The sequence below is a fragment of the Burkholderia sp. BCC0405 genome (assembly GCF_902833075.1).
Classification (GTDB): domain Bacteria; phylum Pseudomonadota; class Gammaproteobacteria; order Burkholderiales; family Burkholderiaceae; genus Burkholderia.
In genome coordinates, this window is the sequence record NZ_CADFEO010000005.1 from 1 (window position 1) to 112926 (window position 112926).

107 protein-coding genes and 6 pseudogenes (1 of these 113 only partly in view) are annotated in these 112926 nt (G+C 68.0%); 68 read left to right on the forward strand and 45 right to left on the reverse strand.

Annotation, left to right across the window (positions count from 1 at the left end; all coding sequences use genetic code 11):
* Nucleotides 1-139 precede the first annotated feature (139 nt).
* Nucleotides 140-460 (forward strand): annotated as a pseudogene (locus HWX36_RS09360) (lipocalin family protein); the annotation flags it as partial.
* 289 nt (nt 461-749) lie between these two features.
* On the opposite strand, the gene HWX36_RS09365 reads toward HWX36_RS09360, so the two are convergent.
* From HWX36_RS09365 to HWX36_RS09385, 5 genes are all read right to left on the reverse strand, one after another.
* Complete coding sequence (locus HWX36_RS09365) at nt 750-1409, reverse strand: carbonic anhydrase (protein WP_175951838.1); 660 nt, start codon at nt 1407-1409, stop codon at nt 750-752.
* A gap of 223 nt (nt 1410-1632) precedes the next feature.
* Entirely contained in the window at nt 1633-2049 is a 417-nt protein-coding gene (locus HWX36_RS09370; RefSeq protein ID WP_175951839.1) for a hypothetical protein, read from the reverse strand.
* Between the two features lie 6 nt (nt 2050-2055).
* On the reverse strand, nt 2056-2310 hold the full coding sequence (locus tag HWX36_RS09375; protein WP_175951840.1) for a hypothetical protein: 255 nt from the start codon (nt 2308-2310) through the stop codon (nt 2056-2058).
* A 110-nt stretch (nt 2311-2420) separates the two neighbouring features.
* Nucleotides 2421-4043: a chaperonin GroEL gene (gene groL, locus HWX36_RS09380; protein WP_175951841.1), complete on the reverse strand. Its 1623-nt coding sequence runs from the start codon at nt 4041-4043 to the stop codon at nt 2421-2423.
* Between the two features lie 77 nt (nt 4044-4120).
* Nucleotides 4121-4438: a co-chaperone GroES gene (locus HWX36_RS09385; protein ID WP_175951842.1), complete on the reverse strand. Its 318-nt coding sequence runs from the start codon at nt 4436-4438 to the stop codon at nt 4121-4123.
* A gap of 511 nt (nt 4439-4949) precedes the next feature.
* Between HWX36_RS09385 and HWX36_RS09390 the strand changes: the two genes are divergently transcribed.
* The 4 genes and pseudogenes from HWX36_RS09390 to HWX36_RS37075 all read left to right on the forward strand — a co-directional run.
* Nucleotides 4950-5390 carry an Hsp20/alpha crystallin family protein gene (locus HWX36_RS09390; protein WP_175952157.1) on the forward strand — a complete coding sequence of 147 codons (441 nt, stop codon included), beginning with the start codon at nt 4950-4952 and terminating at the stop codon, nt 5388-5390.
* A 35-nt stretch (nt 5391-5425) separates the two neighbouring features.
* On the forward strand, nt 5426-5839 hold the full coding sequence (locus tag HWX36_RS09395) for an Hsp20/alpha crystallin family protein (protein WP_175951843.1): 414 nt from the start codon (nt 5426-5428) through the stop codon (nt 5837-5839).
* A 158-nt stretch (nt 5840-5997) separates the two neighbouring features.
* Nucleotides 5998-6258, forward strand: coding sequence for a hypothetical protein (locus HWX36_RS09400; RefSeq protein WP_175951844.1), 261 nt, complete (start codon nt 5998-6000; stop codon nt 6256-6258).
* A gap of 326 nt (nt 6259-6584) precedes the next feature.
* Nucleotides 6585-6736: pseudogene (locus HWX36_RS37075) on the forward strand (IS5/IS1182 family transposase); the annotation flags it as partial.
* A gap of 20 nt (nt 6737-6756) precedes the next feature.
* On the opposite strand, the gene HWX36_RS09405 reads toward HWX36_RS37075, so the two are convergent.
* Nucleotides 6757-7359, reverse strand: coding sequence for a LysE family transporter (locus HWX36_RS09405; protein WP_175951845.1), 603 nt, complete (start codon nt 7357-7359; stop codon nt 6757-6759).
* A 786-nt stretch (nt 7360-8145) separates the two neighbouring features.
* Here HWX36_RS09405 and HWX36_RS09410 point away from each other — a divergent pair.
* The 4 genes from HWX36_RS09410 to HWX36_RS09425 are packed head-to-tail and all read left to right on the forward strand — an operon-like array spanning nt 8146 to nt 13751.
* A complete protein-coding gene (locus HWX36_RS09410; protein WP_175951846.1) occupies nt 8146-9762 on the forward strand; it encodes a tryptophan halogenase family protein in 1617 nt (538 codons plus the stop codon).
* Nucleotides 9762-10847, forward strand: coding sequence for a monodechloroaminopyrrolnitrin synthase PrnB family protein (locus HWX36_RS09415; protein ID WP_175951847.1), 1086 nt, complete (start codon nt 9762-9764; stop codon nt 10845-10847). Before HWX36_RS09410 ends, HWX36_RS09415 begins: the two co-directional genes overlap by 1 nt.
* Before the next feature lie 58 nt (nt 10848-10905).
* Nucleotides 10906-12606, forward strand: a complete 1701-nt coding sequence (locus tag HWX36_RS09420) for a tryptophan 7-halogenase (protein ID WP_175952158.1) — start codon at nt 10906-10908, stop codon at nt 12604-12606.
* A 23-nt stretch (nt 12607-12629) separates the two neighbouring features.
* A complete protein-coding gene (locus HWX36_RS09425; RefSeq protein WP_175951848.1) occupies nt 12630-13751 on the forward strand; it encodes a Rieske 2Fe-2S domain-containing protein in 1122 nt (373 codons plus the stop codon).
* A gap of 44 nt (nt 13752-13795) precedes the next feature.
* On the opposite strand, the gene HWX36_RS09430 is transcribed toward HWX36_RS09425, so the two are convergent.
* Together HWX36_RS09430 and HWX36_RS09435 are read right to left on the reverse strand one after the other, a co-directional pair.
* Nucleotides 13796-14884 (reverse strand): aldose epimerase family protein, encoded by a 1089-nt coding sequence (locus HWX36_RS09430; protein WP_175951849.1) that lies wholly within the window; start codon nt 14882-14884, stop codon nt 13796-13798.
* Between the two features lie 27 nt (nt 14885-14911).
* Nucleotides 14912-16105: a DNA-binding transcriptional regulator gene (locus tag HWX36_RS09435; protein ID WP_175951850.1), complete on the reverse strand. Its 1194-nt coding sequence runs from the start codon at nt 16103-16105 to the stop codon at nt 14912-14914.
* Nucleotides 16106-16373: 268 nt separating this feature from the next.
* Here HWX36_RS09435 and xylA point away from each other — a divergent pair, with 268 nt between their 5' ends.
* From xylA to HWX36_RS09465, 6 genes are all read left to right on the forward strand, one after another.
* On the forward strand, nt 16374-17696 hold the full coding sequence (xylA, locus tag HWX36_RS09440) for a xylose isomerase (RefSeq protein ID WP_175951851.1): 1323 nt from the start codon (nt 16374-16376) through the stop codon (nt 17694-17696).
* Between the two features lie 4 nt (nt 17697-17700).
* Nucleotides 17701-19179, forward strand: a complete 1479-nt coding sequence (gene xylB / locus HWX36_RS09445) for a xylulokinase (protein WP_175951852.1) — start codon at nt 17701-17703, stop codon at nt 19177-19179.
* Nucleotides 19180-19302: 123 nt separating this feature from the next.
* Complete coding sequence (gene xylF, locus HWX36_RS09450) at nt 19303-20331, forward strand: D-xylose ABC transporter substrate-binding protein (RefSeq protein ID WP_175951853.1); 1029 nt, start codon at nt 19303-19305, stop codon at nt 20329-20331.
* Between the two features lie 60 nt (nt 20332-20391).
* The gene (gene xylG, locus HWX36_RS09455; protein WP_175951854.1) at nt 20392-21951 is read left to right on the forward strand and encodes a D-xylose ABC transporter ATP-binding protein; all 1560 of its coding nucleotides are present in this window, start codon (nt 20392-20394) and stop codon (nt 21949-21951) included.
* Entirely contained in the window at nt 21948-23159 is a 1212-nt protein-coding gene (locus HWX36_RS09460) for a sugar ABC transporter permease (RefSeq protein WP_175951855.1), read from the forward strand. The genes xylG and HWX36_RS09460 overlap by 4 nt, the downstream gene beginning before the upstream one ends.
* A gap of 51 nt (nt 23160-23210) precedes the next feature.
* Nucleotides 23211-23513 (forward strand): hypothetical protein, encoded by a 303-nt coding sequence (locus HWX36_RS09465; protein ID WP_347879208.1) that lies wholly within the window; start codon nt 23211-23213, stop codon nt 23511-23513.
* 203 nt (nt 23514-23716) lie between these two features.
* Here the strand turns inward: HWX36_RS09465 and HWX36_RS09470 are convergent, their stop codons facing one another.
* Nucleotides 23717-25675: a phosphatase PAP2 family protein gene (locus tag HWX36_RS09470; RefSeq protein ID WP_175951857.1), complete on the reverse strand. Its 1959-nt coding sequence runs from the start codon at nt 25673-25675 to the stop codon at nt 23717-23719.
* 330 nt (nt 25676-26005) lie between these two features.
* The gene (locus tag HWX36_RS09475) at nt 26006-27526 is read right to left on the reverse strand and encodes a GGDEF domain-containing protein (protein ID WP_175951858.1); all 1521 of its coding nucleotides are present in this window, start codon (nt 27524-27526) and stop codon (nt 26006-26008) included.
* Between the two features lie 122 nt (nt 27527-27648).
* Here HWX36_RS09475 and HWX36_RS09480 point away from each other — a divergent pair, with 122 nt between their 5' ends.
* From HWX36_RS09480 to HWX36_RS09500, 5 genes are all read left to right on the forward strand, one after another.
* A complete protein-coding gene (locus HWX36_RS09480) occupies nt 27649-27849 on the forward strand; it encodes a hypothetical protein (protein ID WP_244136347.1) in 201 nt (66 codons plus the stop codon).
* A 61-nt stretch (nt 27850-27910) separates the two neighbouring features.
* Nucleotides 27911-28342, forward strand: coding sequence for an STM2901 family protein (locus HWX36_RS09485; protein WP_175951859.1), 432 nt, complete (start codon nt 27911-27913; stop codon nt 28340-28342).
* A 3-nt stretch (nt 28343-28345) separates the two neighbouring features.
* Complete coding sequence (locus tag HWX36_RS09490; RefSeq protein WP_175951860.1) at nt 28346-28711, forward strand: DUF1493 family protein; 366 nt, start codon at nt 28346-28348, stop codon at nt 28709-28711.
* A gap of 233 nt (nt 28712-28944) precedes the next feature.
* The gene (locus HWX36_RS09495; protein ID WP_175951861.1) at nt 28945-30240 is read left to right on the forward strand and encodes an MFS transporter; all 1296 of its coding nucleotides are present in this window, start codon (nt 28945-28947) and stop codon (nt 30238-30240) included.
* A gap of 65 nt (nt 30241-30305) precedes the next feature.
* On the forward strand, nt 30306-31088 hold the full coding sequence (locus tag HWX36_RS09500; protein WP_175951862.1) for a substrate-binding domain-containing protein: 783 nt from the start codon (nt 30306-30308) through the stop codon (nt 31086-31088).
* Nucleotides 31089-31112: 24 nt separating this feature from the next.
* On the opposite strand, the gene dctA is transcribed toward HWX36_RS09500, so the two are convergent.
* The 7 genes from dctA to HWX36_RS09535 form a co-directional block, all read right to left on the reverse strand.
* Nucleotides 31113-32441 carry a C4-dicarboxylate transporter DctA gene (gene dctA / locus HWX36_RS09505; protein WP_175951863.1) on the reverse strand — a complete coding sequence of 443 codons (1329 nt, stop codon included), beginning with the start codon at nt 32439-32441 and terminating at the stop codon, nt 31113-31115.
* A gap of 34 nt (nt 32442-32475) precedes the next feature.
* Nucleotides 32476-33399, reverse strand: coding sequence for a LysR family transcriptional regulator (locus HWX36_RS09510; protein WP_175951864.1), 924 nt, complete (start codon nt 33397-33399; stop codon nt 32476-32478).
* Nucleotides 33400-33485: 86 nt separating this feature from the next.
* Nucleotides 33486-34958, reverse strand: a complete 1473-nt coding sequence (locus tag HWX36_RS09515; protein ID WP_175951865.1) for an NAD-dependent succinate-semialdehyde dehydrogenase — start codon at nt 34956-34958, stop codon at nt 33486-33488.
* Nucleotides 34959-35068: 110 nt separating this feature from the next.
* Entirely contained in the window at nt 35069-35560 is a 492-nt protein-coding gene (locus tag HWX36_RS09520) for a winged helix-turn-helix transcriptional regulator (RefSeq protein WP_077217568.1), read from the reverse strand.
* 85 nt (nt 35561-35645) lie between these two features.
* Nucleotides 35646-37046 (reverse strand): aspartate aminotransferase family protein, encoded by a 1401-nt coding sequence (locus HWX36_RS09525; RefSeq protein ID WP_175951866.1) that lies wholly within the window; start codon nt 37044-37046, stop codon nt 35646-35648.
* A 161-nt stretch (nt 37047-37207) separates the two neighbouring features.
* Complete coding sequence (locus tag HWX36_RS09530; RefSeq protein ID WP_175951867.1) at nt 37208-38134, reverse strand: glyoxylate/hydroxypyruvate reductase A; 927 nt, start codon at nt 38132-38134, stop codon at nt 37208-37210.
* Nucleotides 38135-38146: 12 nt separating this feature from the next.
* Nucleotides 38147-39007 carry a GNAT family N-acetyltransferase gene (locus tag HWX36_RS09535; RefSeq protein ID WP_175951868.1) on the reverse strand — a complete coding sequence of 287 codons (861 nt, stop codon included), beginning with the start codon at nt 39005-39007 and terminating at the stop codon, nt 38147-38149.
* A gap of 421 nt (nt 39008-39428) precedes the next feature.
* Here HWX36_RS09535 and HWX36_RS09540 point away from each other — a divergent pair, with 421 nt between their 5' ends.
* The 11 genes from HWX36_RS09540 to HWX36_RS09590 all read left to right on the forward strand — a co-directional run bounded on the left by HWX36_RS09540 (nt 39429) and on the right by HWX36_RS09590 (nt 53071).
* The gene (locus HWX36_RS09540) at nt 39429-40097 is read left to right on the forward strand and encodes a haloacid dehalogenase type II (RefSeq protein ID WP_175951869.1); all 669 of its coding nucleotides are present in this window, start codon (nt 39429-39431) and stop codon (nt 40095-40097) included.
* A 499-nt stretch (nt 40098-40596) separates the two neighbouring features.
* Complete coding sequence (locus HWX36_RS09545) at nt 40597-42171, forward strand: ABC transporter substrate-binding protein (RefSeq protein ID WP_175951870.1); 1575 nt, start codon at nt 40597-40599, stop codon at nt 42169-42171.
* 79 nt (nt 42172-42250) lie between these two features.
* Nucleotides 42251-43204, forward strand: a complete 954-nt coding sequence (locus tag HWX36_RS09550) for an ABC transporter permease (protein WP_175951871.1) — start codon at nt 42251-42253, stop codon at nt 43202-43204.
* Between the two features lie 32 nt (nt 43205-43236).
* Nucleotides 43237-44196 (forward strand): ABC transporter permease, encoded by a 960-nt coding sequence (locus HWX36_RS09555; protein WP_175951872.1) that lies wholly within the window; start codon nt 43237-43239, stop codon nt 44194-44196.
* Complete coding sequence (locus HWX36_RS09560) at nt 44196-46067, forward strand: ABC transporter ATP-binding protein (protein ID WP_175951873.1); 1872 nt, start codon at nt 44196-44198, stop codon at nt 46065-46067. Before HWX36_RS09555 ends, HWX36_RS09560 begins: the two co-directional genes overlap by 1 nt.
* 199 nt (nt 46068-46266) lie before the next feature.
* A complete protein-coding gene (locus HWX36_RS09565) occupies nt 46267-47544 on the forward strand; it encodes an FAD-dependent oxidoreductase (protein ID WP_175951874.1) in 1278 nt (425 codons plus the stop codon).
* Between the two features lie 25 nt (nt 47545-47569).
* The gene (locus HWX36_RS09570; protein WP_175951875.1) at nt 47570-47983 is read left to right on the forward strand and encodes an AraC family transcriptional regulator; all 414 of its coding nucleotides are present in this window, start codon (nt 47570-47572) and stop codon (nt 47981-47983) included.
* Nucleotides 47984-48098: 115 nt separating this feature from the next.
* A complete protein-coding gene (locus tag HWX36_RS09575; protein WP_175951876.1) occupies nt 48099-48833 on the forward strand; it encodes a cupin domain-containing protein in 735 nt (244 codons plus the stop codon).
* A gap of 2 nt (nt 48834-48835) precedes the next feature.
* The gene (locus HWX36_RS09580) at nt 48836-50161 is read left to right on the forward strand and encodes an FAD-binding oxidoreductase (RefSeq protein ID WP_175951877.1); all 1326 of its coding nucleotides are present in this window, start codon (nt 48836-48838) and stop codon (nt 50159-50161) included.
* Between the two features lie 183 nt (nt 50162-50344).
* The gene (locus tag HWX36_RS09585) at nt 50345-51814 is read left to right on the forward strand and encodes an aldehyde dehydrogenase family protein (RefSeq protein WP_175951878.1); all 1470 of its coding nucleotides are present in this window, start codon (nt 50345-50347) and stop codon (nt 51812-51814) included.
* A gap of 69 nt (nt 51815-51883) precedes the next feature.
* Nucleotides 51884-53071 carry a M20 aminoacylase family protein gene (locus HWX36_RS09590; RefSeq protein ID WP_175952159.1) on the forward strand — a complete coding sequence of 396 codons (1188 nt, stop codon included), beginning with the start codon at nt 51884-51886 and terminating at the stop codon, nt 53069-53071.
* 71 nt (nt 53072-53142) lie between these two features.
* Here the strand turns inward: HWX36_RS09590 and HWX36_RS09595 are convergent.
* Nucleotides 53143-53529 (reverse strand): annotated as a pseudogene (locus tag HWX36_RS09595) (cupin domain-containing protein); the annotation flags it as partial.
* 29 nt (nt 53530-53558) lie between these two features.
* Here HWX36_RS09595 and HWX36_RS09600 point away from each other — a divergent pair.
* Both HWX36_RS09600 and HWX36_RS09605 read left to right on the forward strand, forming a co-directional pair.
* Nucleotides 53559-53735, forward strand: a pseudogene (locus HWX36_RS09600) (IS5/IS1182 family transposase); the annotation flags it as partial.
* 362 nt (nt 53736-54097) lie between these two features.
* A complete protein-coding gene (locus tag HWX36_RS09605) occupies nt 54098-54772 on the forward strand; it encodes a lytic polysaccharide monooxygenase auxiliary activity family 9 protein (protein WP_175952161.1) in 675 nt (224 codons plus the stop codon).
* 96 nt (nt 54773-54868) lie between these two features.
* Here HWX36_RS09605 and HWX36_RS09610 read toward each other — a convergent pair whose 3' ends face one another.
* Nucleotides 54869-56272 carry a GGDEF domain-containing protein gene (locus tag HWX36_RS09610; protein WP_175951879.1) on the reverse strand — a complete coding sequence of 468 codons (1404 nt, stop codon included), beginning with the start codon at nt 56270-56272 and terminating at the stop codon, nt 54869-54871.
* Between the two features lie 754 nt (nt 56273-57026).
* Nucleotides 57027-57344, reverse strand: a complete 318-nt coding sequence (locus HWX36_RS09615) for a hypothetical protein (protein ID WP_175951880.1) — start codon at nt 57342-57344, stop codon at nt 57027-57029.
* 9 nt (nt 57345-57353) lie between these two features.
* On the opposite strand from HWX36_RS09615, the gene HWX36_RS09620 reads away from it, so the two are divergent.
* Together HWX36_RS09620 and HWX36_RS09625 are read left to right on the forward strand one after the other, a co-directional pair.
* Nucleotides 57354-58451 carry a glycosyl hydrolase gene (locus tag HWX36_RS09620; RefSeq protein WP_244136348.1) on the forward strand — a complete coding sequence of 366 codons (1098 nt, stop codon included), beginning with the start codon at nt 57354-57356 and terminating at the stop codon, nt 58449-58451.
* Between the two features lie 60 nt (nt 58452-58511).
* Nucleotides 58512-58670 carry a hypothetical protein gene (locus tag HWX36_RS09625; protein ID WP_175951881.1) on the forward strand — a complete coding sequence of 53 codons (159 nt, stop codon included), beginning with the start codon at nt 58512-58514 and terminating at the stop codon, nt 58668-58670.
* A 122-nt stretch (nt 58671-58792) separates the two neighbouring features.
* On the opposite strand, the gene HWX36_RS09630 is transcribed toward HWX36_RS09625, so the two are convergent.
* The 3 genes and pseudogenes from HWX36_RS09630 to HWX36_RS37740 form a co-directional block, all read right to left on the reverse strand.
* A complete protein-coding gene (locus HWX36_RS09630; protein WP_175951882.1) occupies nt 58793-59794 on the reverse strand; it encodes a fatty acid desaturase in 1002 nt (333 codons plus the stop codon).
* Between the two features lie 60 nt (nt 59795-59854).
* Complete coding sequence (locus tag HWX36_RS09635) at nt 59855-60541, reverse strand: hypothetical protein (protein WP_244136349.1); 687 nt, start codon at nt 60539-60541, stop codon at nt 59855-59857.
* A pseudogene (locus HWX36_RS37740) lies at nt 60542-60904 on the reverse strand (GNAT family N-acetyltransferase); the annotation flags it as partial.
* On the opposite strand from HWX36_RS37740, the gene HWX36_RS09640 reads away from it, so the two are divergent.
* Nucleotides 60804-61013 carry a hypothetical protein gene (locus tag HWX36_RS09640; RefSeq protein WP_175951837.1) on the forward strand — a complete coding sequence of 70 codons (210 nt, stop codon included), beginning with the start codon at nt 60804-60806 and terminating at the stop codon, nt 61011-61013. The pseudogene HWX36_RS37740 and the gene HWX36_RS09640 sit on opposite strands and share 101 nt — an antisense overlap.
* 558 nt (nt 61014-61571) lie before the next feature.
* On the forward strand, nt 61572-62453 hold the full coding sequence (locus tag HWX36_RS09645) for an endo alpha-1,4 polygalactosaminidase (protein WP_175951884.1): 882 nt from the start codon (nt 61572-61574) through the stop codon (nt 62451-62453).
* Between the two features lie 73 nt (nt 62454-62526).
* Here HWX36_RS09645 and HWX36_RS09650 read toward each other — a convergent pair whose 3' ends face one another.
* A complete protein-coding gene (locus HWX36_RS09650) occupies nt 62527-62904 on the reverse strand; it encodes a hypothetical protein (RefSeq protein WP_175951885.1) in 378 nt (125 codons plus the stop codon).
* Nucleotides 62905-63062: 158 nt separating this feature from the next.
* Between HWX36_RS09650 and HWX36_RS09655 the strand changes: the two genes are divergently transcribed.
* The 5 genes from HWX36_RS09655 (at nt 63063) to HWX36_RS09675 (ending at nt 66058) form a co-directional block, all read left to right on the forward strand.
* Nucleotides 63063-63512, forward strand: a complete 450-nt coding sequence (locus HWX36_RS09655) for a CBS domain-containing protein (protein WP_175951886.1) — start codon at nt 63063-63065, stop codon at nt 63510-63512.
* 593 nt (nt 63513-64105) lie between these two features.
* Nucleotides 64106-64483 (forward strand): hypothetical protein, encoded by a 378-nt coding sequence (locus HWX36_RS09660; protein WP_347879207.1) that lies wholly within the window; start codon nt 64106-64108, stop codon nt 64481-64483.
* 143 nt (nt 64484-64626) lie between these two features.
* Nucleotides 64627-65100 (forward strand): universal stress protein, encoded by a 474-nt coding sequence (locus HWX36_RS09665; protein WP_175951888.1) that lies wholly within the window; start codon nt 64627-64629, stop codon nt 65098-65100.
* A gap of 67 nt (nt 65101-65167) precedes the next feature.
* Nucleotides 65168-65443: a DUF1488 domain-containing protein gene (locus HWX36_RS09670; protein WP_175951889.1), complete on the forward strand. Its 276-nt coding sequence runs from the start codon at nt 65168-65170 to the stop codon at nt 65441-65443.
* A gap of 180 nt (nt 65444-65623) precedes the next feature.
* The gene (locus HWX36_RS09675; RefSeq protein ID WP_175951890.1) at nt 65624-66058 is read left to right on the forward strand and encodes an Hsp20/alpha crystallin family protein; all 435 of its coding nucleotides are present in this window, start codon (nt 65624-65626) and stop codon (nt 66056-66058) included.
* A 104-nt stretch (nt 66059-66162) separates the two neighbouring features.
* Here the strand turns inward: HWX36_RS09675 and HWX36_RS09680 are convergent, their stop codons facing one another.
* Nucleotides 66163-66828, reverse strand: coding sequence for a nitroreductase family protein (locus HWX36_RS09680; RefSeq protein WP_175951891.1), 666 nt, complete (start codon nt 66826-66828; stop codon nt 66163-66165).
* 231 nt (nt 66829-67059) lie between these two features.
* On the opposite strand from HWX36_RS09680, the gene HWX36_RS09685 reads away from it, so the two are divergent.
* Together HWX36_RS09685 and HWX36_RS09690 are read left to right on the forward strand one after the other, a co-directional pair.
* Nucleotides 67060-67710 (forward strand): BON domain-containing protein, encoded by a 651-nt coding sequence (locus tag HWX36_RS09685; protein ID WP_175951892.1) that lies wholly within the window; start codon nt 67060-67062, stop codon nt 67708-67710.
* A 55-nt stretch (nt 67711-67765) separates the two neighbouring features.
* Nucleotides 67766-68005, forward strand: a complete 240-nt coding sequence (locus tag HWX36_RS09690) for a hypothetical protein (protein WP_175951893.1) — start codon at nt 67766-67768, stop codon at nt 68003-68005.
* 199 nt (nt 68006-68204) lie between these two features.
* On the opposite strand, the gene HWX36_RS09695 is transcribed toward HWX36_RS09690, so the two are convergent.
* The 4 genes from HWX36_RS09695 to HWX36_RS09710 all read right to left on the reverse strand — a co-directional run bounded on the left by HWX36_RS09695 (nt 68205) and on the right by HWX36_RS09710 (nt 71009).
* Complete coding sequence (locus HWX36_RS09695; protein ID WP_175951894.1) at nt 68205-68429, reverse strand: hypothetical protein; 225 nt, start codon at nt 68427-68429, stop codon at nt 68205-68207.
* A gap of 139 nt (nt 68430-68568) precedes the next feature.
* On the reverse strand, nt 68569-69597 hold the full coding sequence (locus tag HWX36_RS09700) for an LOG family protein (RefSeq protein ID WP_175951895.1): 1029 nt from the start codon (nt 69595-69597) through the stop codon (nt 68569-68571).
* Between the two features lie 22 nt (nt 69598-69619).
* Nucleotides 69620-69955 (reverse strand): c-type cytochrome, encoded by a 336-nt coding sequence (locus tag HWX36_RS09705; RefSeq protein WP_175951896.1) that lies wholly within the window; start codon nt 69953-69955, stop codon nt 69620-69622.
* Nucleotides 69956-70007: 52 nt separating this feature from the next.
* Nucleotides 70008-71009 carry a nitroreductase family protein gene (locus HWX36_RS09710; RefSeq protein ID WP_175951897.1) on the reverse strand — a complete coding sequence of 334 codons (1002 nt, stop codon included), beginning with the start codon at nt 71007-71009 and terminating at the stop codon, nt 70008-70010.
* Between the two features lie 173 nt (nt 71010-71182).
* Here HWX36_RS09710 and HWX36_RS09715 point away from each other — a divergent pair, with 173 nt between their 5' ends.
* Nucleotides 71183-72172 carry a zinc-dependent alcohol dehydrogenase family protein gene (locus tag HWX36_RS09715; RefSeq protein ID WP_175951898.1) on the forward strand — a complete coding sequence of 330 codons (990 nt, stop codon included), beginning with the start codon at nt 71183-71185 and terminating at the stop codon, nt 72170-72172.
* A 25-nt stretch (nt 72173-72197) separates the two neighbouring features.
* Here HWX36_RS09715 and fnr read toward each other — a convergent pair whose 3' ends face one another.
* The 3 genes from fnr to HWX36_RS09730 all read right to left on the reverse strand — a co-directional run bounded on the left by fnr (nt 72198) and on the right by HWX36_RS09730 (nt 75952).
* Complete coding sequence (gene fnr / locus HWX36_RS09720) at nt 72198-72971, reverse strand: fumarate/nitrate reduction transcriptional regulator Fnr (protein WP_175951899.1); 774 nt, start codon at nt 72969-72971, stop codon at nt 72198-72200.
* 342 nt (nt 72972-73313) lie between these two features.
* Nucleotides 73314-73961 (reverse strand): response regulator transcription factor, encoded by a 648-nt coding sequence (locus HWX36_RS09725; protein WP_175951900.1) that lies wholly within the window; start codon nt 73959-73961, stop codon nt 73314-73316.
* Nucleotides 73958-75952, reverse strand: coding sequence for a PAS domain-containing sensor histidine kinase (locus HWX36_RS09730; RefSeq protein ID WP_175951901.1), 1995 nt, complete (start codon nt 75950-75952; stop codon nt 73958-73960). The genes HWX36_RS09725 and HWX36_RS09730 overlap by 4 nt, the downstream gene beginning before the upstream one ends.
* A gap of 248 nt (nt 75953-76200) precedes the next feature.
* Between HWX36_RS09730 and HWX36_RS09735 the strand changes: the two genes are divergently transcribed.
* The gene (locus HWX36_RS09735) at nt 76201-76671 is read left to right on the forward strand and encodes a universal stress protein (RefSeq protein ID WP_175951902.1); all 471 of its coding nucleotides are present in this window, start codon (nt 76201-76203) and stop codon (nt 76669-76671) included.
* A 48-nt stretch (nt 76672-76719) separates the two neighbouring features.
* Here the strand turns inward: HWX36_RS09735 and HWX36_RS09740 are convergent, their stop codons facing one another.
* The 4 genes from HWX36_RS09740 to HWX36_RS09755 form a co-directional block, all read right to left on the reverse strand.
* Entirely contained in the window at nt 76720-77553 is an 834-nt protein-coding gene (locus HWX36_RS09740; RefSeq protein WP_175951903.1) for a universal stress protein, read from the reverse strand.
* Entirely contained in the window at nt 77550-78053 is a 504-nt protein-coding gene (locus HWX36_RS09745) for a universal stress protein (RefSeq protein WP_175951904.1), read from the reverse strand. Before HWX36_RS09745 ends, HWX36_RS09740 begins: the two co-directional genes overlap by 4 nt.
* Nucleotides 78054-78122: 69 nt before the next feature.
* Nucleotides 78123-79322: an acetate/propionate family kinase gene (locus HWX36_RS09750; RefSeq protein WP_175951905.1), complete on the reverse strand. Its 1200-nt coding sequence runs from the start codon at nt 79320-79322 to the stop codon at nt 78123-78125.
* Between the two features lie 8 nt (nt 79323-79330).
* A complete protein-coding gene (locus tag HWX36_RS09755) occupies nt 79331-80170 on the reverse strand; it encodes a universal stress protein (protein ID WP_175951906.1) in 840 nt (279 codons plus the stop codon).
* A 189-nt stretch (nt 80171-80359) separates the two neighbouring features.
* Between HWX36_RS09755 and HWX36_RS09760 the strand changes: the two genes are divergently transcribed.
* From HWX36_RS09760 to HWX36_RS09780, 5 genes are read left to right on the forward strand one after another with little or no spacing between them, the layout of a single operon-like run.
* Entirely contained in the window at nt 80360-80896 is a 537-nt protein-coding gene (locus HWX36_RS09760; protein ID WP_175951907.1) for a hypothetical protein, read from the forward strand.
* Nucleotides 80886-81632, forward strand: coding sequence for a beta-ketoacyl-ACP reductase (locus tag HWX36_RS09765; RefSeq protein WP_175951908.1), 747 nt, complete (start codon nt 80886-80888; stop codon nt 81630-81632). The genes HWX36_RS09760 and HWX36_RS09765 overlap by 11 nt, the downstream gene beginning before the upstream one ends.
* Entirely contained in the window at nt 81629-83443 is a 1815-nt protein-coding gene (locus HWX36_RS09770) for an alpha/beta fold hydrolase (protein ID WP_175951909.1), read from the forward strand. The genes HWX36_RS09765 and HWX36_RS09770 overlap by 4 nt, the downstream gene beginning before the upstream one ends.
* Entirely contained in the window at nt 83440-84426 is a 987-nt protein-coding gene (locus HWX36_RS09775; protein WP_175951910.1) for a bifunctional enoyl-CoA hydratase/phosphate acetyltransferase, read from the forward strand. The genes HWX36_RS09770 and HWX36_RS09775 overlap by 4 nt, the downstream gene beginning before the upstream one ends.
* Nucleotides 84427-84473: 47 nt before the next feature.
* Nucleotides 84474-85514 carry a zinc-dependent alcohol dehydrogenase family protein gene (locus HWX36_RS09780; RefSeq protein ID WP_175951911.1) on the forward strand — a complete coding sequence of 347 codons (1041 nt, stop codon included), beginning with the start codon at nt 84474-84476 and terminating at the stop codon, nt 85512-85514.
* Between the two features lie 68 nt (nt 85515-85582).
* Here HWX36_RS09780 and HWX36_RS09785 read toward each other — a convergent pair whose 3' ends face one another.
* The gene (locus tag HWX36_RS09785; RefSeq protein WP_175951912.1) at nt 85583-86986 is read right to left on the reverse strand and encodes an MBL fold metallo-hydrolase; all 1404 of its coding nucleotides are present in this window, start codon (nt 86984-86986) and stop codon (nt 85583-85585) included.
* A gap of 322 nt (nt 86987-87308) precedes the next feature.
* Here HWX36_RS09785 and HWX36_RS09790 point away from each other — a divergent pair, with 322 nt between their 5' ends.
* Nucleotides 87309-87764 (forward strand): hypothetical protein, encoded by a 456-nt coding sequence (locus HWX36_RS09790; RefSeq protein ID WP_175951913.1) that lies wholly within the window; start codon nt 87309-87311, stop codon nt 87762-87764.
* A gap of 31 nt (nt 87765-87795) precedes the next feature.
* Here the strand turns inward: HWX36_RS09790 and HWX36_RS09795 are convergent, their stop codons facing one another.
* The 5 genes from HWX36_RS09795 to HWX36_RS09815 are packed head-to-tail and all read right to left on the reverse strand — an operon-like array spanning nt 87796 to nt 92384.
* Nucleotides 87796-89232 (reverse strand): efflux transporter outer membrane subunit, encoded by a 1437-nt coding sequence (locus HWX36_RS09795; RefSeq protein WP_244136378.1) that lies wholly within the window; start codon nt 89230-89232, stop codon nt 87796-87798.
* A 16-nt stretch (nt 89233-89248) separates the two neighbouring features.
* Nucleotides 89249-90334 (reverse strand): biotin/lipoyl-binding protein, encoded by a 1086-nt coding sequence (locus HWX36_RS09800; protein WP_175951915.1) that lies wholly within the window; start codon nt 90332-90334, stop codon nt 89249-89251.
* A complete protein-coding gene (locus HWX36_RS09805; protein WP_175952163.1) occupies nt 90331-91035 on the reverse strand; it encodes an ABC transporter ATP-binding protein in 705 nt (234 codons plus the stop codon). Before HWX36_RS09805 ends, HWX36_RS09800 begins: the two co-directional genes overlap by 4 nt.
* Entirely contained in the window at nt 91032-92168 is a 1137-nt protein-coding gene (locus tag HWX36_RS09810) for an ABC transporter permease (RefSeq protein WP_175951916.1), read from the reverse strand. The genes HWX36_RS09805 and HWX36_RS09810 overlap by 4 nt, the downstream gene beginning before the upstream one ends.
* A gap of 27 nt (nt 92169-92195) precedes the next feature.
* A complete protein-coding gene (locus tag HWX36_RS09815; RefSeq protein ID WP_175951917.1) occupies nt 92196-92384 on the reverse strand; it encodes a DUF2964 family protein in 189 nt (62 codons plus the stop codon).
* A 279-nt stretch (nt 92385-92663) separates the two neighbouring features.
* On the opposite strand from HWX36_RS09815, the gene HWX36_RS09820 reads away from it, so the two are divergent.
* Together HWX36_RS09820 and ftsH are read left to right on the forward strand one after the other, a co-directional pair.
* The gene (locus HWX36_RS09820) at nt 92664-93311 is read left to right on the forward strand and encodes a BON domain-containing protein (RefSeq protein ID WP_175951918.1); all 648 of its coding nucleotides are present in this window, start codon (nt 92664-92666) and stop codon (nt 93309-93311) included.
* Nucleotides 93312-93354: 43 nt separating this feature from the next.
* Complete coding sequence (gene ftsH, locus HWX36_RS09825) at nt 93355-95274, forward strand: ATP-dependent zinc metalloprotease FtsH (RefSeq protein ID WP_175951919.1); 1920 nt, start codon at nt 93355-93357, stop codon at nt 95272-95274.
* 23 nt (nt 95275-95297) lie between these two features.
* Here ftsH and HWX36_RS09830 read toward each other — a convergent pair whose 3' ends face one another.
* Complete coding sequence (locus HWX36_RS09830) at nt 95298-97091, reverse strand: adenosylcobalamin-dependent ribonucleoside-diphosphate reductase (RefSeq protein ID WP_175951920.1); 1794 nt, start codon at nt 97089-97091, stop codon at nt 95298-95300.
* Nucleotides 97092-97320: 229 nt separating this feature from the next.
* On the opposite strand from HWX36_RS09830, the gene HWX36_RS09835 reads away from it, so the two are divergent.
* The 12 genes and pseudogenes from HWX36_RS09835 (at nt 97321) to HWX36_RS09890 (ending at nt 108581) form a co-directional block, all read left to right on the forward strand.
* On the forward strand, nt 97321-98283 hold the full coding sequence (locus tag HWX36_RS09835; protein WP_175951921.1) for a 1-phosphofructokinase family hexose kinase: 963 nt from the start codon (nt 97321-97323) through the stop codon (nt 98281-98283).
* Nucleotides 98280-98441, forward strand: a complete 162-nt coding sequence (locus HWX36_RS09840; RefSeq protein WP_175951922.1) for a hypothetical protein — start codon at nt 98280-98282, stop codon at nt 98439-98441. The genes HWX36_RS09835 and HWX36_RS09840 overlap by 4 nt, the downstream gene beginning before the upstream one ends.
* A 223-nt stretch (nt 98442-98664) precedes the next feature.
* Entirely contained in the window at nt 98665-99798 is a 1134-nt protein-coding gene (locus HWX36_RS09845) for a TIGR03364 family FAD-dependent oxidoreductase (protein ID WP_244136350.1), read from the forward strand.
* Nucleotides 99799-100241: 443 nt separating this feature from the next.
* Entirely contained in the window at nt 100242-101102 is an 861-nt protein-coding gene (locus HWX36_RS09850; protein ID WP_175952164.1) for a transporter substrate-binding domain-containing protein, read from the forward strand.
* A gap of 92 nt (nt 101103-101194) precedes the next feature.
* Nucleotides 101195-101917, forward strand: coding sequence for an ABC transporter permease subunit (locus HWX36_RS09855; RefSeq protein WP_175951924.1), 723 nt, complete (start codon nt 101195-101197; stop codon nt 101915-101917).
* A gap of 12 nt (nt 101918-101929) precedes the next feature.
* A complete protein-coding gene (locus HWX36_RS09860) occupies nt 101930-102676 on the forward strand; it encodes an ABC transporter permease subunit (RefSeq protein WP_175951925.1) in 747 nt (248 codons plus the stop codon).
* A gap of 27 nt (nt 102677-102703) precedes the next feature.
* A complete protein-coding gene (locus HWX36_RS09865; RefSeq protein ID WP_069258218.1) occupies nt 102704-103495 on the forward strand; it encodes an ATP-binding cassette domain-containing protein in 792 nt (263 codons plus the stop codon).
* 7 nt (nt 103496-103502) lie between these two features.
* On the forward strand, nt 103503-104996 hold the full coding sequence (hutH, locus tag HWX36_RS09870) for a histidine ammonia-lyase (RefSeq protein ID WP_175951926.1): 1494 nt from the start codon (nt 103503-103505) through the stop codon (nt 104994-104996).
* Nucleotides 104997-105052: 56 nt separating this feature from the next.
* The gene (hutC, locus tag HWX36_RS09875) at nt 105053-105808 is read left to right on the forward strand and encodes a histidine utilization repressor (protein WP_175951927.1); all 756 of its coding nucleotides are present in this window, start codon (nt 105053-105055) and stop codon (nt 105806-105808) included.
* Between the two features lie 24 nt (nt 105809-105832).
* Nucleotides 105833-105937 (forward strand): annotated as a pseudogene (locus tag HWX36_RS09880) (low affinity iron permease family protein); the annotation flags it as partial.
* Nucleotides 105938-106356: 419 nt separating this feature from the next.
* Nucleotides 106357-107076 (forward strand): response regulator transcription factor, encoded by a 720-nt coding sequence (locus HWX36_RS09885; RefSeq protein ID WP_175952165.1) that lies wholly within the window; start codon nt 106357-106359, stop codon nt 107074-107076.
* On the forward strand, nt 107076-108581 hold the full coding sequence (locus HWX36_RS09890; RefSeq protein WP_175952166.1) for a HAMP domain-containing sensor histidine kinase: 1506 nt from the start codon (nt 107076-107078) through the stop codon (nt 108579-108581). Before HWX36_RS09885 ends, HWX36_RS09890 begins: the two co-directional genes overlap by 1 nt.
* A 19-nt stretch (nt 108582-108600) precedes the next feature.
* On the opposite strand, the gene HWX36_RS09895 is transcribed toward HWX36_RS09890, so the two are convergent.
* Together HWX36_RS09895 and HWX36_RS09900 are read right to left on the reverse strand one after the other, a co-directional pair.
* Nucleotides 108601-109707: an AraC family transcriptional regulator gene (locus tag HWX36_RS09895; protein ID WP_175951928.1), complete on the reverse strand. Its 1107-nt coding sequence runs from the start codon at nt 109705-109707 to the stop codon at nt 108601-108603.
* Nucleotides 109708-109865: 158 nt separating this feature from the next.
* The gene (locus tag HWX36_RS09900; RefSeq protein WP_244136351.1) at nt 109866-110783 is read right to left on the reverse strand and encodes an SGNH/GDSL hydrolase family protein; all 918 of its coding nucleotides are present in this window, start codon (nt 110781-110783) and stop codon (nt 109866-109868) included.
* 152 nt (nt 110784-110935) lie between these two features.
* Between HWX36_RS09900 and HWX36_RS09905 the strand changes: the two genes are divergently transcribed.
* The gene (locus tag HWX36_RS09905) at nt 110936-112570 is read left to right on the forward strand and encodes an AMP-binding protein (RefSeq protein WP_175951929.1); all 1635 of its coding nucleotides are present in this window, start codon (nt 110936-110938) and stop codon (nt 112568-112570) included.
* A 98-nt stretch (nt 112571-112668) separates the two neighbouring features.
* Nucleotides 112669-112926, forward strand: partial view of an AraC family transcriptional regulator gene (locus HWX36_RS09910; RefSeq protein WP_175952168.1) — the 5' portion only. 804 nt of this gene lie beyond the right edge of the window; the window shows 258 of its 1062 coding nt (coding positions 1-258); the start codon lies at nt 112669-112671; its stop codon lies beyond the right edge, outside the window.

Consider the following 112926-nt stretch of genomic DNA (forward strand, 5'->3'; position numbering starts at 1 on the left):
CGGGGCGTCTGAACAGGTGTCCGAGACGTTCATGCAATGCGTACAGTTCACGTTCCCACGATTTCGCAATCGCCCGCATCGGCTTATACTCATGTAGTAGTACTGAAGAACTATAGCAAAAAAATCTACGGCTGTAGTAATAGTCGGCGTGCGCAATACCTGCCGCGAAGGCGGGCCGGCCGGCCGCGCGCGAACCGCCGACGGGCGCGCAAGGATCGTGGCCGACAGCGGCAACGCAAAGCTGAAAGTGTCGTTCTTCGGGCCGTTCTTCTTCGGCGATTACTGGGTGCTCGATCGCGCCGACGACTACGCGTGGTCGATCGTCGGTGAACCGTCGGGTCGGTTCCTGTGGATCCTGACGCGCGCCGCGAAGCCCTCCGCCGAACAGGTCGCGGCGCTTGTCGAACGGGTTGGGGCGCTCGGTTACGACACGACGATGTTGCGGCGCACTGCGCATTAGGGCGACCGCACGCAGCACGCGTGCACGGCGCCATCGGGCCCGGCGCAACGCCGAACCCCGCGTATGCGTGGAGCCGTGGCCGATGGCGACGGCGAAAGGCGGGATAACGCCGATGGAGCCGGCGTGATGGTGTCGATGCCCGTCAACGTGGTGCGGCGTCCGCATTGACGCCGTGAGACTCGCGCGTGGGGTGGGGCGATACGAACCGGCGCGCGTTCCCGCTCTCGCTCCGTTTGGCGGATCGTCGTGCACGCCCGATGCCGGGCATCGGGCGCGAACAGTCGGCGGGCTAGATCTGGGCGCGGTCGCGCGAGTTCACGGCGACCACCGTGGGCGACTCGGCCAGCGGGACGAAACGTTGGGTGGTGCCGTCCAGCGCGTCGATGCCGCCCGTTTCGATGTCGTAGACCCAGCCGTGCAGATTCAGGCGTCCTTGCTCCAGCGCAAGCGCGACTGAAGGGTGGGTGCGCAGGTTCGCCAGCTGTGCGATCACGTTTTCGCGCACGAGCCCGTCGAGTTTCGCGCGCGGCGTGTCGTATTCGTGCGCGGCGTTGATGACTCGCGCGGAATCGGCATGACGCAGCCAGTTCGCGACGGCCGGCAGATGATCGAGGCAGGTGCAGCGCGAAATCGCGCCCATCGCGCCGCAATCGGAGTGGCCGCAGATCACGATATCCCGAACGCCGAGAACGGCGACCGCGTATTCCACGGTGGCGGACACGCCGCCGGGTTCCGGGCCGTACGACGGCACGATATTGCCTGCATTGCGGATCACGAACAGTTCGCCCGGCTCGCGTTGAGTGAGCAGTTCAGGGACGACACGGCTGTCGGAGCACGTGACGAACAGCGCCTTGGGGTTTTGTGACGTGGCGAGTTGCTTGAAAAGCGCCTCGCGTTGCGGGTAGATGTCGCGTTGAAAACGCAAAAAGCCATCGATGATGTCTCGCATGCTCGCTCCAGAACTTCAGACGTATGATCAGCGCAGCAGTAGCAGGTACGCCTACGCGGCGAGCATCATAATGCAGATATCACGCGCGTGCAGGCATGGCGAGCAGCATCGCCCGATACCTGCCCCGGGAAGCCGGGACGAATATCCATTCGAACAAACATAAGTATCTCTAATAATTTAGGGGTTGCTGTCCGGGTAGCCGGTCAGGGAATCCGGGAACGATTCAGGTGCGGCCGGTGGCGTCGGCCTTCCGGCCCGGCATGATCTCGCAGAAGAATTCCTGGTGACGCGCACCGAGCCGACGGGCCGCCTCGTAGCGATGAAAGTGACTGGCGAGCCAGAACCTGCAGCCGTCGAAGAACACTTTCATTGCCGGCCGTGCCGCACGCATCGAATTCGAGCGGATGGATGTGATGGCTTCTTCCAGCGCATCGATGTCGAACAGCATCGCATCGTCGACCGAAAGCTGTAAAAACTTGAGGTAATCGATTCCGAGCACGCCGACCGGTAGCCGGGTCGGAGCGGGAACCGGCGAATGTATATTGCCGGGCATGGTGACAGGGGATTCCGCAGCGCGGTGAGCCGTTTCGAGGTCGCGTCGACGCAGGCGCCGCCGCCGGGCGAGGAACGCCACGGCCACGCGGCCTCAATCGTTTGCCATGAGATAACTGATGATCAGCGCCGGATCCGCGATGTCCAGGATCAGCCGACGGAAGATGCGCTTTCGCATATGTTCTTCGTCGAGCATCCAGGGTTCGCCCTTTTTGCCAAGATACTGTGCGAGCGCATCCTGGTTGGCGGCGCCGCCGGGAAGCTCGAGGCGGGCGGCCAGCAACCCGGCCAGGACATCGTCGATCTCGATGTCGAGCGGTTTCGAATCAATGTGAAGGACGAGTTTCATGTCGATTCCGGGCAAAAAGCGGCGCCGCAGCCCGCATCGCGCGTGCGGCGCCGAACGCGTTGCGCCGGCCGCGACTGTTTCAGCCGGCGCAGACACGAACCGCCGGCAGGTCAGTACTCGAGCGCCGGTGCCGCGTGCGGCGCCGCCTTCTCGTCCTTGGGCGCGTCGGCAACCGATGCGTCGGTCGTGAGGATCAGGCCGGCGATCGACGCGGCATTTTGCAATGCAGTGCGCGTCACCTTGGTGGGATCGACGACACCGGCTTCGACGAGGTCGACGAACTCGCCGGTGGCCGCGTTGTAGCCGAAGTTGCCCGTGCCTTCCAGTACCTTCGCGATGACGACCGACGGCTCGTCCCCGGCATTCGACGCGATGACGCGCAGCGGCGCTTCGAGCGCGCGCAGCACGATATGGATCCCCGCGTCCTGGTCGCTGTTGGCGCCTTTCAGGCCCGTGACCGTCGAACGCGCGCGCAGCAGCGCCACGCCGCCGCCCGGCACGATCCCTTCCTCGACCGCCGCGCGCGTGGCGTGCAGCGCGTCGTCCACGCGGTCTTTCTTCTCCTTCATCTCGACTTCGGTCGCCGCTCCGACCTTGATGACGGCCACGCCGCCCGCGAGCTTCGCGACGCGTTCCTGGAGCTTCTCGCGATCGTAGTCGCTGGTGGCTTCGTCGATCTGCGTGCGGATGGACTTCACGCGCGCATCGATGCGCTGCTCGTCGCCCGCGCCGTCGATGATGATCGTGTCGTCCTTGCGCACCTCGACGCGCTTTGCCTGCCCCAGATCCTCGAGGGTTGCCTTTTGCAGCTGCTTGCCGGTCTCTTCCGAGATGACGGTTGCGCCGGTCAGGATGGCGATATCCTCCAGCATCGCCTTGCGACGGTCGCCGAACCCGGGCGCCTTGACGGCCGCGACTTTCAGGATGCCTCGCATCGCGTTCACCACGAGCGTGGCCAGGGCTTCGCCTTCGATGTCTTCCGCCACGATCAACAGGGGCTTGCCTGCCTTCGAGGTCGCCTCGAGCACGGGCAGCAGATCCCGGACGTTCGAGATCTTCTTGTCGTGCAGCAGGATCAGCGCGTCGTCCAGGTAGGCCGCCTGCTTGTCGGGATCGTTGATGAAGTAGGGGCTGACGTAGCCGCGGTCGAACTGCATCCCCTCGACGACATCCAGTTCGTTGTCGAGGGACTTGCCGTCCTCGACCGTGATGACCCCTTCCTTGCCGACCTTCTCCATTGCGTCGGCGATTATCTTGCCGATCGCTTCGTCGGCGTTCGCCGAGATCGAGCCGACCTGCGCGATTTCCTTGCTCGTGGAAATCGGCTTCGACAGGTCGCGAAGCGCGTCGAGCACGGCGGCCACCGCCTTGTCGATGCCGCGCTTCAGGTCCATCGGGTTCACGCCGGCGGCGACGTGCTTCATGCCTTCCTGCACGATCGCCTGCGCGAGCACGGTGGCCGTGGTGGTGCCGTCGCCGGCCACATCGGCGGTCTTCGATGCGACCTGCTTGACGATCTGCGCCCCCATGTTTTCGAAGCGCTCCTTCAGCTCGATTTCCTTCGCGACCGACACGCCGTCCTTCGTGATGACGGGCGCGCCGAAGCCGCGCTCGATCAGCACGTTGCGGCCCTTCGGCCCGAGCGTGACCTTCACGGCGTCGGCGAGCACGTTCACGCCCTTGACGATGCGGCCGCGGGCACTGTCGTGGAATTTGACGTCTTTTGCACTCATGTTTGGACTCCGGATCATAGTCGTTGACTCAACGCGTCGCGAACCACCGCTCGGGTGTTCGCGACCGGTTTGGGTTTTCAGGCGGCCTTGCGGGCGGTGCCGGCGTCGGCCTCGAGGACGCCCATGACGTCCTCCTCGCGCATGACGAGGAGTTCCTCGCCATCGACCTTGACGGTCTGCCCCGCGTATTTGCCGAAGAGCACCTGATCGCCGACTTTCAACTGGAGCGCACGCAGCGTTCCATCCTGGAGCAGCCGGCCGCTGCCGACCGCGATGACTTCGCCTTGTTCGGGCTTTTCCGCGGCCGAGTCGGGAATCACGATGCCCGACGCCGTCGTCCGCTGCGTCTCGATTCGCTTGACGATAACCCGGTCGTAGAGGGGGCGAATCTGCATTCTCATCTCCTGAGCGATTGAACGTTCACGAAAAAGGGAATCCGGCTGCCGGCCGCCGCGACTCGTGCGTCGCCGCCGGGCAGCCGCGCCACTGTCTGGCGGGAACCGAAATAGAGGCGCCCGCCGCACGCTTCAAGAGGGCGCCAAAATGCCTGTTTGTAACAATTTGTTTCAGCCTGGCGTCGGGGGGCGGCGGCCCTTTCCGAGGCGATGAGGCGTGCGGCGTATTGCCTGCGCAGCGGCCGTGATCGTGCCGGGACGGGCGGCATGCGCACCCGCTCCGCCGGTTCCCGAAGCCTGTCGGCGAGGCCCGTGAAGCGTCGCGGGACGGGCTGTCGAACCGCCTCTTGAAATTTCCGCTTCTTGCGCTATGTTACGGATCGCCAAGGCAGTCGCGCTAAGCGCTGCGTGTTTCGATTTGTTTGTTTGCGGGGTTTCCCACGGGCAGGCGAACTGGAGCGCGTGGTTCCGTTCGCCTCTCGTGAAGGGCCCCCGATTCAAGGAGCCAGTCATGAGCGATTTTCTCTTCGGCACCGATCTGCTGGGCGAATTCGACCGCCTGCAACGGCAGATGGCCAGCCTCTTCGCGGGGTATCCCGCCAGTCTGCGCGCCACGCGCAGTGAAACCTTCCCTGCGGTGAACATCGGCAGCACCGACGACAGCATCGAGATCGTCGCATTCGCGCCGGGGCTCGATCCGGCCGCGATCGACGTCTCGATCGACAAGGGGCTGCTGACGATCAGCGGCGAGCGCAAGCCGCCCGAGTCGAACGAGGACGCCGAAACGCGCGTCTATGCGCGGGAGCGCTTCATGGGCGCGTTCCGGCGGGTCATCGAGTTGCCGCAGCACGCCGATCCGGACAAGGTCAACGCGCGCTATGTGAACGGTTGCCTGACCATCAGCGTCGGGCGCTCCGAGGCTTCGAAGCCGCGCGCCATTGCTGTCCAGTGAGGATTGATCCAGATACCTAACGAACGGAGGACATCATGAACGACAGCAACGAACTGACGACGCGCGGGGCCGGCACCGATGTTGCCGGCCCCGCCGGCGAGGCGCCGGCGAAGCCGCTCACCCGTGTCGCGCCCGCCGTCGACGTCTTCGAGGACAACCGCGGCATCACGCTGTACGCGGACCTGCCGGGCGTGCCCCGCGAAAAGCTCGACGTGCAGGTGCGGGACGGCAACCTGACCGTCGAGGCCGAAGCCGTCATCCCGACGCCGGCCGGACTGCGGCTGCAGCACGGCGAAGTGCGTCATCCGCGCTTCTGGCGGGCGTTCACCATCAGCCCTGACTTCGACGTCTCGCGCATCGATGCGCAACTGCGCGACGGGGTGCTCAAGCTGACCATTCCGCGCCGCGAGGAGGCGAAACCGCGACGCATCCAGGTGAGCGTCGGATAGGCCGACGTATCGGCACGGCACGGACCGGCGCAGCACGGTGCGCGGTGCTGCGCCGGCGGTCGGCCGTGCGATGCCGCGGGCGGGGTCAGGCTTGCACGCCGCGGTTGGCTTTCGCGCCCCGCCGCGACTCGCGATTCCATCGTTGACAGGAAATGGACATGCTCAGCCCACACGAATTTGCGACCCTGATGCTGGTCCGCGAGGCGCCGGACCAGATCGACCTGCACCGAACTGAGCTCGACGCGCTGCTCGAGCGCCAGCTGGTCATGCTGGAGCATGGCGCCGCGGGCAGGCGCCATGCTTACCTGACGCACAAGGGGCGCCGGTTTCTCGACGCGCTTCACCCGGGCAGCACGCCGGGGCCCGTGCATGCGGGCATCCTCGGGCCGCCGGTTTCCGGCATGCATCCCGACGCATGACGATGCCGCCCTGACGCGCGCCGAGCCGCGAAGCGGTCGGGCCACGACGCGCGTCCCGTCATCAACGGTTGTCGGCATGCAGGCCGGCCCGTAGGTGTCCAGCGGCGCCTGCGGCGTTGCGCGAGCGTCCCGGCTGTAACGGGCGAGTAAGCCGCATCGGGACGACATGCTCTGCATGTCGTCCCGATGTGCGGCGTTCACCTCATGGCAGGTGCACTGTACGGTCGGAATCGACGCGTATTCCCGCGGCGTCGCCATCACGCCCACGGCGTCGGACGCCGCCGTCCATCGAATGGACGCTTTCCGGCAGGTTCGCTTGAATGACGAGGCTGTCGAGCAGGAAATCCGATCCGTTTCATATCGTCAAGCACGTGTTCCACCGTCGCAAGGTGCGCTACAAGGGCTCGTCAAGAACACGGTGCGATTATTCAGCGGGTTCGCTTCGGCGAACCGGGTGATCGCGAAGAACCTGCGAAGGAAAGGCGCGCCACGGCCGCCTCATCGATTGAGCACCGAACTGGCCAGCGTTGCTGCGAACGTCAGCAACACCAGCGAGGAGCACCGTAACACGATGGAAGCCAATCGACCCTCCGCACGATTCATCAGCAGCAGCCGCCCCGACCGAGACCATATCAGCCCGATCGGAATCAGGGTGATCAGAAATACGCCTGTCGACCACAAGAAAATCTCGAGCGATTGGAATGCGGATTCCGGGAAAATTGCGCTTGAAAATAGCAACGCCTTGGGATTCATCAGGGTTGCAAAGAAAAGCCCCCGGAACCCCAGGGGGGCTGAGTCGGCAGCATCGAAGTCGGCGCCTTTAAGCCACATGTTCACTGCGAGGTAGAGGATGAACATGGAGCTGATCAGCTTGACGCAACTGACAATCCATGGGTATTGCGCCGCCAAAGACCAGAGAAAGAATCCCCATGCCGCAATGGCTATCACATAGCCTGACGCCTCCGCCGCGACCAGCCGGCACGCACCGCGCAGATTCAGCTTGAGCCCGGCAGAAAGCAGCAGCGTGTTGGTCGGCCCGGGTACCAGCAGCACAATGGCGACGTAGAACGACATTTTTAGCATGGGACTCAATGTCAACATGGACTCACCTCGTCTTTCCAGCGATTTGCTTCGTGAAGCGACTGGTTGCGCCATGGCTGCGAGTGGCGAAGAGTGAATCTGTATGCGCTGCCGGAATCTCGACGCACGACCGACAGTGCGGCGCCGAGGGCACAGGGGAACCGCGCCTTCTTTGACGTCGCGATTCCGTTGGCCCCTGCCGGCAACGAAGTGGGTCCCGGCAGGATCGCGCCGGCAAGGCGATGGTGCCGGTACCCATAATTGTCAGGCCATCATAGGTGGCAGGGAGCTGCGCCGGCAACTTTTCTTTCTCGCGTTTGAGATCACGAAATGCCGAGAGTGCTTGCTTTATCCACTCATCGTGGTATGCGAGCCTGGGATTTGATTTCTCCGGAACCCGATTTGGATCGACGAGCATGCAGTAGTAATTGCCATTGGTCGTGAAATTTTAAAGTTACAGGTCGAAATTACCGCAATCGGCTGATTTGTATTTCTTCATCGTGCAATATTGTGCTGCCGAGTTCGGTAATGCGGCGGCGCCAGCTTGAACGCCTGGCAAGAGCATGAAATAGGGATCGTTTAATAATCGCGCACTAACCATCGAATTAAGCCAAATTTCGAGGTTATTTATTTTATGTGTGTATGGTGTTTCGTGTTGTGATGGCGTAATGTAATTTGGTGCAAAAAATAAAAATCCTGTCAAATATATCAGTGTGATTTAAATAATTGCCGGATTACTCTGAATGCGGATCAGTTGGCCACCTCGCAGAAGTCCATTCGGGTTTTCAATCCTATGGGAAGCGTGTCATGAGCAATCCGATCAAGAATATCGTCATCGTGGGCGGCGGCACCGCGGGCTGGATGTCCGCCTCGTACCTCGTCCGGGCGCTCCAGCAGCAAGTGAACATCACGCTCATCGAGTCCGAGGCGATCCCCCGGATCGGCGTGGGCGAGGCGACCATCCCGAATTTGCAGAAGGTGTTCTTCGACTTCCTCGGGATACCGGAGCGGGAGTGGATGCCCCAGGTGAACGGCGCGTTCAAGGCCGCCATCAAGTTCGTGAACTGGAGGCAGTCCCCCGACCGCTCGCGCGACGATTCCTTCTACCATTTGTTCGGCAGCGTGCCGAACTGCGACGGCGTGCCGCTTACCCACTACTGGCTGCGCAAGCGCGAACAGGGTTTCCGGCAGCCGATGGAGTACGCCTGCTACCCGCAGCCCGAGGCGCTCGACCGCAAGCTGGCGCCGTGCCTGCCCGACGGCACCCGCCAGATGCCCCACGCGTGGCACTTCGACGCGCACCTGGTGGCCGATTTCCTGAAGCGCTGGGCCGTCGAGCGCGGGGTGAAACGCGTGGTCGACGAGGTCGTGGAGGTTCACCTGGACGAGCGCGGCTACCTCTCCAGCCTGTCCACCAAGGAAGGTCGGACGCTGGAGGCGGACCTGTTCATCGACTGCTCCGGCATGCGGGGGCTCTTGATCAACCAGGCCCTGAAGGAGCCCTTCATCGACATGTCCGACTACCTGCTGTGCGACAGCGCGGTCGCCAGCGCCGTGCCCAACGACGACGCGCGCGTGGGGATCGAGCCGTACACCTCCGCGATCGCCATGAACTCGGGGTGGACCTGGAAGATTCCGATGCTGGGCCGGTTCGGCAGCGGCTACGTCTTCTCGAGCAAGTTCACCTCGCGCGACCAGGCTACCGCCGACTTCCTCAACCTCTGGGGCCTCTCGGACAAGCAGCCGCTCAACCAGATCAAGTTCCGCGTCGGGCGCAACGGGCGCGCGTGGGTCAACAACTGCGTCGCGATCGGGCTGTCGTCGTGCTTCCTGGAGCCGCTGGAATCGACGGGGATCTACTTCATCTACGCGGCGCTTTACCAGCTCGTGAAGCACTTCCCCGACACCGCGTTCGATCCGCGGCTGAGAGACGCGTTCAACGCCGAGATCGTCTACATGTTCGACGACTGCCGGGATTTCGTCCAGGCGCACTATTTCACCACGTCGCGTGAAGACACACCGTTCTGGCGTGCGAACCGGCACGAACTGCGGCTCTCGGACGCCATCCAGGAGAAGGTCGAGCGTTACAAGGCGGGGCTGCCGCTGACCACCACGTCATTCGACGACGCCACGTACTACGAAACGTTCGACTACGAATTCAAGAACTTCTGGTTGAACGGAAACTACTACTGCATCTTTGCCGGCCTGGGGCTGCTGCCCGACCGTTCGCTGCCGCTCTTGCGGCACCGGCCGGAGTCGATCGACAAGGCCGAGGCGATGTTCGCCCGCATCCGGCGCGAGGCCGAGCGTCTGCGCACGAGCCTGCCGACGAACCACGACTACCTGCGCTCGCTGCGTGAGGGCGGCGCGGGGCGCGCTCGCAGCCAGCCCGGGCCGGCGGTCGCGGCGCCGGAGATCCTGTAGTGGAGCGCGCCCCGGGCCGGGTATGCGCATTCGCGGCCACGCACGCCGCGGTGGCGGCCTGCGATCCGCTGCACGCACGCTCGCTCGTTCTGCAGCTGCCGGGCCTGAATCGCAAGAAGGACGTGCCCGGCATCGTCGGCCTGTTGCGGGCGTTCCTTCCGGCGGGCGGCGTGCCATCCGGCTGGGGCTTCGTCGAAGCGGCCGCCGCGATGCGGGACATCGGGTTCTTCCTGGGGTCGCTCAAGCGGCACGGACACGAGCCCGTGGACGCCGTGCCCGGGCTCGAGCCGGTGCTGCTCGACCTGGCGCGCGTGACCGACCTGCCGCCGCGCGAGACGCTCCTGCACGTGACGGTCTGGAACCCCGCGGCGGCCGACGCGCAACGGAGCTACACCGGGCTGTGCGACGAAGCGCACCTGCTCGAGAGCGTACGCATCTCGATGGCGTCCCTCGAGGCGGCCATCGCGTTGACCGTCGAGCTGACCGAGGTGCCCCTGCGGTCGCCCGCGTTCGAGCATGGGTGCGTCGAGCTGGCGGCCTGTCTCCAGAAAATGGTCGAATCGATCGTCTACGCCTACCGCTTCATCTCGCCGCAAGTCTTCTACGACGAGCTCCGCCCCTACTACGACCCGATTCGAGTCGGGGGCCTGAGCTACCTCGGCCCCGGCGCCGTGGAAATGCCCCTCTTCGTGCTGGAGCACGTCCTGTGGGGCTCGCAATCGGACCACCCGGGTTATCGGGAATTCAAGGAGACGTACCTGCCCTATGTGCTTCCCGCGTTCAGGGCGATCTACGCCCGGTTCGCCGGGGGGCCGGCGCTCGTCGAGCGCGCGCTCGACGAGGCGCAAGCGGCCCGCGTGCGGGGCGAGCCCGTCGGGGCCGGGCTGGCGGCGCTCGAGCGAGTTTTCGAGGTCCTGCTGCACTTCCGGGCGCCGCACCTCAAGCTGGCGGAGCGGACGTACGAAGCCGGGCGAAGCGGCCCGACGATCGGCAGCGGGGGATACGCGCCCAGCATGCTCGGCGATCTCCTCACGCTCACGCGGGCCGCGCGGTCCCGCCTGCGCGCCGCGCTCGACTCGCCCTGACACCCGATGCCCGATGCGCGCGGCCATGTGTTCCATCCCACAAGGAGAGCTTGCCCCCATGACTCAGATGCGCACCGCGAACGAGCGCGATAGCAACCACTTCGACGTGATCATCCTCGGTTCGGGTATGTCCGGCACCCAGATGGGGGCCATCCTGGCCAAACAGAAGTTTCGTGTCCTGATCGTCGAGGAGTCGTCGCACCCACGGTTCACGATCGGCGAATCGTCGATCCCCGAGACGTCCTTGATGAACCGCATCATCGCCGATCGCTACGGCATTCCGGAGCTGGACCACATCACGTCGTTCTATGCGACGCAGCGTTACGTCGCGTCGAGCACGGGCATCAAGCGCAACTTCGGCTTCGTGTTCCACAAGCCCGGCCAGGAGCACGATCCGAAGGAGTTCACGCAGTGCGTCATTCCCGAGCTGCCGTGGGGTCCGGAGAGCCATTATTACCGGCAAGACGTCGACGCCTACCTGTTGCAAGCCGCCATCAAATACGGCTGCACGGTCCGCCAGAAGACGAACGTGACCGAATACCACGCCGACAAGGACGGCGTCGCGGTGGCCACTGCCCGGGGCGAACGGTTCACCGGCCGGTACATGATCGACTGCGGCGGACCCCGCGCGCCGCTCGCGACCCAATTCAAGCTCCGCGAAGAGCCGTGCCGCTTCAAGACGCACTCGCGCAGCCTCTACACGCACATGCTCGGAGTCAAGCCGTTCGACGACATCTTCAAGGTCAAGGGGCAGCGCTGGCGCTGGCACGAGGGGACCTTGCACCACATGTTCGAGGGCGGCTGGCTGTGGGTGATTCCGTTCAACAATCACGCGAGGTCGACCAACAACCTGGTGAGTGTCGGCCTGCAGCTCGACCCGCGGGTCTACCCGAAAACGGACATCCCTGCGCAGCAGGAATTCGACGAGTTCCTCGCGCGGTTCCCGAGCATCGCGGCGCAGTTCCGGGACGCCGTGCCGGTGCGCGACTGGGTCAAGACCGACCGCCTGCAATTCTCGTCGAGCGCCTGCGTCGGCGACCGCTACTGCCTGATGCTGCACGCGAACGGGTTCATCGACCCGCTCTTCTCCCGGGGGCTCGAGAACACCGCGGTGACCATCCACGCGCTCGCGGCGCGCCTCATCAAGGCGCTGCGCGACGACGACTTCTCCCCTGAGCGCTTCGAGTACATCGAGCGCCTGCAGCAGAAGCTCCTGGACCACAACGACGACTTCGTCAGCTGCTGCTACACGGCGTTCTCGGACTTCCGGCTGTGGGACGCGTTCCACCGGCTGTGGGCGGTCGGCACGATCCTCGGGCAGTTCCGGCTCGTGCAGGCCCACGCGAGGTTCCGCGCGTCGCGCAACGAGCGTGACCTCGATCACCTCGACAACGACGCCCCGTACCTCGGGTTCCTGTGCGCGGACATGGAGGGGTATTACCAGTTGTTCAACGACGCCAAGGCCGAGGTCGAGGCCGTGAGCGCCGGGCGCAAGGCGGCCGGGGAGGCCGCGGCGCGGATTCACGCCCTCATCAACGAACGGGAATTCGCCAGACCGATGTTCGGCTTCGGGTACTGCATCACCGGGGCCAAACCGCAGCTCAACAACTCGAAGTACAGCCTGCTGCCGGCGCTGAAGCTGCTGCACTGGACGCAGACCAGCGCGCCGGCGGAGGTGAAGAAGTACTTCGACTACAACCCGATGTTCGCGCTGCTCAGGGCGTACGTCACGACCCGAATCGGCCTGGCGCTGAAGTAGCCGGCCGACACTGCCAAGAAGACATGGACGACGTTCAATTTCAATTGCATCAGGCGGGTGCCGGCGCGTATCCGTCGGGGGCCTACGACGCGACCACGCGCGTCGCCGCGAGCTGGTACGTCGCGATGCGCTCGGACGACCTCGAGGACAAGCCGACGGCGCTGACGCTCTTCGGCCGGCCGTGCGTGGCGTGGCGCGGCGCGACGGGGCGGGCCGTGGTGATGGACCGCCACTGTTCGCACCTTGGCGCGAACCTGGCCGACGGGCGGATCAAGGACGGGTGCATCCAGTGCCCGTTTCACCACTGGCGATACGACGAGCAGGGCCGGTGCGTTCACATTCCCGGCCACAGCGCGGCGGTGCACCGGCTGGAGCCCGTGCCGCGCGGGGCGCGCCAGCCGACGTTGGTCACCACCGAGCGCTACGGCTACGTGTGGGTCTGGTACGGCTCCCCGCAGCCGCAGCACCCGCTGCCCGAAATCGCCGCGGCCGACGTCGACAACGGCGACTTCATGCACCTGCATTTCGCATTCGAAACGACGACGGCGGTCTTGCGGATCGTCGAGAACTTCTACGACGCGCAGCACGCGAACCCCGTCCATGCGCTCCCGATCTCGGCCTTCGAGCTCAAGCTCTTCGACGACTGGCGCCCGTGGCCGGAGGTCGAGCCGCTGGCCCGGGCGGGCGCGTGGTTCGGCGCCGGGATCGACTTCACCGTGAACCGGTACTTCGGGCCGCTCGGCATGCTGTCGCGCGCGCTCGGCCTGAACATGTCGCAGATGAACCTGCACTTCGACGGCTACCCCGGCGGGTGCGTCATGACCGTCGCGCTGGATGGAGACGCCAAATACAAGCTGCTCCAGTGTGTGACGCCGGTGAGCGACGGCAAGAACGTCATGCACATGCTCATCTCGATCAAGAAGGTGGGCGGCGCCCTGCGCCGCGCGACCGACTTCGTGCTGTTCGGGCTCCAGACCAGGCAGGCCGCGGGGTACGACGTCAAAATCTGGAACGGGATGAAGCCGGACGGCGGCGGCGCGTACAGCAGGTACGACAAGCTCGTGCTCAAGTACCGCGCGTTCTACCGGGGCTGGGTCGACCGCGTCGACGCATGTGAGCGGCAGGGCGCGAGTCGGCAGCGCTAGTCGGGCCGGCGCGGCCGCGGTGCCGGCGACGCTGGCCGCGCATGCTATGCACGAACGGCTACCCGATACCGGGTGGTCTGTCGATAGACGGCGCCCGGATAAAGGATCACGTCGTCGCGCAGGCCGGCCATGTTGACTTGATCCGGAAAGCCGCCCGCCTCCACGCACAGCGCCGCGTGTCGCGCGCAAAGCGTGCCGCCGCTCACGCGCATGCCGTCGAGATAGTTTCCGGTGTAGAGCTGCAGGCCTCGCTGGTCGGTCGACACGATCAGTTCGCGGCCGCTTTCCGGATCGTAGATGCGCGCGACGGGCCGGACCTCGTGCGCGCCGCCGCTCAGGACGAAGCAGTGGTCGAAGCCGCGCGCACGGGCCAGTTGCGCACTCGGCCAGTCGAGGCGCGCACCGATCGGCGCGCTTTGACGGAAATCGAACGCGGTGCCCGTCACGTCGGCCGTGCCGGTCGGGATCAGCGCGTCGTCCACCTCGAGGAACGCGTCGGCATCGATGTGCAGCAAATGGCCGCGCACATCGCTGCCCGGGCGCCCGCTCAGGTTGAAGTAGCTGTGATTCGTCAGGTTCAGCGGCGTCGGTGCATCGGTCCGTCCCACATAGTCGATCGTCAGCGTGCCGTCGTCGTCGAGCGTGTAGCGGACCTGCACGCTCACGTTGCCGGGGAATCCCGCATCGCCTTCCGGCGAATCGAGCCGCAAGGTCAGCCCGCCGCAGTCGTCGATCACGTCCCAGCGCGCGCGATGAAAGCCGTTCGCACCGCCGTGCAGCAGGTTGCCGTTCTCGTTACGGTCGAGCAGGTAGTCGACGCCGTCGAGCTCGAAGCGCGCACCGGCGATCCGGTTCGCCCATCGGCCGATCGTCGCGCCGAGGTACGCGCCGGATTCGAGGTACTCGGCCGGCGTGTCGTGTGCGAGCACGATGTCGGCAAGGCGCCCCGTGCGGTCGGGGGCGAGCCACGACACGACGGTCGCGCCGAGATCGCTGACGCCGACACGCATCCCGTGCGCGTTGCGCAGCGTGTAGCGTCGCACGGGTTCGCCGTCGGGCAACGCGCCCCACGGCTCGGACTGCACGCGGGCCACGCCGGGCGTCAGGTGGGAAGAAGCGGTATCGATATGCATGGGTGGAGGTCAGATTGGCGGCGGGCGTCAGCATGGGGCGCCCGCGCGTTCCTGGAATTCGCGCGGCGTGCAGCCCAGCTCGCGCCTGAACACTGCGTACATGTACTGCAGCGACGTGAACCCGCAACGGATCGCGACTTCCGCGCTCGACGCCTGCCGGCCGGCGAGCAGCGCCTGCGCGGCCTCGAGCTTGTGACGCAGGATCTCCTGGTGCACGGTGCGTTGCAGTTCGCGCCGAAAATGCTCTTCGAGCAGCGAGCGCGATACGCCGACATAGTCGGCGACCTGTTCGGTCTTGATCCCCTGGCACGCGTACTGGCGAATGAAATGCCGTGCACGCATCACGTGCGGGCTCGCCAGCGGCTGGTGGCGGGTCGACTCGAGCACGTTGATGCCGACCGGCGGCACGAGAATGCGCTGCCCCGGAAAGCGCGCGCCGCGCAGCATCCGGTGCAGCAGGTGCGCGGCGGTACGGCCCATTTCCTCGGTGCCCTGGATCACCGACGACAACGGAATGCGCGTCAGCGTGCGTGTGAGCGGATCGTTGTCGATGCCGATGATCGCGACCTGTTCCGGCACCGCGATGCCTGCGATCAGGCAGGCCTGCAGCAGGTGCCGCGCGCGCGCATCGGTGACCGCGATCACGCCGACGGGTTTCGGCAGCGCATGCAGCCAGCCGATCAGCTGCTCGATGGCGTGATTCCAGCCCGAGGCGCTCGTCGACAGCCCGCGGTAGATCGGGGCGTCCAGCCCGTCGGCGCGCGCGAGGCGGTCGAACGCGAGCTCGCGCTGTTGCGCCCAGCGGTTCTCCTGCGCGACCGGCAGGCTGTACATCGCGAAATGCGCGAGCCCCGCGCCGATCAGGTGCGTGTAGGCGAGCGATACGAGCTTCGGGTTGTCGGTCGCGATATAGGGGACATCGTCCGGATACTGCGCGAGATCCTCGTACGACGAGCCGACCGCGACGATCGGCAGCGGCGAGCCGGCGAGCGCGTCGGCGACGGCGGGATCGTCGAAGTCCGCGATGATGCCGTCGCCGTCGAAGCGCTCGATGCCGGTGAGCCGGCAGCGGAAGTCGTCTTCGAGAAACAGGTCCCACACGACGCGCGTCGTGTGCAGGTACTGGCCGATGCCGCTGATGATCTCGCGGTCGTAGACCTTGTTCGCGTTGAACAGCAGCGCGATGCGATGCGGTGTCTGGGCGGAAGGGACGCGTGTCATCTCGATCTCGGGGCGCGCGCGTCGGGGCGACGCCGCGCCGTTGTCTCCGGGGCGCGCCCGGGGCGGCGGCGCGCGATGGTCTGGTGTTCGGCGATTGTAGGACGGAACGTGCGCCGCACGCAGCGGCTGGCAAGAAACATTAAGCGTGCTGCGCAATTTCGCAATTGCCGGCCGGCAGGCGCACAGGCACGATCCAGCCAACCGAATTCGGCCGCGTGCGTCGCCGCGACGCGCGTTGCGCTGCAACAAGACCATGCACGGAGACGCCATGTCGCATTTCGAACACATCCCCGCGATTCGCTACGAAGGCCCGCAGTCGGACAATCCGCTGGCCTATCGCCATTACGACCCCGAGAAGCGCGTGCTGGGCAAGACGCTCGCCGAGCATCTGCGGATCGCGGTCTGCTACTGGCACACGTTCGTATGGCCGGGGAACGACATGTTCGGGCAAGGCACGTTCCGGCGGCCGTGGCAGCAGCCGGGCGATGCGCTCGAGCGGGCGCGGCAGAAGGCGGATGCGGCGTTCGAGTTCTTCACGAAGCTCGGCACGCCGTTCTATACGTTCCATGACACCGACGTCGCACCGGAAGGCGACAGCCTGCGGGAATATGCGGCCAATTTCGCGCGGATGGCCGACTATCTCGGCGAGCGTCAGGAGGCAAGCGGCGTGCGGCTGCTGTGGGGCACCGCGAACCTGTTCTCGCACCCGCGCTTCGCGGCCGGCGCCGCGACGAACCCGAACCCCGACGTGTTCGCGTGGGCCGCGACCCAGGTGTGCCACGCGCTCGACGCGACTCACCGGCTCGGCGGCGAAAACTACGTGCTGTGGGGCGGGCGGGAAGGATACGAGACGCTGCTCAATACCGACCTGAAGCGCGAACGCGAGCAGTTTGCCCGCTTCCTGTCGATGGTCGTCGAGCACAAGCACCGGATCGGCTTCAAGGGCGCGTTGCTGATCGAGCCGAAGCCGCAGGAGCCGACCAAGCACCAATACGACCACGATGTCGCGACGGTGCACGGCTTCCTCGTGCAGTACGGATTGCAGAACGAGATTCGCGTGAACATCGAGGCGAACCACGCCACGCTTGCCGGGCACTCGTTCCATCACGAGATCGCGAACGCGTTCGCGCTCGGCGTGTTCGGCAGCGTCGACGCGAACCGGGGCGATCCGCAGAACGGCTGGGACACCGACCAGTTCCCGAACAGCGTCGAGGAGCTGACGCTCGCGTTCTACGAAATCCTGCGCCACGGCGGTTTCACGACCGGCGGGATGAACTTCGATGCGAAGGTGCGGCGCCAGAGCGTCGATCCGGAAGACCTGTTCCACGGCCATGTCGGCGCGATCGACGTGCTTGCGCTCGCGCTCGAACGCGCGGCCGTGCTGGTCGAGAACGACCGGCTCGAGGCGCTGCGCCGGCAGCGCTACGCGCAATGGGACGACGCGTTCGGCCGCAAGATCCTGTCAGGCGGCTATACGCTCGAGTCGCTCGCGGCCGATGCGCTGGCGCGCGGCGTGGCCCCGCGGCACGCGAGCGGCGCGCAGGAACGGCTCGAGAACATCGTGAACCAGGCGATCTACGGGCTGCGCTGACGCCATGTACATCGGACTCGATCTCGGCACGTCGGGCGTGAAGGCGGTGCTGCTCGACCGCGACGGCGCGGTGCGCGCGAGCGCGAGCCGCCCGCTCGCGGTGAGCCGGCCGCGACCGCGCTGGTCCGAGCAGGCGCCGCTCGACTGGTGGGACGCCGCCTGCGGCGTGCTCGCCGCGCTCGTCGCGGATGCGCGCGCCGCGGGCATCGATTCGCGCGACATCGCCGCGCTGGGACTGACCGGCCAGATGCACGGCGCGACGCTGCTCGATGCGCATGGCGCCGTGCTGCGCCCCGCGATCCTGTGGAACGACGGCCGCGCGGACGCCGAGTGCGCGGAACTCGAACGGCTCGCGCCCGCGCTGCGCGCGGTGGCCGGCAACGTCGCGATGCCGGGCTTCACCGCGCCGAAGCTGCTGTGGGTACGTCGTCACGAACCCGACGTATTCGCACGCATCGCCCGGGTGCTGCTGCCGAAGGACTATCTGCGCTACCGGCTCACCGGCGCATTCGCGACCGATCCGTCGGATGCCGCCGGCACGCTGTGGCTCGACGTCGCGAAGCGCGACTACGACGACACGCTGCTTGCCGCATGCGGGCTGTCGCGCGCACAGATGCCGGCCGTGTTCGAAGGCAATCGCGTCACCGGCACCCTGCTGCCGGCCGTCGCGCGCGCGCTCGGGCTGCGCGAGATCCCGGTGGTGGCCGGCGGCGGCGACAACGCGGCCGGCGCGGTGGGCGTCGGCATCGTGCGGCCTGGCGATGCGCTGCTGTCGCTCGGCACGTCGGGTGTCTATTTCGCGGTGTCCGACGGGTTTCGCGCGAATCCCGAATCGGCCGTGCACAGCTTCTGTCATGCGCTGCCGGAGACCTGGCACCTGATGTCCGTGATGCTGAACGCGGCAGGCTGCGTCGACTTCACCGCGCAACTGGCCGGTTACGACGGCGTGGCGGCGCTGCTCGACGATGCGCAGGCGAATGCACGTGCGACCCGGCCGTGGTTCCTGCCTTACCTGAGCGGCGAGCGTACGCCGCACAACGACGTGAATGCGAAGGGCGTGTTCTACGGGCTCGTGCCCGACACGCAGCGTGCGGATCTCGCGAACGCGACGCTCGAAGGCGTCGGATTCGCGCTGCTCGACGGAATCGACGCGTTGCATGCGGCGGGGCTCTCGCCCGACAGCATCACGGTGATCGGCGGCGGCTCGCGCAGCGCGTACTGGACGCAGATGCTCGCCGATCTGAGCGGCCGCGCGCTGACCTTGCGCGCCGGCGGCGAGGTGGGGCCTGCGCTGGGCGCCGCGCGCCTTGCGCATCTCGCGCTCGAACCGGATGCGCCGCTCGGCGACGTGTGTCCGCAGCCGCCGGTCGTCGCGGTGCGCGAACCGGACAGGGCGCGCCACGCGTGGTATCGCGACGTGCGGCGGCCGACGTTTCGCGCGTTGTATCGCGCGCTCGAACCGGTGTTTGCCACGGGCGCTTGACGTGCGGATCGCCGACGCGATTCCCGTCGCGCGATGCCGTGTTGTGCAGTGACGCGATGCGGGCGGCGCAGTTCGGCTGCCGCCCGGCGTTCGTGAGGTTGTCCGATAACAAGGAGTGGAGACATGAGATCCGTGACGCGTCGTACCGTATTGAGTTCGCTTGCCGGCGCCGCTGCGCTGGCGATCCTCGCGCTGGGCACGCCGCTCGCGCACGCGAGCAAGGACAAGCCGGAAATCGGCTTCTGCATCGACGACCTGCGCGTCGAGCGCTGGTCGCGCGATCGCGACTATTTCGTCGCGGCCGCGACGAAGCTCGGCGCGAAGGTGTCGGTGCAGTCGGCCGACGCGAGCGAGGAGCGGCAGATTTCCCAGATCGAGAACCTGATTTCGCGCGGCGTCGACGTGATCGTGATCGTGCCGTTCAATTCGAAGACGCTCGGCAACGTCGTCGCCGAAGCGAGGAAGGCCGGCATCAAGGTCGTGTCGTACGACCGGCTGATCCTCGACGCGGACGTCGACGCGTACATCTCGTTCGACAACGAGAAGGTCGGCGAGCTGCAGGCGCAGGGCGTGTTCGACGCGAAGCCGAAGGGCAACTACTTCCTGCTCGGCGGCGCGCCGACCGACAACAACGCGAAGATGCTGCGCGAGGGCCAGCTGAAGGTGCTGAAGCCCGCGATCGATCGCGGCGACATCAAGGTCGTCGGCCAGCAATGGGTGCCCGAATGGAGCGCGTCGACCGCGCTGCGGATCGTCGAGGATGCGCTGACCGCGAACAACAACCGGATCGATGCGATCGTCGCGTCGAATGACGGCACGGCCGGCGGCGCGATCCAGGCGCTCGCCGCGCAGCATCTGGCCGGCAAGGTGCCGGTGTCCGGGCAGGACGCGGATCTCGCGGCGGTCAAGCGCGTGATCGCGGGCACGCAGACGATGACCGTCTACAAGCCGCTCAAGCTGATCGCGAGCGAAGCGGCCAGGCTCGCGGTCGATCTCGCGAAGGGCGCGAAGCCCGCGTTCAATGCGCAATACGACAACGGCAGGAAGAAGGTCGATACGGTGCTGCTGCAGCCGACGCTGCTGACCAGGCGCAACGTCGACGTCGTCGTGAAGGACGGCTTCTATACCCAGGCGCAACTGGCGAGCCAGTAACGGCGCGACGCGCGGGCCATCCACCGGTGCGCCCGCGCGCATCCTGCGAGGCATGAACGAATGACGGAACCCTTGCTGACGATGCGCGGCATCGTCAAGGCGTTCGACGGCGTGAAAGCGCTCGACGGCATCGACCTCACCGTGCGGCCCGGCGAATGCGTCGGACTGTGCGGCGAGAACGGCGCGGGCAAATCGACGCTGATGAAGGTGCTGTCGGGCGTCTATCCGCACGGCACGTGGGACGGCGAAATCCGCTGGGAGGGCGCGCCGCTCGCGGCGTCCGGCGTGCGCGACACGGAGCGGGCGGGCATCGCGATCATCCACCAGGAGCTGATGCTCGTCCCCGAACTGTCGGTTGCCGAGAACATCTTCCTCGGCAACGAGATCACGCTGCCGGGCGGGCGCATGCACTTCGCGGCGATGGTCCGGCAGGCCGAGTCGCTGCTGCGCGAATTGCGGATCGACACGATCAACGTCGCGCAGCCGGTGATGAACTACGGCGGCGGCCACCAGCAGCTGATCGAGATCGCGAAGGCGCTGAACAAGCAGGCGAAGCTGCTGATCCTCGACGAACCGTCGTCGTCGCTGAGCGCCGCCGAGACGCGGATCCTGCTCGACATCGTGCGTGACCTGAAGCGGCGCGGCGTCGCGTGCGTGTACATCTCGCACAAGCTCGACGAGGTCGCGGCCGTGTGCGACACGGTCACCGTGATCCGCGACGGCCGTCACGTCGCGACCGAGCCGATGCACGCGCTGACGACCGACCGCATCATCGCGATGATGGTCGGCCGCGAGATCCGCGACCTGTATCCGCGTGAGCCGCACGAGATCGGCGATGTCGTGCTGGAAGCGCGGAACGTGATCTGTCACGACGTGACGAACACGCGCCGCAAGCGTGTCGACGACGTGTCGTTCAGCGTGCGGCGCGGCGAGATCCTCGGCGTCGCCGGGCTCGTCGGCGCGGGCCGAACCGAGCTGATGCAGGCGATCTTCGGCGCGTATCCGGGCGCGTGCACGGCGACCGTGCGGATGAACGGCCGGGTGCTGTCGATCCGTTCGCCGGCCGACGCGATCCGCGCCGGGATCGCGATGGTGCCCGAGGACCGCAAGCGCCACGGCATCGTGCCGCAACTCGGCGTGGGCCACAACATCACGCTGGCGGTGTTGCAGCGCTTCGCGGCGCGCGGGCGCATCGACGCGGCCGCCGAACTCGATGCGATCCGCACCGAGATGCAACGGCTGTCGGTACGTGCCGCGCATCCGTTCCTGCCGATCGCGAGCCTGTCCGGCGGCAACCAGCAGAAGGCGGTGCTCGCCAGGATGCTGCTGGCCGAGCCGCAGGTGCTGATCCTCGACGAACCGACGCGCGGCGTCGACGTGGGCGCGAAGGCGGAGATCTACCGGCTGATCTTCGCGCTGGCAAAGCGCGGCGTCGCGCTGATCGTCGTGTCGTCTGAGCTGCCCGAGGTGCTCGGGCTGGCCGATCGCGTGCTGGTGATCGGCGAGGGCGAGCTGCGCGGCGATTTCATCAACCAGGGCCTCACGCAGGAACAGATTCTCGGCGCCGCGCTGAAACCCGCGCGGCGGCCGACCGACCCCACCGCAGCGAGTGCGACATGAATTCCGACCTTTCCTCCTCGACTCCCGCGACGCCGGATGCACAAGCGCGTCGACCCGCCGGCCGCGCAGCGGGGCTTCCGTTGCGCCAGGTCTTCGTGCGCTACAAGGTGCTCGCGCTGCTGTTCGCGGTGGTCGCGATCTGGGTGTTCTTCTCGGTGCTGACGGACGGCGCGTTCGTCACGCCGCGCAACGTATCGAACCTGTTGCGGCAGATGTCGATCACCGGGATGCTCGCGTGCGGGATGGTGTTCGTCATCATCGCGGGCGAGATCGACCTGTCGGTCGGCTCGCTGCTCGGGCTGCTCGGCGGCGTCGCCGCGATCCTCGACGTCAACCGCCACTGGCCGGTCGCGGCGACGGTGCCGGTCGTGCTCGCGCTCGGCGTGCTGATCGGGCTGTTCAACGGCTGGTGGTCGACCTATCGGCGCGTGCCGTCGTTCATCGTCGGCCTGGGCGGGATGCTCGCATTTCGCGGAATCCTGCTCGGCGTGACGGGCGGCTCGACGATCGCGCCGGTGTCGGACGGCTTCGTGTTCATCGGGCAGGGCTATCTGCCGCGCATGGCGGGCGACGGCCTCGCGATGCTGCTGTTCGTGCTCGCGACGCTGCTGGTGGTGCGGCAGCGCGGCACGCGGCGGCGCTACCGGCTCGCGGTCGCGCCGCTATGGCAGGACGGCGTGAAGATCGCGGGCGCGGGCGCGGTGCTGTTTGCGTTTGTCGCGACGCTCGACCGCTACGGCGGCATTCCGGTGCCGGTGCTGTTGCTGCTCGCGTTGCTCGGCGTGTTCTCGTGGATCGCGACGCAAACCGTATTCGGCCGGCGCGTTTACGCGGTCGGCTCGAACCTCGAGGCGACGCGCTTGTCCGGCGTCGATACCGATCGCGTGAAGCTCGCGATATTCGCGCTGATGGGCTTGATGTGCGCGTTTGCCGGCCTCGTGAACACGGCGCGGCTGGCGGCGGGTTCGCCGTCCGCCGGCACGATGGGCGAGCTCGATGCGATCGCGGCGTGCTTCATCGGCGGCACGTCGATGCGCGGCGGATCGGGCACGGTCTACGGCGCGTTGATCGGCGCGCTCGTGATGGCGAGCCTCGACAACGGCATGTCGATGCTCGACGTCGATGCGTACTGGCAGATGATCGTCAAGGGCGCGGTGCTGGTGCTGGCCGTGTGGATCGACGTGGTATCGCGATCGAACCGGCGCTGATGAGCCTGCCGGGCGCGAGGCGACGAGAGGACGACCATGGAAAGAAACACGATGTGCTTGCCGGACGTTGCCACGTCAGCGCAGGCAACGCACGGGGAACCGCATGCCGGCCCCGTGCTGCGCCTCGGCGATCCGCGCGACCGGCGGGTCATCGCGGATGCGCTGCGGGCGCTGCTGCGCGAGCGTTCCGAAGCGCTCGCATTCGCGATGCGTATCGCAGACGAGTGCGGCCGTTGCCGGCCCGATGCGGCCGATTTCGCGCTGAGCGACATCATTCGGCTCGCGCGCGCCGTCGAGCGGATCGAGCGGGAAGGGGTGTCCACGCACGATGCCGTACCTGCCAGGGCGCGCTGAAAGACGATGCTTGCGACGCGCGAGCCGAGCGGTGCACGGCGCCGACCGTGCATTCAACTGCGCGAATCGGCTCGCATGACCGATCGGGCGGCGAATCCCGCGCATCCCGGGCCAACGGCACGGTTTCTTGCGCCGCCGCGCGAGCGGCCGGGCCCGGTCCTGAAGTCGCTGCCGAAGCCGCCCAGATCGACGACCGATGCCGCCTACGCCGCCGACAGCGTGATCGACACGCCCGTCGCGGTATAAACGGGCGTTGCCTTGAACCCGTCGACCGTCACTGTCGAGAACTTCGCGGCAGCCGCCGCGCCGTCGATCAGCGCGATGGTGTCGCCGGCCTTCGGCGCGTAGCCATTCACGAACTTCACGTGCAGCGTGCCGCCCGCGACGGTGAGCGGGCCGCCCACGCGCAGGCGTCCGCCGCCGTTGCCGTCGATGTCGAGTTCGAGCGTCGCGCCGTCGAGTTGCGTGTAGCGGGTCGCGATCGTCACCGGCGCGCCGGCCGCGATCCTCACGCTGCCGCCCGGGCCGACGTACACGTCGCCCGTTCCGAACGCCGTCGTCGACGCGGCCGCAAGCATGCCGCCGCCGACCTGCGTGCCGCCCGTGTAGCGGTTGTTGCCCGCCAGCGTCAGCGTCCCGCTGCCTTGCAGCGTCAGCTTGCCGGCGCCCGCGACGTCGTTGCGCCACAGGTCGGCCGCGTTGAGCCCGCCCTGCGACGCATCCATCGACACGATCACGTTGCCGTTGAACGCGCCGTAGCCGTCGGCTGCCGCGAACAGGTTCAGGCGCCCCCAGCCCTCCGCATCGTCCATGACCGGATAGCCGGACGGCAACTCGGTGGTCTTCAGCACGACGCGCCGCTGGTCGGCGTTCAGGTACGGGAAGCGCGTCTGCAGCAGGATCTCGGCGCCCTTCGGTACGACCGGCGGCGCGTCCGTCGATTCGATCGCGCCGAAACCGAACGTCAGGCGGCGCAGGAATGCGGCCTTGTTCGTCGCGTAGTCGGCGAACCGGTCGGTTGCCGCCGTGCCGGTGTGCGCGAATGCGGAGAACGTCGCGGCGGTCGTCCCCGTCAGTTGCTGCAGCGTCTGGTGGGCTTGCGTGCAGGCGGCCTGCGCGTCGCCGGCGTACGCGGTCAGGTTCGCCGCGCTGACGGCCAGCGCGAGCATGCGGCCGCCGATCACGTCGAGCGGCGAGTGCATGCCGGCGAGGATCCGGTTCTCGCCGAGTTCGAGGCCGCGGCTGACCATTTCCTGGAAGCGTTCCGGCACGAGCCACGCCATCGTCGTCGCATCGCGCATCGCTTCCGCCTCGTGGCCGCTGATGAAGCCGCCGTCGGTCGCGGGCGTCGTGCTTTCCGCCGGAACGAGCGTCGGCGCGACCGCCACGCTCGTGCTCCAGCGGTACGGGCGCGCATATTTGTAGAAGCGCTTGGCGGGTTCGGTCGACGCGTTGTTGCCCATTTCGTTGAGCAGGTCGACGACTTTTCCGAAGCTCGCGTTCGCGCTGCCGCCCACGCCGACGTTGTTGCCCGAGTCGTTGTAGAGCACCGACGTCGCGTCCGCCGGAATGCTGGTGATGCTGGTCGTCTGCCGGGCCGCGGTGCGCCACGCCGCCGTGAGCGGGCCCATGCCGTCGGTCACGCTGAACCCCTTGCCGCGCCGGTCGTCGTAGTACGCGGCATCGGCCTGCTGCGGCGTGCGGGCGGTCGTCGCGTCGATCACGTACTGCACGTTGGCCGACAGCACGGTGTCGTTCAGGATCGTGCCGCACGGTACGCCGTTGCCGGGCAGCCCGGAACAGGTGGACGGCGAGATGGCCGGAAACGCGCCGTTCGCCGGCGCGCTCACGCCCGCGTCGACCAGCATCGTCGACGGCTGCCAGAGATCGAGAAAGCGGCTCACCACGCGCACCGCGGCGTTGGTCGACAGCGTCGCATAGCGCGCGTCGCCGCGCTGGTTGGTCGCGATGTTGTCGACGAACGCGGGCACGCTCGGCACGGGAGCGCTGTCGACGAAGCCGGGGTCGGCGGGCGGCGCCGGAACGGCTGCGGCCGTCGTGCCGGTCGACGCGACCTCGTCGCCGCCGCCGCAGGCGGCCAGGACGATCGCACTCGACAACGCTGCGACGTGCAGCGGGAAACGGCTTCGCGATGCAAACATGCAAGACTCCATCCCGATGATCGAAGATGGCGAATTGTGGTGATGGATCGTTACGTGGCCGTTAAGGATTTGTTTCGCGCCGGCTTCGGCGCGCGCGAATTCCCACTATCTGGTTAATTTCCGGTGCTGAACATGATGGACGCCTGGATCGATGCGGCAGTCGCGAATATGTCGCGGCGGACGACTCCGCGCCAGCGTCCCTGTTCATCGGACGAATTTGAAGCGGCGGACGCGTGGAGGCGAGCAGGAACGCGCACGTCATGAACCGGGCAGCCACGGGTGGCTTCGTGCGAACCGGCAGCCGTCGATCGTGATCACGACCCGCGGCCGTCACGCCGAGTGCGCGCGCGGCTCCGGCTCCGCGCAACTCACGCGGTTCCTGCCTTCGCGCTTCGCGCGATACAGTGCCATGTCGGCCTGGCGCGACAGCGCATGCACGGACGCGGGGCGCGCGCGATGGCCGGTCGCGCAGCCGATGCTGACGGTGAAGGCTGGAACAGGTTGCGCAAACCCGTCGAGCCGGTTGCGTTCGACTTCGCGGCGAATTGCCTCCGCCACCCGCGCGGCGCCGTTTTCGTCCGTATCCGGCAATACCGCGACGAACTCCTCGCCACCGTACCGGGCGGCGAGATCGCCGCGCCGACGCGTGTGCGTGCGGATGCAGTCGGCGAGAAAGCGCAGCGCCGTATCGCCTTCCGCATGCCCATACCGGTCGTTGTACTGCTTGAAGTGGTCGGCGTCGATGAACAGGATCGACAGGCTGCCGTTGCTGCCCCGCTGCAGCCGTTCCCATTCGTCGGCCAGCGCGATATCGAGCGCGCGGCGGTTGCACAGGCCGGTCAGCGGATCGGTCCGCGTGAGATCCGTGAGCAGCGTCTGTTTGCGCAGGTTGCCCTGCAGCGCAAACGCAAGCAGCCATACCACCGCGCAAAACAGCGCGCTGATCACGGTCGCCAGTACGCCGGCCGTCCACGACAGGCGCGTAATGCCCGCCAGCACGTCGCGCTCCGCCGGCGCGACGACGGCGATCAGCGGCGTGCCCGGCACCCGCTGGTAGGTATACAGCCGCACGGTGCCGTCGATGCTCGAGCGCGCGGGATAGAAGCCCGATTCGCTGTTCACCATCCGCTCGAATGATTTCGAGCGACGCAGGTTGTTCATCTGGTTGTCGCTCAACGACGGATTTCTCGACAGGATCGTGCCGTCCGCGCGCAGGATCGCGCTGACCCCGTGCGGCCCGACATCGAGGCTGGACAGGAGCTGATCGAAATAGGCGATGTCGACGGCGACCACCGCGATCCCGTTGAACGTGTGATCGGGCCGGTCGATGCGCCGCGACAGCGCGATGGATTCCTTGCCGGCGCGCGAGCGCGCGCGATAGACCTCGGACACGTAGAGGCCGACGTTGTCCGCATCGCGATGGACCTTGAAGTAGTCGCGATCGCTGAAATCCCAACGGTGGATCGTGCCGCAGCATCCGTCGATCAACTGGCCGCGCTGGTCGGTCACGCCCATGCCGGTGACATATTGGGCCGCGGTGCGCTCGAACAGCAGATCGTGTCGCAGCCGGGCATCCATGCGCCGCACCGCGGGATTGCCGAGATCGGAGGCCAGTGCGAGCAGCGCGTTGTTCGACGTTTCGACGGTGCGTGCGATCTGGCTCACCAGAACGGCTGCCACGTTGCGCGAAGTTTCATGCGCATGCTCGATGGCTTCGTTTCGCCCGGCCCACAGTGTCGCCATGCTGATCCCGAGTGCGGCAAGCGACATCAGCGTGCCCGCCGCCCCGACGACAAGCGGGTGACGTCCGGCCCAGTCGGCAATTTTCTCGATCGAGGTGAATGCGGGCATGCTCGCGCTCGTAAGGGAAGCCGGCTGCAATGACGCCGGCCCGGTTCAAATCCCCGTTAACGGCACGGTTAACAGAAAATCAAGGCCGGCATGGCGGCCGGCCGCGCGCCGGCGATCGACGAATGGGGGCCGGCAAAGGCCGGCAAACCCGGGCGCTCGCGGGCACGATCGCGAACGGCGAGGGCGACCCGCTGCCGGCGCTGAAGCGGGTCGGCAGGCTGGGCGGCGTCGAGGTATTGACGCTCGGCCTGCCGGACAAGCCCGCGCGCTCGAACGTGCCGCTCGCGCCCGGCCGGGCCGTTCCAGGCGATGCGGTAAAGTAGCGCCTTCGCAGGGGGCACCCGCTGGGAGAGCAGCGCCCTTGCTGGATCAGGAGAAAAATGAATGGGTGACAACAGGTACACCTACGGCACCTGGCCGGATTTGCGGCCCGTCGACGTCTTTGCCCCGGTAGCGTTCGACGAGACACGCAAGCAATTCGGCCTGGATGATCTCGCCGCTGCGCCGGCGATGCTTCCCGGTCAGGCTGACGTCCCGTTCCCTGGCAAGTTCGCCGGCGCTACGCCGGGCACGTCCGTCGCCTCCCTTGCAGGTCGGAAGTTGTTCCCTCGAACGTTGCCGTTTCGCCTGCCGATGATCGCGGGTGTCGGGTTGTCCGGTATCCGGATCGCCTTCGCTCGCCGCCTCGGCGCATGGGCCGGTCGGGCGATCCCCGTCGCGGGCGAGGTATGCCCGGCTCGCGACGCTTGCCCGATCACGCGCGACACCGTGTCGACCGACGACCGAATCGCGCAGCCCGAGGCCCGGGTGCGCTGAGCCATGAAAGACGATACCTGGGAACGCCTGGAAGCCTTCACACGCGAGGAATTCGGCCGGCCGGCGTTCGGCGGCAAGCTGAACCTGCAACCGGAATCCCGGCTTGAGCAGGATCTCGGCATCACGGGCCTCGACGGGGTGGAGTTCATCGACCGGTGGGCAGCGACATTCGGCGTCGACGCCCGAGGATTCCCGTACCGGCGCTATTTTGGCCCCGAAGGCCAGGCACTGCTGTCGTCACTCATCGGGCTGCTCGTGAAGCGCCTTCGGCACCCGGAGCGACGGCCGCTGACCTTGGGGATGCTGGCCGAGGCAACGCGACGCGGGAAGTGGGACACGGACGCGATCGAGGCGGCTGCGGGGCAGTGATCGTCAGTGATCGTAGATGGCAGGGCCGGTCGATGTACTGACCGGCCCTTTTTCATGGGCTGTCGTCCGGAACCCTGTCCCGCCACGTGCGCCGCCCGCGCGCCGATTGATAACCACTCAACATCAATCCTTCCAAAAATTGCACTTATCGTTTGCCTGACGCCAGGGGAACATGGCGGAAAACGACAATCGTCCGCCCCCCGCGTATTTCTGGATTTTCAGGAGACACCCCGATGCACCCCTCGTCCAGCCTTCCGACCGAACGTTCGAAGGCCGCTGCGGTCTTCCGCGTCACAGCCGGGAATTTTCTCGAGCAGTTCGACTTCTTCCTGTTCGGCTTCTACGCCACGCAGATCGCCAACGTCTTCTTTCCCGCGCAAAGCGAGTTCGCATCGCTGATGATGACCTTCGCCGTGTTCGGCGCCGGCTTCCTGATGCGGCCGCTGGGTGCCATCGTGCTGGGCGCGTACATCGACGACGTCGGCCGCCGAAAGGGCCTGATCGTCACGCTGTCCATCATGGCGAGCGGCACCATCCTGATCGCGTTCGTGCCGGGCTACGCGACGATCGGCCTGCTGGCGCCCGCGCTCGTGCTGCTCGGCCGGCTGCTGCAGGGCTTCTCCGCCGGCGCGGAACTGGGCGGGGTATCGGTATATCTCGCCGAGCTGGCGACGCCCGGCCGCAAGGGCTTCTTCACGAGCTGGCAGTCCGCCAGCCAGCAGGTCGCGATCGTCGTCGCGGCGGGCCTGGGCTTTGCACTGAATCAATGGCTGAGCGCGTCGGCCATCGCCGCATGGGGATGGCGCGCGCCGTTCTTCGTCGGCTGCATGATCGTGCCGTTCATCTTCATGCTGCGCCGCAACCTGGAGGAAACCCAGGCGTTCAAGGCGCGCACGCATCGTCCGGGCATGAAGGAAGTGTTCGGTACGCTGGTTCGGAATTGGGGCGTCGTGGTGGCCGGCATGATGCTGGTCGCGATGACCACCACGAGCTTCTATCTGATCACGGTCTACGCGCCGACCTTCGGCAAGACGGTGCTGCATCTGAGCACCGCCGACAGCCTGCTCGTGACGCTGTGCGTCGGCGTGTCGAACTTCGTGTGGCTGCCGATCGGCGGTGCGCTGTCCGACCGGATCGGCCGCCGGCCGCTTCTGGTCGGCATGACGGTGCTCACCATCGTGACCGCCTACCCGGCGCTGTCGTTGCTCGCGCACGCGCCGTCGTTCGTCAACATGCTGCTCGTGCTCCTCTGGCTCTCGTTCATGTACGGGATCTACAACGGCGCGATGGTCGTCGCGCTCACGGAAGTGATGCCGGTGCAGGTGCGCGTCGCGGGCTTCTCGCTCGCCTACAGCCTCGCGACGGCCGTGTTCGGCGGCTTCACGCCGGCCATCTCGACCGCGCTCATTCACATGACGGGCGACAAGGCCGCGCCGGGATACTGGATGAGCTTCGCCGCGGTGTGCGCGCTGCTTGCGACGTTCGCGCTCTATCGCCCCCGCGCCGCGACGCTGACGCCGGCGCATTGATGGCCGGCCCATCCGGCAGGCTCGGAAAACCCCACGAACCCACGCGAATCCCTACGACCATGACCATGAAAAACCTGTTCCTGAAATGTTGCGCGACCGCGCTCGTCGCCGCTAGCGCGGCGGCGGCCAACGTGCAGGCCGCCGAACTGCACGTGATGAGCTCGGGCGGCTTCACCGCCGCCTACACGCTGCTCGGCCCCCGGTTCGAGTCGACGACGGGCAATACGCTCGATACCGCGCTCGGTCCGTCGATGGGCAAGTCGCCCGAAGCGATTCCGAACCGGCTCGCGCGCGGCGAGCCCGCCGACGCGGTGATCATGGTCGGCTACGCACTCGATGACCTGATCAAGCAGGGCAAGGTCATCCCCGGATCCCGGGTCGAGCTGGCCGATTCGCGCATCGGCATGGTCGTGCGCGACGGTGCGGCAAAGCCCGACATCAGCTCCCCCGAAGGCCTGAAGCAGGCGCTGCTGCACGCCAGGTCGATCGCCTATTCGGACAGCGCGAGCGGCGTGTATATCGAACGCGAGCTGTTCAGGAAGCTCGGCATCGAGGATCAGGTGAAGTCGAAGGCGAAGATGATTCCGCGGATCCCGGTGGCGTCGGTCGTGGCGAACGGCGACTACGAAATCGGCTTCCAGCAGGTGAGCGAGTTGCTGCCGGTCAAGGGCGCGACCTTCGTCGGCAAGATTCCCGAATCGTTGCAGTCGGTCACGCGCTTCGCCGCCGGCATCCCCGTCGGCGCGCAGCACCCGAAGGAAGCGAAGGCGCTGCTCGACTATCTTGCGTCGCCCGAGGTGCAGGCGGACGTGAAGTCGACCGGGCTCGATTCCGTTTCCGCTCACTGAATCCGGCCGACGGGAAGGCGTGCGTCAGGCGGCCTTCCCGTTACCGTCGGCATCGGCCGCGACGCGGCCTTGATCGGCCCCGTTCGGGAAGGCTGAACCGGCCACGGCGAGCCGCTGCGCAAGCAGCGTGCGATCGCACGCGCGTTCCCACATCGACACGAAGATGACCGCGCAGGCATTGCTGATCACGCTCGTCAGCGCGCGCGCCTCGGACATGAAGCGATCGATGCCGACCAGCAGGGCGACCCCGGCAACGGGCAGGTCGGGCATGACGGCGAGCGTGGCGACCAGCGCCACCAGTCCGCTGCCGGAAACACCGGCCGCGCCCTTGGACGTGAGCAGCATGACGGCGAGCATCATCGCGATCTGCGACGCGGAAAGCGGCACGTCGCACGCCTGCGCGATAAACAACGCGGCGAGCGTCAGGTAGATCGCGGTGCCGTCCAGGTTGAACGAATAGCCCGCCGGCAGCACGAGCCCGACGACGCCCCGGTCGCAACCGAGCGACGTCAGCTTGACGATCAGGCGCGGCAGAACGGGCTCCGACGAGGACGTCGCGAGGACGATGAGCAGCTCTTCGCGCAGGTAGCGCAACAGCCGCCACAGCGCGAAGCCGTGCAGGCGCGCGAGCGGTGCGAGCACCAGCGCGACGAACAGCGCGCATGCCGCGTAGAAGGACAGCATCAGCTTCGCCAGCGAGCCGACCGAGCCGATACCGAAGCGGCCCACCGTGAACGCCATCGCACCGAATGCGCCGAGCGGCGCGAGCCGCATGATCATCGCGAGCACGCGAAAGACGACCTGGGCGACCCCGTCGATCAGCGCAAGAACGGGCCGGCCGGCCGTCCGGTGCGCGTTCAGCGAGAAACCGAACAGCAGCGACAGCAGCAGTACCGGCAACACCTCGCCCTTCTCGAACGCGCCGAGCATCGTATCGGGAATCACGCTCAACCCGAACGCCACGAGCCCGCGTGGCTGCGCGTCCTTCGCGTACTGCGCGAGGATGCTCGAATCGAGATGGTGCACGTCGATGTGCAGGCCGGCGCCCGGCCGCAGCACGAACGCGGTGACGAGCCCGATCGCGAGCGCGACGGCGGTCAGCGAATAGAAGAGCGCCATGGCCCGAACGATCGTGCGGCCGATTGCCTTCCCGTCCGCAAGTGACGTGATGCCCGAGACGATCGTGCAGAAGACGATCGGCGCGATGGTCATCCGCACCAGGCCGACGAACGCATCGCTGAGGGGCTTGAGCATGGCGCCCGCGTCCGGCCATGCGTGACCGACGCTCACGCCGAGCAGCATCGCAAGCAGCACCTGCACATAGAGCGATTTGAGCAGCCTGGCCAACCTCACGGGACGATCTTCCTTCGGGTCTTTCCTGTCGTTGTCATGCCGATGCACCGCGGCTCGCGAACCCGCCGCGCTTCGCGTCGACGATCATCCGATGAAACGCTTCGGCGGCCGGCGTGAGCGGACGTCCGCGCCGCTTGACGATGCCCACGCGCCGTTTGACGACCGGCTCGACGAGCGGCACGCTCGTGAGAACGGGGTGGTCGTGCCCGGGCATCGCCATCGAGGGCACCGCGGCGACGCCGAGCCCCGCCTCGATCAATCCGAGCAGGGTCGTCACGTGGCGTGCTTCGCACACGCTCGGCCCGCGCGGCGCCACGGCGGCCAGCGCCTGGTCGAGCAGCAGACGGTTACCGGACGTCTTGTCCACCGCCACGTAATCGTGCTCGTACAGTTCGTTCCAGGTCACGCGCTTCTTGCGCGCGAGCGGATGGTCGCGGCGGCACGCGGCGACGAAGCGCTCCTGGAGCAACACCTTGAACTCGATCTCGGCTTCCTGGCTGCCGATGAAGCTCACGCCGAAATCGGCCTCGCCGCTGATGACGGCACCCAGCACCTCGTTCGCGCCCGCGTCCAGCAGCTTGACCCGGATGCGCGGAAAGCGCTGATGATAGCGCGCGATGATCGCGGGCAGAAAGTAGTAGGCCACCGAGGGCACGCACGCGATGGTCACATGGCCCAGGCGGCTCGACGACACGTCGCGAATGCCGAGCAGCGCGGCGTCGAGATCGTCGAGCAGTTGTTCGGCACTCTGGGCGAACACGCGGCCGACCGTGGTGAGCGTGACGCGACGCGTGGTGCGCTCGAAGAGACGCACGCCGAGCGCCTCCTCGAGCTTGTCGATCCGGCGACTCAGCGCCGGCTGGGAAATGCTCACCGTCTCCGCGGCCTTGCGGAAACTACCCGTTTCCACGACCGCGCGAAACGCCTGCAAGTCGTTCAAATCGAAGTTGATTCCCACGGGCAAGCCTCCGCATCTCAGATGCGCAGTATTGTCCACGATTCCCGCGATCCTGCCTGGCCGGCGTTGCACGCATCCGTGCACTGTCAGTCGAGCCCGCCCTGGCACAGGTACTTGATCGACAGGTAGTCGTCGAGGCCGTAGCGCGAACCTTCGCGGCCATAGCCCGATTCCTTCACGCCGCCGAACGGCGCGGCCTCGCTCGCGAGCGCGCCTTCGTTGATCCCGACGATGCCCGTTTCGAGCCGTGCCGACACGCGCGCGATGCGTCGCACGTCCTGCGTGTAGAAATACGCGGCGAGCCCGAACGGCGTGTCGTTCGCGGCGGCGACGGCTTCGTCCTCGGTATCGAAGCGAAACAGCGCGGCGATCGGGCCGAAGGTTTCCTCGCAGTTCAGTTGCATCGCGGCGGTGGCGTCGGCGAGCACCGTCGGTGCGTAGAAGTTCGGGCCGAGTTCGGGCAGACGCTTGCCGCCGGTGAGGACGCGCGCGCCGCGCTCGATGGCGTCGCCGACGTGGCGCGCGATCTTGTCGACCGCGCGCGCGTTGATCATCGGGCCGATCTGCGCGGCCGGGTCGGTCGCCGGCGCGACCTTCAACGCGGCGACGCGCGCCGCGAGCTTCGCGGCGAACGCGTCGTAGACGCCGGCCTGCACGTACACGCGATTCGGCGACACGCACGTCTGGCCGCCGTTGCGGAACTTGGCCGCCATCAGCCCGTCGATCGCCGCATCGAGCTCGGCGTCGTCGAACACGATGAACGGCGCGTTGCCGCCGAGCTCCAGCGACAGCTTCTTCAGCGTCGCGGCCGATTCGCGCGCGAGCAGCTTGCCGACGGGCGTCGATCCGGTGAACGTGATCTTGCGCACGCGGCCGTCGGCGAGCCAGTCGGCCACGGCATCGATGCCGCGCTCGCGCGACGCGGAAATCATGTTCAGCACGCCGGCCGGCACGCCCGCTTCCTGCGCGAGGAACGCGAGCGCGAGCGCGGTCAGCGGCGTGTCCTCCGCCGGCTTCGCGACCACCGTGCAGCCGGCCGCGAGTGCGGGCGCGATCTTGCGCGCGATCATCGCGAGCGGGAAATTCCACGGCGTGATCGCGGCGACGATGCCGATCGGCTCCTTGACCGCGGCGAGGCGCTTGCCGCGCTGCTGCTGCGGAATCAGGTCGCCGTACGTGCGCGTCGCTTCCTCGGCGAACCACAGCACGTACGACGCGCCGTAGGCGACTTCGCCGCGCGCTTCGGCGAGCGGCTTGCCCTGTTCGCGAGACATCAGCTTCGCGAGATCCTCGGTATGCGCGACGATCGCCGCGTGCCATGCGCGCAGGATCGCCGCCCGTTCGCGAGCGGGCGTCGTGCGCCAGGCGGGCAGCGCGCGCGCGGCCGCGTCGGTCGCCGCGCGGGCGTCGGCCGCGCCGCTGTCGGGTGCTTCAGCGGCGGTGTCGAGCGTTGCCGGATCGGTGACGGCGAAGCGGCGGCCGTCGAGCGCATCGCGCCAGGCGCCGTCGATCAGGTTGGCGGTGCGCAGGAGTTCGGAGCGGGACAGCGTGAGTGGCATGACAAGTCCTTGGATGAAGCGGTTCGGCGGCGGTGCGCGGCGGCGCGGGCGCGCGACGACTCCACGCGGACGGCATGGCTGCCGCGTTCGTGGATGCCGCGCGCGGTCCGTCAATGCCGTTCGCCGAACAGCGATTCGAGCGGGTAGTGCCGTTTGACGAACGGCGACTTGATGATCACGTAACTGAAATACTTCTCGATGCCGATGTTCTGCTCGAGCAGGCCCTCGATGATCGTCTGGTAATGGCTGACGCTGCGCGTGATGAACTTCAGCAGATAGTCGTAGCCGCCGCTTGCGAGATGGCACTCGACGATCTCGTCGACATTGCGGATCGCCGCGACGAAACGGTCGAAGTCCTCGCGCCGGTGGTCGGCCAGCGTGACCTCGGTAAATACGACCTGCACGTCGCCGAGTTTCTCGAGCTGGATGTGCGCGCCGTAACCGCCGATGTAGCCGGCCTTCTCGAGCCGCTTGACGCGGATCAGGCAGGGACTGGGCGACAGCCCGACCGCGTCGGCCAGTTCGACGTTGGTCATGCGGCCGCGCTTTTGCAACTGGGAGAGGATGCGCAGGTCGATGCGATCCAGCTTGCTGTCCGTCATGGTCCGTGAGAGGGCAAAAATGGAATGTCCGGTTACTTTAGAGTCGAACCGGGGCCGTCACAAGCCCCGCTTACCCTTGTCGCGCTCACGCCGGCTGCGCGTGCGCGGCGTCGAGCGCGCGCTGCACGCCGGGTTCGGCCAGCACGTCGTCGAGCGTCTTGCGCACGCGCTCGAACAGCAGGTCGAACTCGCCCGCGGTGAAGCTCAGCGCCGGTGCGAAACCGAGCACGCCGTCGCCGAACGCACGGAACACCACGCCGTTTGCATACGCGGCGGCGGCAATCCTGTCCGGCACGTTCAGTACCGGGTCGAAGCGCGTCTTGCGCGCCTTGTCGGTCACCAGCTCGAGCGCGCCGAGCAGGCCGACCGAGCGCGCGTCGCCGACGAGCGGATGCGCACGCAGCGCGTCGAGGCCGGCGGCAAAGCGGGGCGCCATCGCCTGGCCGTTCGCGAGCAGCCCGCCTTCGTGATAGAGCTTCAGCACTTCGAGGCCGATCGCCGCGCTGACCGGATGCGCGGAATACGTGTAGCCGTGGCCGACCACGGCCGATTCGGCGCGGCTGCCCGCGATCCCCTCGTAGATTTCGTCGGACATCAGCACCGCGCCCATCGGCGCATAGCCGGCGGTCAAGCCTTTCGCGACGGTCATCAGGTCGGGTTTGACGCGCTCGGTTTCGCACGCGAACAGCGGGCCGGTCCGGCCGAAGCCGGTGATCACCTCGTCGGCGACGAACAGGATGCCGAGGCGCCGGCACGCGTCGCGCATCGCCTTCAGCCAGCCGGCCGGCGGCACGATCACGCCGCCGGAGCCCTGCACGGGCTCGCAGAAGAATGCCGCAACGTTGTCCGCGCCCAGTTCGGCCACCTTCGCTTCGAGCGCGGCGACCGACGCGGCGATCAGCGCCTGCGGATCGTCGCCGAGCGGATGGCGGTACGGGTAGGGCGACGGGATATGGTGCTGGTCGGCGCGCGGCAGGTCGAAATGGCGATGGAACGCGGGCAGCGCGGTGAGGCCGGCGCCGATCGTCGACGAACCGTGATAGCCGCGTTCGAGCGCGATCATCTGCTTTTTCGACGGCCGGCCGGTCGAGTTGAAATAGTGCGTGATGAAGCGCACCGCGGAGTCGATCGCATCCGAACCGCCGAGCGTGAAGTACACACGGTTCAGCGACGGCGGCGCAAGCGCCGCGAGCCGTTCGGCGAGCTCGATCGCCGGCTGCGACCCGAAATGGAAATAGCCGGTCGCGTAGGGCAGCTTCGCCATCTGCTCGGCGGCGGCCTTCACGATGCTGGCGCGGCCGTAGCCGACGTTCACGCACCACAGGCCCGAGAACGCGTCGAGCAGCGTATGGCCGTCGGCGTCGCGCAGGAACACGCCCTCGGCGGATTCGAGCACGGTGACGCCGCGCGCCTCGTGCGCGCGATAGTTGACGACGGGGTGGATCAGGTGTTGACGATCGGCTTCGATCAGCGTGGCGTGGTTCATGGGAAGGCGGGACTCTCGTCGGGTGTCAGCGGTGAGTTCATGCTACCGGGCGAGCCATTCGACTGTGCCTTCAATTCGCTGCCCGAAACGTATGGATACGGCGTTTGCACGGGGTGCTTCGGCATTTTCTGCTGCGCACCCCGCCGCACCGGAGGCGCGCGTCAGTAGCGGCGCGCGCGATCGACGACGCCGATCATCGGCTGTCCCGCGCGATGCCGCGCGAGGTTCGCGAGCACGGCGTCCACCGCGGTATCGGGCCGCGTTGCGCTCGCGATGTGCGGCGTGATCCGGATTCGCGGATGCGTCCAGAACGGATGGCCGGCGGGCAACGGTTCGGGGTCCGTCACGTCGAGGATCGCGCTGTCGAGCCGGCCGCTGTCGAGCGCGGCGAGCAGGGCGGCCGCATCGAGCTGCGGCCCGCGCCCGGCCTGCACGAGCGACGCGCCGGCCGGCAGCGCATCGAACACGCGCGCGCCCAGCAGGCCGCGGGTGCTGTCGGTGAGCGGGAGCAGGCAGATCAGGACGTCGGTGCGGGCCAGGAACGCGTCGAGCGCCGCGTCGCCCGCGTAGCAGTCGATGCCGTCGAGCGTGCGCGGCGTGCGGCTCCAGCCGGCACACGGGAACCCGAAGCGCCGCAGCGTATCGAGCACGGCCTGGCCGAGCGTGCCGAGCCCGAGCACGCCGACGCGCCGCGACGCGGCCGCGCGCACCGGTTTCTCGCGCCACACCTGCGCGCGTTGTTGCGCCGCATAGTCGAACAGGTCGCGGTGAATCGTCAGCACGGCCTGCGTCACATACTCGACCATGCCTTCGACGATGCCGGGCTCGATCATCCGCACGACCGGGATGTGAGCAGGTACGCGCGACAGGTCGAACTGGTCGATGCCGGCGCCGACCGAGAACACGACCTCGAGGTTCGGCAGCAACGCGGCCGGTTCGTCCGGCGGTTGCCATGCGGCGAGGTAGCGGACGTCGTGCGGATCGCCGATGTCCGGCCAGATTCGGAACGCGAGGTCGGGCGCCTGTTGCGCGAAGCGCTGCGCCCATTGCGCGCCGCGCACCGGGTCGGCCTTGTAGAGGAAGCTCATCGGGCGTGCCGTTCAGCCGAGCGCCTGGCTGACGATCGCGAACGCGCGCAGCGCGGGGTCGCGTTCGGGCGTCGCCCCGCGCGCCATCGCGACGACGGTATCGACGCGCGGCAGCCCGAGCCCTTGCAGCCAGTCGGACAGCCCGCTGTCGCCCGGCACGTCGAGCCGCACGAACATGCCTTCATGCAGCGCGAGCCAGTGGCTGATCAGCGCCTGTGCGCGCAGCGTGTCCGGTGCGACCACCGGGCCGATCACGTGGCCGCGGCCGAAACGGCGAAACAGCGCGAAGCCGAGCAGTTCGCCGTCGCGGTCGAGTGCGATGCCGTTCGCGACGCCGAGCAGCGCCTCGATCACCGCGTCGCGTCGATAGCCCGCGGCCCGCGACGCGAGCGCGGCAAGCCGCGGGCCGTCGTTTGCGCCGAGGGGCCGCAGGCGCTCGCCGGGCGGCAGCGATATCAGCGGCGGCTGGAATGCGGCGCCCTGGTGCTGATCGATCGTATCGATCGCTTCGAATCCGAACTTCGCATACAGCGGTTCGCCCGCCGGCGTCGCATGCAGAAAAATGGTTCGCGAGCCGAGGCTGTCGAGCACGCGGGAAAACAGTTCGCGCCCGATGCCGCGGCCCTGGCGCTCGGGCGACACGATGACCATGCCGAGCGACGCGTGCGCTTCGCCGAAGCGCCAGCCCAGTGCGGTACCGACGATGCCGGTTTCGTCCTCGGCGACGAAGCCGCCGCCGAGCTGGAACACGAAGCGCCAGTCGTCGAGCCGGTGCGGCCACTTGACTGCCTCCGACAGCCGATGCGCGGCGGGCAGGTCGGCTTCGGCGAACGGGCGATAGGTAAGCGTGCTGGAAGGATTGAGGTCGGACACGCCGGACTCCGGATGAGTGGGAACGATGCGCCCACTGTGCCAGCGACACGGCGGTGCGGATAGGACGATTCGCCTGTTTTCCGGTGCTGGCGGCCGGTCGGTCGAGTTCGACGCAAACCGGCCTGATCGGCGCGCGGGAACGCGCGGTTCGTGCCGGCCCGACCCGTCATTCCGGCAGCTTCTGCTGTTCGAACGCAATACGATTGAAGCAAGGCGCCGAAGCGGCCAGGCATCACGCACCCGCCCGTGCGCCCCAATGAAGGCCACCGCAGATCGTGCCGTGCGAGGCGCGCAACACGCGGCGATTCTGCGCTTTGAGCGGCTTCGAACGACGCGCGGCGGATTTTTTGCCCTGATTCAATTTCATACAACCCAGCCCGTCCCCGGCCCTGCCGGGGCTTCACACCGACAGGACGTCACCATGATCCAATTTGAACCGAAGTTCATCACGTTCGACTGCTACGGCACGCTCACCCGCTTCCGGATGGCGGAAATGGCGCGCGAGGTTTACGCGGACCGGCTGTCGCCGGTCGCGCTCGAGGCGTTCGTGCGCGCGTTCGCCGCCTACCGCCTCGACGAGGTGCTCGGTGCATGGAAGCCGTACCGGGATGTCGTCGTCAACGCGATCCGCCGCACCTGCAACAGGCTCGGCGTGACGTTCGACGAGGCCGAGGCCGAAAGCTTCTATCTGGCGGTGCCGACCTGGGGCCCGCATCCGGACGTGCCCGCGGGCCTGTCGCGACTGGCCAAAAAATACAAGCTGGTGATCCTGTCGAACGCATCGGACGACCAGATCATGAGCAACGTCGACAAGCTCGGCGCGCCGTTCCATGCGGTGTTCACCGCGCAACAGGCGCAGTCGTACAAGCCGCGGATGCAGGGCTTCGAATACATGTTCGGCCAGCTCGGCTGCCAGCCGGAGGATGTGCTGCACGTGTCGTCGAGCCTGCGCTACGACCTGATGACGGCGGAGGATCTCGGGATCAAGCACAAGGCGTTCGTCAACCGCGGCCACGAGCCGGGCACGCCGTTCTACAACTACTACGAGGTGTCGGACATCGGCCATCTCGCGACGCAGCTCGGGCTGTAGGCGGCGTATCGGCCGCGCGGCGCGCCGTCGAACCGGCCGGGATCGCCTGCGTCGCTGCCCGGCGGCCGATACGCGCGGGCGCGGCGCCGGGCAAGCCGCCCGCACCGCGGTCGGGGCCCGGATCGGTAGCGTCGGGCGCCGGCTATCGTCTGAATTTTCATGCGGGGCCGGCGCGCGGCGCGGCGGCGCGGGGGCATTGCGGGTCGGCACGGTCGTCGCGCACGGTGTCGGCCAAACGGCGTGACGCGGCGTGGCGTGGCGTGACATGACGCGGCGTGACATGACGTATACGCACGCAGCAATTCATGCTGCGCAGCCTACCCAAAACGGTTGATTCGTGTCGTGCGGCCGCCCCGAATCGCGACAACCCGCATTTTGGCGATGCTTAAATGAACTTCATGTGCAAGACGTTGCGCCGGCCACCAGCAGGCGGGCGCAACGGGATGATCGAACCACGCTGGACCCCAGGACCCACTTTCCACAGTCAGGAGCAGTTCGGATGAACGACGATATCGACAAGGGCGGTTTCACGCGCCGCGACATGATGCGGGTCATGGCGGCGAGCGGCATGATGGCCGTCGGCGGCGGCGGGCTGCTGATGAATGCGCAGTCGGCGTTCGCCGCGCCGGCGCCGAAGCGCGGCGGCAAGATCCGGGTCGCGAACGAATCCAGTTCGACGGCCGATACGCTCGATCCGGCCAAGGGCTCGACCGGCGCGGACTACATCCGCTTCTTCATGTTCTACAGCGGCCTCACGCAGCTCGATGCGAGCCTGACGCCGCAGATGAATCTCGCCGAGTCGCTGCAGACGACCGACGCGAAGACGTGGATCGTCAAGCTGCGCAAGGGCGTCACGTTTCACGACGGGAAGCCGGTCGGGCCGGCCGACGTCGTGTTCTCGCTGATGCGCCACAAGAACGCCGCCACCGCATCGAAGGTCAAGACGCTCGCCGACCAGTTCGCCGACGTGAAGGCGAGCGGTCCGGACGAGGTCACGCTTACGCTCGCGAGCGCGAACGCCGACCTGCCGGTGATCCTCGCGACGCCGCAGCTCGTGATCGTCAAGGACGGCACGGCCGACTTCTCGACCGGCATCGGCTGCGGGCCGTACAAGCTCAAGTCGTTCAAGCCGGGGGTATCGACCGTCGGCGTGCGCAACGACAGCTACTTCAAGCCCGGGATGCCGTACCTCGACGAGATCGAGCTGATCGGCATCAGCGACAGCGCCGCGCGCCTGAACGCGCTGCTGTCGGGCGACGTGCACCTGATCAACTCGATCGACCCGCGCTCGACGCAGCGGGTCGCGTCGACGCCCGGCTATGCGCTGAAGGAAACCAAGTCGGGGCTCTATACCGACCTGATCATGCGCAGCGAAAACCCGATCACCGCCCATCCCGATTTCGTCGAGGGGATGAAGTACCTGTTCGATCGCGAGCAGATCCGCTCGGCGGTGTTCCGCGGCTACGCGGTGATCGGCAACGACCAGCCGATCCCGCCGGGGCATCGCTACTTCAATGCGTCGCTGCCGCAGCGCCCGCACGATCCGGACAAGGCGAAGTTCCTGTTCCAGAAGGCCGGTGCGCTCGGCGCCGCGCTGCCGCCGATCTACGCGACCTCGGATGCGAACGGGTCGATCGAGATGGCCGTGCTGCTGCAGCAGGCCGGCCAGAAAATCGGACTGAACCTGCAGGTGAACCGCGTGTCGCCCGACGGCTACTGGTCGAACCACTGGATGAAGCATCCGCTCGGCTTCGGCAACATCAACCCGCGCTCGAGCGCCGACGTGCTGTTCACGCAGTTCTTCAAGTCGGATGCGCCGTGGAACGAGTCGGGCTGGAAGAACACGAAGTTCGACCAGCTGCTGCTCGCCGCGCGCTCCGAGACCGACAACGCGAAGCGCAAGCAGATGTACGGCGAGATGCAGGCGATCGTCGCGCAGCAGGGCCGGGTCGGCATTCCGGCGTTCATCAGCTTCCTCGACGGGTACGACAAGCGGCTCGCGGGCCTCGGCTCGGTGCCGACCGGCGGGATGATGGGCTTCATGTTCGCCGAGCACGTGTGGTGGAACGCCTGATGCCGACGCTTGCCGCCGTGGCGCGACCGGTGCGGGACACCGCACCGGCTGTGCGCGGCCTTTTCGGGAGTGCCGCTCCATGAACCGAATCCTGCTCGGGCTGATCGGCCGGCGCATCGCGGTGACCGCGCTGACGCTGCTGATCGTGTCCGCGATCATCTTCACGATCACGAACCTGCTGCCGGGCGACGCCGCACAGGCCGCGCTCGGCCAGTCGGCGACGCCGGAGACGGTCGCCGCGCTGCGTCAGCAGTTCGGCCTCGACATGCCGGCCCACGTGCGCTACCTGCACTGGCTCGCGGGGCTGCTGCACGGCGATTTCGGCCGCTCGCTGTCCGGCGACATGCCGGTATCCGACATGATCGGCGGGCGCCTGCCGAAGTCGCTCGCGCTCGCGGCGATCACGACGGCCGTGTCGGTGCCGATCGCGCTGCTGCTCGGGATCCTCGCGGCGGTCAAGCGCGAGTCGGCGATCGATCGCGTGATCAGCCTCGGCACGCTGTCGCTCGTCGCGACGCCGGAATTCCTGATCGCGACGGTCGCGGTGCTCGTGCTGGCCGTGAAGCTGCACTGGTTGTCCGCGCTGTCGTACAGCGGCCCGATCGACAGCGTGCACGACTTCCTGCGCGCTTATGCGATGCCGGTGCTGACGCTGTGCGCGGTCGTGATCGCGCAGATGGCGCGCATGACGCGCGCCGCGGTGATCGAGCAGCTGAGCGCGTCGTATGTCGAAATGGCCGTGCTCAAGGGGGCGAGCCCCGCGCGCGTCGTGCTGCGCCATGCGCTGCCGAACGCGATCGGGCCGATCGCCAATGCGGTCGCCTTGAGCCTGTCGTATCTGCTCGGCGGCGTGATCGTCGTCGAGACGATCTTCAACTATCCGGGCCTCGCGAGCCTGATGGTCGATGCCGTCGGCAACCGCGATTTCCCGCTGATCCAGGCGTGCACGCTGATCTTCTGCGTCGCGTATCTGACGCTCGTGCTGTTTGCCGACCTGTGCTCGATCGTGTCGAACCCGAGACTGCGCACCTGACAGGTTGCCGTCCTTCTTCCGAGATGCCGCCCATGCAACCGACCGAACCCGTTCAACGCAGCAGCGCGCTGCCGCCGTCCGGCGAGCAGCGCCCACCGTGGGGCGGCTCGCCGCCGCCCGCCGCGCCCGCCCCCGATCGGCCGCGCAAGCGCCGCGCCGCGCGCATGAAGCTGACGGCCGGCGGTCGCGTCGGCCTGTCGATGGTCGGCCTGATGCTGTTCATCGCGGTGTTCGCACCGCTGCTCGCGCCGCACGACGTCGGCACGATCGTCACGCAGGACGTATTCGCGCCGTTCAGCGCGAAGCTGCCGTTCGGCTCGGATTTCCTCGGCCGCGACATGCTGAGCCGGATCCTGTACGGCACGCGGCTGACCGTGCTGCTCGCGCTCGCGGCCGTGCTGCTCGCCGCGCTGACCGGCACGACGCTCGGGCTGCTCGCGACCGTGTCGGGCCGCGCGGTCGACGAGACGATGAGCCGGCTGCTCGATGCGCTCACGTCGATTCCGTCGAAGATGTTCGCGCTGATGTTCGTCGCCGCGTTCGGCTCGTCGCTGCCGCTGCTGGTCCTCACCGCCGCGGTCAGCTACATGCCGGGCTCGTACCGGATCGCGCGCGCGCTGGCCGTCAACATCAGCACGCTCGAATTCGTCCAGGTCGCGCGGGCGCGCGGCGAAAGCGCGCTGTACATCGCGTGCGTCGAGATGCTGCCGAACATGATTCACCCGATGCTCGCCGACACCGGGCTGCGCTTCACGTTCGTCGTGCTGTTGCTGAGCGGCCTCAGCTTTCTGGGGCTCGGCGTGCAGCCGCCGTACGCGGATCTCGGCTCGCTCGTGCGCGAGAACATCGCGAGCCTCGGCGACGGCTCGGCCGTCGCGATCATGCCCGCGGTCGCGATCGCGATCCTGACGGTGGGCGTGAACCTGTTGATCGACGGCCTGCCGCATCGCGGCCGCCGCAAGGGCGCTGCGGGCGCCGCGGGAGGGCACTGATGCAACACGAATCGAACCTGCTCGTCGAGGTGCGCGGGCTGCGTGTGGTCGGCGGCCGGCCGGGCGGCGAGGAAACGACGATCGTCCACGGCGTCGACTTCGAGATCCGGCGCGGCGAGGTGCTCGCGCTGATCGGCGAATCCGGGTCGGGCAAGACGACGATCGCGCTGTCGCTGATGGGCCATGCGCGCGCCGGCTGCCGGATCGCCGGCGGCTCCGTGAAGCTCGGCGGCACCGACGTCTGCACGTTGTCCGCGCCTGCACTGGCCGCGCTGCGCGGCCGCAGGGTCGCGTACATCGCGCAGAGCGCCGCTGCCGCATTCAATCCGTCGCGCACGATCCTCGACCAGGTGATCGAGAGCGCGCTGATCCACAAGACGATGACGAAGCGCGATGCGCAGGCGAAGGCGGTCGAGCTGTTCCGCGCGCTCGCGCTGCCGGAGCCGGAGACGATCGGCAGGCGCTACCCGCACCAGGTGTCGGGCGGCCAGTTGCAGCGGCTCATGGCCGCGATGGCGCTGATCACCGATCCGGAGCTGGTGATCCTCGACGAACCGACCACGGCGCTCGACGTGACCACGCAGATCGACGTGCTGCAGGCCTTCAAGAGCGTGATCCGGCGCTGCGGGATGAGCGCCGTATACGTGTCGCACGATCTCGCGGTCGTCGCGCAGATGGCCGACCGGATCGTCGTGCTGAGCGACGGCGTGATCCGCGAGGCGGGCGAGACCGAACAGATCCTGCATGCGCCGGCGCACCCGTACACGCAGAGCCTGATCGCGGCGGTCACGCCGGGCGATGCCGGGCACGATGCGAAAGCGGCGCCCGCCGCGCCGGCGCACCTGCTCGACCTGCGCGGCGCGATCGCCGGCTATGGCGGCCGGACCGCGAAAGGCTGGCCCGCGAAGGTGATCCTGCACGAAGTCGACCTGCGCATCGGGCGCGGGCAGACGGTCGGCGTGATCGGCGAATCCGGCTCCGGCAAGACGACGCTCGCGAAGGTGATCGCGGGCCTCGTGCCGGCGACGGGCGGCGAGATCCTGCTCGACGGCGAGCCGCTCGCGCGCGATATCGGCAAACGCACCAAGGAGCAGCACCGCCGCGTGCAGATCGTGTTCCAGAACGCCGATACCGCGCTCAACCCGGTGCATACCGTCGAGCGCACGCTGGCGCGGCCGCTCGCGTTCTATCACGGGATCAAGGGGGCGCGTGCGCGGCAGCGCGTCGCGGAACTGCTCGAACTCGTGCGGCTGCCGCAGACGGTCGCCGCGCGGCGCACGGGCGAGCTGTCCGGCGGACAGAAGCAGCGCGTGAACCTCGCGCGCGCACTCGCGGCCGAGCCCGACCTGATCCTGTGCGACGAGGTCACGTCGGCGCTCGATACGGTGGTGGGCGCCGCGATCATGGACCTGCTGCGCGACCTGCAGGCGAAGCTCGGCGTGTCGTACATATTCATCACGCACGACATCGCGAAGGTGCGCGCGATCAGCGACGAGATCGTCGTGCTGTACGCGGGCCGGCGGGTCGAGACCGGCAGCCGCGATGCGCTGTGCGCACCACCTTACCACCCGTATTCGCACCTGCTCGTATCGTCCGCGCCGGAACTGCGCGCGGGCTGGCTCGACGGTGCGGCCGAGCGTTGCCATCGGCCGCTCGTGCCGATCGGCGAGAGCGCGGACGATGCGGAGCTGTGCGCGTTCCTGTCGCGCTGCGCGATGCGGGTGGACGGTGTGTGCAATCGCACGGCGCCGGTCCTGCGCACGCTCGGGAACGGCGCGCAGGTGCTGTGCCATCGCAGCGAGGACGATCTCGCGCGCTTCCAGGCCGAGCCGGCCGGGGCGGACGCGCCGGTGCAGCCGGTGCGCCTGTAACGCGCGGCGGCGCCCATGCATCGCGTGCGCCGCGCCCGGCGAGCGGCCTTCCGCATAGTGTGCTGCGGCGGTCGTGCAAAACGGTGAATCGTGCGCGCGCCGTGCGTGAATACGCGGCAACTGCGCTTTTCGATGGTGATTAAATGGCTTGCAACGGACGGTCGCCGATCGTCGGTGCCGAGTGCTCGAGAAGGATCCGATGAAATTCGAATCGTACTGGCTGGATACCCGCCCCGCGTTTCGCGCCGGCTGCGAGGGGCCCGTTGAAGGGCGCGCCGACGTGGCCGTGATCGGCGGCGGCTTCACCGGTCTGTCCGCGGCGCTTGCGCTGGCGCAGCGCGGCGTCTCGGTGGTCGTGCTCGAAGCCGCGCAGATCGCAGGCGAAGCGTCGGGCCGCAACGGCGGCCAGTGCAACACCGGCGTGGCGCAGGACTACGCATCGCTGGCCGCGCGAATCGGCGCCGAACCCGCCAAGCAGTTCTATCGCGCGTACGAAAGCGCCGTGAAGAGCGTCGAGACGATCGTGGCCGAGCACGCGATCGACTGCGATTTCCGGCGGGCGGGCAAGCTGAAGCTCGCCGCGAAGCCGCAGCATTTCGCGGGGCTCGCGAAGACGTTCGACGCATTGCGGCGGGACGTCGATCCGGACATCGAACTGATCGAGCCGGCGCGGATCCGCGAGGAAGTCGCGTCCGACGGTTTCCACGGCGGGCTGTTGCAGCGCCGCGGCGTGCAGATGCACATGGGCAAGTTCGGCGTCGGCCTCGCGCAGGCGGCGGTGCGGGCCGGCGCGCGCATCTACGAGCAGGCGGCCGTCACGCGGCTCGAACGGCTCGGGGGCGAGCGGCACAAGATCACCTGTGCGCGCGGCACACTCGTCGCCGACCGCGTGCTGGTCGCCACCGGCGCGTCGCAGCACGGCCCGTTCGCATGGTTCCGGCGGCGCATCGCGCCGGTCGGCAGTTTCATCGTCGTCACCGAGCCGCTGCCCGACGCGCAACTGAACCGGTTGTTTCCGCATCGCCGCGCGTACGTGACGTCGCGCCAGATCGGCAACTACTTCCGCGTGACGCCCGACAACCGGCTGCTGTTCGGCGGCCGCGCGCGTTTTGCGATGTCGAGCCCGCGCTCCGACGCGAAAAGCGGCGACGTCCTGCGCGCGGGCATGGCCGGATATTTTCCGGAACTGGCCGACGTGCGGCTCGATTACTGCTGGGGCGGGCTGGTCGACATCACCGCCGACCGGCTGCCGCGCGCGGGCCAGCACGACGGACTCTATTACTCGATGGGCTACAGCGGCCACGGTGTGCAGATGTCGGTGCACATGGGCCGCGTGATGGCCGACGTGCTGTACGGGGCAGCCGCGTCGAACCCGTGGCGCGAGCTCGACTGGCCGGCGATGCCGGGCCATTTCGGGCATGCGTGGTTCCTGCCCATCGTCGGCGCGTACTACCGGATGCAGGATTTCCTGCATTGAAACGCGTGACCCGGGAGGATTCGACATGAACGCACGATTCGTTTGCCCGCTCTCGCCGGCAATCGGCGACGTGCTCCGCACGATCGATGCGTCGTTTGCGCAGCCGCTGAACCTCGACACGCTCGCGGCCGTGGCCGGATTGAGCGTGTCGCGTTTCACCGCGCGCTTTCGCAGCGAAGTCGGGTTGTCGCCGCACCGCTATCTGTGCCTCGTGCGGGTGCGGCGGGCGCAGGACCTGTTGCGGGCCGGCCTGGCGCCGTCGGTCGTGGCGACCGAGGTCGGCTTCTTCGATCAGAGCCATCTGTGCCGGCATTTCCGGCGCGTGCTCGGGATCACGCCGCGCGACTACGTGGTCGCGCGCACGGATGGCGCACCGGCGCGCGTGCAGGCGATCCGCACGCGGACCGAACACCGCGAAGCGTCGTGTCACGTCGCGTAGGTGCAAGGGCGGCGTGCCCGCCCGCGGGTTGCCGGCCGACGCGCCGGCAAACGACGATTTCCGATATCGCGCGGCGGCTTTCCACCCGGCCCGCGCGCACAGTACAGGAGCAGGAATGAGCGCAGTTTTCGTGTTGCACCGTGCCGACGGCAGCCCTTCTTCAACCGCGTTCGACATGCGGGCGTTCGGCGAGTGCGATCCTTTCGCGCGACATCGCGAGATCGCGTGGGAAGGGCCCGACTCGATGGCCGCGGGGCGGATCCGCTTCGTTGGCGAGCTCGACGTCTCGAGCTATCCGCACATTGAAACCCTCGTCGTGGTCGAAGGCGAACTGACGCTCGAAGCGGACGGGGCCGCCCCGTTGGTGCTCGGGCCGGGAGAGGGGGCCGTCATCGGCGGCGGCACGGCGCTTCGCGTCAGCGCGGCATCGCGCGTGCTTCTCATGTTCTGCGCGGCCGCGTGCGCGACACCGACGAAGCGAGGATGCTTTCCGCTGAGGGCCGACGCGGACTTCAAGCCGTCGTCGTCGCTGCCGGCGGAAGTGCTGCTCGGGCCCGCACCGCAATGCCGCAGCGACAACGTGTTCATCGACGACGGCGCCGAGTACTGCGCGGGCACGTGGGATTCCACGGCCTATCACCGCATCGTTCGCCCGCATCGCGTGAACGAGTTCATGTTCCTGCTGGCCGGCAGCGTACGGTTCGCCGCGCCCGACGGCAGCGTGCTGTCGCTCGGCGCCGGCGATGCGCTGTTCGTGCCGCGCGGCGCGCCGATCGGGTGGGAAAGCCGCGAGCGCGTGGCGAAATTCTACGTCGTGCAGAACGTCCACGTATCCACCGAACGAGACTGAACATGTCCCCTCCGCTGCGCCAAATAGAAACGTCGCCCACGCTGCCGGCTTCGGCCGACGTCGTCGTGATCGGCGGCGGAATCATCGGCGTCTTTACCGCGTACTACCTGGCCCGGCGCGGGGTGTCGGTCGCGCTGGTCGAGAAGGGGCGGATCGGCGCCGAGCAGTCGAGCCGCAACTGGGGCTGGTGCCGGCAGCAGAACCGCGACGAGCGCGAATTGCCGATGGCCAGCAAGAGCATCGATCTGTGGGAGCGATTCTCCGCCGAGTCCGGCGAAGACACGGGCTTTCATCGCTGCGGGTTGCTGTACCTGAGCAATGACGAGGCCGAGCTGTCCCGCTGGGCCAGCTGGGGCGACTTCGCGAAGACCGCGGGCGTGACGACGTACATGCTCGACAGCAAGCAGGCCGGCGAGCGCGGGCGCGCAACCGGGCGGCCATGGAAGGGCGGCGTGTTCTCGCCGACCGACGGCACGGCCGACCCGGGGAAGGCCGCGCCGGCCGTGGCGGCGGCACTGATGAAACTGGGCGGCAGCGTGCACCAGCAATGCGCGGCGCGCGGGATCGAACTCGAGGGCGGGCGTGTCGCAGGGGTCGTCACCGAAGCCGGCGTGATCAAGACCCGGACGGTCGTGCTTGCCGGCGGCGCGTGGGCGTCGTCGTTCTGCCGCCAGCTCGGCATCCGTTTTCCGCAGGCGTCGATCCGTCAGTCGATCCTGAGCGTGTCGCCGGTCGAGCATCCGCTGCCGGATGCGATGTACACGTCGGGGGTGTCCGTGACGCGCCGCAGCGACGGACGCTATGCACTGGCCATCAGCGGCCGCGCGCGCGTGGACGTGACGCCGCAGTTCCTGCGATTCGCCCCGCAGTTCGTGCCGATGTTCGCCAAGCGCTGGCGCAACCTGCTTCCGGGCGGCCTGGAGGGCGTGCGCGGCGGACACGAAACGCTGAAGCGGTGGCGGCTCGACGCGCCGACCCCGATGGAGCAGGTGCGCATCCTCGATCCGAAACCCGATATGCCGACGGTCGCCGAAACCTATCGTCGCGCCGTCGAGTTGCTGCCCGAGCTGCGCGACGCAACGATCACGCATGCGTGGGCCGGCTTCGTCGACAGCACGCCGGACGGCGTTCCGGGGATCGGCGAAGTGCCGGGCGTGCCGGGATTGATCCTGGCTGCCGGCTTTTCCGGGCACGGTTTCGGCATCGGCCCCGGCGCGGGGCACCTGATCGCGGATCTCGCCACCGGTACGCAACCGATCGTGGACCCGATCCCGTATCGGCCGGGCCGGTTCGACGCGTCCGCATGGGGCAAGGTTGCCGATTTCTAGCATTCGGCGGTCGATGGCGGCCCCGGCGCGCGACCGGGCCGCGCCGATGGTGTGAATCGTCGTCGGACGCGCCGATCCCGACCCGTCGCAAGGCTTCGACCGCCCCGCGATTCCCGGCTGCTCCGGCAGGCCATGATGCGTGCCGTTCGCGGGCGCGTGGTACCGACTCAAGGACACCCAGCAATGAATTCATCCGTCAGTTCTCCTGTTCGTCACCTGATGCAAGCCGGCAGGCTCGACCGCTTCTTCATCGACGGCGACTGGGTCTTGCCCGACGGCGGCGACCGGTTCGCCGTGGTCTGCCCGTCCACTGAAGACACGCTGTGCGACATTCCGCTCGGCAGCGCGCGCGACGCCGATCGCGCGGTGCAGGCCGCGCGCAACGCGTTCGAGCGCTGGGCCGCGACGTCGCCGCGGCAGCGCGCCGCGCTGCTCGACCGCATTCATGCGCTGATCCTCGAGCGTGCGGAGTCGTTCGCGCTGGCGCTCGCGATGGAGATGGGCGCGCCGATCGCCTATGCGCGCGGCGCGCATGTGCCGCTTGCGGCGGAACATATCCGGGTCGCGCGCGACAACCTGGCGAGCTACCCGTTCGTCACGCGGCGGGGGACCACCGCGGTCGCGCGCGAGCCGATCGGCGTCTGCGCGCTGATCACGCCATGGAACTGGCCGATCTATCAAATCACCGCGAAGGTCGGCCCGGCGCTCGCGGCGGGCTGCACCGTGGTGCTGAAGCCCAGCGAGCTGTCGCCGCTCAGCGCATTGCTGTTTGCGGAAGTGATCGCCGATGCGGGCGTGCCCGCCGGCGTGTTCAACCTGGTGAGCGGCAGCGGCACGGAGGTGGGCGCATCGCTCGCGTCGCACCCGCAGGTCGACATGGTGTCGATCACGGGGTCGACGCGCGCGGGCGTGCTGGTGGCGCAAGCCGCGGCCCCGACCGTCAAGCGCGTCGCGCAGGAGCTGGGCGGCAAGTCGCCGAACCTCGTATTGCCGGATGCGGACCTGTCGCTGGCCATCCCGCCGGGCGTGGCCGCCGCGTTCCGGAACATGGGCCAGTCGTGCAGCGCGCCGACCCGCATGATCGTGCCGCGCAACCGGCTCGGCACGGTTGAGGATCTGGCCGTCGCGGCCGCGCAGCAGCTGATCGTCGGCGATCCGTTCGACGACGCGACGACGCATGGGCCGCTGGCCAATCGTGCGCAGTTCGGCCGGGTCGCGCAGATGATCGACACCGGCATCGACGAAGGGGCCAAGCCGATCGCCGGCGGTCCCGGCCGGCCCGCAGGGTTCGACAAGGGCTTTTACGCGCGGCCGACGATCTTTTCCGACGTGCGGCCCGACATGGCGATCGCGCAGCAGGAGATCTTCGGTCCGGTCCTCGCCATCCTGCCGTACGACACCGTGGAAGAGGCGATCGCCATCGCGAACGACACGGTCTACGGGCTCGGCGCACATGTGCAGGGCGCCGACAAGGACGGCGTGCGCGCGGTGGCGGCGCGCATCCGGTCGGGGCAGGTGCACCTGAACTATCCGGCATGGGACCCGCAGGCGCCGTTCGGCGGGTACAAGCAGTCGGGCAACGGTCGCGAGTACGGGATCGAGGGGATGGAAGAGTACATGGAGATCAAGTCGATCGTCGGCTATTACGACTGACGCGGCCGCCGCGTGCGAACGCGGCGGCGCGACAGCATGGAAGCCATTTTCTTTCCGAAGGTGCCGAAATTGGAAAACCCCGTCATTCCCGATACGTCGCTGCTCGCGCATCACGCGCACTGGGCGAAGCTGCGGCGCGACCTGCATGCGCATCCCGAGCTGCGGTTCGAAGAACACCGGACGGCCGACGTCGTCGCCCGCGAGCTGGAGGCGCTCGGTTATGCGGTGTCGCGCGGCCTCGGCGGCACCGGCGTCGTGGCGAGCCTGCCCGGTGCGGACCCGGGCCGCGGCATCGTGCTTCGCGCGGATCTGGATGCGTTGCCGATCCAGGAGGCCAACGACTTTGCGCACGCATCGTGCACGCACGGGATCATGCACGCGTGCGGCCATGACGGCCATACCGTCATGTTGCTCGGCGCCGCGCGCGTGCTGAAGGACCTGCCGCAACTGCCGGGCACCGTCCATTTCGTGTTTCAGCCCGGAGAAGAAGGGGGCGCGGGCGCGCGCAAGATGATCGACGACGGGCTGTTCGAGCAATACCCGACGGAAGCGGTATTCGGCATGCACAACTGGCCCGGTTTGCCGGCCGGGCACTTCGGACTGCGTACCGGCCCGATCATGGCCGCGGGCTCGCGCTTCAGGATCACGGTAACCGGCAAGGGCGCGCACGCGGCGCAGCCGCACCTGGGTATCGATCCCGTGCCGCTCGCGTGCTCGATGGTGCTGCAGTGCCAGACCATCGCCGCGCGGCACAAGGATCCGGTGGATCCCGGCGTCATTTCCGTCTGCATGATCCATGCGGGAACGACGGACAACGTCATTCCGGACAGCGCCGAGCTGCGCGGGACGATTCGCACGCTGTCGTCCGCGTTGCAGCAACAGTTGCAGCGCGACGTCCGGCTCATGTGCGAGGGGCTGGCAAGCGCCTATGGCGCACGCGTCGACGTGGAATTCTTTCAGTACTACCCGGCAACGGTCAACACGCCGGCCGAGACCGCACTGTGCGAAGCGGTGATACGCGAGACGTTCGGCGACGAACGCCTGGACCGCAACGTGCCGCCGAACATGACCTCCGAAGACTTCGGTTTCATGCTGGAGGAGCGCCCCGGCGCTTACGTGCTGATCGGCAATGCGCCGGCCGGCGACGTCGCGCCGGGGCTCCATCACCCGAAATACGACTTCAACGACGACATCATTCCGGCCGGTGTCCGGTACTGGGTTGCGCTGGCGCGCGATTACTTCACGCGCTTGCCGTGACGGTGCGCCCGATTCGTTGCCCTGGCTGACGCGGGGAGGCGGCCCGGCGTTGCCGGACCCCGGCCGCGCTGCTTCACCGGTATCGGGACTGGCGCACCCGTGTTCCTGATCGGGAACACGACGAATTTCGCCGGCTTCGTGCGGCTGGCGTGTCGTCCGGCCGTGTGCACGCCGTCCGGGCTTTCATGAAACGTGCCGCCGGCATGGAGCGTGACCGTTTTCCCGCCGTTCAGGCCCATGACGATGCCGCCGTCGAGCACGTAGACGAATGCGTGCGCCTCGTGACGATGCACGGGATCGACGCTGGCGGGCGGGTCATTCACGACGATCGTCTCGACTTCCTTGCCCGGATGCTTGGACAACGGCTCCGTGGCCAGTTGCGTCACCGACGCTTGCGGTGCGGCGGCCGCCGGCCGAACGGGGAACAGGAGCGACAGCGCGAGCGGGCCAGGCGCCAGCCCGTATCGCCGGGCGCGGGGAACCTCGCGGCAACGGCCCCGGAAAGGTTCGCCCGGCCGTTGAGCGCACGCATGCCTGGTTGCACCACTTCCGACGCCTCCGTATCCGTTTCGCGCGACGCGCCGACATTCATGACGCTTTTCTCACACTCGGCTGCTGCTCGATCTGCTGGAACGCGTTGCAGCGGAATCAGCAGTCTTTATGAAGCCGTTTATGAATGAATTGGCGGTTTATTCAATATCGCAATCGAACTTGAGCCATAAAAAATTGAAATGAAAAACGATTCAAGTCTTTGATTGAAATTAAAAAACTATCAATACTGGACGTTTATTTTTTCTATTTTCGCGGATAAGGTTCGGTTCGGTGAAAGCGATTTGTCAGAAAGCGTGGCGATTGATCATCGCTTGCCGCGGTTTCATTGGGCTGCCGCTTTTGCCGATCAATGTGCGCGTCGACAGGAATCTCCGCCAGGGATCTTGCTGCAGGCTCGATGTGCGCCTATTCGTTCCGACATCAATGCCGTGAGGGCTCATGAAAAAGATCATCCGCAGATACGTTGCTTCCGTGATGCCATGCTCGTTGGCCGGCGTGGCGCTGCTGGTCGCGGCGGCCGGTGCGCACGCGCACGGCCGCTTGACCGAACCGCCTTCGCGCATCGTGCTGTGCACGCAGGGCCAGAATCCGGACTGTCATGTCGACGCCTGGCACGCGAACGCGATGGAGAACGGCAAGTTCTTCCCCGCGACGCAAAGCGGGCTGTCCGATCCGTTTGCGCCGGACGACGCGAAGAATGCCGCACCGCCGAAGGACGGCGAAATCGCCGGCGCCAGCACGAATGGCCCGCTGCCCGTGCTGAACGAGCAGTCGCCGGGCCGCTGGCAGAAGATCCCGCTGCGGCCGGGCGCGTTGCAGAATTTCAAATGGGAATTCAGCGCGGTGCACAAGACGCGGCGCTGGAACTACTTCATTACACGCACCGACTGGAACCCGTCGGAAAAGCTGACGCGCGCGCAGTTCGAGCCCACGCCGTTCTGCACGATTCAGAATCCCGGCCAGCCCTACTGGAACCCGAACGCGAACCTGGTGCCGCAGCAGCCGACCGTTCACCAATGCCGGTTGCCGGTGCGTAGCGGTTACCACGTCATCCTTGCGGTCTGGGAAGTCGCGGATACGGCGATGGCGTTCTATCAGGTGGTCGACGCGACGTTCACCCAGGGCGATACGACACGCAGCCCGTTCTGAACCTGCTGCGACATGACGCGCCCGGCGATGGCCGGGCGTCATGAAGCGAAGAACGCCTGCCGGAGGCGACGCGGACGGCGCCGATACGGCAACCGGCTAGCCGGCGACCACCTGGTTGCGACCTTGATGCTTCGCGCGGTACAGGCGTTCGTCGGCCTTGCGCAGGATCGCGTCGATCGTCTCGCCGTCCCGGCCGAATTCGGACGCGCCGACGCTCACGGTGACCTTGATCGGTTCGCCGGTGCCTGCTTCGAACGGCGTGCCCGCGATCGCCGTGCGGATGCGCTCGCCGATCGACAGCGCGGTGTCCAGCGCGGCTTGCGGAAGCAGCACCATGAATTCCTCCCCGCCCACCCGCGCGACGCCATCGTACGGCCGGATCGCATCGGCGCATTTGTCGACGAAGCGTTGCAATACCTGGTCGCCCGCCTGATGCCCGTAACTGTCGTTGATCGCCTTGAAGTGGTCGAGATCGAGCGCGAGCAGCGAGAACGGCGCGCCATTGCGCTTTGCGCGGTTGATTTCCGCTTCCACGCTTTCGATGAATTGCCGCCGGTTGGTCGCGCCCGTGAGCGGATCCGTGGCAGCCAGGTGTTCGAGCTTTTCGTTGGTTCGTTGAAGCGCCTGCAGGGCGCGCTCCGTCCTGGCCATCGCGTCCCTCAACCGGGCAAACAGTTCTTCCTGGCTGTAGATCTTCGAAAACGAACGGGTTGTGTGAAAGGCCTGCACCACGCCGAAACTGAGCAGGAAGAAGCCGGCCGCAAAAATGGCATGCGCCAGCCACCACATGTGATTCCACGGCCGCCCGAGGATGAAGGCGAGCGACGAGAACGCGAACGACGTCACCGAAATGCCGTAGATCGTCATCAGCGGCGAGCGGATGCGGCGCATGACCAGCGCGACGACGTTCGCGACCGAGAGCAGCATTGCGCCGCCCTCCATCGACAGGCGTACCCACAGGTGGCCGGCCACCGGCGAGAAGGCGATCACGGCGACCGCGACGTCGACGAGCGCGAACAGCGCGAGCCAGGGTAGCCAGATGCGGGGATCGGCGCGGGTTGCTGCGCTGTCGGCCTTGTGACTGTAGGTGAACTGCCCGACCAGGATCAGGATCGACATGGTCAGGCGCGACGCCGGCCCGTACAGCAGGAACAGCCAGATATTGTGATGCGCCATGCCGGTGAACGCGCCATGCAACGCATAGATGAGGGAAAAGCCCAGAAAGCCCAGCGTGAGCCAGCGGAGCAACGGCTCGCCCGACAGGCGATAGCAGCGCCAGCAGACATAGGTGACGAACGCGCCCTCGAGCGTGGCGACCGCGATCGCCAGTTCATGGAAGGCGTGATTCTCGAATGTCAGCGACGGGTCCTGGAACACGTACAGATAGGCGATCAGGTAAGCAGGCGTCAGCGCGAAGCCGACCAGCAGGAGCCTCGCATACACCCGGGTGACCCGTTCGGCGGTGCGGGCCGACTCCTGGGCGGCGACATTGACGTTCATGATCTGCCTCCGGTTTCGGTGGATGCATCAAGGATAGAACAGCAACCACGATGTCATGGCGAGCCGGTCGCCAATACGAAGCACGATCGCAGCGCCTGAATTTCGTCAATTTGAACAATGATCCGGATGACTGCGAGATATCCGTTTGAATTATCGAATGGCGACAATTTCAATTCGGCAATGCGATTGCGTGAGTATTTCGGGTTTCGACATGAGTGGAAATAGTCGATTCCAGGGTTGATGCCGGATGATTATGTAGTATAACAAATCAAAGTGCGGGCGCCGGATTGAAGCATTACTACATCGGCCGTCGAAATATCAGTGTTCGCCATCGTATCGCAGGCGCCATCTCGGGCCGGCGTGACGACTTCACGATACCGCTGGCGTCGCGTCGTTCCGGGCATCCGGTCGTGCGCGAAAGTGACGGACGACATGCTTCACCGGTATTGAACGAGTCGTGGTTTTTTCCGTTGTTGATATAAAGACAGAATCAATATCGAAATTTGTCTTCAAGTGACAATTTGTAAGGTTGATTTCCCGTGAATTCGACCTGGGCGGCGCTTTGTCAATCGAAAGGGAAAATGATGAACCAGATCGGAGCGACGAAGGGACAGGGTTCAAGAAATGCAACGGTCCCTCTGCTACACGCCGTTTCGCTTTCATTCGCCTTGCTTTCCATGCCCGGAGCGACGGTGCCGGGCCATGCGGCAGCGGTACCGACCCGCCACGTCCGGGAAGGCGCCCATCGGGTACGTCAATCCGTTGCTTGACGCGCGGAACCGGGCCGGCGGCGCGCTGACGCCAGCCGGTGCAGCAAGCTTCCATTGATTTTGCGAGCGGCGCGGCAGGCGGTTGCATGGCGGTGAAAATCCATGACCTGGCCACCGGGCAGGGAACGAATGACGGATATGAGCACGATGTTGATTTGGCAGTCCGTATCAATTGTGCACGCGTTTGCTGTCGATGTCGCATGGCGGATTTCCGCTTCGCCCGCATGGGTGGAGCGCGTCTTCCTGAAATATTCCCCGGCATGGTTTGCGTGAAGGACAGGTGCCGGCAATGCGTCAAACACGATGAGGACATGAACATGAAGAGCAACCCATCCGGAATCATCCAGCGATCGACCTTGAGGGGCGCGCTGGCGCTTCTGCTGGCATGGTCGTCTTTCGGCACCGGCGCCGCCGCGGCGGGCGCGGCGGCCACCGGCACGGCGCCGGCGTTCGTTTACAGCCCGTACAAGGACGCGACGATTTCGATGAACTGGAACACGAACGTCATCTCGTCGAACGTCACGGGCCAGATGAGCCCGGTGCTGTCGGTGCTGCCACCCGGTGTCCGTACGCTGACGCTCGCGTTTGCGACCGGGGAATGCGGCAGCGAGAACTGGGCGGGCGTCGACGGCGGCGCGATGGCGGCCGCCAACGTGCCGCTTTTCACCGCGGCCAATGTGAATTACGTGATTTCCACCGGCGGCGCGGCCGGCATGTTCACGTGCGGGACGGATGCGGGCATGGCGGCCTTCATCAATCGTTATGCCTCGAGCAACCTGATCGGAATCGATTTCGATATCGAGGGCGGGCAGACACAACAGGTGATCAACGATCTCGTCCAGCGCGTGGCGGTCGCCCAGCAGAACTATCCCGGCCTGCGCTTCAGCTTTACGCTGGCGACACTGGCCCCTTCCCAGCAGGGCGCGACCACGGCCAGCTCCTGGGGGGCCAACGCCCCCGACAGCTTCAACGTGTATGGCGACTGGGTCATGCAGGCGATCCAGGCGGTCGGCCTGAAGAACTACACCATCGACCTGATGACGATGGACTACGGGTCGGCCGGGGCGGGGAACTGCGTGGTCGCGAACGGCACCTGCCAGATGGGGCAATCGGCGATCCAGGCGGCGATGAACCTGCACGACCACTGGGGCGTGCCGTACAGCCAGATCGAGCTGACGCCGATGATCGGCGGCAACGATGTAAGCGGCGAAACCTTTACGCCGGCGGATGCAGACACCGTTGCGCAGTTCGTGAAACAGAATGGCCTCGTCGGTGTCCATTTCTGGTCGTTCGACCGTGACGTCGATTGTCCGCCCGGCGCCGCATCGTCGACGTGCAATTCGATCGGCGGGGTCGGTACGCTCGGTTATACGACCCGGTTTGCCAACGACCTGGCGCCCGGCAATTGAACGAAGCCGGGCAGGGTGGAGACCATGCGGGCCGCCCGCATCATGGCGACGAAGTGTCCCATGGTCTCCGACTGCCGCGGCCGGCATCCGGAGGAATCGCCGGGCGCATGCCTTGAACGGCAACTGCCGTTCGCATGCGAACGGATCTGCAGGATCGCGGCCGTCGCGCAGGCGAAGAGGCAGATCGATCAGGATACCGTCACGTTCGTCGTCGCTTGACGCTTCATGCATGCGCGCGACGCCAGAAAATCGAGATCGACCGGAGCGCCCTCCGGACAATGCGCGCGAGTGTCGAGGGCCGGGCCGCCGCACTCGCCGAATGCGCTCGTCGGGGCGGCGGGTCAGTGTTCGCCCCGGGACGACACGCCACGCTTGTCGAAGAAATGCCCCATCAGCTCGAGCAGCGGCCGGCGTCGCTTGGTCACGGCGAATGCCCACTCGTGGGTCTGGCGCGGTAGCTCGGCGGGCGCGAATGCATCGAGAAGCCGTTGCGCGTGAGGAAGTTCGTACCACGGCAACCATGGATACGCATGATGGGCGACATGAAGATTGAAATTCAGGATCACCCAGCGTGACCAGACGGGAACGTTGGCGCAGCTGTGCGAGACCACGTCCTGCTCCCAGAGCGGCGGGCGGGCCGCGTCGTCGGCAAGCAGCGGGATCTCGGCGTGATGCGGAAGATTGAGAAGCTCGACGGCCACGAGCAACGCGACCCATAGAATCGTCGAGAACGCGATGAGGTTGCCGAGCACGCCCGCGCGATATGCCAGCGCGCCGACCGCCGCATAACCGGCCAGGTAGATCGCGCCGAATGCAATTTCGGTATTCGATTTCGCGCGGTGCGCAGGCGTATCGCGTTGCAGGAACGGTGCGATCCAGTGGCTGAGGAAATGATTGAACGCCATCATCGGGATCCAGTGCCGCCAGATGAATTCGAGCGTGCGCGCGTCGCGTTCCGTCATCACGGAAAACTTCTGGATCATCTTGCGATTCTCCGGGTCCCGCGACGGGTGCGCGGTCCACGCGTGATGACCCAGATGCGTTCTGCGCCGCGGCAGGAAGGGCAATCCGATGATCCATCCGGAGAGATGGCCGATGGTCTCGTTGCAGCCGCGCGTGCTCGACGCGGCGTTATGCATGGCCTCGTGCATGATCAGGTAGAGGTGAATCAGTGCGAGCATGGCGAGGACGAGCGCGGCGAGCCGTCCGAACCCGCCGGCGAGCCAAAGCACCCACGCAGCGGCAAGCAATGCGATATCGGCGAGCCACAGCGCGAGCGTGGCGTTTCCCGTGGGTCCGTTCGGCAATGTCTTCTTGACCGAGCGCCATTCGTCTTGGGTCATGTGCTACCTCGATTGAGTGGATGGATGGGATGGGGGCGCGGCGTATTGCCGGCGCGAATGTCAGGCGGCCAGGATGCGTTGGCCGATCTCGCGGCAGGCTGCATCGAGCACGTCGATGTGTGCGTCGAGTCCGTTCTTGCTCGCGAAGCCGTCATCCCGCCGGGCGAGCAGCAGGCAGTCGTAGCGCGCGCCGCGGCTCCAGTGCCACGCCGGCAAATAGGCGGTGATGTGGAATCCGGCGTCAAGCATCGTCTTGACCAGTGTCAGCTTGTCGGCGAGCACGATCGCGCCAACATAGGTCGTCGTGCCGTGCCGTTTCAGGAAACGAAGCAGATCGGCCGCGACATCGCGCTCGGTCATGAACGGTCCGCCGACATGCTGGCAGAGATAAATCGCATCGGCCCGCTGGTCGACGCGAAACGTGAAGCCATCCGAACAATCGTCTCCATGCCCCCAGAAACAGGTGTCGGGATAGGGTTCCGGCGTACCGGCGACACCGAGCGGATCGAAGATCGCGCTGCGCAGCCCATCGGATTCGCGGAATATCGGGGAGAGCGGCAGGCAATGCCTGAAGCGCGACGAACGGAATTTCCCGATCGCGATGACGTGATGTTCCCGCACGCCATGCGCGCTGTCGGGAGACCCGTCGTGTCCGACCACGACGCCATCGACATGACGCTGCAAGGCACGCAGCGCGATATCGGTGCGGGCAATCGCGAATGTCAGGTCGTGATCGGTGGCCGGCATCGTGTCGATCGCGGATTGCATCAGGGCCGACAGTACGCCCAGGTGACGATGGTGCCGGGAAATCATCGCGCGGCCGAATTCCCACGAGCGATTCTGCGCGTTGTAGCTGACGCTGACGCAACCGATCGCGGCTTGCGTCTCATCTTCGGCGACGAACCACAGTTCCGACTTGTTCGATACGGCGCTCCTTACGTAGCGTGCATCGAGACAGGGGTGCGACGAGTCGCCATATTCCCGTTCGAACAGTGCGCAGATTTTTGATGTGTCCGACACCGTTGCGCGACGTATCCGCAATGGCCGGAGGCCATTGCCGTTGGGCCGGATGCTATTTCTTGCTGCCATGTTGCTGCCAATTGAATTCATCGTGTTGTTTGCCCTGATGATGGTTGATGGCTGCGCCAGTAGGGAAGCGGCCTGCGCATCGTCGGCGACGACTTTAATTAGCGTGGTGTTTGATTGTCAAACAAATTAAATCGATACATTAATTGCTGATTCAATTTGAATTATGAAGTTGATGGTTGTTGAAAACGGGAATGACGAAGGGAGGTGGTTGGGATTCGCTTGTGCGGCTGGTCTCGGGATTGGATGCCTCGGGTCACCTGAAAATGGGTAAGGATGTGAAAGGGGTGCTCGAGAATTGCCATCCGGGATTGAATAATTCGGTCGAATGGGTGGATTGTTGTAAATAAAATGGATGTGGTATCGGTTTAGGCTCTTCGTTTTTAAAACAGGATGTACTTATTTTTCATTTTTGATGTGTTAGTGGCGGCAATATGAAAATCCATTTTCCGGTCGCGGCCGACCCGCCTCGGCAGTTCCTGACCGTCGCGACGCGGATGGTCTGCCGCCGCCCGCCACGCCGACAAAAATCGACAAACTGGAACAGATCGACGCGGCGTTCCCGCCTACCATCCGCACGTGCCTCGCGCATTCCCGCGCCACCGCAGCACCGGCAGAGTCATCGCCCGCATCCCGCTGCACGTGTCTTCCTCGCATCCTGACAAGCCGCCCAACAGGCAAAGGATTCGCCATGTCCGCCAGATCGTTCGCTTCAGTCGTGCTGATGCTGCTGCTCGCCGCGTGCGGAGGCGACTCGGATTCGCTCGCGCCCGGCACCGCCGTCGCGGCGGCCTCGGCGCGCGCGTCGCAAGCCACCGCGTGGAAGCCGCTCGCGCCCGGCACGAGCTGGCAATGGCAGATCGACGGCAACCGGATCAACGAGACGGTGCTGGACGGCGTGAACAACCCGCGCAAGATGTTCGACGTCGACATGGAGCTGACCGATGCCGGCACGATCCAGCGCCTGAAGGCGAAGGGCATCTATGTCGTCTGCTACATGGAGGTGGGCGGGCGCGAAGACAGCCGGGGCGATGCCGGCAAGTTTCCGGACAGCGTGCTCGGCAACCCCGTCGAAGGATACGAGGATCACGAACGCTGGCTGGACATTCGCCAGACCGCGATCCTGATGCCGCTGATGCTGGCGCGTCTCGACCAGGCGAAGAAAAAGGGCTGCGACGGCATCGAGCCGGACCTCGACGACAGCTATCGCCAGGAAACCGGTTTTCCGCTGACGCGCGACGATCAACTGCGCTACAACGCGGCGCTGATCGCCGCCGCGCACGATCGCGGGATGTCGATGGGTCTGAAGAACGGCTCGGAGATCGCAACCGCGATGGCGAAAGTGGCCGACTGGGCGCTCAACGAGCAATGCAACAGGTTCCACGAGTGCGGCGACTACGCCAGCTTTATCGCGCTGAACAAGGCCGTGTTCAATGTCGAATACACGCGTCCGGATGGCATGACGCTCGCGGATTTCTGTCCGGCGGACAATCAGGCCAATTTCGACGGCATTCTGAAACTGTCGAGCGACACGCTCTCGGCGCTGCCGCGCGGGGCTTGCCGGTTCGAGTGAGCGGCGCGGCGCCGACTTCCGTCGGGCGAGTCGGTGGCTATTTCGCGTGCCCGCGCTCGCTCGATGACTTGCGTCAACGGGGATTGTCCGGCAAGCGCGAAGATGGGTGTTCCTGCATGCCGGCCATCGGCGAGGCCGGCATGTTCCGTGCCGTTTGCGTCTTCACGTTCATGATGCGGACACCATCATGCTTGCCTTCTTCAGGGATACCGCTGGCCGCCGGATCGTTATCCGCGCCGAAGCAGGCACGCTGAACGCGCTGCCTGCCGCGCGATACCCGGCGCGGCCGGTCGACGTCGTTGGCGACCGGCGGCCGAGTCCTCGCGAGATCGCGATCCGGATGGTGCTGGCGAGCAAGCCGCGGCGCCGGCAAGGCGATCCCGCCAACCCGTGCTGCCTGGCCGATCGCTTCGGCCGTGTCGACGACACCGGCTTCGCCGCCGCGCGCCATACGCCCACCGCTCCGGTATCGCGCGGGCCTGCATCAGTTTCCGGCAACGGAGCCGGATGTGCGTTGTTTTCATCGGGTGCGAACAGGCGGTCACCGCGACGAGGCCGGGACGCGTCGCCTGCCGATGATCCGCTTCGCCCCCGGCCGGGAGAACGAACATGAATGCCGCGATGCTGTGCACCCGCGATGTCGCCACGTGCTCCGCACGGATGACCGTCGTCGACGCGGCCGCCAGGATGCGCGACGCGCACGCCGGCGACCTGATCGTCGTACGTGAACGGGACGGGCGATGCGAGCCGGTCGGCATGCTGACCGATCGGGACATCGTGCTCGCCGTGGTGAGCCCCGAGGTGCAGCCCGCCTCGCTGTTCGTCGGCGATGTCATGTCGGAGCCCGTCGCGATCGCGCACGTCGACGACGATATCTGGCTGCTTGCGAAGCGGATGCGCCAGCACGGTGTGCGCCGGTTGCCGGTCGTCGGCGACGACGGGGAGCTGGTCGGGATCGTTTCACTCGACGATTTGCTTCGCGCGGCTGCGGCGCTGCTCGACGAGTTGCGTCTCGTGGCGGCACGCCAGCCGTACTTCGAGGAGAAGCAGCGGGGATGAGCCGGTGCGTGCCGGGGGCCGTTGCCGCGTGCCAGCGGCGAGGGCGTGCGCGAGCGCGGCCGCGAAGGGGAAATGACCGCGGCGATGCCCGGACCGCACGGTTGCGGTGATCGGCGCACCGGGCATGCCGGCCGGCAGCGCCTCCGCGACCGCGAACCGTGCGACGCCCCCTGTTGCAGCCGACCGGAGTCCGTTCCGGCTTGATGCACGTCAAGCCTGTCGCTGCCGCGCGCACGGACGGGTTCGCACGGGCAGGCACGGGGGCCATCGACGGTCTTGCGGCAGGCGGTCCGCGTCGCCCGGCCGCGCGATTGACCCAGGTCAACCGCATTCCCGACGGCGGCCATACAGTCGATTCGAACGCTCGCGCGATGCGGCCACGCGACTGCGCGCCGCATGCGGGATGTGGGCCGCGACAGGGCCGGATTCGCGCCGGGCGTGTTCATGCCGCCCGATTGCGGGCGGAACGCGATGCGTTGCGAAGCAGGGTGAGGGTGATGAAACAACGGGTGTGGGCGGTCGGCGTGCTCCTTGCATTGGGCGCGTGCGCCGGTGCGGAACGGAACGCGGCCTTTCGGTCGACGGAAACGCAATTGTTCGACACGCGCCAGGCCGCGGCACTGCCGTGTTCGACTCCTGCCGAATGCGACCGTGCATGGCGCCTTGCACGCCGCTACGTCGAAGCGCATTCGTCGACCCGGATCACGCGGGCCGATGCCGATACGATCGAGACGGCGCCCCCGTTCCTGGCCGGCGAAGTCTATTTGTGGGCGTCGCGCGCGGCCTCGGGGGGCGGCGCCTCGGTGATCCGGCTCAAGGCGATGTGCAAGGGCATGTACGACAGCGATGGCGGCCCGGGCTGGCGGTACGACGCGTGCGCGGCGCGGATCCTCGACATCGAGCGAGGCTTTCGGGCGTATGTGAATCCGGCACGCTCGCCGGATGCGCCGGCGCCGGTCGCGCCGGGATGATCCGGCGTCTCGCGCCCGCGCGCCTGCCGGTTTCCGCGTGATTTCGAACCGTTGACCTCCGTCAACGCCCGCGTGCGGCGAACGCCGATGATGAAAGCCAAGCCGAACGCCGCCGGCGCATCGGTTCATCCAGCGAGGTCGGTATGTACACGAACATCATGGTCGCCGTGGACGGCAGTCCTTCATCGCAACGGGCGCTCGACGAGGGCCTGAAAGTGGCGCGATCGTGCGGCGCCCGCCTGTTCGCCGTTTTCGTCGTCGACAAGTCGCTGCTGATCACGTTCGGCGGACGCATGGACCCGGATGCATTGCTCGCCGAGATCCGGCGCGACGGTGTGTCGGTCCTGCGGCGCGCGGAACGGACCATCGCGCACGCGGCAGTCAACGGCGAGGCCGAACTCGTCGAGACCGAGCTCGGCGAGAATATCGCCGAACGGCTGCAGCGCTACGTCGCCGACCGGTCGATCGATCTGGCCGTGATCGGCACGCACGGTCGGCGCGGGGTCCGGCGGTTGTTCCTCGGCAGCGTCGCCGAACGGTTCCTGCGCGGATCGAGCTGCCCGGTCCTGCTCGTGCGCGGCAGCGACGCCGCACCGGCCGCGGCGGCGGCGGCGTAGTGCCGCCGCGCGCGCGGTGCGCCGCCGGCCGGCGCTTGCCCATGCGCAACCTGCCCAGGTGACCATCATGCAGATCTCCTTTCCTTCCGAACATCCGACGTATTGCGGCCAGGATCCGGCGCTGACCTTTCCGGCGCTGGTCGAAGGCCGCCGCGTGCACTGCGCGATCACCGCCGCGGCGCTGGAGGATCACTTCCGCGCGGCGTCGCCGCGCGAAAGCGATCTCGTGGATGCGTTTGCCCGCCATCGTCCCGCGATCGAGCGTGCCGCACGGTGCCTGCTCGAGGAGATGGGCGGCCGGCCGATCCTGCTCCACAGCGGCTATTTCCGGTTCTGCACGTGAGCGCCGGGTGCCGTTGACGCGCATCAAGCGCCTGCCGATGCGGGCAGCTACGCTGGAATCCTGATGATCGTTCGTCCGTTGCGCGGCGCACGGCGCCGCGCCAATCCGGTCTTCATCATGGCTTCGCGCGGGCGGGACGAACGCGCGGGCCGCCTCTCTATCGTTCGAGGAGTACGAACCATGAGCAATGTCACGCGTTACGATCCGTTTTCGATCGAACCCGTCGCCGACCTGTTTCAGGGGCTGTTCAGGCCGCTGCGCGGGATGACGCTGACGGACGAGCCCGATCTTGCCGCGATGAAGATCGACGTGACGGAAAGCGACGATGCGTACAAGGTCAATGCGGAACTGCCGGGCGTCGCCAAGGACGATATCGACGTCCAGGTGACGGGCAGCACCGTGTCGATCAGCGCGAAGATCGAGCGCAACAAGGAGCAGAAGGATGGCGAACGCGTGATCCGGCGCGAGCGCTACAGCGGCGCGATCAGCCGTTCGATCTCGCTGTCGGGCGAGATCGACGACGCGCGCGCATCCGCGACTTACCAGGACGGCGTGCTGTCGCTGACGCTGCCGAAAAAGACGCCGGTCGCGCAGAAGAAACTGACGATCAGCTGATCGGGCGGCACGCAGCGGGCGATGCCTGTACACGCCGCCCGAACGAAGATGACGGCGCGCGGAGCGATCCGCGCGCCGTTTCTTCGAGGCGGCCGCCCGAACGCCTACGCCTGCGATCCCGCGCCGCCGGCACGGTAGCCGACCGTCTGCGCGAGGATCGGGAGTTCGTCCTCGTTCAGCCGCAGCGCGTCGGCAAGCGCGCGGTGGTTGATCCAGCCGCGCACGACCGTGCCGAGCCCGGCGGCCGCGCAGTAGAGCGACACGTTCTGCGCGATGGCGCCGGCCGCGATCGCCGAGAACACGTCGCGTTGTTGCGGCGGCATGTCGAGGATCGCCGAGGTCCGGACGACGTAGACGAGATCCAGCGGGGCGCGGCCGACGAAGTCCTGGTAACCCGTGAGGTTGCGGGCATCCACCGCGTGTTTCAGCACGAGCCGGTGCGCGGGTGCGTCGTAGCGATAGACGCCGCACGGCAGCGCGACGTACACGTCGATTTCGTTGAACGCATGCGCGGACGGCGCGGTGCGGCCGCCGCCGGCCGGCCGGTTGACACCGTCCGCGGCCCACAGCATCGCGCCGAGCGTCGCGGGCGGCAGCGGCGTGGCCGCGAATTCGCGGGAGCTCATTCGTGCCGCGAGTGCCGTCATCAATGGCGGGCCGCCGTCGAGGTCCGGATGCGGCAGGTCGATGAGGGCCGGGGATTCGCCCTGTGGCGATACCGGCCGTGCCGGTGGCGCCGGCGAATAGGCCAGCAGTTGCTGTTCCGTCATGTGAGTCTCCTTGAAGCGTCGCCGCTGCTTGCCCGGGACATCGCGCATCGGCGATCTCACGATACGGCGGCCGGGCCGCGCCGGCTTGACCTCCGTCAAGCGGAGCACCCGCCGGCCGCGACGTGCGACGAGCGGCGTCCGTTGACCTGCATCAGCGAGTCGTGGCGGGGCGTGTGCAAATCTGGAGATGTGCGGCGGACAGGCTCGCCGCGGCTCACAGGAGTGCAGGCGATGAAGACCGACAAGCAGTTGAAGCAGGACGTTCAGGACGAGCTGGAGTCCGACCCGGCGATCGACGCGACCCGAATCGGGATCGAGGTGGCCGACCGGATCGTGACGCTGTCGGGGCACCCGCCGAGCTATGCGGAGAAGCTGGCGATCGAGCGCGCGGCGAATCGCGTGGCCGGCGTCAAGGCACTCGTCGTCGACCTGACCGTGCATCTGCCGGACGACGACGTCCGCACCGACGAGGACATCGCGAACGCGGTGCGTTCGGTGCTGCACTGGACGGTCGGATTGAGCGACGACGCGGTCAAGGTGCAGGTCGAACATGGCTGGATCACGCTGTCCGGCAGGGTCGAGTGGGCGTACCAGAGCCACCTGGCCGTGCGGGCGATTTCGCAGATGCGCAGCGTGACGGGCGTGACCGACCATATCGTGGTGCAGGGTGCGATCGGGTCGGCCGACATCGGCGGCAGCATCAAGCGCGCGATCATGCGCCATGCGGAGCGCGAGGCGAAGCACATCGCGATCGAGGTGCGCGACGGCACCGTGCGCCTGTCCGGCAAGGTCGGCTCGTTCTCCGAGCGCAAGGCCGTGCGCGGTGCCGCGTGGTCCGCACGCGGGGTGCGTGCCGTCATCGACGACCTGGTTGTCGAGTAAGCGCGGTATGCGGCAACCGGACAGGCAGTCCGCGTGGATGAAGGAGGGAAGCGAGATGAGTCTGTCAGGCGAGGTACATGACGCCGGCTGGTCGGTGGCGATCGAGACGGTCGCCGCCGAAACGGGCGGCTACCGTTGCAGGATCCATGTCACGCTCATGTCGCAGGATGGCACGTGCGAGCGTACGTTCTCGCACAGCCGGACCCATGCGTCCGAGCGCGAAGCCGCGATCGAGGGGCTGCGGGCCGGGATGACGTGGGTCGAGATGAGGAGGTCGAACACGTTCACGGTGTGAGGCAGCGGCGCTCGTGAGCGTGTCGCCCGGGCGGCGGCGTTTCGTTCGTCATCCGATTCGATACGCGCCGCATGCGCATGCATCGATGTGTCTGGCTGTCCACCCGGTTTCGTGCGGCAAGCGGCGGCGCGGCACGGTCACGCGCGGCTTCAAGCGGTCTCAGGCAGTCTCAGCCGGTTTCAGTCGGTTTCAGTCGGTCTCAAGCGGCCTTGAGCGCCGACAGTTGCAGCGCCTGGGCGAAGCGGGCCAGCGTGGCGACCGATCCCGTCACGCTTTCATACCGCTCACGCCCGATCTGGGCGTCGAGGATCACGAGCATGCCGGCGTCGCGCGCGAGGGCGACGAGCGCCTGCGTGTCGAGCGCAGGTGCGTCAGACCGGCCGGCCTGATCGCCCGGGTCGGGAAGATGGGTAGCGTGTGACATGACGATTCTCCTGATGGCCTCGAATCCGGATACCGTGCAGCCGTGATCCGTGAATCCAGTATCGTCGCCGTGCCTGGGCGATTCAATCGGCGTACCCCGAAGCTGCGGTAGGAATCATGCGGCGGGCGTCGGCGGATTCCTACATGGCACGCGGCTTCGGCGGCGCGCGGCGGCGCACCGGCCGTGCCGCGCGCCGCCGCGCATACCAGCCACCGATCGCGCGCCAGATGTCGGGGGCGGATTCGCAGTACGTGAACAGGTCGAGATCGCGGCGGTCGATCATCCCTTCGTCGGCGAGGAAGGCCAGGTCGACCGCGCGCCTCCAGTACGCTTCGCCGACGAGGATGACCGGCAGCGGCGGGATCTTGCGCGTTTGCAGCAGCGTCAGGACTTCGAACAGCTCGTCGAACGTGCCGTAGCCGCCGGGGAAAAATACCGCCGCTTTCGCGCGTTCGAGCAGGTGCAGCTTGCGGATCGCGAAATAGTGAAACCGGAAGTGGAGATCGGGGGTGATGTACGGATTCGGCGCCTGTTCGCGCGGCAGCTCGATGTTGAAGCCGATGCTCGGCGCGCCGCGCTCGTACGCGCCACGGTTCGCGGCCTCCATGATGCCGGGGCCGCCGCCGGTGACGACGGCGAGCCGCGCGGCTCGCGTGCACCGGTCGGCGTGGCCGACGATGCGCCCGAATTCGCGTGCGACGCGGTAATACACGCTGTGTTCGACGAGCCGGCTCGCCGCCGCGACGGCACGGCGCCGGCCCGCATCGTGCGGACGCGCCGCGAGCTGGCGATTGGCCTCGTTCAGCCGCGCGTTCGCGACGGCAGGGGCAACGATGCGCGTGCTGCCGTAGATCACGACGGCATGGCCGATGCGTTCTCTCTGCAGGCGTTCCTCGGCCTTCCAGTAGTCGAGTTGCAGCCGGATGCCGCGCATGCCCGCGCGCTGCAGGACGGTGGCATCGTCATCGGCGGGCGTGCGCCTCGCGCGTTGGACGAGACGCGGCGCGCGACGCGGGATGCGCTGGACGTCGTCGCCGCGGACGATCGCATCGGGCCGCGTGCGGGCGCGCTTGCCGCGCGCATTCGGCGGCGTCGCGCCGGCCGCGGCGCCACGGCGCGCGTCGCCTCGTGCGAGACCGGCGGGAATGCGTTTGACGGTGGTCGACATGCGTTGCGGGGCGGCGGGCCGGTTACTGGCTCAGCACCCATTGCACGAGCTGATGCGCGTCGTCGGCGGACAGCGGGCCGCCGCGATCCTCGGCGGGCGGCATCGGCGTGTCGCCCCAATGCACGCGGCCGCCGACGCGCAGCTTGCGCTCCAGTTCCGGCGCCGCCGCCGGATCGCCGCGGTAGCGCTGCGCGATCTCGCGGAACGACGGCCCGAGGAACGTCATGTCGACCGTGTGGCAAAACATGCAGTGCTGCGCATTGACGAGATCGGTCGGCTCGGGCACGGCCGTCTGCGCGGCGGCCAGGCTGGCCGTCGTGACGATCGCGCAGAAGGCAGCGTAGCGCGGGAGGTTCATGTTGTCTTTCCTCGTCCGGATCGGAAGGGCGATTACGCGCCGCGAGGCGCGCTCACGAGACGACTTCGTCGAGCGGGCGGCGCGGCGAGTGCGGCGCATGCGGGCCGTGCCCGACGCGCAGCAGCAACTGTGGCTCGCCGTGCAGCCCGAGCATGTGGCGCAGGTGCGCGCGCAGCCCGGCCGTCTCGATCGGCTGGTTCAGGTACGACGCCGTATAGCCTGCGCGCGTCGCGACGAGCAGGACGCGCTCCAGCGCCTGGCCGGCGGCGAGCCACGCGTCGCGATCGTCGCGCACGGTCGACAGGCAGACGATCAGCGGCGAGGCGCCGACGAGCTGGTGATGCAGCGCGGCCAGCCCGTCGCCGAGATCGAAGGTTCGCACCGCCATCGTCACGACGGGCGCCGCGAAGTCCAGCAGCGTCGGCACGCCGGCCGCGAACGCCGGCATGCCGTCGACGTGCCGGCGCGGATCGATCCAGCTCGCCAGTTCACGGCGAAAGCGCGGGTCCGCGAACTGCTGCTGATCGGCCTCCGCGACCAACTCGGCCACCCGTGCGCGATGCGCGATCGAATCGATACAGGTGACCTCCGCGCCTTCGGCGACGCCGGCCGCGATCAGCTCGCGCTGCAGCGCGTCCGGCACGGCCGTCGAGTTGAACGGCGCGCGCGTCGTGACGCGCTCCGGAATCGCATCGAACAGCGCGCCGAGCGACGCGTCGGAGTAGCCGTCGTCGCACACCCGGATCATCGCCAGCAGATCGGGATCGATGTCGGAGGGAAAGGTGCTGATCGTGTGAGCGAGCCCGGCGTGATCGAGCGCGACGCGCAGGTTGAGCAGGGCCGCGCCGCAGCTGATGGTCAGCTCGCGATCGAACGGATCGATGACGGGCAACGCGCGCACGCGATCCGCGCAGACCGCGATCGTGGGGCCGTCGACGATGAACCGCCACGGCTGCGAGTTGTGGCTGGACGGGGCCAGCACCGCGTAGGCCAGCAGCGACCTCAGACGGTCCTCGGGGCGGGCGCTTGCGGCCAATGGGGGAACGGATATCATTCGAACATCTCCTGGGCGCCACATGCGGGCGTTATGCCACTTCATCGTGTCAGCAACCGTCCGAGCGTCGTTGACCCACGTCAAGCGCCCGCCACCGGGCCATGCACACGCGGCGCGTGGCGATTAGCCTTGGAACGTGCAGCGCGCGAACACGATTGCGCGGGGAGGCGAGCATGCTTGCGATGATGTTTGACGGCACGACACCGCATTTGCGCGAGACGCGCGTGCCGGACCCGTTGCCGGCGGCGGGCCAGTTGCTGATCGATGTACACGCATGCGGCGTATGCCGGACGGATCTCCACGTCGTCGACGGCGAGCTCGCGCATCCGAAGCTGCCGCTGATCCCGGGGCACGAGATCGTCGGCACGGTGCGCGCGCTCGGCGCGGGCGTGACGGGCTTCGCGGCGGGCGAGCGCGTCGGCGTTCCGTGGCTCGGGTCGACGTGCGGCCATTGCGCGTATTGCGCGGCCGGCCGAGAAAATCTGTGCGACAGCCCCGGATTCACGGGCTATACGATCGACGGCGGCTACGCGGAGCGCACCGTTGCCGACCATCGGTATTGCGTGCATCTGCCGCGGCGCTATTCCGATCTCGAGGCCGCGCCGCTGCTGTGCGCCGGCCTGATCGGTTATCGCACCCTGCGCATGGCGGGCGACGCGCGGCGCATCGGCATCTACGGCTTCGGCGCGGCGGCGCATCTCGTCGCGCAGGTCGCGCATGGCGAGGGACGGAAGGTGTTCGCGCTGACGAAGCCCGGCGATGCGGTTGCCCAGCAGCTCGCGCTTTCACTCGGCGCCGCATGGGCCGGCGGCAGCGACGAAACGCCGCCCGAGCCGCTCGATGCCGCGCTCGTCTTCGCGCCGGTGGGGGCGCTGGTGCCGGCCGCGCTGCGTGCGCTCGACAAGGGCGGGATCGTCGTGTGCGGCGGCATCCACATGAGCGACATTCCCGGCTTTCCGTACGCGTGGCTGTGGGGCGAGCGCCGCATCGCATCGGTGGCCAACCTGACGCGTGCGGATGCCGTCGAATTCATGCGGATCGCCGATGCGATGCCGTTGCGGGTCGAGGCCGTGCGCTACGCGCTGACCGACGCGAACCGCGCGCTCGACGACTTGCGCACGGGGCGTCTGTCCGGGGCGGCGGTGCTCGCCATGCGCGGCTGATGCGCTCGCCGCGCGTGCGGCGAGGTCAGATCCGCCCGAGGCCTTCCGAATCGACGATGCGGATCTGCTTGCCTTGCGCGGCGACAAGCCCGTTGCGCTGGAACTTCGACAGCATGCGGCTGACCGTTTCGAGCTTCATCCCGAGGTATTCGCCGATCTCGTCGCGCGTCATCCGCAGCACGAATTCGGCGGCCGAGTAGCCGCGCGCCTTGAAGCGCGTGGAAAGGTTCAGCAGGAACGCGGCGACGCGCTGCTCGGCGGTCATCGTGCCGAGCAGCAGCATCAGTGAGGATTCGCGGACGATTTCGCCGCTCATCATCTGGTACACGTGATGCTGCATCGGCCGCACCTCGCGGCAGATCTGCTCGAGCTGGCCGAACGGAATGATGCAGACGGTACTGTCCTCGAGCGCGATCGCATCGCCGTTGTGGTGGCCGGTGTGCAAGCCGTCGAGCCCGAGCGATTCGCCGACGATCTGGAAGCCGGTGATCTGCTCGTCTCCGTCGCGGTGCATCACGACGGTCTTGAACGACCCGGTTCTCACCGCATAGATGCTGTTGAACGCGTCGCCCGCGCGAAACAGCGTCTCGCCGCGCCTGACGTGCCGCGTCGTGCAGATCATCGCGTCGACCCGCGCGAAATCGTCGGGCGAAAGATCAGGCGGCAGGCAGACCGTGCGCAACGAACACGTCGAACAGCGGGACGCGGCGCGTTTCGGTTGTTCCGCCCGTTCGACGGGATGCAACGGGATGAACGGGCGTAACGGCGTGGCCGGCGAAACATCGGCATGGCTTTGCATGATCGGCTCCAGTACTCCAGTACATTGGGGACAGCGGCGGGCCGCCGTGGGCGGGGTCGCGCTGGTGATAACGCCGGCGGCCCTGGTGCAAGCCGCCCTCATCGGAAAAGCCGCGCCGGACGAAAAGGGAGACCTGTCCCGGCGGCGATTGCCGCCGTTGCTTCGCCAGGCGCGCGCTTGTTTTTCTTGATCTGGAGTATGGATGTTGCGCGGCGTCAAGGAAATCAGCAGGCATTGAAGATGCAGTAGGTCACGCGGAAGCGCTGTAGGCGGTTTCCTACACGGGTGCGGCATTCTGTCCGGGGCGACGCGAGGGCGCGGCGGTCGTGCGCCGGAGCCGCGTCAGAGTTCGTCCGGATCCTCGAACAGCTTGTGGCGCATCGCATAGCGCACGAGCGCGGTTTCGTTCGGCATCTGCATTTTCTCGAGAATCCGCGTCTTGTAGGTGCTGACCGTCTTGACGCTGACGCAGAGCGCCTCCGCGATCTCGGAAATCGACTCGCCGGTGGTGACCCGCCGGAACACCTCGAATTCACGGTCGGACAGCCGCTGGTGCGGCAGGAGATCGGTCGGCTCGTTCAGGCTCTGCGCAAACTGTTCGGCCATCGTCAGGCTGACGTAGACGCCGCCGGCCGCGATCTTGGTCAGCGCCGCGACCAGCTCGGCGCTGGCGCTTTCCTTGGTCATGTAGCCGGATGCGCCGGCGCGGAACGCGCGCACCGCGTATTGCTGCTCGGCGTGCATCGTGAGCACGAGAATATGCAATGCCGGTTTCTCGTCCTTGATCTGCTTGATGAGTTCGACGCCGTTCCGGCCGGGCATCGACAGGTCGAGCACCAGCACATTCGCGGCCGTGTCACGCACGAGCGCGATCGTGGACGCGCTGTCGCGCGCTTCGCCCGCGACTTCGAACCCGCTCGCGCTCTGCAGGATGTGCCGCAGGCCGTCCCTGACGAGGGCGTGGTCGTCGGCGATGAGTACCCGGATCATGACAGCCCATCTCCTTGCTGGATGGCGTGAAGCGGCAACGCGACGGTAATCGTGAATCCCGTTCCCGGCCGGTTGTCGATCGTCACCGTGCCGTCGAGCATGTGTGCGCGCTCGCGGATGCCGATCAGGCCGAACGACGGCGGATCGCGCGCGTCGCGCGCGCTCTCCGGGGCGCCGTGACCGTTGTCCGCGATGCGCAGCATGCAGTAGCCGTCCTCCACTTTCAGCGCGAGCTTCACGTGCGTCGCGTCGGCGTGCCGCGCGACGTTGGTGAGCGCTTCCTGCACGATGCGGAACAGCGTGGTGGCCCCCGCGCTGGTGAACGCGGTATCGGCGGGGGCGATGTCCCGGTCGACCGTGATCCTGTAGCGATGCGTGAAATCGTTGACCAGCCACTCGATCGCCGGGATGAGGCCGAGGTCGTCGAGCATCACCGGCCGCAGATCGGCCGCGATGCGCCGAACCGACGCGACGGTCGAGTCGATCAGGCGATGCATGCCGCCCAACTGCTCGCGCACGCCGGTGTGGGGGGCGACGACGCCCGCGAGCCCCAGCTCGACGGCGGAGAGATCCATCTTGAGCGCGGTGAGTTGCTGGCCGAGGTCGTCGTGCAGTTCACGCGCAATCCGGGTTTTTTCTTCCTCCCGCACGTTCTGCAGGTTGGCGGACAGGTCGCGCAGTTCCTCGCGCGACTGCTTGAGGGCATTCTCCGCCCGGACCCGCTCGGTGACGTCGCGCAGCATGACCGTGTAAAGCTTGCCCGCGCCGTCGCGAATCTGCGATATCGACGCCTCGATCGGAAACTCCGAGCCGTCGCCGCGCAGGCCGAACAGCACGCGTTGCCGCCCCATCAGGCGCTCCGACACGCCCGTCACGCCGAACTGTTCGACGTGCCGGGCGTGCGCGGCGCGGAAGCGCTCGGGAATGAAGCGGGAGAGCGGCGCGCCGATCGCCTCCATCGCGGAGACGCCGAACACGCGTTCCGCGGCCGGATTGAAGATCACGATCGTCTGGCTTTCGTCGACGGTGATGATGGCTTCCATCGATGACCGGATGATGGCCATCATCCGATCGTCGGTCGGTGGGCCGTCGCCGGCGGGTACGGCTGCTGGCATGCGCCTGGCGGCGGCCGTCCGCACGAGGGCGGCCAGGATCAGCGACAGCGCGATGCCGGCCGCCCGCACGGCCGTCGCGGCGCCGGCCGTGTCGGCGCGCGGCGCACTGTAGTGCAGCGAGAGCGGGGTGCCGCCGAACGTCAGCGAATCCGTTCGCGTGAGCAGGTCGCGGGCGGAGCTGCCGTCGTCGCCGCCGAAGCCGCCGGAATAGACGGGCGCCGCCGGGTTGTCGGCCGTGATGTCCATGCGCAGCCGATCCAGCACCGACGGGTCGACGAGACGCTCCGGATCGAGCGCCGCATAGACGTATCCGCTCGCCCGCGCATGCGGGGGCCCGGACGATGCGCCGTCTTCAGCGTTCGCATCAATCGGCAGATACAGCGTCAGCGCCGTGCGGGCAGTCGGTGCGTCGGCGCTGTCCTGGATCGCGTTCGCGGCCAGCGCGACCTTGCCGGTCTCGGCCGCTCGTTGCAGCGCCCGCCGGGTCGCCTGGTTGTCGTCGGCGACGCTCGGCTCGATTCTTCCGAGGCTGCGCACGGGTGACTGCAAACCGTCCAGATCGAGACTGGCAAGGTAGCGGCGCCACGCGTCGCCGGATTGAGGCACGGCCAGCGCCGTCGCGAAGCCACGCGCACCGCGCAACACGGCAGCGGCGCCGAGGAGGCTGCGCCGGAGGTCGGCTGTCGCGAGCGTCGCCGAACGCACGAAGCGTGCCTGGGCGGCTTCCTGCGCCTGGTTCTGCAGCAGCCGGGCGCCGGCCAATGACGCTGCCAGGCCGAGCGCCAGCGCGAGCAGCGCGGCCAGGGTCGCGTATCGCGCGGGTCGAATCCTGCGCTGAGCCGGCCCGGCCTTGAAGGCGGGCGCATTGACTGTCATGACCGTTCATCCTGACGGATTTCGCCGGCGGCTGGCGGGCGTCTGGCCGGACGCGAGGCACGAAATGTGGGGCGGGCCGAAGTTGCGATGTCGCCCGAAATTGTGCGCGTTTTGTCTGTATTCGCCAATCGGGACCGATGCGTACGCCTGCGGCCGGGCGGGCTTGACCGGCGTCAACCGGATCACGCCCGCCGGGCCCAGACTGGTGTGGCATTCCAGTCAACACCGGACGCCACCAGGGAGGCACCATGTATGCAAGGATCTTTGCGGCGCTCGACGGCAGCCGCAGTTCGCGGCTCGCGCTCGACGAGGCGATCGCGCTCGCCCGCGCTTCGGGGGGCCTGATCGTCGCCGTGTGCGTGGTATCGGACGCGCCAAGAGTGGCCGACTTCGACAGCGGCTATATCGACCGGCGCGACCCGACGGGGCTGGATGCGGACAAGGCCGCGATCGCGGTGGCGGATGCGGAGAGCGCGTTTCGCCTGTGCGGCGTCCGCGGCACCGCGCACACGATCGACGCGTGCGGCGAGGACGTGTCGTCCGTGCTGGCGCGAGCCGCCGCCGAATGCGACGCGGACCTGATCGTGATGGGGACGCACGGTCGCCGCGGCGTGCGCCGCGCGGTGCTCGGCAGCGTCGCCGAATCGCTGGTGCGCAGCGCCGACCGGCCGGTGCTGGTCGTGCGGGAGGGGCAGGGCGCGTGCGCGGCCGTGTTGTGACCGGAGAGGGCAGCCGCGGGCGGCTGCCCCGCCGTCATGCGTGCGGCGTCAGTGCGACAGCAGCACCGGCACCGTCATCGTCTCGAGGATCGTGCGCGTCGCGCCGCCCAGCACGCGTTCGTGCATGCGCGCATGGCTGTACAGGCCCATCACGAGGAGGTCCGCATGCAGGTCGGTCGCCCGGTTCAGCAGCGTCGCGCCGACGCCGACCGACCGGTCGCGCGGCGTCGTCGAGAACGACGCGCGAACGCCGTGCCGCTCGAGATACGCGGCGACGTCGACGCCCGCCGGCGTCTGGTCGGGGTCGGGTTGGCCGCGCACGACCGTCTCGACGTTGACGAAGCGCGCGCGGGCGAGCAGCGGCAGCGCATCGGCCATCGCGCGGGCGGCTTCGCGCCCGCCGTCCCAGCCGATCAGCACGTTCTCGCCGATCGTTCGCACGTCGCCCGCATAGGGCACGACGAGCGCCGGACGGCCGCTGCCCATCACGAGATCCTCGATGAAATGGCGCGCCACGTAGGTCATGCGATCGTCGGGGTCTTCCTGGCCGAGCACCAGCAGATCGGCGTGACGTGCGTGCAGGATGGCGACTGTCGTCGCGTCGCCGGCCGGCGCCTGCCATTCGACGCTGCGTCCCGCGCGCTCGGCGGCCATCAGGAAGGTCTCCTCGGCTTCCTTGCGCCGCTGTTCGCACAGCCGCTCGTAGACGGCCAGCTTGAGCGGCTCGTCGGGCCGCCGCAACGGCTCGAAGAGATCCTGGCAGACCACGTAGAGGCCGATCAAATGCGCGTTCCAGCGTCCCGCCAGTTCGAGCGCGAGGTCGACGCGCGTCGCGCAGCGTTCGCTGTCGTCGAGGTGGACAAGCAGGGTCTTGTAGCTCATGACGGCTCCTTTTCGGTTGATGCCGCGACGGTCTCGGCAGGTTGTCCGGACGGGCAGCTCGCGGGAATCATCAGCACCGGGCACGTGGCCAGACGCAGCACGCGCTCGGCCACGCTGCCGAGGAACAGGCGCTGAGCGCCGCGCCGTCCATGCGTGCCCATCACGATCAGGTCGGCCTCGATTTCATTGGCAAGACTGACGATCCGGTGCGGGATGTCTTCGCCCGCCGGCTCGACGTTGGCGATCTGCGGCGTGCCGGCCACGTCGCGGGCCTTCATGCGGCGCGCTGCGTCGTCGGTGACGCGCAGCCCTTCTTCCCGGAACGCATCGATCAGGATCGACGGATCGTAGCCGACCATGTCGTAGGCGGGCACCAGGAAATCGACGACGTAGACGGGGGTCAGCCGCGCACCCGTTTCCGACGCGAGGCCCAGCGCGGCGTCGAGTGCGCGGGACGACGTGTCGCTGCCGTCGAGCGAAACCAGAATGTTCGAGTACATGGCGTTTCCCTTGAACGGAGGCGGATGACATCATCATCGGCGCGCGCGCGCCGATCGCGCTGATCTGGATCAAGCGTCGCGGTTGCCGCGCAGCACGCCGATCGCGGCGCACGCGGCGATCCACGCTTCGTTGGTCGGCTCGACGACCACCGTGACCGCGCTCGAGGCGGACGACACGACCTGCGCATGGTCCGCGTTCGCGCGCGCATCGATATCGATGCCGAGCCAGCCGAGCGATGCGCAGATCCGTTCACGCAACACGGCCGAGTGCTCGCCGATGCCGGCGGTGAAGACCAGCATGTCGAGGCCGCCCAGCAGCGCGGTGAGCGCGCCGGCTTCGCGCACGATGCGGTGGACGTAGAGTGTCAGCGCATCGCCGGCCAATGCGTCGCCGGCGGCTTCGCACGCCAGCAGCACACGCGGATCGCCGGACGCGCCCGACACGCCCTTGAGGCCCGACTCGTGATACAGCAGATGGCCCAGCGCATCGCCGGACAGCTTGCCGATCTCGAGCAGGTGCAGGACGACGCCGGGGTCGAGCGTGCCGCAGCGCGTGCTCATCATCAGCCCGTCGAGCGCCGAGAAGCCCATGGTCGTCGCAACGCTGCGGCAGTCGCGCATCGCGCACAGGCTGGCGCCGCTGCCGAGATGGGCGGCGATCACGCGGCCGTGCGCACGCGCGCCGAACCGCTCGTCGAGCGCGATGGCCAGGTATTCGTACGACAGACCATGGAACCCGTAGCGACGCACCCCCCGGTCGAACCATGCATGCGGCAACGGCAGCAATTGCTCGGCGCGTGGCAGCGTGCGATGAAACGCGGTATCGAACACGGCGACCTGCGGCACGTCGGGAAACGCGTCGCGCAGCACGTCGATCGCATCGAGGCTGTGCGGTTGATGCAGCGGCGCGAGCGGCGTCAGCGTGCGAAGCGCGGCGAGCACCGCGTCGTCGACGACGACCGGGTCGGCATACCGGGCGCCGCCGTGCACGACACGATGGGCGATCGCGCCCAGCGCGACATGCGGCAGTTGCACGCGGATCCACATCGCGATCCGCGCGAGCACGGCGCGGTACGGATCGCCCGCGTGCAGCGGCAGCGTGCCGCCCGGGGCGGCGTCGAAGCGGATCGACACGCTGTTGCCGGTTGCGGCCGCTTCCCCCTCGTGCAGCGGCCGCCGTGCGGGATCGCCGTGCGGCGGATACGCGAAGACCGCGAACTTCACGCTCGACGAACCGGCATTGACGGCGAGCAGCGCGAGCGTGCGCATCGGCCGGCTCAGTGCGACATCAGCACCGGGAGCGTCATCGACGCGAGCACCGTGCGGGTGGCGCCGCCCATCACCAGCTCGCGCCAGCGCGGATGGCCGTACGCGCCCATCACGAGCAGGTCCGAACCCGTTTCGTATGCGCGCGACAGCAGCGTGTCGCCGATCGACGCGCCGGTGCCGGTATCGATGTCGAGCACGTTCACGTCGCGCGCATGGCGCGCCAGCATCAACGCGGCATCGGCGGCCGGAATGCGCGTGGTCGCCGCTTCGGAATTGCCGTCGACCACGGCGACGACGGTCGTGCGCTTCGCATGCTCGAGGAAGGGCAGCGCATCGTGTGCGGCACGGGCGGCTTCGCGGCTGCCGTCCCACGCGACGAACACCCGTTCGCCGATCGACGGGAATTCTCCGGTGTACGGCCAGAACAGCACCGGGCGGCCGGCGGACAGGACGAGGTTCTCCGCGAACTGGTCGTCGATGTAGGTTTCGGGATCGTTCGGGTCGCTCTGGCCTGCAATCACGAGGTCGGCAAGACGGGCGGCGCGCGGCACGGCGACATTCGCGCGTTCGTCTGCACGAACCCAGGCCGCCGGCACTTTCGCGCGGGCAGCCTCCGCATGGAACAGGCGCTCCAGCGCGGCGAGCCGTTCGTCGCGCTGTTCGCGGCGTTCGCGGAAATAGTCGGCGGAGCCGGCCATCACGTAGAACGAATGCGGCTCCGGCGTGTAGACCGCGAACAGCCCGGTGAGATGCGCACCGAAGCGCCGGGCGAGACGCAACGCGAACTCGAGGCGCGAATGCGCGCGGTCGCTCGTGTCGAGATGCACGACTAGGCTCTTGTAGCTCATCGGAATCGCTCCATCGACGGGTGATCCGCCAGTGCAATCCAGTCTACGAAGCAGGGTTTCCGCGAGCTTGACTCAGATCAACGGGCGCCATGCGCCGCGGCCGCACAGTGAAGCGGTCGCGATGCCGATGCCGGGCAGGCGGCATGACACGGATGCCAACCCATTGACCGGATCGAAGGAGGGAAGACGATGAGCCCCCACGCTTTGACGACACCGAACGACGCTTGCCGCGCGGGCTGCGATCTTGCCTTGCGCATGGCCGCGCTGACCCGCGGCTGGCAGCAGGAATGGCTCGCGCTGGCCGGGCGGCGTATCGAGCGCGACCGCGACGCGGTGCGCGACCTGCAGCAGGCGCTCACGGCGACGCACGAATGGACGGCCTTCGGCGAAGCGGCGCGGCAGGTGACGCGCGACTACACGATCGCCACCGTCGCGATCTGGCAGGACGCCACCGAGCTGTGCATGCGCGGGCAGTTCGAGAGCGCGAGTGCCTGGCGCACGTGGCTGCGCGATTACGGCGCCGGCACGCTGGCGCGCTGCCAGACCGACTGGTGGCCCGATCTGGGGCGGCTCGCCGTGGTCAACGAGGCGAGCATGCCGTGGCGCGACTGGATGGCCGCGTTCGAGCTCGGCATCACCGAAGCCGTCGATGCGGGCGGCGGGGCCGCGGCCGTCCGGTGTCTCGACGGCAGCCACGCCGCGCAGGAGCACGATCATGCGCGCTGAACGGGTTGCATTCGTCACCGGCGGGATGGGCGGCCTCGGCGCCGCGATCAGCCGCCGCCTGCACGAGGCAGGCATGACCGTGGCGGTGTCGCACACCGAACGCAACGACCACGTCGCGACGTGGCTCACGCAAGAACGCGACGCGGGCCGCACGTTTCGTGCGTACGAGGTCGACGTGGCCGACTACGACTCGTGCCAGCACTGCGCGGCACGCGTGCTGGCCGAATTCGGGCGCGTCGACGTGCTCGTCAACAACGCCGGCATCACGCACGACGCCACCTTCGTGAAGATGACCAAGGGCATGTGGGATGCGGTGCTGCGCACCAATCTCGACGGCCTGTTCAACATGACGAAGCCGTTCGTGCCCGGCATGATCGACGCCGGCTTCGGGCGGATCGTGAACATCGGGTCCGTGAACGGGGAGCGCGGGGCGTACGGGCAGGCGAACTACGCGGCCGCGAAAGCCGGCATCCACGGCTTCACGAAGTCGCTGGCGCTCGAGCTCGCGCGGCACGGCATCACGGTCAACACGGTGGCGCCCGGCTACCTCGCCACCGCGATGCTCGAGTCGGTGCCGAAGGAGGTGCTCGACACGAAGATCCTGCCGCAGATTCCGGCCGGCCGCCTCGGCGATCCCGACGAAATCGCCGCGCTCGTCGCCTTCCTGTGTTCCGATGCGGGCGCCTTCGCGACCGGTGCGGAATTCGACGTCAACGGCGGCATGTACATGCGATGAAAGCGTCTGTCATCCGTGCGCCGCTTGCGGGCGATTCGAGGCCGCCGCCGGATCGGGACGGGCAGCAGACCGGCGCCTGCGAAGGCGCGGCAACCGCGGCGACGCCCGCCGAACGATGGAACCGCGCCGCGCATGCGAACGTTGCCGCGATGACCTTCGGGCTGTCGCCCGTGTCGCTGGCGCTGGCCATGCTCGATTGGGGCGCGCATCTGGCGGTGTCGCCGGGCAAGTGCTTCGAACTCGCGACGCAGGCGTGGCTGGCGCCCGCGCCCGCGGCGGCGGAGCAAGCCGCGGCGGACGACGCCGGCGCGGACGGCCTGGCCGTGCATGCGGGGGGCGCCGATCCGCGTTTCGCCGCGCCGGCGTGGTCGGGCTGGCCGTTTTGCGCGTATCGCGACGCCTTCCTGTCGGTCCAGCGCTGGTGGCGCGACGCGACGCGCGGCGTGCCGGGTGTCGAACGGCACCATGAGGAACTGGTCGGTTTCGTCGCGCGTCAATGGCTCGACGCGTGCTCGCCCGGCAACTTCCTGGCGACCAATCCGGTCGCGCTCGACGCGACGATGCGCAGCGGCGGCGCGAACCTCGCGGCGGGCGCACGGCACTGGCTCGACGATGCGAACGCGTGGCTCGATCGCGCCGGCGGCCAGCGCGGCCGCGACGTGCGTGCGTACCTGCCCGGGCGCGACGTGGCCGTCACGCCGGGCCGGGTCGTGTGGCGCAACGCATTGTGCGAGCTGCTGCAATACGACCCGACGACGCCGCGCGTCGCGCGCGAGCCGATCCTGGTCGTGCCGTCGTGGATCATGAAGTACTACATCCTCGACCTGCAGCCGCACGATTCGCTGATCCGTTTCCTGGTCGATGCGGGCTACACCGTGTTTGCGGTGTCGTGGCGCAATCCGGGCGCGGAAGCGCGCGATCTCGGGCTCGACGATTACCTGCGCGACGGGTGCCTGGCGGCGCTCGACGCGGCCCGGTCGATCTGCGGCGAGGCGGTCCACGCGGCCGGCTATTGCCTCGGCGGCACGCTGCTGGCGATCGGCGCGGCGGCGCTCGCGCGCGATGGGCGGCAACACGAGGCGCTGCGATCCGTCACGTTGCTCGCGGCCGAGACCGATTTCAGCGAACCCGGCGAACTCGGCCTGTTCATCGACGCGAGCGAACTGTCCGCACTCGATGCGCTGATGTGGCGGCAGGGCTACCTGGACGGCGCGCAGATGTCCGCCGCGTTCGAACTGCTGAACGCGCGCGACCTGATCTGGTCGCGGATGATGAGCGAATACCTGCTCGGCCGGCGCACGAAGCCGAACGACCTGATGTCGTGGAATGCGGACACCACGCGCATGCCGTACCGGATGCATTCGGAATACCTGACCCGGCTGTTCCTCGACAACGATCTCGCGGCAGGCCGCTACCGCGTCGACGGGCGGCCGGTCGCGCTGTCGGATCTCGACGTGCCGACGTTCGTGGTCGGCACCGAGCGCGATCACGTATCGCCGTGGCGCTCCGTCTACAAGCTCCATCTGCTGACGCACCATGCATTGACCTTCGTGTTGGCGGCGGGCGGCCACAACGCGGGCATCGTGTCGGAACCCGGCCATCCGGGCCGCCACTACCGCTGCGCGACCCGCGAACCCGGCGCGCCGTATCGCAGCCCGCGCGCGTTCGTGCACGACACGCCCGCGGTCGACGGATCGTGGTGGACCTGCTGGCGCGACTGGCTGCGCGCGCGCTCGTCGGGCGACGTGCCGGCCCGCACGCCGGCCGCCGGGCTCGCCGCGGCGCCCGGCGCCTACGTGCTCGAGACATGAACGGGCACCGGCATCCGGATGCGGGCGGCGGCGCGTGCCTGCCCGGCCTGCTGCCGCGCGCGGATGGCGCATGGCCCGCGCTGATCGCGCGCGCCTGCCACGCGCCGCCGCTGGTCGTGGCCGTCGTGCATCCGTGCGACGCAACCAGTCTCGTCGCGCTGGCCGAACTCGGCGCGTCGCCGCTGGGGGCCGCGGTCGAGCCGCTGATCGTCGCGCCGCGCGACAAGGTGCTGCGGGTCGCGCACGACGCGGGCGTCGACCTTTCGCGCTGGACGATCGAGGACGTGCCGCACAGCCATGCGGCGGCGGCCCGCGCGGTCGAACTCGCGGCGGCCGGCCGCGCCGGCGCGCTGATGAAGGGCAGCCTGCATACGGACGAGCTGATGGGCGCCGTCGTCGCCGCCGAATCGGGGCTGCGCACGGACAAGCGCATGTCCCACTGTTTCCTGATCGAGACGCCGGCGTATCCGCGGCCGTTCATCCTGACCGACGCGGCGGTGAACATCGCGCCGGACCTCGCGCAGAAGGCGGCCATCACGCAGAACGCGATCGACGTCGCGCATGCGCTGGGCGTGGCGTGCCCGCGCGTGGCCGTGCTGTGCGCGGTCGAGACCGTCAATCCGGCGATGCGCTCGACGCTCGACGCGGCGGCGCTCGCGAAGATGGCCGAACGCGGCCAGCTCACGGGCGCGATCGTCGACGGCCCGCTCGCGTTCGACAACGCGATCTCGCTGCGGGCGGCGCACGACAAGGGGATCGATTCGCCGGTCGCCGGCCGCGCCGACATCCTGGTCGTGCCCGATATCGAAGCGGGCAACCTGCTCGCGAAGCAGCTCGAATACCTGGGCGGCGCCGTCAGCGCCGGCATCGTCGTGGGCGCGCGCGTGCCGATCGTGCTGACGAGTCGCGCCGACGGCGCGGTCGTCCGGGTCGCGTCCTGCGCGCTCGCGATGGTGCTGGCGCCGGTGCGCGATGCGTCGTAGTCCTGATGAATGAACCTGCCACCCATTCTTTCGATGGAGGAACCGCAATGAAAGCACTCGTCTACCACGGGCCCGGGCGCAAGGCGCTCGAGGAACGGCCCAGGCCGGAACTGCAGTCGCCGACCGACGCGCTCGTGCGCGTCACGCGCACGACGATCTGCGGCACCGACCTGCACATCCTCAAGGGCGACGTGCCGACCTGTGAGCCCGGCCGCATTCTCGGCCACGAAGGGGTCGGGATCGTCGAGCAGGTCGGCGCCGCCGTCGACGCGCTGAAGCCGGGCGACCACGTGCTGATTTCCTGCATCTCGTCGTGCGGCCGCTGTGAATATTGCCGGCGCGGCCTGTATTCGCACTGCGAGACCGGCGGCTGGATCCTCGGAAACCGGATCGACGGCACGCAGGCCGAGTACGTGCGCATTCCGCATGCGCAGACGAGCCTGTACCGGATTCCGCCGGGCGCGGACGAGGAGGCGCTCGTGATGCTGTCGGACATCCTGCCTACCGGGTTCGAATGCGGCGTGCTGAACGGCAAGGTGCAGCCCGGCTGCTCGGTCGCGATCGTCGGCGCGGGCCCGATCGGGCTGGCGGCGCTGCTGACCGCGCAGTTCTATTCGCCCGCGCAGATCATCATGATCGATCCGGACAGCAACCGGCTGGAAGTGGCACGGCGTTTCGGCGCGACCGATTGCCTGGACGGCCGCAGCGGGGACCCGGTGGCGGAAGCGATGAAGCTGACCGGCGGCGTCGGCGTGGATTGCGCGATCGAGGCGGTCGGGATTCCGGCGACGTTCGAGATGTGTACGTCACTGGTGGCGCCGGGCGGCGTGGTCGCGAACGTCGGCGTGCACGGGGTCAAGGCCGACCTGCACCTCGAGAAGCTGTGGGATCGCAACATCTCGATCACGACCCGGCTCGTCGACACGGTCAGCACGCCGATGCTGCTGAAGACCGTGCGCGCCGGGCGCCTCGATCCGAAACGCCTGATCACGCACCGGTTCTCGCTCGACGACGTCGAGCGCGCGTACGACACGTTCGGCCGCGCGGCGCAGACGCAGGCGCTGAAGGTCATCATCGAAGTCGGCTGACGGCCGGGGCGCGTGGCGGGAACCGGCATGCGACGCCGGGTTCCCGCCCCGTCCGGCGGGTCACGCCGTCAGGAGGACAGCGCGGCCGGCTCGCGTGTGTCGCCGGATTCGACCGCATCGAGATCGACGCGCTGCGCGTACACCGGCACCTCGCACGGCCAGTGCAGCCGCTCCGCGATGCGCCGCCGCATCGCATCGGCCGCGGCCGGCTCGCCGTGCGTGACGAAGGTCCGCACGGGCGCGCGCTGCATCGTGCCGAGCCAGCGGAGAATCTCCTCGTAGTCGGCATGCGCGGAGAGCGCCGTGATCGACGCGACCTGCGCGCGCACGCGCACGTACTCGCCGTGAATCTTCAGGGTCGGCTCGTGCGCGGCCAGCGCCGCGCCGCGCGTGCCGGCCGCCTGGTAGCCGACCAGCGCGATCGTGTTGCGCGCATCGGGCGCGTAGCGGCTCAGGTGGTGCAGCACGCGGCCGCCTGTCGCCATCCCGCTGCCGGCGATGATGACCATCGGGCCCTGATGGTCGGCAATCGCCTTCGACTGCTCGACCGAGCGGATCATCGTGGCCGCGTGGCCGAGCGCGTTCGCTTCGGATGGCGTCAGCCGGTGTTCGAGAATATGGTGGCGATAGATCTCGGTCACGTCGGTGGCCATCGGGCTGTCGACGAACACCGGCACGCGCGCCATCCGGCCCGACGCCTTCAGGCGCGCGATGTAGTGCAGGATCTCCTGCGCGCGGCCGACGGTGAAGCAGGGCATCACCACGACGCCGCCACGCGCGAAGGTCTTGTCGAACAGCGCGGCGAGTTCGTTCTCGGGGTCCGATTCCGGATGCAGCCGGTCGCCGTACGTCGATTCGACGACCAGGTAGTCCGCATGCGCGGGCGCCAGCGGCGGCTGCATGATCGGGTCGTGATAGCGGCCGAGATCGCCCGAGAAGGCCAGCACCTTGTGATCCCAGTGCATCACGACGCTCGCCGCGCCGAGAATGTGCCCGGCCGGCAGCAGGCGGAACGCCAGCCCGCCGCCGAGCGGCGTGCATTCGTCGAACGCGACGGGCTTCAGCAGGTGCAGCGCGCGCTGCGCATCGTCCAGCGTGTAGAGCGGCTGCGCGGGATGATGCTTCGAGTAGCCGTGGCGGTTCGCGAACTCGGCTTCTTCCTCCTGCAGCCGCGCGCTGTCGCGCAGCATGATGTCGCAGAGTTCGGCCGTGGCCGCCGTGCAGTACACCGGCCCGCGAAACCCTTCGCGCGCCAGCACCGGAAGATAGCCGGTATGGTCGATATGCGCGTGCGTGAGCACGACCGCGTCGAGCGTGTCGGGCGCGACCGGCAACGGGCTCCAGTTGCGCAGCCGCAGGTTCTTGGTGCCCTGGAACAGGCCGCAATCGACCAGCACGCGCCGGTTGCCGTGCTCGATCAGGTACTTCGAGCCGGTCACGGTTTCGGTCGCGCCGAGAAAAGTCAGTTTCATGGATCGCCTCACGGGAGTGGACGGAGCAGTGAATCGATTACAGCGCGGATCCGCGTGACGCGATTGACGGAAATCAGGGATTGTCGTATCCCTGTTCCGATCGGGCGAGGTTCGCCGTCCGTCCGTTGCGGCTCAGCCTTGACGTCAATCAACGCCCGGGCCCGACGGCGGCCCGATAGTGGTTGCATGCGCGCAGGCGATGCCGTGATCCCGCCGTCCGCGCAGGCCGCGTACGCGCCGTATGCAATACGCAATGTGCAATACGCAATGTGCAATACGCGATACGCAGCGAGATTTCGACGCTTATAGGGACGCACCCATCATGACGCTGATCGCCAATCTGGACGGCGCGCGGACCGGCTACCGGCTGTGCTTCGTCCGCGCGCCCTGGGCGTGGTTCACCTGCCTGCCGCTCGATCTGCAATGCGGCCAAAGCTGGGCCGACGTGCCCTACCAGGACGTCGCGCAACCGCCTTACAGCGATTCGCGCGCGCAATTGCTGCGCGTGGCGTTCGACGCGCCGCGCCTGTTGCCGCCCGAATCCGGCCGGCACGGGCACGACTGGAGCGTCGAGCAGATCGACGACGGCGCGGTGCCGTGGCTGCGCAGCGAGGAATTCGTCGACGCGATGAAGCTGGCCGTGCCGGCGGGGGCGACGCTCGCCGAATTCGTCGAGACGATCGAGGCTGCCGGCGGCACCGTCTACGGCCCGCTCGGCTGGGCCGAGCTGCCGCCGTGGCAGCGGCCCGACGTCGTGACGCACACGCAAACGGGCTGACTTCGGCCGCCCGCGCCCGTGGCGCCGCGTATCAGCCCGCGTCACCCCAGCCGCCGCCGAGCGCGACGTAGAACGCGACCGTGTCCTGCAGCCGTTGCGCGACCGCCTGCAGCCACGCCAGGCGCGCCTGATGGTATTGCACGTCGGCGACGAGCAACTGCACATAGCCGTTAATCCCTGCGTCGTAGCCGGCCTGCGTGAGCGTCAGCGCATCGCGGGCCGCGGCCATCGCGCGGGCCTGCGCATCGAGCGCCGCGGCGTCGTTCGCGAGCGCGCGCAACGTGTCGGCGACCTGCGAGAACGCCGACAGCACCACTTGCCGGTAGGTCGCGTCGGCTTCGTCGTACGCATCCTGCGCCGCGCGCCGCTCGTTCACCAGCGTGCCGCCGTGAAAGAGCGGCGCGGCGAGCCCGGCGCCGACGCTCCATGCACGACCGGCCGGCGCGAACAACTGGCCGGCGACGATGCTGTCGAAACTGCCCGACGCGGACAGCGTGAGATTCGGATAAAGCGCGGCCGTCGCGACGCCGACCTGCGCGCTGGCCGCGTGCAGCTGCGCTTCCGCCTGCAGGATGTCCGGCCGGCGGCGCACCAGCGACGACGGCGCGGTATCCGGCAGGCTTGCCGGCAGCGCGATGCGTTCGAGTGACAGGTCGGGCGTCTGCCAGTCGACGGGATAGCGGCCCGCGAGCAGCGCGAGCAGGTCGTCGGCCTGCGCGCGCTTCTGATCGAGCGCGGGCAGCGTCGCCTCGAGCGACGCCCGCTGCGATTCCAGCGTGAGCACGGCGACGTAGGGCGCCGCGCCGGCCGTCACCTGCGCGCGCGTCAGGCGGATCTGCTCGTCGAGCAGGCCGATCATTTCGCGCGTGGCCGCGGCTTCGTCGCGATACGCGGCGCGCGCGATCATCGTGTTGACGACGTTGGCGGTCAGCATCAGGTACGCGCCCGCGAGCGCCTGGCGCTGCGCGTCGACGCCGGCCGCCAGCGCCTCGACCTGGCGCCGCTCGCCGCCCCACAGGTCGAGCGTGTAGCTGACCGTCGCCGACAGCGTGTACAGGTTGAAGATCGATGGTGGCAGTGCCTGCCCGGTGCGTAGCGGCGCATAGCGCTGGCGCGACGCGCCGGCCTGTGCATCGGCCTGCGGAAAGAAGACGCCTTCGCCGGCCCGCAGCGCATGTTCGCTGCGCCGCAGCGTTGCCTCGGCGAGATCGAGCGTCGGGCTGCCGGCCAGCGCCTCGCCGACGGTCGAGTCGATCGCGCGGCTGCCGAAGCGCGTCCACCAGTCGCGCGCGAGCGGCTCGCTCGCCGACAGCGCCTGTGTCTGTCCGCCGCCCGTCCATGCGCCGGCCGCGGCATCCGCCGCGACGAAGCGCGAGACAGGCGGGGCGGGCGGACGCGTGAAGTCGGGCCCGACCATGCATCCGGCCAGCGACGCGACGGCCGCGAGCACGGCCGCCGCGCGCGGCATCCGGCGGGCGCGGCGATTATTTGCCGGCCACGTATACATCGACGATCTGCCCGGGAAACAACTGGACAGCCTTGTTCGGGACGATACGGAAAATGACCGGCAACACCCGCACGTCGACGCGCTCGGTGCGCTGGTCGGACAGTTCGATCTTCGGCGTCACGTACGGCTGCACGCGGACGAACTGGAGGTCGGCCTCGACCGACGTGCCGCGCACGAACATGTGCGCCTTCAGCGCGTGCAGGTCGGGCAGCTGGTGGATCAGGATTTCGTCGACGTAGCAGCGCACCTGCAGGCGGTCGGCCGGCGTGCCGAGCACCGCCACGGGCGCGTTGCCTTGGGTGTAGGTGTCGTACAGCCCCTGCGAAGTCAGGTAGGAGCCGACGGCCGCGTTCATCGCGAGCACGGTGCCGTCGGCCGGCGCGCGCAGCGTGTAGCGGGCGAGCAGCGCGGCGGCCGCGTCGGCCGCGCGCCGCAGCGCGATGGCCTGTGCTTCCTGGTTGCGCACGTCGTAACTCCAGGCGCCGGCTTTCGTCAGGCGATATTGCCGCGTCACGACATCGAGGTTGGCCGCCGCGACACGTACCGAGTTCGCGGCCGTGTCGAGCGCATCGCGGCTCACGGCCTTCGGGTCGATGTCGTACGCGCGCCGCTGCTTGTCGTACTGGTCCTGCGCGAGCTTCAGGCTGGCCTGCGCGGCCGTCGTCTGCGCGCTCGCCACGTCGAGCACCTCGCGGCGGGGCTGCGCCTTCAGCTCGTCGAGCAGCGCGGCGGCGGCGTCGGCCTGCGCCGCGAGCTGCGCGGCGGTGGCGCGCTGCACCGAGTCGTCGATCGTCAGCAGCGCATCGCCGGCCTTCACCGGATCGCCGTCGTGCACGAGGATGCGCGTCACCGCGCCCGTCACGTCCGGGTAGACGTTCACGTTCGCGCCGGCCGCCTGCTCGCTCTCGACGATGCCGTTCGCATACACGCCGCGCGCATACGGATTGGCCGCCGGCTTGAACACCGGCGGCTGCGGCGGCTCCTGGCGGCTGTAGAGCCAGGCGGCGACGAGGCTGGCGAGCAGGCCGAGCACGGCCGCCGCGAACACGAACCGGTGTTTCATCGCGCACCTCCGCGCTCGATGCCGTTCAGCCTGCCGTCTTCCATCCGCAGGATGCGGTCCGCGTATTCGAAGATGCGCGCGTCGTGCGTGACGATCACGATGCAGCGCGTGTCGTTCAGCACCTTGTGCTTGACGAAGTCGATGATCATGCGGCCCGTGTCGCCGTCGAGCGACGCGGTCGGCTCGTCGAGGATCAGCAGGTCGGGCTGGCTGACGATCGCGCGCGCGATCGCCACACGCTGCTGTTCGCCGCCGGACAGCTTGACGGGCGGCAGGTGCGCGCGGTTCGCGAGCCCGACGACCTCGAGATAGCCGAGCGCCTCCTTGATCGCGTCGTCCCACGGGCGGCGCTTCAGGATCAGCGGGATCGCGACGTTCTCGGCTGTCGTGAGCCGCGGAAACAGGTGGTAATCCTGAAAAACGAAGCCGATCCGGTTCAGCCGGAAATCGGCAATCGCGTCGTTCGGCTGCGCCCACAGGTCGACGCCGTCGATCGATACCGAGCCGGATTCCGGCCGCAGGATGCCCGAGATCACGCTGAGCAGCGTCGTCTTGCCGCTGCCGGACGGCCCGACGATCAGCAGCATCTCGCCGAAGCTCGCCTGCATCGACACGTCGCGCAGCGCCTGCGTGCGCGCGTCGCCTTCGCCGAACCATTTGCTGACGCCGTGTGCGTCGATCGCGACCTTCGCCATCGTCAGCCCCGGAAGATGTCGAACGGCTCGATGCGCAGCACGCGCCGCACGCCGAGATAGCTCGAGATCGCCGCGATCACGACCACCATGCCGAACGCGAGCGCCAGGTTGCCGTAGGTGACGAGCGCCGCGTAGTCGGGAATCTGCAGCTTCGCGAGGCTGATCAGGAGCACGCACAGGCCAACGCCGAGCCCGTAGCCGGTCAGCGCGGTAAACGTCGCCTGGAACAGGATCATCGCGACGAGCTCACGGCTTTTCGCGCCGATCGCCTTCAGCGCGCCGAACTTGTCCAGGTTCTCGAGGATGAACGCATAGAAGGTCTGGCCGGAGATCGACAGGCCGATGATGAAGCTGATGATCGTCATCAGCAGGATGTTGGTGCCGAGGCCGGTCTGATACTTGTAGAAGCGCGCGATCTGCGCGATGAATTCGTCGCGTGTGTACGCGCGATAGCCGAGCGATGTCACGACGGCCTTGATGTGCGCGATGTCCGCATCCGACTTCGGCTCGACGAGGATGTACGACGTGGTGAAGCGCGGCGACGGAATGTACTGGATCGCACGGGCATAGGTGGTGTAGAGCGTCGGCGTGCCGAACAGGCCGCTGGCCGCGACCTTCGCGATGCCGACGATCACGCCGCGGTGGTCGTTCAATTCGAAATCGGTGCCGACCGACGGATTCTCGAGCTTCGGAAACTCCGGATCCTGGATCGCGATGAAGCCGTTCTCCGCGTAGATGTCCTCGATCCGGCCCTGCAGCATCGTCGGGCGGCCGAGCAGGCTCGCGTCGTCGAGGCCGACGACCGTCACGGCCTGGTAGGTGCCGGAGCGCAGCTTCACGAGCGCGGCGCCGGAGTAGAGCGGCACCGCATACTTGACGCCGTCGATGCTGCGCACCGCGTCGAGCACGTAGTCGGGCATGCCGATGCTGTTCGCGATCGTCTGCACGGCCGGGTCCATCACCCACACCTTCGCGCCGATGTTGATCACGGACGCCGACGACTTGTTCAGGATGCCGGCGAACAGCGACGTCATCTCGATCATCAGCAGCACCGAGAACGTGATGCCGACGGTCAGCGCGGTGAATTTCGCGCTGTCGTTGACGAGCAGCTTGAACGCGAGGCGGAGGATGCCGTTCATGATGGGCGATGCATGGGGCCGCGCGTATCAGGGGCGGTCGCCCGGCGCGAGGTTCAGCAGGACGACGAACGAGAGGATGCTCAGGATCAGCGTGACGATCGAGTACCTGAATACCCGCTCGTCGAACAGCATCCCGTGGACGACGCCGGCCAGCGATGCAAGTGCGATGAACACGCTGAGCGTCGCGAGCGCGATCCGGTATTGCCTGCGGTTCATGACTGTCTCCCTGGGCCGGCTGCCTTGCGGATGCGAAACGTGCCGGTTGTCACGGGTTTCGCGGTGTCTGGCGTCATGATCGCGTCGCGCTTTGCCGCAAGGTTGATCTGTATCAACGGACGAATCCGGCTGGCGCGCGCCCGATGGCCGCCGCCACCGGCACGCCGTTGCTTGATCCTCGTCAAGCCGCCGGCGCCGCCTTGCGCGATGCTGGATCCGGTGCGGCCCGTCACCGATCGCAAGTGTCGCGATCGACACGCGGGCCGACGGGAGACCGACATGAAGTCCGATGCAGCACTCAAGCAGGATGTCGAGCAGGCGTTGTTCTGGAATCCGGCGATCGATGCGCGCCGGATCGACGTCGACGTACGCGACCGGATCGTGACGCTGCGCGGCACGGTCGACAGCTGGGCGCAGAAGCTCGAGGCGCAGAAAACGGTGCTGCATGTCGCGGATGCGCGCGCGCTCGTGCTCGAACTGAACGTCACGCCGCCGGAGAACGCGTGCGCGGATCAGGAGCTGGCGATCGCGATCACGTTCGCGCTCGGCTGGCAGGAGGCGCTGCGCGATCGCAAGATTCGCGTCGAGGTCGATCACGGCTGCGTGACGCTCGACGGCGAAGTGGATCACGCGTTCCAGAGCCGCGCGGCGGAAGCGATGGTGAGCCGGATGATCGGCGTCGTCGGCGTCGCGAATCGCATCCGCGTGCGCGCCGACCCTACGGTGCCGGACGTCGGCACCCGGATCGCCGAAGCGCTCGCGCGGCGCGCGCAGCGCGAATCCGCGGGGATCTCGATCGCGGCCGCCGACGGCATCGTCACGCTGACGGGCACGGTCGCGTCGCTCGCCGAACGGCGTGCCGCTTGCGGCGCGGCCGCGTCGGTCAGGGGCGTGCGCGAGGTCGTCGACCGGCTGACCGTTGCCTGACGATGCATGCGCGGGCCCGACCCCGCCATGCCGGCCTGACACCATGAAAAAATCATTCGATTACTCCGGACTGCTGATCCCGTTCGCGTTTGCCGCGCTGGTGGCGTATCAGCTGCTGATGGCCCAGCCGGCAACGACGACGATTTCGTACAGCGACTTTCACCGGCTGGTCGACGCGCGGCTCGTCGACGATCTCGACGTCGGCCAGTCGTCGATCTCGGGCGCGCTGCGCATGCCGGAAGCCGGCGCGGCGCTGCCGGCCTCCGACGCGGTCGCCGTGAAGAAGGCGGGGCCGCCGTGGCGCTTCACGACCAACCGGGTGGCCGACGATCGTCTCGTCACCGAACTCACGGCCGCCGGCATCCGCTATCGCGGCGCGCCGGATTCGGGCTGGCTCGAAACGCTTGCCGGCTGGCTATTGCCGGTGATCCTCCTCGTGACCTTCTGGAGCTTCATGATGCGCAGGCCGGGCGGGGTCCGGGACCTGAGCGGCATGGGCAAAAGCCGGGCGCGCGTGTACGTGCAGCAGGAAACCGGCATCACGTTCGACGACATCGCCGGCATCGACGAGGCGAAGGCCGAGCTGCAGCAGATCGTCGCGTTCCTGCGCAACCCCGAGCGCTACCAGCGGCTCGGCGGCAAGATCCCGAAGGGCGTGCTGATCGTCGGCGCGCCCGGCACCGGCAAGACGCTGCTCGCGCGCGCGGTGGCCGGCGAGGCGGCCGTGCCGTTCTTCACGATCAGCGGCTCGGCGTTCGTCGAGATGTTCGTCGGGGTCGGCGCGGCCCGCGTGCGCGACCTGTTCGAGCAGGCGCAGCAGAAGGCGCCGTGCATCGTGTTCATCGACGAGCTCGACGCGCTCGGCAAGGCGCGCGGTGTCGGCCTGATGTCCGGCAACGACGAGCGCGAGCAGACGCTCAACCAGCTGCTTGTCGAGATGGACGGCTTCCAGGCCAATTCGGGCGTGATCATCATGGCCGCGACCAACCGGCCCGAGATCCTCGATCCCGCGCTGCTGCGGCCCGGGCGCTTCGATCGCCACATCGCGATCGACCGGCCCGACGTGAATGGCCGGCGGCAGATCCTCGGCGTGCACGTGAAGCACGTGAAGCTCGCGGCCGACGTCGATCTCGGCGAACTCGCGCAGCGCACGCCGGGCTTCGTCGGCGCGGATCTCGCGAACGTCGTCAACGAGGCCGCGCTGCATGCGGCCGAACTCGGCAAGCCGGCGATCGGCATGGCCGACTTCGACGAGGCGATCGATCGCGCGATGACGGGCATGGAGCGCAAGAGCCGCGTGATGAACGACGAGGAAAAGCGGACCATCGCGTACCACGAAGCGGGGCACGCGCTCGTCGCGCAAAGCCGCGTGCATTGCGATCCGGTGAAGAAGGTGTCGATCATCCCGCGCGGCATCGCGGCGCTCGGCTACACGCAGCAGGTGCCGACCGAGGATCGCTACGTGCTGCGCAAGAGCGAGCTGCTCGACCGGCTCGACGTGCTGCTCGGCGGCCGGGTGGCCGAGGAAATCGCGTTCGGCGACGTGTCGACCGGCGCACAGAACGATCTCGAACGCGCGACCGCGCTGGCGCGCCACATGGTCATGCAGTACGGGATGAGCGCGAAGCTCGGCCTGGCGACGCTTGACGACGCGACGCCGCAGGGCGGTTCGCCCGGCGTGTGGACGCCGGGCGACGGCCGGTGCAGCGAACACACCGCGCAGTTGATCGACGAGGAAGTGCGCGCGTTGCTCGAAGAGGCGCACGTGCGGGTCGCGGCGACGCTCGGCGGGCATCGCGACGCGCTTGAACGGATCGCGCGGTGCCTGCTGCAGCACGAGTCGATCGATCACGACACGCTGGTGGCGCTCATCGCGCCGCCGGACGATGGCGGCGGTGCGCCGGGGCCTGCGCGCGCCGATGCGGAGCCGGCGACGGCGACGGCGACGGCCGCGCCGGCCTGACCGGCTGCCGTCGATCGGGCCGCTCAACAGCCGATGCAGACCGCGCCGTCGCGCAATTGCGCGGTGTCGTCGGTGACGACCGACGCGAGCCGCGGATCGGGCCGAAACACCGTGATGCCCTTGAGCCGTTCGCGCCACGCCGCGAAGAACAACGCGTCGACCTGAGCCAGCGAACACTGGCTGTCCGTCGTCACCGTCTTCGAGATGCCGGCGTCGACGCAGGGCTGGAGCGCCGCGAGCATCGCGACGTGATCGGCCGGCGCGATCTCGGCCGCGGTGGCGAAATAGTCCGGCAGCGCGACGCCGTCGCCGTGCAGCGCGCGAAAGAGCCGGTAAGCATGATTCTGTACCCGGTACGCGCGCACCTGCCCGTCTGCCGTGCGGACCATCCGGCGCTGCGTCCAGCCGACGGCCGGCTCGATGCCGTTCGAGCAGTTGTCGCAGAACGCGAGGCTCACGCTGCCGGCCGGCGCGAACGACAGCAGATGGCTGTTGCGCAGCCCGTGCCGCGCGATCGCGTGATGCACCTTCAGCGGCAGGCGCGTGCGGTATGCGGGGCCGGTCAGGTAAGCGGCCGGATCGTAAGCGGGAAACGCGCCGCGCTCGGCGGCCAGCGCGGCCGATGCGGCAAACGCGTGCTCGCGCATCGTCAGCGCGATGCTGCGCGCACAGGCGCGCGCGTCGACGCTGTCGTAGCGCAGCCGCAGCATCGTCAGCGCGTCGCCCAGGCCCGTCACGCCGACACCGATGCGCCGCGTCCGCTGCGCTTCACGTGCATGCGCGGCGAGCGGCCACGCGGTGAGGTCGAGCACGTCGTCGAGCAGGCGGACCTGGACGCGCACCGCGTCGGCAAGCGTCGCGAAATCGAAGCACGGCGCGCCGTCGAGTCCGAACGGATGGCGCACGAACCGCGACAGGTCGATCGGCCCGAGCACGCAGCTGCCGTAGGGCGGCAGCGGCTGTTCGCCGCACGGGTTCGTCGCGTCGATCCGCTCGTGCTCGCGCAGCGGATTCGCGTCGCGGATCGTGTCGAGGAACAGCAGCCCGGGTTCGGCGCTGTCGCGTGCGGCGCAGACGATCGCTTGCCACATCCTGCGAGCGGGGACCGTCGCATGAAGGTAGCGCCCGTCCGGCCGCCGGGGCGGCGCAACGGCGGCTGCATGGCGCGGCGCGTGATGGACGAGCGCCCATGGCAGGTCGTGCGCGACCGCTTCCATGAACGCGTCCGTGATGCCGACCGACAGGTTGAAGGTTGGCCAGCGCGTTCGCCCGCGCTTGGCCGTGACGAACGCAAGCAGGTCCGGATGATCGCAGCGCAGGACGCCCATCTGCGCGCCGCGGCGCGGGCCGGCGAACGGTAGTGCGCGGCACATCGCATCGAATCGGTCGATCGCCGCACATACGCCGCGTTCGGGCGACAGGCGGCGTTCGTATGCGCCGGCGGGCGGCACCGGCGAGAAGTCGTAGCCGATGCCGCCGCCCATCAGCAGCGTGAGCCGGGCGTCGTCGAGCGCCTGCGCGAGCGCGGCATCAACGCCTTGCAGCGGCAGGTCCGGCGGAACCGCGAGCGGGTGGACGAAACAGTTGATCATCGTCCCGCCTGCGTTCGAGCCGGCATTCGCCATGATGCGGCCGGCGCCGATCGCGCCGCGCTGCAGGTTCAGGAAGAACATGCGCTCGGCCCGCGCGCGCAGCGCGGGCGGCTCGGCGAGCGACAGTGCACGGGCGACACGCTGAAAGACGGCCGCGCGCGACGTTTCGCCGGGCTGCGCATAGCGCTCGGCGAACACGGTGGTGCAAAGCGGCTGCTCGTCCATGGCGGGGCTCGGCGACGACGGATGAGTCACTGTAAGGGCCTGCCCGCCCGCGTCGTTGATCGAGCGCAATCCGGCGCGGTTGCGGCATGGCTTGACGGCCATCAATGTCGCGCGAAGGGGCGCACGTAAGGTGGCGCCAGGGCCGGCCCGCGCCGGCGGCCGGCACCCGCCACGGCGCAGGCGTGCGTCGTGCCAGCCCGCGAATCGCGCCTTTTACCGGCTGCGCGCCATGACCGAGATCGTTACCGTCACGTTGAATCCGGCCGTCGATGTCTCGACGTCGGTCGAACACATCGTCGATACGCACAAGCTGCGCTGCGCGCGGCCACGGCGGGATCCCGGCGGCGGCGGGATCAACGTCGCGCGGACCGTTCACCGTCTCGGCGGCGACTGCGTTGCGCTATACCTGGCGGGCGGGCCGACCGGCGATGTGCTGACGCTGCTGCTCGAAGCCGAACAGGTGCCGGCCGTGCGCCTGCGGATCGCCGGCGAGACGCGCGAGAACGTCTGCGTGACCGAAACGGCGACGGGGCGCGAATACCGGTTCCTGATGCCGGGGCCGTCGGTCACCGCAGCCGAGTGGCGCGACTGCGCGACACGCATCGCGGCCCTGCAACCCGCGCCGCGCTATCTGGTGCTGAGCGGCAGCCTGCCGCCCGGCGCACCCGACGACCTGTACGCCACGCTCGCGCGCGCGGCCGCCGCGAACGGCAGCCGGGTGGTCGTCGATGCGGCGGGCCCGGCGCTGCGTGCGGCCCTCGACGCCGGGGTCCATCTCGTGAAGCCCAGCCTCGACGAACTGAGCGCGCTGGCCGGCGAAGCGCTCGACGAAGCGTCGGCATGCGCCAAGGCGGGCGAGCTCGTCGCGCAAGGACGGGCGGACATCGTTGCAGTGACACTCGGCGCGCGCGGCGCATGGGTCGTCACGCGCGAGCGCGCGCTGCGCCTGCCGGGCAGACCCGCGACGGTGCACAGCACGGTGGGTGCCGGAGACAGCTTCGTCGGCGGGATGGTCTGGGCGCTGGCGCGCGGCGTGCCGTTCGACGATGCGTGCCGCTATGCGCTGGCGGCATCGGCCGCGTCGGTCGAGCATCCCGGCACGGCGCTGTGCACGCGCGCCGACGTCGAGCGGATTCATGCGGAACTGGTTGCGCAGGCAAGCGGCACGGCCATTGCGGGAGGGATGGCATGAGCGTCCGCTCGATCGGATGCCCGCCGCTGTCGTGCCGGCCGCAGGCATCGTCCGCCGGCGCCGGGACGGGCGAGTCGATGCCGGCAGCGGCCGGCGCGGACGAATGGATGCGGCGGAATCCGCGCGATCGCTACGATCCCGCTGCGCTGCCGCGCTGACCGCCGAAGCGGGTTTCGCCGCGTGTCGATATGGCAAAATATGCCAATTCATGCTGTTTTGTGTGTTTTCATTCGAATGTCATCTCGCGTCGCGATAGTGCGAAACCCGGCGCCGGTTCGCGCCGCTCCCGGCGGATCCGCACGCGGGGTGCGGCAAGCGGTAGCCGGAACGTTCGCCCCGAAGGGGGCGCGTGTGTCATCTCGACAGAAGGAACGTGCAATCGTGAATGCCATCGCAGCGGCAGATTCTTATGACGTGGTCATCGTCGGCGCCGGCATCGTCGGCCTCGCGCATGCCTATACGGCCGCCCTCAAGGGGTTGAGCGTCTGCCTGGTCGAACGCGATGCCGCATGCGTGGGCGCGTCGATCCGCAATTTCGGCTTCGTCACCGTCACCGGGCAGCACGCGGAACATGGCTGGCGGCGTGCGAGGGCGAGCCGCGAGGTCTGGGCGGACGTCGCGCCGCAAGCCGGTATCGACGTGCTCCACCGGGGCCTGCACCTGATTGCGCGTCGCCCCGAGGCGATGCAGCTGATCGATGCCTTCATGCAGACCGGCATGGCCGACGGCTGCCGGGTCATGACGCCCGGCGAAGCGGCGGCCGTGGCGCCGGCGCTGCGGCTGGACGGCGCGCAAGGCGTGCTGCACAGCCCGCATGAACTGCGCATCGAGCCGCGTACCGCGATCGGGTTGCTGGCGTCGTGGCTGGCGGAACGCTTTGGCGTGCGCTTCCGCTACGGCGAGATGGTGCACGAGGTGCGCACGCCGACCGTGCGGACGTCGCGCGGCGTGTTGCACGCGGAGCGCGTGATCGTCTGCGGCAATGCAGACAGCCGTCACCTGTACGGCGACTGGTTCGCGCGGCACGCGGTCCGGCTGTGCCAGTTGCAGATGCTGCGCGTGCGGCCGCGCCGCCCGTTGGCGCTGCCCGCCGCGGTGATGAGCGACCTGAGCCTGCTGCGGTATGCGGGTTTCGCGGCGCTGCCCGCCGCCGCCGCATTGCGCACGCGCCTGAGGGCGGAGGAACCGGTGTGCCTCGGTTACGGCATCCACCTGATCGCGGTGCAGAGCGCCGACGGCAGTCTCGTGGTGGGCGATTCGCATGAATACGGCGCCGCGCCGCTGCCGTTCGCGACGCAGGAGATCGACGCCCAGATCCTGCGCCTGCTGCACGAGACGCTCGATATACCGGAACTGGACATCCTCGAACGCTGGACCGGCAGCTATCCGTCCGCAGCCGATGCCGATTGCGTGATCGAGGCGCCGGATGACGGCACGCGCGTCGTCGTCGTGACGAGCGGCGCCGGGATGAGCACGGGCTTCGGGATCGCGCAGGACGTGTTTGCCGCGTGGTGACGGCGTGCGCATGCGCGTCGCGCGGTTGCCGGGTGCGCGGGTTGCGCCGGCTTGGCCGGCGTGCGCCCAAGCGGACTGACGGGCGGCGCACGCGGCCGGCCCGCATGACCGATTCCGCCGATGCGTGGTTTCGAGCGATGCGCTTGCAGGCATGACCGTGGCATTCGACTGGCGATTTCAGCGTGTTTAGCGAAACAGTCGAATCATGAATGTGTCTAGTCATCCTGATGGAAAGGTCATACTAAATGCACCAGATTCGTGCCGCGAATCACCGCGAAGAGGCACGAAAAACCCCCGTTATTAGGGGATTTCCCGCGTTTGCCCGGTTTTTTTTGATCAACGCTTGTCGCTTCGTTTTTCTTCTTGCATGCTTGTATAGACAAATTCCTGAGGCGGCTTGCATGACCGAGGGGATGACGAACTTCAACGCAAGGAGAAATTTCGTGAACGGCAAGCGCATCAAGTGGGCAGTCAGGACGATCGGTATCGTTGCGGCGGCTGCGACCACGCTTTCGGCGCCGGTGCAGGCGAAGGAATGGAAGACCGTGACGGTGGCGCTCGAAGGCGGCTACGCGCCGTGGAACCTCACGCTGCCGGGCGGCAAGCTCGGCGGCTTCGAGCCCGAACTGCTCGCCAACGTGTGCGAGCGTATCAAGGTGCAGTGCAACATGGTCGCGCAGGACTGGGACGGGATGATTCCGGGGCTGCAGGCCGGCAAGTTCGATGTCCTGATGGATGCGATCTCGATCACGCCGGATCGCGAGAAGATCCTGCTGTTCTCGCGTCCTTATGCGGCCACGCCCGCGACGTTCGCCGTCACCGATACGAAGATCCTGCCGAAGGCGGCGCCGGGCGCGCCGATCGTCAAGCTGTCGGGCGACGCGAACGCCGACAAGCCCACCGTCGACGCGCTGCGCAAGCAACTGAAGGGCAAGACGATCGGCATCCAGTCGGGCACCGTCTATACGAAGTTCATCAACGACAGCTTCAAGGACATCGCGTCGATCCGCGTGTACAAGACCTCGCCCGAGCGCGATCTCGACCTCGTCGCCGGCCGTATCGACGCATCGTTCGACGATGTGACGTACTACGCGGCGAACAACGCGAAGAAGGACAACGCATCGATCGTGCTCGCGGGCCCGAAGCTCGGCGGGCCGATCTGGGGGCCGGGCGAAGGGCTGGCCTTCCGCAAGCAGGATGCCGACCTGAAGACGAAGTTCGATACGGCGATCGGCGCCGCGCTCGCGGACGGCACCGTGAAGAAGCTCGCCGACAAATGGTTCAAGACCGACGTCACGCCGTAAGCGCGCGTCCGGCCGCCGCCGCGCAAGCGGCATGAGCCGCGCGCGGCGGCGCACATCCTGCCGATCCTATCAACGCTTGCCGGGAGGCACGCATGGCGATCCTTGAAATGCTGGGCTTCGGAACCGAAGGCTGGGGCGGCGTGCTGCTGCTCGCCGCGCTGATGACGGTTGCGCTGACGCTTGCCGCGCTCGCGGTCGGCGCCGTGATCGGCGCGGCTATCGCGGCCGCGAAGCTGTCGCGCTACCGCAGCGCCCGCCTGCTCGGCGACCTGTACACGACGGTGTTTCGCGGCGTACCCGAGCTGCTGGTCATCTACCTGTTCTATTTCGGCGGCTCGACGCTCGTCACGGCCGTCGGCCAGTGGTTCGGCGCGGAAGGCTTCATCGGCGTGCCGCCGTTCGTGATCGGCGCGCTGGCGGTGGGGATGATTTCCGGCGCGTACCAGGCCGAGGTGTATCGCGCGGCCGTGCTCGCCGTGTCGAAGGGCGAGCTCGAAGCGGCGCGCGCGATCGGCATGCCGCGCGGCATGGTGTTGCGCCGCATCCTGATTCCGCAGGTCCTGCGCTTCGCGTTGCCCGGCATCGGCAACGTGTGGCAGCTGAGCCTGAAGGATTCGGCGCTGATCTCGGTCACCGGGCTCGCCGAGCTGCTGCGCACGAGCCAGATCGCGGCGAATTCGACCCATCAGTATTTCGTGTTCTTCGTCGCGGGCGGCGCGCTCTACCTGGTCATGACGGGGCTGTCGAACCGCGTGTTCAACCGGGCCGAAGCGATCGTCGGCCGGTCGTTCCGCCGCAACTTCGCACGCAACTGACGGAGCGCGCACATGTCACTCGATTTCGACTTCCTGTTCGATACGCTGCGCCAGCTGCTCGCGGCGGTACCGACCACGCTCGGCCTGTTCTTCGCGTCGCTCGTGCTGGGCGGCCTGCTGTCGCTCGTGATCGTCACGATGCGCGTGTCGCCGCGCTGGCTGCCGAACCGCTTCGCGCGTGCATACATCCTCGTGTTTCGCGGCTCGCCGCTGCTGATCCAGATGTTTCTCGTGTACTACGGGCTCGGCCAGTTCGGCGTGATCCGCGAGAGCTTCATGTGGCCGCTGCTGCGCGAGCCGTACGTGTGCGCGGTGCTGTCGCTCGCGCTCTGCACCGCCGGCTACACGGCCGAGATCCTGCGCGGCGGGCTGATGGCCGTGCCGGTCGGGCAGATCGAGGCCGGCTATTCGATCGGCCTGTCGGGCTTCGCGCTGCTGCGCCGCGTGATCGGCCCGATCGCGCTGCGCCAGTGTCTGCCCGCGTATTCGACCGAAGCCGTGCTGCTGGTCAAGTCGACCGCGCTCGCCAGCCTCGTGACCGTGTGGGAGGTGACGGGCGTCGCGCAGCAGATCATCCAGCAAACCTACCGGACGACCGAGGTGTTCGTGTGCGCGGCCCTCATCTACCTGGGCCTGAACTTCGTCGTCGTACGCCTGCTCGGCGCGCTCGAATGGCGGCTGTCGGGCCACCTGCGCGCGCCGAAGCCGTCCGGCCCGCCCGCGGCCGGCGCACGCAATGCGCGCCGCGTCGCATCCTGACCGCGTCCTTCCTTCCAGGAGAATTCGATGAACACAGCTGCTCCCGTCGCCCTGTCGGTCAGGAACATCCACAAGTCGTTCGGCGATCACCACGTGCTGAAAGGCATCTCGCTCGATGCGCACGAAGGCGACGTCATCTCGATCCTCGGTGCGAGCGGATCGGGCAAGAGTACCTTCCTGCGCTGCCTGAACCTGCTCGAAACGCCCGACGACGGCACGGTCGCGCTCGCCGGCGAAGAGCTGAAGATGAAGCGCGCGCGCGACGGCAAGCTGCATCCGGGCGACCGGCGCCAGGTCGATCGCATCCGCTCGCAGCTCGGGATGGTGTTCCAGAACTTCAACCTGTGGTCGCACATGACCGTGCTCGACAACCTGGTCGAAGGGCCGCTGCGCGTGCAGAAGCGCAGCCGCGCGGAAGCGGTCGAGGAGGCCGAGGCGTTGCTCGCGCGTGTCGGCCTCGCGGACAAGCGCGGCTACTATCCGGCCCATCTGTCGGGCGGCCAGCAGCAGCGGGTCGCGATCGCCCGCGCGCTCGCGATGCATCCGAAGGTGATGCTGTTCGACGAACCGACGTCGGCGCTCGATCCGGAGCTGGTCGGCGAGGTGCTGCGCGTGATGCGCTCGCTGGCGGAGGAAGGGCGCACGATGCTGGTCGTCACGCACGAAATGGGCTTCGCGCGGCATGTGTCGAACCGCGTGATGTTCCTGCATCAGGGCGAGGTCGATGCGGACGGGACGCCCGGCGAACTGTTCGGCGGCCAGTGCTCCGAACGCTTCCGCCAGTTCGTGTCGAGCCATCATGACCGCGCCGCGAACTGAGGCTGCCATGACCGTATTCCGTTCGGCACGGCCGCTCGACTGGCGGCAGATTGCGGCGGTGGCGGCCGGCGCGCCGCTCGCGTTGACCGACGAGGCGCGCGGACGCGTCGTCGCGGCGCGCGAGCTCGTCGATGAAATCGTCGCGCGCGGCATTCGCGCGTATGGCGTCAACACGGGCGTCGGTGCGCTGTGCGACGTGATCGTGTCGCCGGCGCAGCAGGGCGCGTTGTCGCGCAACATCCTGATGAGCCATGCGGTCGGCGTCGGCGCGCCGCTCGGCGCGGCCGAAACGCGCGCGATCATTGCCGCCGCGATCAACAACTACGCGCACGGGCACTCGGGCGTGCGCGCCGGCATCGTCGACCAGCTGGTCGCGCTGCTCGAACACGATTGCCTGCCGGAAGTGCCGGCGCACGGTTCGGTCGGCTACCTGACCCACATGGCGCACGTCGCGCTCGTCTGTATCGGCCATGGCCATGCGCGTCACCGCGGCGAACGCGTGCGCGGCGACGAGGCGCTGCGCCGCATCGGCCGTGAGCCGCTTGTGCTCGGCGCGAAGGAGGGGTTGAGCCTCGTCAACGGCACCCCGTGTGTCACCGGGCTCGCCGCGCTCGCGCTTGCGCGCGCGGAGCGGCTGCTCGACTGGGCCGACTGGATCGCGGCGACGAGCTTCGAGAATCTCGGCGGCCAGCTCGCCGCGTTCGATCCGGCGTCGCTGGCGCTACGCATTTCGCCGGGCATCGGGCACGTCGGCGCGCGCCTGCGCGCGATGCTTGCCGACAGCGCGATGCTCGCCGCGGCGCACGGGCGGCATACGCAGGATCCGCTCAGCCTGCGCACGATTCCGCACGTGCACGGTGCGGCGCGCGACGTGCTGGCGGTCACGGCGGAAGTCGTCGACCGCGAGCTCGCGTCCGTCACCGACAATCCGATCGTCGCGGGCACGCGCGACGCGCCGGCCGTCCATTCGCAGGCGCATGCGGTCGGCGCGGGCATCGCGCTCGCGATGGACAGCCTCGCGGCCGCGATGGCGCAGGTCGCGGCGATTGCCGAGCGGCGGCTCGACCGTCTCGTCAATCCGCTCGTGAGCGGGCTGCCGGCGTTCCTCGCGACGCCGGGCGGCACGTGTTCCGGGTTCATGATCGCGCAGTACACCGCGGTCGCGCTGGTTGCGCAGAACCAGCGGCTCGCCGCGCCCGCGAGCCTCGACGGCGGCATCACGTCGGGCCTGCAGGAAGATCACCTGTGCCATGCGACGCCGGCCGCGCTGAAGGCGCTCGACATCATCGAGAACACCACGCGTGTGCTCGCGATCGAGTTGCTGGCCGCCGCGCAGGCGTACGATCTTCAGGAGAACCGCGCGTCGCCGGCGGCGCCGACCGATGCGCTGTGGCGTTACGTGCGCGAACGCGTGCCGGCGTATCACGACGACCGGCCGCTCGCGGACGACATCGCGAGCGCGGCGGCCATCGTCGCGGGCGCACCGCCGTCGCTGGCGTGAAGCAGCGGCGGTGCGATGGTGGGCAGGTCATCCAACCTTCATTCGATCGAGGGCGCATGAACGAAGCGGAACGATACACGGCTGCCCGGCCGGATGCCGCACCGGGCGACGACGTGCCGGCGCGCGCGCTGCCGGCCTACCAGCAGATCAAGCGCTACGTGGTCGAGCGGATCGCGAACGGCGACTGGAAGCCCGGTGGCGCGATTCCGACCGAGGCCGAACTGGTGAAGGAGTTCGGCGTGGCGCGGATGACGGTGTCGCGTGCGCTGCGCGAGCTGACTGCCGAGCGCGTGCTGACCCGCATCCAGGGGGCCGGCACCTTCGTCGAGCGCCGTCATTACGAATCGACGGTGCTCGAGATCCGCAACATCGCCGACGAGATCGCCGAGCGCGGCCATCGGCACAGTGCGCGCGTGGTGTCGATCGAAAGCAGCGACGATCCCGAAGCGGTCGAAGCGCTCGGGCTGCGTACGGGGCCGGTATTTCATTCGCGCATCGTGCATTGCGAGGAGGGCGAGCCGATCCAGTTCGAGGATCGCTACGTCAATCCTGCGCTGTTTCCCGCTTACCTCGAGCAGGATTTCACGGTCGAGACGCCGAACCACTACATGGTGCGGCTCGCGCCGATCCAGCGCGCGGAATTCCGCATCTACGCGCAAAAGCCCGATGCGCAGGTGCGCCGGCACCTCGTGATGGAAATCGGCGAACCATGCCTGCTGCTGCGGCGGCGCACGTGGGTCGGCGGGCAGGTCGCGACGTCGGTGCAGTTGTGGCATCCGGCGTCGCGGTTTCATCTGGCGGGGCGGGTGTAGCCAGGGGTAGGGCCGCCGCCGCCGGTGGCCGTCACGCACGCGGCCAGCGACCGGCTGATCGGGATCGAGGACGCGTCGGAGGAAGAACCGCGCGCGATGGCCCGGACCTATCTCGACATGGCGAAGCGGGTGGCCGCCGGGGACGACAAACGGGACGCCGGCCGCGATCGCAAGCCGGCCGACCCTTCGCCGGAATCCCGACGGGTGGCAGCGCGACTGCGCAACGACCGGCACGCGATCGGCGGACGATTTTTCAAGCGCGGGTCAATTCTGTCCCGACGCCGCGGTGCGCCGCGGCTTCAACATTTCGCGCGGGTTATCGCGTTGATGTGTCACCCGTTCGGTTCCGCGCACCCGGCGTGCGTCACGCATTTCATCCGGCGACGGGAAATATAAATTAAATGTGAACACTCCCCGCCGCAAAATTTTGCACAATGGCGGCAGCGCGGCGCGTTGCCGCGATTCGACCCCGGGCATCCGGCCAGCCGGACCGGGGCTTGCCCGAACCGATACCCGACCTCGGCACCGACGTGCCGCCGCCCGCCGCCATGGACCAACCGAAACGCATCCTGATCGTCGAGGACGACGCCGACATCGCCGACGTGCTGAGCCTGCACCTGCGCGACGAGCGCTACGAGGTCGTGCACAGCGCGGACGGCGCCGAGGGCCTGCGCCTGCTCGAGCAGGGCGGCTGGGATGCGCTGATCCTCGACCTGATGCTGCCGGGCGTGGACGGCCTCGAAATCTGCCGGCGCGCACGCGCGATGACGCGCTATACGCCGATCATCATCACCAGCGCCCGGTCGAGCGAGGTGCACCGGATCCTCGGCCTCGAGCTTGGCGCCGACGACTATCTGGCCAAGCCGTTCTCGGTGCTCGAACTCGTCGCGCGCGTGAAGGCGCTGCTGCGGCGCGTCGATGCGCTCGCGCGCGATTCGCGGATCGACGCGGGCACGCTCGACGTCGCGGGGCTGGCGATCGACCCGATCGCGCGCGAGGCGAGCGTGGACGGCGTGCGCATCGATCTCACGCCGCGCGAATTCGACCTGCTGTATTTCTTCGCACGGCACCCGGGCAAGGTGTTCTCGCGGATGGACCTGCTCAATGCCGTGTGGGGCTACCAGCACGAAGGCTACGAACACACGGTCAATACCCACATCAACCGGCTGCGCGCGAAGATCGAGGCCGATCCGGCCGAGCCCGTGCGGATCCTCACCGTATGGGGCCGCGGCTACAAGCTCGCCGCGCCGGGCCAGCGGGACGCATGATGAAGCTCACCCTCACCCAGCGGCTGTCGCTCGTGTTCTCGGTGCTGCTGCTTGCGTGCTCGGGCGCGTCCGCGTGGCTGCAGATCCGCGCGAACGACATGCGCGAGCAGGAGGTCGTGCAGGGGCTGTCGCGCGACCTGGCCGCCAATATCGTCAACAGCGTGACCCACAGCGCGCCGCTGATGGATGCGAACGGGCTGCGCCCGGATGCCGTGCGCACGCTGTTCGGCCAGTTGATGGGCGTGAACCCGAGCGTCGAGGTGTACCTGCTCGACAACGCGGGGCGCATCAAGGGCGACGATGCGCCGCCCGGCCACGTGAAGCGCGACCGCGTCGATCTCGCGCCCGTGCGGCGCTTCATCGCGGGCGAGCCGCTGCCGATCCTCGGCGACGACCCGCGCAGCCTCGACGCGCGCAAGGTGTTCAGCGCCGCGCCGCTGCAGCGCGCGGGGCAGCCGCCGTCGGGCTACATCTACGTGGTGCTGCTCGGCGAGGCGCACGACCGGCTGGCCGCGCGCGTCGACGCCGGCAACGTACTGCGCACGACACTGTGGTCGATGGCGCTGGTCGCGCTGCTCGGCCTGCTCGCGGGCCTCACCGCGTTCAGCTTCATCACGCGCCCGCTGCGCCGGCTGACGGATGCGATGCGCCGCTTCGACGCGAACGGCACGCCCGACACGCAGCCGCCGGTGCCGCGCTCGCCGCCGGGCCGCCGTGGCGACGACATCGTCGTGCTCGAATCCGCGTTCGCGCAGATGGCCGACCGGATCGGCGACCAGTGGCGCGCGCTGACGCACCAGGACCAGCAGCGGCGCGAACTGATCACGAACATCTCGCACGACCTGCGCACGCCGCTCACGTCGCTGCATGGCTATCTCGAGACGCTGTCGCTGAAGTCCGACACGCTCGCCGAACCCGAACGGCGGCGCTACCTGTCGATCGCGCTCGCGCAGAGCGCGAAGGTCGGCCGGCTCGCGCAGGCGCTGTTCGAGCTCGCACGGCTCGAATCGGGCGGCGTGCAGGCCGAGCGCGAGCCGTTCTCGCTCGTCGATCTCGTGCAGGACGTGTTCCAGAAATTCGAGCTGACCGCGCAGGCGCGCGGCGTCGCGCTGCATGCGCGGATTCCGCCGCGGGTGCCGGTCGTGTCGGCCGATCTCGGGATGATCGAGCGCGTGCTGACCAACCTGCTCGACAACGCGCTGCGGCATACGCCGGCGCACGGCGAGGTCGAGGTCGCGCTGGAGCCGCGCGGCGACCGCGTGCTCGTGACTGTCGCCGATACCGGGGAAGGGATTCCGGCGGCCCGGCGCGAAGGGCTGTTCCAGCGGCCGCAGCGGCCGATGAGCGGCGGCGCGGTGACAAGCGGCGGCCTCGGGCTGCTGATCGTGCACCGGATGCTGGCGCTCAACGGCAGCAGCATCCGGCTGGTCGACCGGGCCGGGCGCGGTGCGGTGTTCGAGTTCGCGCTGGTGGTGGCTGCGCCTGCTGTCGGCGACGGGCGCTGACCATCGTCGATGCCCGCGTTCAACCGCCCCGCTTGCGCCGCACGTCGCTCGGCGTCCTGCCGGTCCAGCGCTTGAACGCGTGACGGAACCCCACCGCGTCGCTGAAGCCGAGCGTCAATGCGATGTCCTCGGTGCTGAGCGTGGTCGTGGTCAGGTAGTCGATCGCCAGCGCCTTGCGCACGCTCGTCAGCAGTTCACTGTACGACGTGCCTTCGGCCTCGAGCTTGCGGCGCAGCGTGCGCGCGGTGATGCACAGCGTCCGTGCGATCGCGTCGAGGTCCGGGAACTGCCCCGGCATGCGCGTGAGTTCCTGGTAGACGCGGCGCGTGACGCCCGACTGGGTGCGCAGTTCGTCGAGCAGCCGCGCGCAGTGCGACGACACCTGCGCGGCGGTGATCGGGTTCGCGAGCTGCGGTGCGCGCGTGAGCCACGCGGCCGGGTAGCTGAGCACGTTGCGCGGCTGGCCGAACGCGAGCGGGCATTCGAGCGCGTCGGACAGCATGGCTGCGTGCGGCGGCTCCGGCTGCGTGAACTGCGCACGCGCCGGCACGCACCACGCGCCCATCACGTCCTTGATGATCGTCACGTGCAGCGCGAACTGCATGTCGATCAGGAAGCGGTACAGCGGCTCGTCGAGACAGGGCAGCGGCATGGTTTCCCGGTCGGGAAACAGCCACGAAACCGTGTCGTCCTGCACGACCCAGCCGATTTCGAGCATGGGGTTCGCGAGCTGGTGGTATTTGACGGCCGAGTCGAACGCGTGGGCCATCGATTCCGAGCACAGCATCGCGTAGCCGTACATTCCGTAGCTCGACGCGTGCAGCCGGTGCCCGACCCGCACGCCGAGATCCGGCTTGCCGTAGGCGCGGATCGCGTTGCCCGCGGCGGTCAGGAACTGCCGGGACGACGTGAGCGTGAACGGATCGGCGATCGCGGCGGGATCGAGACCGGTCCCCGCCAGCACGGCGGCGGCGTCGAGCCCCAGGTCCGACGCGACCTGCAGCAGGACCGCGTGCTTGGACGGCGAGAAGCACTTCTCGCGCAGCATGGCGGGCAGCGCGGCGTCGGGCGACCGATCGCCGGGGGGCCGTGTCCTGGCCGGTTTCAACGGCGCGTCGCGCAGCATGGGTGAGTCCTGAGTCCGATTCGATACCGATTCCAGGTACGCGATTCTGCCCTCGAATGCGCCGGGTCGCCACAGGGTTCACCCTGAGTCCGGCCGCCGCCCGTGGGCCGGACCGTCTGCCGCGCATGGCGCCGGCGCGCCGTCTTGCCCGATGTCGGCTACTTTCCCGTGTGTCGAGGCGCGCCCGTCTCGCCGAGCAACGTCAGAATTTTGTCGGTGACGAGTTCGGCCCATCGGCGATATTGATTCGGCCCGGGATGGTACCGGTCGATTGCCATCTCGGCGGGATTCGCGGCCCACTCGAGCGACACGTAACGTCGCGCGGGATGGAGGTCGACCCAGCGCTGCAAGATCCGGTCGAGTCGAATGGCGTAGCGGCCGAGGTACCACCGCAGCGGATGCGGTGCGGCCGGCAGGATGCGCAACGGCGGCAATCCCGTCACGACGATGCCGGCGGCGCCGGTTCGCAGTCCGAGATGATCCGCGAGCGCGATATAGTCGCGGATGAATTGCCCCGGCTTGCGCTGGGACGTGACGTCGTTCGTGCCGAGCGCCGTGACGAGGTAGTCGGCCGGCCCGATCGTGCTGCACATCGACAGCTTCAACGCCTCGTCCGTATTGACGCCGGACTTCGCGATCAGTTGCCATTCGACCCGTCGGCCCGTGGCGCGTGCCAGGAGCCGTGCAACCGGCTGCGCCAGTGCCTGTTCCTGCTCGTCCACGCCCACGCCCGCCGCCGAAGAATCGCCGACCACCAGGATGCGCAGGGGCGCCGTCGAACCATCGTCCGCGCCCTCGCTCCCGTTACGGGGACCGTTGGCCTCGGGCAGGCGCAGCGCGGTTCTGCGCAACCAACGCGCCTGAGCCAGCAGGATCGGGCCAAGCGCGTACTTGTATAGCGTCAACATGGAGCAAGAAGATCGAGGGGATGCGCTTTTGCAGTGAAGAATCGCGGAGGCTACGCGACTTCGTTCAGAAAGGCCAGCGTGGCCGCGATATCGGTCTTGTCGCGCGGGATCTTCCGATGACCTTGCTTGCGTGTCCGTTTCGATCATCTTTACGGCCGCATCGATCATTTGCAAAGCACGGCCGGCGGGCGATAGTCGGCCTTCGTGAGACGACCTGCGCCCAAGCGGCACGGGGTGTCGACCGAGCGGCGCCAGCATCGATCCGGGAGCGGTTCCCGCGATGCGCGAAGCCTGCGCGCCGGCCGCACAAGGATACCTACATGATCAAGAGACACTGGACCGCGTCATATGGCGCGATCCCCGCCGAGATCGATCCCGATCGCTTTCCTTCCGTCAGCGCGCTGCTGGACGACGCGATGCGCCGGTTCGCCGACAAGCCGGCGTTCCGCGCGTCGGGCCGCACGCTCACCTATGCCGACGTCGACCGCCTGTCGACCGCGCTGGCCGCGTATCTGCAGCAGGTCGCGGGCGTCCGCAAGGGCGATCGCGTGGCCGTGATGCTGCCCAACGTGCTCGCGTTTCCGGTCGTCTTCATCGCCGTCGCGAAGATCGGCGCGATCCAGGTCAACGTGAACCCGCTCTATACGGCGCGCGAACTCGAGCATCAGCTCGATGACGCGGGCGTCGAAGTCGCCGTGGTGTGCGGCGGGTCGATGGGCACGTTCGCCGAAGTGGCCGGCGGCACGCGCGTGCGCACCGTGCTGAGCGTCGGGCGCGGCGATCTCGGCGTCGTCGATGCGCCGGCCGGCGCGTGCGACGCTCTGCCGCCCGGTTCGATCCCGCTCGCGGCTGCCATTGCCGCCGGGGAGTCGCTCGCGCTCGAACCGGTCGCGCTCGGCGGCGCGGACCTGCTGCTGCTGCAGTACACCGGCGGCACGACCGGCCTGTCGAAGGGCGCCGCGCTGTCGCACCGCAACCTCGTCGCGAACATCGAGCAGTTCGGGGCGATCGTGCCGGCCGCGCGCGCGCCGGGCGAGGAGGTCGTCGTCACGGCGATCCCGCTGTATCACATCTTCGCGCTGACGGTGAACTTCCTGTCCTACTTCGCGATCGGCGCGCAGAACTGGCTGGTTGCGAACCCGCGCGACATGGACGGCTTCATCGACGTGCTGAAGGCCGCGCGGCCGACGGTGTTCGTCGGCGTGAACACGCTGTACGCGGGGCTCGCCGGCCATCCGCGCCTGACGGAAGTCGACTGGTCGCGGCTGAAGCTGTCGGCCGGCGGCGGCGCGGCCGTGATCGACGTGATCTCGTCGCGCTGGCAAGCGGTGACGGGCAACTTCATCCGCGAGGGCTACGGGCTGTCGGAAACGTCGCCGGTCGTGTCGTTCAACCCGCAGTCGATCGACGCGTTCACGGGCACCACCGGCGTGCCGCTGCCGTCGACCGACGTGAAGCTGCTCGACGAACAGGACAACGAGGTGGCGATCGGCGACGCGGGCGAGATCTGCGTGAAGGGGCCGCAGGTGATGGGCGGCTACTGGCGCAAACCGGATGCGAATGCGGCCGCGTTCACGGCCGACGGCTATTTCCGCACCGGCGACGTCGGCGTGTTCGACGCAGCCGGTTTCCTGCGGATCGTCGACCGCAAGAAGGACATGATCATCGTGTCGGGCTTCAACGTGTACCCGAACGAAGTGGAAGCCGTGGCTACCGCGGCGCCGGGCGTCGCCGAATGCGCCTGCATCGGCGTGCCGGACGCGCGTACCGGCGAGGCCGTGAAGCTGTTCGTGGTGCTGGCGCAGGATGCCGACGTGACGGAGGAACAACTCGTCGCGCATTGCCGCCAGAGCCTCGCGGGCTACAAGGTGCCGAAGCTCGTTCGCTTCGTCGACCGGCTGCCGAAGTCGACCGTCGGCAAGATCCTGCGCCGGGAACTCAGCCGCACCGACTGATGGCGTCGAAGCGCCGCGCGGCCGCGGCTGCGCGGCCCGGCGCGCCGTAGGCCCCGAAGCAGACGCGCGGGCCGCTCAAGTACAATGCGAGCGGTTCGATCGACGGGGACGCGATGACCGGTTCAGATTCACTTTCCGCCCAGCCCGGGCGTGCGCTGCCGTCGCCGAGCGCGACGGTGCCGATCTCGCTCGTCAATGGCTTCCTCGCGAGCGCGGGCGTGCAGCGCGACATCGTCGAGCGCTACCTGCGCGGGGCCGGCATCCCGATCGAGCTGCTCGGCGAGCCGCACGCGCGCGTGACGGAGGAGCAGTTCTCGACGCTGTACCGCACGCTCGCGATCGACCTCGACGACGAG

Bases quoted from the DNA above. Each gene is read 5' to 3' on its own strand.
- HWX36_RS09365 (WP_175951838.1), bottom strand. From the start codon at position 1,409: ATGCGAGACATCATCGATGGCTTTTTGCGTTTTCAACGCGACATCTAC.
- HWX36_RS09375 (WP_175951840.1), bottom strand. From the start codon at position 2,310: ATGAAACTCGTCCTTCACATTGATTCGAAACCGCTCGACATCGAGATC.
- groL (WP_175951841.1), bottom strand. From the start codon at position 4,043: ATGAGTGCAAAAGACGTCAAATTCCACGACAGTGCCCGCGGCCGCATC.
- HWX36_RS09385 (WP_175951842.1), bottom strand. From the start codon at position 4,438: ATGCAGATTCGCCCCCTCTACGACCGGGTTATCGTCAAGCGAATCGAG.
- HWX36_RS09390 (WP_175952157.1), top strand. From the start codon at position 4,950: ATGAGCGATTTTCTCTTCGGCACCGATCTGCTGGGCGAATTCGACCGC.
- HWX36_RS09395 (WP_175951843.1), top strand. From the start codon at position 5,426: ATGAACGACAGCAACGAACTGACGACGCGCGGGGCCGGCACCGATGTT.
- HWX36_RS09400 (WP_175951844.1), top strand. From the start codon at position 5,998: ATGCTCAGCCCACACGAATTTGCGACCCTGATGCTGGTCCGCGAGGCG.
- HWX36_RS09405 (WP_175951845.1), bottom strand. From the start codon at position 7,359: ATGTTGACATTGAGTCCCATGCTAAAAATGTCGTTCTACGTCGCCATT.
- HWX36_RS09410 (WP_175951846.1), top strand. From the start codon at position 8,146: ATGAGCAATCCGATCAAGAATATCGTCATCGTGGGCGGCGGCACCGCG.
- HWX36_RS09420 (WP_175952158.1), top strand. From the start codon at position 10,906: ATGACTCAGATGCGCACCGCGAACGAGCGCGATAGCAACCACTTCGAC.
- HWX36_RS09425 (WP_175951848.1), top strand. From the start codon at position 12,630: ATGGACGACGTTCAATTTCAATTGCATCAGGCGGGTGCCGGCGCGTAT.
- HWX36_RS09430 (WP_175951849.1), bottom strand. From the start codon at position 14,884: ATGCATATCGATACCGCTTCTTCCCACCTGACGCCCGGCGTGGCCCGC.
- HWX36_RS09435 (WP_175951850.1), bottom strand. From the start codon at position 16,105: ATGACACGCGTCCCTTCCGCCCAGACACCGCATCGCATCGCGCTGCTG.
- xylA (WP_175951851.1), top strand. From the start codon at position 16,374: ATGTCGCATTTCGAACACATCCCCGCGATTCGCTACGAAGGCCCGCAG.
- xylB (WP_175951852.1), top strand. From the start codon at position 17,701: ATGTACATCGGACTCGATCTCGGCACGTCGGGCGTGAAGGCGGTGCTG.
- xylF (WP_175951853.1), top strand. From the start codon at position 19,303: ATGAGATCCGTGACGCGTCGTACCGTATTGAGTTCGCTTGCCGGCGCC.
- xylG (WP_175951854.1), top strand. From the start codon at position 20,392: ATGACGGAACCCTTGCTGACGATGCGCGGCATCGTCAAGGCGTTCGAC.
- HWX36_RS09460 (WP_175951855.1), top strand. From the start codon at position 21,948: ATGAATTCCGACCTTTCCTCCTCGACTCCCGCGACGCCGGATGCACAA.
- HWX36_RS09465 (WP_347879208.1), top strand. From the start codon at position 23,211: ATGTGCTTGCCGGACGTTGCCACGTCAGCGCAGGCAACGCACGGGGAA.
- HWX36_RS09470 (WP_175951857.1), bottom strand. From the start codon at position 25,675: ATGTTTGCATCGCGAAGCCGTTTCCCGCTGCACGTCGCAGCGTTGTCG.
- HWX36_RS09475 (WP_175951858.1), bottom strand. From the start codon at position 27,526: ATGCCCGCATTCACCTCGATCGAGAAAATTGCCGACTGGGCCGGACGT.
- HWX36_RS09480 (WP_244136347.1), top strand. From the start codon at position 27,649: ATGGGGGCCGGCAAAGGCCGGCAAACCCGGGCGCTCGCGGGCACGATC.
- HWX36_RS09485 (WP_175951859.1), top strand. From the start codon at position 27,911: ATGGGTGACAACAGGTACACCTACGGCACCTGGCCGGATTTGCGGCCC.
- HWX36_RS09490 (WP_175951860.1), top strand. From the start codon at position 28,346: ATGAAAGACGATACCTGGGAACGCCTGGAAGCCTTCACACGCGAGGAA.
- HWX36_RS09495 (WP_175951861.1), top strand. From the start codon at position 28,945: ATGCACCCCTCGTCCAGCCTTCCGACCGAACGTTCGAAGGCCGCTGCG.
- HWX36_RS09500 (WP_175951862.1), top strand. From the start codon at position 30,306: ATGAAAAACCTGTTCCTGAAATGTTGCGCGACCGCGCTCGTCGCCGCT.
- HWX36_RS09515 (WP_175951865.1), bottom strand. From the start codon at position 34,958: ATGCCACTCACGCTGTCCCGCTCCGAACTCCTGCGCACCGCCAACCTG.
- HWX36_RS09520 (WP_077217568.1), bottom strand. From the start codon at position 35,560: ATGACGGACAGCAAGCTGGATCGCATCGACCTGCGCATCCTCTCCCAG.
- HWX36_RS09525 (WP_175951866.1), bottom strand. From the start codon at position 37,046: ATGAACCACGCCACGCTGATCGAAGCCGATCGTCAACACCTGATCCAC.
- HWX36_RS09530 (WP_175951867.1), bottom strand. From the start codon at position 38,134: ATGAGCTTCCTCTACAAGGCCGACCCGGTGCGCGGCGCGCAATGGGCG.
- HWX36_RS09540 (WP_175951869.1), top strand. From the start codon at position 39,429: ATGATCCAATTTGAACCGAAGTTCATCACGTTCGACTGCTACGGCACG.
- HWX36_RS09545 (WP_175951870.1), top strand. From the start codon at position 40,597: ATGAACGACGATATCGACAAGGGCGGTTTCACGCGCCGCGACATGATG.
- HWX36_RS09550 (WP_175951871.1), top strand. From the start codon at position 42,251: ATGAACCGAATCCTGCTCGGGCTGATCGGCCGGCGCATCGCGGTGACC.
- HWX36_RS09555 (WP_175951872.1), top strand. From the start codon at position 43,237: ATGCAACCGACCGAACCCGTTCAACGCAGCAGCGCGCTGCCGCCGTCC.
- HWX36_RS09560 (WP_175951873.1), top strand. From the start codon at position 44,196: ATGCAACACGAATCGAACCTGCTCGTCGAGGTGCGCGGGCTGCGTGTG.
- HWX36_RS09565 (WP_175951874.1), top strand. From the start codon at position 46,267: ATGAAATTCGAATCGTACTGGCTGGATACCCGCCCCGCGTTTCGCGCC.
- HWX36_RS09570 (WP_175951875.1), top strand. From the start codon at position 47,570: ATGAACGCACGATTCGTTTGCCCGCTCTCGCCGGCAATCGGCGACGTG.
- HWX36_RS09575 (WP_175951876.1), top strand. From the start codon at position 48,099: ATGAGCGCAGTTTTCGTGTTGCACCGTGCCGACGGCAGCCCTTCTTCA.
- HWX36_RS09580 (WP_175951877.1), top strand. From the start codon at position 48,836: ATGTCCCCTCCGCTGCGCCAAATAGAAACGTCGCCCACGCTGCCGGCT.
- HWX36_RS09585 (WP_175951878.1), top strand. From the start codon at position 50,345: ATGAATTCATCCGTCAGTTCTCCTGTTCGTCACCTGATGCAAGCCGGC.
- HWX36_RS09605 (WP_175952161.1), top strand. From the start codon at position 54,098: ATGCCATGCTCGTTGGCCGGCGTGGCGCTGCTGGTCGCGGCGGCCGGT.
- HWX36_RS09610 (WP_175951879.1), bottom strand. From the start codon at position 56,272: ATGAACGTCAATGTCGCCGCCCAGGAGTCGGCCCGCACCGCCGAACGG.
- HWX36_RS09620 (WP_244136348.1), top strand. From the start codon at position 57,354: ATGAACATGAAGAGCAACCCATCCGGAATCATCCAGCGATCGACCTTG.
- HWX36_RS09625 (WP_175951881.1), top strand. From the start codon at position 58,512: ATGGTCTCCGACTGCCGCGGCCGGCATCCGGAGGAATCGCCGGGCGCA.
- HWX36_RS09630 (WP_175951882.1), bottom strand. From the start codon at position 59,794: ATGACCCAAGACGAATGGCGCTCGGTCAAGAAGACATTGCCGAACGGA.
- HWX36_RS09635 (WP_244136349.1), bottom strand. From the start codon at position 60,541: ATGCCGGCCACCGATCACGACCTGACATTCGCGATTGCCCGCACCGAT.
- HWX36_RS09645 (WP_175951884.1), top strand. From the start codon at position 61,572: ATGTCCGCCAGATCGTTCGCTTCAGTCGTGCTGATGCTGCTGCTCGCC.
- HWX36_RS09650 (WP_175951885.1), bottom strand. From the start codon at position 62,904: ATGGCGCGCGGCGGCGAAGCCGGTGTCGTCGACACGGCCGAAGCGATC.
- HWX36_RS09655 (WP_175951886.1), top strand. From the start codon at position 63,063: ATGAATGCCGCGATGCTGTGCACCCGCGATGTCGCCACGTGCTCCGCA.
- HWX36_RS09665 (WP_175951888.1), top strand. From the start codon at position 64,627: ATGTACACGAACATCATGGTCGCCGTGGACGGCAGTCCTTCATCGCAA.
- HWX36_RS09670 (WP_175951889.1), top strand. From the start codon at position 65,168: ATGCAGATCTCCTTTCCTTCCGAACATCCGACGTATTGCGGCCAGGAT.
- HWX36_RS09675 (WP_175951890.1), top strand. From the start codon at position 65,624: ATGAGCAATGTCACGCGTTACGATCCGTTTTCGATCGAACCCGTCGCC.
- HWX36_RS09680 (WP_175951891.1), bottom strand. From the start codon at position 66,828: ATGACGGAACAGCAACTGCTGGCCTATTCGCCGGCGCCACCGGCACGG.
- HWX36_RS09685 (WP_175951892.1), top strand. From the start codon at position 67,060: ATGAAGACCGACAAGCAGTTGAAGCAGGACGTTCAGGACGAGCTGGAG.
- HWX36_RS09690 (WP_175951893.1), top strand. From the start codon at position 67,766: ATGAGTCTGTCAGGCGAGGTACATGACGCCGGCTGGTCGGTGGCGATC.
- HWX36_RS09695 (WP_175951894.1), bottom strand. From the start codon at position 68,429: ATGTCACACGCTACCCATCTTCCCGACCCGGGCGATCAGGCCGGCCGG.
- HWX36_RS09700 (WP_175951895.1), bottom strand. From the start codon at position 69,597: ATGTCGACCACCGTCAAACGCATTCCCGCCGGTCTCGCACGAGGCGAC.
- HWX36_RS09705 (WP_175951896.1), bottom strand. From the start codon at position 69,955: ATGAACCTCCCGCGCTACGCTGCCTTCTGCGCGATCGTCACGACGGCC.
- HWX36_RS09710 (WP_175951897.1), bottom strand. From the start codon at position 71,009: ATGATATCCGTTCCCCCATTGGCCGCAAGCGCCCGCCCCGAGGACCGT.
- HWX36_RS09715 (WP_175951898.1), top strand. From the start codon at position 71,183: ATGCTTGCGATGATGTTTGACGGCACGACACCGCATTTGCGCGAGACG.
- fnr (WP_175951899.1), bottom strand. From the start codon at position 72,971: ATGCAAAGCCATGCCGATGTTTCGCCGGCCACGCCGTTACGCCCGTTC.
- HWX36_RS09725 (WP_175951900.1), bottom strand. From the start codon at position 73,961: ATGATCCGGGTACTCATCGCCGACGACCACGCCCTCGTCAGGGACGGC.
- HWX36_RS09730 (WP_175951901.1), bottom strand. From the start codon at position 75,952: ATGACAGTCAATGCGCCCGCCTTCAAGGCCGGGCCGGCTCAGCGCAGG.
- HWX36_RS09735 (WP_175951902.1), top strand. From the start codon at position 76,201: ATGTATGCAAGGATCTTTGCGGCGCTCGACGGCAGCCGCAGTTCGCGG.
- HWX36_RS09740 (WP_175951903.1), bottom strand. From the start codon at position 77,553: ATGAGCTACAAGACCCTGCTTGTCCACCTCGACGACAGCGAACGCTGC.
- HWX36_RS09745 (WP_175951904.1), bottom strand. From the start codon at position 78,053: ATGTACTCGAACATTCTGGTTTCGCTCGACGGCAGCGACACGTCGTCC.
- HWX36_RS09750 (WP_175951905.1), bottom strand. From the start codon at position 79,322: ATGCGCACGCTCGCGCTGCTCGCCGTCAATGCCGGTTCGTCGAGCGTG.
- HWX36_RS09755 (WP_175951906.1), bottom strand. From the start codon at position 80,170: ATGAGCTACAAGAGCCTAGTCGTGCATCTCGACACGAGCGACCGCGCG.
- HWX36_RS09760 (WP_175951907.1), top strand. From the start codon at position 80,360: ATGAGCCCCCACGCTTTGACGACACCGAACGACGCTTGCCGCGCGGGC.
- HWX36_RS09765 (WP_175951908.1), top strand. From the start codon at position 80,886: ATGCGCGCTGAACGGGTTGCATTCGTCACCGGCGGGATGGGCGGCCTC.
- HWX36_RS09770 (WP_175951909.1), top strand. From the start codon at position 81,629: ATGAAAGCGTCTGTCATCCGTGCGCCGCTTGCGGGCGATTCGAGGCCG.
- HWX36_RS09775 (WP_175951910.1), top strand. From the start codon at position 83,440: ATGAACGGGCACCGGCATCCGGATGCGGGCGGCGGCGCGTGCCTGCCC.
- HWX36_RS09780 (WP_175951911.1), top strand. From the start codon at position 84,474: ATGAAAGCACTCGTCTACCACGGGCCCGGGCGCAAGGCGCTCGAGGAA.
- HWX36_RS09785 (WP_175951912.1), bottom strand. From the start codon at position 86,986: ATGAAACTGACTTTTCTCGGCGCGACCGAAACCGTGACCGGCTCGAAG.
- HWX36_RS09790 (WP_175951913.1), top strand. From the start codon at position 87,309: ATGACGCTGATCGCCAATCTGGACGGCGCGCGGACCGGCTACCGGCTG.
- HWX36_RS09795 (WP_244136378.1), bottom strand. From the start codon at position 89,232: ATGCCGCGCGCGGCGGCCGTGCTCGCGGCCGTCGCGTCGCTGGCCGGA.
- HWX36_RS09800 (WP_175951915.1), bottom strand. From the start codon at position 90,334: ATGAAACACCGGTTCGTGTTCGCGGCGGCCGTGCTCGGCCTGCTCGCC.
- HWX36_RS09810 (WP_175951916.1), bottom strand. From the start codon at position 92,168: ATGAACGGCATCCTCCGCCTCGCGTTCAAGCTGCTCGTCAACGACAGC.
- HWX36_RS09815 (WP_175951917.1), bottom strand. From the start codon at position 92,384: ATGAACCGCAGGCAATACCGGATCGCGCTCGCGACGCTCAGCGTGTTC.
- HWX36_RS09820 (WP_175951918.1), top strand. From the start codon at position 92,664: ATGAAGTCCGATGCAGCACTCAAGCAGGATGTCGAGCAGGCGTTGTTC.
- ftsH (WP_175951919.1), top strand. From the start codon at position 93,355: ATGAAAAAATCATTCGATTACTCCGGACTGCTGATCCCGTTCGCGTTT.
- HWX36_RS09830 (WP_175951920.1), bottom strand. From the start codon at position 97,091: ATGGACGAGCAGCCGCTTTGCACCACCGTGTTCGCCGAGCGCTATGCG.
- HWX36_RS09835 (WP_175951921.1), top strand. From the start codon at position 97,321: ATGACCGAGATCGTTACCGTCACGTTGAATCCGGCCGTCGATGTCTCG.
- HWX36_RS09840 (WP_175951922.1), top strand. From the start codon at position 98,280: ATGAGCGTCCGCTCGATCGGATGCCCGCCGCTGTCGTGCCGGCCGCAG.
- HWX36_RS09855 (WP_175951924.1), top strand. From the start codon at position 101,195: ATGGCGATCCTTGAAATGCTGGGCTTCGGAACCGAAGGCTGGGGCGGC.
- HWX36_RS09860 (WP_175951925.1), top strand. From the start codon at position 101,930: ATGTCACTCGATTTCGACTTCCTGTTCGATACGCTGCGCCAGCTGCTC.
- HWX36_RS09865 (WP_069258218.1), top strand. From the start codon at position 102,704: ATGAACACAGCTGCTCCCGTCGCCCTGTCGGTCAGGAACATCCACAAG.
- hutH (WP_175951926.1), top strand. From the start codon at position 103,503: ATGACCGTATTCCGTTCGGCACGGCCGCTCGACTGGCGGCAGATTGCG.
- hutC (WP_175951927.1), top strand. From the start codon at position 105,053: ATGAACGAAGCGGAACGATACACGGCTGCCCGGCCGGATGCCGCACCG.
- HWX36_RS09885 (WP_175952165.1), top strand. From the start codon at position 106,357: ATGGACCAACCGAAACGCATCCTGATCGTCGAGGACGACGCCGACATC.
- HWX36_RS09890 (WP_175952166.1), top strand. From the start codon at position 107,076: ATGAAGCTCACCCTCACCCAGCGGCTGTCGCTCGTGTTCTCGGTGCTG.
- HWX36_RS09895 (WP_175951928.1), bottom strand. From the start codon at position 109,707: ATGCTGCGCGACGCGCCGTTGAAACCGGCCAGGACACGGCCCCCCGGC.
- HWX36_RS09900 (WP_244136351.1), bottom strand. From the start codon at position 110,783: ATGATCGATGCGGCCGTAAAGATGATCGAAACGGACACGCAAGCAAGG.
- HWX36_RS09905 (WP_175951929.1), top strand. From the start codon at position 110,936: ATGATCAAGAGACACTGGACCGCGTCATATGGCGCGATCCCCGCCGAG.